Annotated in this window: 110 protein-coding genes and 3 tRNA genes (1 of these 113 running past the window's edge); 67 read left to right on the plus strand and 46 right to left on the minus strand. The window is 57.0% G+C overall.

Annotated elements, in window-relative coordinates; genetic code table 11:
- Positions 1-324: 324 nt before the first annotated feature.
- Positions 325-1,725 (minus strand): YihY/virulence factor BrkB family protein, encoded by a 1,401-nt coding sequence (locus tag A6F49_RS11950; RefSeq protein ID WP_082911763.1) that lies wholly within the window; start codon positions 1,723-1,725, stop codon positions 325-327.
- A gap of 27 nt (positions 1,726-1,752) precedes the next feature.
- On the opposite strand from A6F49_RS11950, the gene A6F49_RS11955 reads away from it, so the two are divergent.
- A complete protein-coding gene (locus A6F49_RS11955; protein WP_150119484.1) occupies positions 1,753-2,532 on the plus strand; it encodes a hypothetical protein in 780 nt (259 codons plus the stop codon).
- A gap of 230 nt (positions 2,533-2,762) precedes the next feature.
- A complete protein-coding gene (gene clpB / locus A6F49_RS11960) occupies positions 2,763-5,378 on the plus strand; it encodes an ATP-dependent chaperone ClpB (protein ID WP_043058879.1) in 2,616 nt (871 codons plus the stop codon).
- Between the two features lie 113 nt (positions 5,379-5,491).
- Here the strand turns inward: clpB and A6F49_RS11965 are convergent, their stop codons facing one another.
- A complete protein-coding gene (locus A6F49_RS11965) occupies positions 5,492-6,241 on the minus strand; it encodes a hypothetical protein (RefSeq protein ID WP_043058878.1) in 750 nt (249 codons plus the stop codon).
- 268 nt (positions 6,242-6,509) lie between these two features.
- Between A6F49_RS11965 and A6F49_RS11970 the strand changes: the two genes are divergently transcribed.
- A complete protein-coding gene (locus A6F49_RS11970; protein ID WP_043058989.1) occupies positions 6,510-6,710 on the plus strand; it encodes a DUF3073 domain-containing protein in 201 nt (66 codons plus the stop codon).
- A gap of 54 nt (positions 6,711-6,764) precedes the next feature.
- Positions 6,765-7,781: a Sir2 family NAD-dependent protein deacetylase gene (locus A6F49_RS11975; RefSeq protein ID WP_043058877.1), complete on the plus strand. Its 1,017-nt coding sequence runs from the start codon at positions 6,765-6,767 to the stop codon at positions 7,779-7,781.
- Positions 7,782-7,813: 32 nt separating this feature from the next.
- Here A6F49_RS11975 and A6F49_RS11980 read toward each other — a convergent pair whose 3' ends face one another.
- From A6F49_RS11980 to A6F49_RS12010, 7 genes are all read right to left on the minus strand, one after another.
- A complete protein-coding gene (locus tag A6F49_RS11980; protein WP_052505032.1) occupies positions 7,814-9,943 on the minus strand; it encodes an HNH endonuclease signature motif containing protein in 2,130 nt (709 codons plus the stop codon).
- 221 nt (positions 9,944-10,164) lie between these two features.
- Complete coding sequence (gene purM / locus A6F49_RS11985) at positions 10,165-11,304, minus strand: phosphoribosylformylglycinamidine cyclo-ligase (protein ID WP_043058987.1); 1,140 nt, start codon at positions 11,302-11,304, stop codon at positions 10,165-10,167.
- Between the two features lies 1 nt (position 11,305).
- Complete coding sequence (gene purF / locus A6F49_RS11990; RefSeq protein ID WP_082911764.1) at positions 11,306-12,727, minus strand: amidophosphoribosyltransferase; 1,422 nt, start codon at positions 12,725-12,727, stop codon at positions 11,306-11,308.
- A gap of 3 nt (positions 12,728-12,730) precedes the next feature.
- Positions 12,731-13,210 (minus strand): hypothetical protein, encoded by a 480-nt coding sequence (locus A6F49_RS11995; RefSeq protein WP_052505031.1) that lies wholly within the window; start codon positions 13,208-13,210, stop codon positions 12,731-12,733.
- Between the two features lie 84 nt (positions 13,211-13,294).
- Positions 13,295-13,666, minus strand: a complete 372-nt coding sequence (locus tag A6F49_RS12000; protein WP_150119485.1) for a sterol carrier family protein — start codon at positions 13,664-13,666, stop codon at positions 13,295-13,297.
- Positions 13,667-13,698: 32 nt separating this feature from the next.
- Positions 13,699-14,721 (minus strand): asparaginase, encoded by a 1,023-nt coding sequence (locus A6F49_RS12005; RefSeq protein WP_043058876.1) that lies wholly within the window; start codon positions 14,719-14,721, stop codon positions 13,699-13,701.
- A gap of 36 nt (positions 14,722-14,757) precedes the next feature.
- Positions 14,758-15,000 (minus strand): hypothetical protein, encoded by a 243-nt coding sequence (locus A6F49_RS12010; protein WP_043058875.1) that lies wholly within the window; start codon positions 14,998-15,000, stop codon positions 14,758-14,760.
- Positions 15,001-15,079: 79 nt separating this feature from the next.
- On the opposite strand from A6F49_RS12010, the gene purD reads away from it, so the two are divergent.
- Both purD and A6F49_RS12020 read left to right on the plus strand, forming a co-directional pair.
- A complete protein-coding gene (gene purD, locus A6F49_RS12015; RefSeq protein ID WP_043058874.1) occupies positions 15,080-16,363 on the plus strand; it encodes a phosphoribosylamine--glycine ligase in 1,284 nt (427 codons plus the stop codon).
- 3 nt (positions 16,364-16,366) lie between these two features.
- A complete protein-coding gene (locus A6F49_RS12020; RefSeq protein WP_043058873.1) occupies positions 16,367-17,266 on the plus strand; it encodes a phosphoribosylaminoimidazolesuccinocarboxamide synthase in 900 nt (299 codons plus the stop codon).
- On the opposite strand, the gene A6F49_RS12025 is transcribed toward A6F49_RS12020, so the two are convergent.
- Both A6F49_RS12025 and A6F49_RS12030 read right to left on the minus strand, forming a co-directional pair.
- Positions 17,260-18,219 (minus strand): metallophosphoesterase, encoded by a 960-nt coding sequence (locus tag A6F49_RS12025; RefSeq protein WP_052505030.1) that lies wholly within the window; start codon positions 18,217-18,219, stop codon positions 17,260-17,262. The two genes, A6F49_RS12020 and A6F49_RS12025, sit on opposite strands and share 7 nt — an antisense overlap.
- A complete protein-coding gene (locus tag A6F49_RS12030; RefSeq protein WP_043058872.1) occupies positions 18,219-20,504 on the minus strand; it encodes a transglycosylase domain-containing protein in 2,286 nt (761 codons plus the stop codon). The genes A6F49_RS12025 and A6F49_RS12030 overlap by 1 nt, the downstream gene beginning before the upstream one ends.
- A gap of 70 nt (positions 20,505-20,574) precedes the next feature.
- Here A6F49_RS12030 and A6F49_RS18235 point away from each other — a divergent pair, with 70 nt between their 5' ends.
- Both A6F49_RS18235 and A6F49_RS12035 read left to right on the plus strand, forming a co-directional pair.
- A complete protein-coding gene (locus A6F49_RS18235) occupies positions 20,575-20,742 on the plus strand; it encodes a hypothetical protein (protein ID WP_162840621.1) in 168 nt (55 codons plus the stop codon).
- 11 nt (positions 20,743-20,753) lie between these two features.
- Complete coding sequence (locus A6F49_RS12035; protein WP_043058871.1) at positions 20,754-21,218, plus strand: RidA family protein; 465 nt, start codon at positions 20,754-20,756, stop codon at positions 21,216-21,218.
- Positions 21,219-21,307: 89 nt separating this feature from the next.
- On the opposite strand, the gene A6F49_RS12040 is transcribed toward A6F49_RS12035, so the two are convergent.
- Positions 21,308-21,985, minus strand: a complete 678-nt coding sequence (locus A6F49_RS12040; RefSeq protein WP_043058870.1) for a Crp/Fnr family transcriptional regulator — start codon at positions 21,983-21,985, stop codon at positions 21,308-21,310.
- A gap of 316 nt (positions 21,986-22,301) precedes the next feature.
- Here A6F49_RS12040 and A6F49_RS12045 point away from each other — a divergent pair, with 316 nt between their 5' ends.
- From A6F49_RS12045 to A6F49_RS17385, 3 genes are all read left to right on the plus strand, one after another.
- Positions 22,302-23,483 carry a MarP family serine protease gene (locus tag A6F49_RS12045; RefSeq protein ID WP_161485816.1) on the plus strand — a complete coding sequence of 394 codons (1,182 nt, stop codon included), beginning with the start codon at positions 22,302-22,304 and terminating at the stop codon, positions 23,481-23,483.
- A 149-nt stretch (positions 23,484-23,632) separates the two neighbouring features.
- A complete protein-coding gene (locus tag A6F49_RS12050) occupies positions 23,633-25,261 on the plus strand; it encodes a sodium-dependent transporter (RefSeq protein WP_067605798.1) in 1,629 nt (542 codons plus the stop codon).
- Complete coding sequence (locus A6F49_RS17385; RefSeq protein WP_082911765.1) at positions 25,258-25,413, plus strand: methionine/alanine import family NSS transporter small subunit; 156 nt, start codon at positions 25,258-25,260, stop codon at positions 25,411-25,413. Before A6F49_RS12050 ends, A6F49_RS17385 begins: the two co-directional genes overlap by 4 nt.
- Before the next feature lie 81 nt (positions 25,414-25,494).
- On the opposite strand, the gene A6F49_RS12055 is transcribed toward A6F49_RS17385, so the two are convergent.
- Positions 25,495-27,474 (minus strand): acetate--CoA ligase, encoded by a 1,980-nt coding sequence (locus A6F49_RS12055; RefSeq protein ID WP_043058869.1) that lies wholly within the window; start codon positions 27,472-27,474, stop codon positions 25,495-25,497.
- A gap of 195 nt (positions 27,475-27,669) precedes the next feature.
- Here A6F49_RS12055 and nth point away from each other — a divergent pair, with 195 nt between their 5' ends.
- The 9 genes from nth to A6F49_RS12100 all read left to right on the plus strand — a co-directional run bounded on the left by nth (position 27,670) and on the right by A6F49_RS12100 (position 33,496).
- On the plus strand, positions 27,670-28,452 hold the full coding sequence (gene nth / locus A6F49_RS12060; RefSeq protein WP_043058868.1) for an endonuclease III: 783 nt from the start codon (positions 27,670-27,672) through the stop codon (positions 28,450-28,452).
- Position 28,453: 1 nt separating this feature from the next.
- Positions 28,454-29,260, plus strand: coding sequence for an NUDIX hydrolase (locus A6F49_RS12065; protein ID WP_052505027.1), 807 nt, complete (start codon positions 28,454-28,456; stop codon positions 29,258-29,260).
- Positions 29,261-29,363: 103 nt separating this feature from the next.
- A complete protein-coding gene (locus A6F49_RS12070) occupies positions 29,364-30,233 on the plus strand; it encodes a hypothetical protein (RefSeq protein WP_150119486.1) in 870 nt (289 codons plus the stop codon).
- Positions 30,230-31,438 carry a TadA family conjugal transfer-associated ATPase gene (locus A6F49_RS12075; RefSeq protein WP_082911766.1) on the plus strand — a complete coding sequence of 403 codons (1,209 nt, stop codon included), beginning with the start codon at positions 30,230-30,232 and terminating at the stop codon, positions 31,436-31,438. The genes A6F49_RS12070 and A6F49_RS12075 overlap by 4 nt, the downstream gene beginning before the upstream one ends.
- Positions 31,435-32,058: a type II secretion system F family protein gene (locus A6F49_RS12080; protein ID WP_052505026.1), complete on the plus strand. Its 624-nt coding sequence runs from the start codon at positions 31,435-31,437 to the stop codon at positions 32,056-32,058. Before A6F49_RS12075 ends, A6F49_RS12080 begins: the two co-directional genes overlap by 4 nt.
- Entirely contained in the window at positions 32,055-32,489 is a 435-nt protein-coding gene (locus A6F49_RS12085) for a type II secretion system F family protein (RefSeq protein ID WP_052505025.1), read from the plus strand. Before A6F49_RS12080 ends, A6F49_RS12085 begins: the two co-directional genes overlap by 4 nt.
- A gap of 61 nt (positions 32,490-32,550) precedes the next feature.
- Positions 32,551-32,730, plus strand: coding sequence for a DUF4244 domain-containing protein (locus A6F49_RS12090; RefSeq protein WP_043058979.1), 180 nt, complete (start codon positions 32,551-32,553; stop codon positions 32,728-32,730).
- A 50-nt stretch (positions 32,731-32,780) separates the two neighbouring features.
- The gene (locus A6F49_RS12095) at positions 32,781-33,143 is read left to right on the plus strand and encodes a TadE family type IV pilus minor pilin (RefSeq protein ID WP_043058866.1); all 363 of its coding nucleotides are present in this window, start codon (positions 32,781-32,783) and stop codon (positions 33,141-33,143) included.
- Positions 33,125-33,496, plus strand: a complete 372-nt coding sequence (locus A6F49_RS12100) for an Rv3654c family TadE-like protein (protein WP_043058865.1) — start codon at positions 33,125-33,127, stop codon at positions 33,494-33,496. The genes A6F49_RS12095 and A6F49_RS12100 overlap by 19 nt, the downstream gene beginning before the upstream one ends.
- Here the strand turns inward: A6F49_RS12100 and A6F49_RS12105 are convergent.
- On the minus strand, positions 33,459-35,840 hold the full coding sequence (locus A6F49_RS12105) for a DEAD/DEAH box helicase (RefSeq protein WP_082911768.1): 2,382 nt from the start codon (positions 35,838-35,840) through the stop codon (positions 33,459-33,461). The two genes, A6F49_RS12100 and A6F49_RS12105, sit on opposite strands and share 38 nt — an antisense overlap.
- On the minus strand, positions 35,813-36,574 hold the full coding sequence (locus A6F49_RS12110) for a GNAT family N-acetyltransferase (protein ID WP_052505024.1): 762 nt from the start codon (positions 36,572-36,574) through the stop codon (positions 35,813-35,815). Before A6F49_RS12110 ends, A6F49_RS12105 begins: the two co-directional genes overlap by 28 nt.
- 137 nt (positions 36,575-36,711) lie before the next feature.
- Here A6F49_RS12110 and trhO point away from each other — a divergent pair, with 137 nt between their 5' ends.
- Genes trhO through proC form a run of 6 tightly spaced genes read left to right on the plus strand, consistent with a single transcriptional unit; the run spans position 36,712 to position 44,616 of the window.
- Positions 36,712-37,626, plus strand: a complete 915-nt coding sequence (gene trhO / locus A6F49_RS12115) for an oxygen-dependent tRNA uridine(34) hydroxylase TrhO (protein WP_043058864.1) — start codon at positions 36,712-36,714, stop codon at positions 37,624-37,626.
- Positions 37,626-39,188 (plus strand): DUF7059 domain-containing protein, encoded by a 1,563-nt coding sequence (locus A6F49_RS12120; RefSeq protein ID WP_043058863.1) that lies wholly within the window; start codon positions 37,626-37,628, stop codon positions 39,186-39,188. The genes trhO and A6F49_RS12120 overlap by 1 nt, the downstream gene beginning before the upstream one ends.
- A gap of 36 nt (positions 39,189-39,224) precedes the next feature.
- Complete coding sequence (gene topA, locus A6F49_RS12125; RefSeq protein WP_043058862.1) at positions 39,225-41,951, plus strand: type I DNA topoisomerase; 2,727 nt, start codon at positions 39,225-39,227, stop codon at positions 41,949-41,951.
- Between the two features lie 7 nt (positions 41,952-41,958).
- Complete coding sequence (locus tag A6F49_RS12130) at positions 41,959-42,996, plus strand: Ppx/GppA phosphatase family protein (protein ID WP_043058861.1); 1,038 nt, start codon at positions 41,959-41,961, stop codon at positions 42,994-42,996.
- On the plus strand, positions 42,989-43,801 hold the full coding sequence (locus A6F49_RS12135) for a sugar phosphate isomerase/epimerase family protein (RefSeq protein WP_043058860.1): 813 nt from the start codon (positions 42,989-42,991) through the stop codon (positions 43,799-43,801). The genes A6F49_RS12130 and A6F49_RS12135 overlap by 8 nt, the downstream gene beginning before the upstream one ends.
- Entirely contained in the window at positions 43,801-44,616 is an 816-nt protein-coding gene (gene proC / locus A6F49_RS12140) for a pyrroline-5-carboxylate reductase (RefSeq protein WP_043058859.1), read from the plus strand. The genes A6F49_RS12135 and proC overlap by 1 nt, the downstream gene beginning before the upstream one ends.
- Here the strand turns inward: proC and A6F49_RS12145 are convergent.
- The 3 genes from A6F49_RS12145 to A6F49_RS12155 are packed head-to-tail and all read right to left on the minus strand — an operon-like array spanning position 44,613 to position 48,087.
- Positions 44,613-46,022, minus strand: coding sequence for a phytoene desaturase family protein (locus A6F49_RS12145; protein ID WP_043058858.1), 1,410 nt, complete (start codon positions 46,020-46,022; stop codon positions 44,613-44,615). The two genes, proC and A6F49_RS12145, sit on opposite strands and share 4 nt — an antisense overlap.
- A gap of 24 nt (positions 46,023-46,046) precedes the next feature.
- Positions 46,047-46,706: a potassium channel family protein gene (locus tag A6F49_RS12150; protein ID WP_043058857.1), complete on the minus strand. Its 660-nt coding sequence runs from the start codon at positions 46,704-46,706 to the stop codon at positions 46,047-46,049.
- Positions 46,699-48,087: a TrkH family potassium uptake protein gene (locus tag A6F49_RS12155; protein ID WP_052505023.1), complete on the minus strand. Its 1,389-nt coding sequence runs from the start codon at positions 48,085-48,087 to the stop codon at positions 46,699-46,701. The genes A6F49_RS12150 and A6F49_RS12155 overlap by 8 nt, the downstream gene beginning before the upstream one ends.
- Before the next feature lie 123 nt (positions 48,088-48,210).
- Here A6F49_RS12155 and A6F49_RS12160 point away from each other — a divergent pair, with 123 nt between their 5' ends.
- The 4 genes from A6F49_RS12160 (at position 48,211) to A6F49_RS12175 (ending at position 50,732) form a co-directional block, all read left to right on the plus strand.
- Positions 48,211-49,452, plus strand: a complete 1,242-nt coding sequence (locus A6F49_RS12160; RefSeq protein WP_043058856.1) for an acetoin utilization protein AcuC — start codon at positions 48,211-48,213, stop codon at positions 49,450-49,452.
- A 152-nt stretch (positions 49,453-49,604) separates the two neighbouring features.
- Complete coding sequence (locus tag A6F49_RS12165) at positions 49,605-49,778, plus strand: helix-turn-helix domain-containing protein (RefSeq protein ID WP_067605823.1); 174 nt, start codon at positions 49,605-49,607, stop codon at positions 49,776-49,778.
- A 76-nt stretch (positions 49,779-49,854) separates the two neighbouring features.
- Positions 49,855-50,100, plus strand: coding sequence for a glutaredoxin family protein (locus tag A6F49_RS12170; RefSeq protein ID WP_043058854.1), 246 nt, complete (start codon positions 49,855-49,857; stop codon positions 50,098-50,100).
- Positions 50,097-50,732, plus strand: coding sequence for a redox-sensing transcriptional repressor Rex (locus tag A6F49_RS12175; RefSeq protein WP_043058853.1), 636 nt, complete (start codon positions 50,097-50,099; stop codon positions 50,730-50,732). The genes A6F49_RS12170 and A6F49_RS12175 overlap by 4 nt, the downstream gene beginning before the upstream one ends.
- Here the strand turns inward: A6F49_RS12175 and A6F49_RS12180 are convergent.
- Positions 50,708-51,550, minus strand: a complete 843-nt coding sequence (locus A6F49_RS12180; protein WP_043058852.1) for a YybS family protein — start codon at positions 51,548-51,550, stop codon at positions 50,708-50,710. The two genes, A6F49_RS12175 and A6F49_RS12180, sit on opposite strands and share 25 nt — an antisense overlap.
- A 157-nt stretch (positions 51,551-51,707) precedes the next feature.
- Here A6F49_RS12180 and A6F49_RS12185 point away from each other — a divergent pair, with 157 nt between their 5' ends.
- The 5 genes from A6F49_RS12185 to ccsB all read left to right on the plus strand — a co-directional run bounded on the left by A6F49_RS12185 (position 51,708) and on the right by ccsB (position 56,321).
- Positions 51,708-52,352, plus strand: coding sequence for a histidine phosphatase family protein (locus A6F49_RS12185; protein WP_043058851.1), 645 nt, complete (start codon positions 51,708-51,710; stop codon positions 52,350-52,352).
- A gap of 63 nt (positions 52,353-52,415) precedes the next feature.
- Complete coding sequence (locus A6F49_RS12190; protein WP_235604983.1) at positions 52,416-53,000, plus strand: TlpA family protein disulfide reductase; 585 nt, start codon at positions 52,416-52,418, stop codon at positions 52,998-53,000.
- Positions 52,997-53,749 carry a cytochrome c biogenesis CcdA family protein gene (locus tag A6F49_RS12195; RefSeq protein WP_043058849.1) on the plus strand — a complete coding sequence of 251 codons (753 nt, stop codon included), beginning with the start codon at positions 52,997-52,999 and terminating at the stop codon, positions 53,747-53,749. The genes A6F49_RS12190 and A6F49_RS12195 overlap by 4 nt, the downstream gene beginning before the upstream one ends.
- Complete coding sequence (resB, locus tag A6F49_RS12200; RefSeq protein ID WP_235604984.1) at positions 53,746-55,329, plus strand: cytochrome c biogenesis protein ResB; 1,584 nt, start codon at positions 53,746-53,748, stop codon at positions 55,327-55,329. The genes A6F49_RS12195 and resB overlap by 4 nt, the downstream gene beginning before the upstream one ends.
- Positions 55,326-56,321: a c-type cytochrome biogenesis protein CcsB gene (gene ccsB, locus A6F49_RS12205; RefSeq protein WP_043058847.1), complete on the plus strand. Its 996-nt coding sequence runs from the start codon at positions 55,326-55,328 to the stop codon at positions 56,319-56,321. Before resB ends, ccsB begins: the two co-directional genes overlap by 4 nt.
- Here ccsB and A6F49_RS12210 read toward each other — a convergent pair.
- Positions 56,306-56,731: a PLD nuclease N-terminal domain-containing protein gene (locus A6F49_RS12210; RefSeq protein WP_043058846.1), complete on the minus strand. Its 426-nt coding sequence runs from the start codon at positions 56,729-56,731 to the stop codon at positions 56,306-56,308. The genes ccsB and A6F49_RS12210 overlap by 16 nt on opposite strands.
- A 60-nt stretch (positions 56,732-56,791) precedes the next feature.
- On the opposite strand from A6F49_RS12210, the gene A6F49_RS12215 reads away from it, so the two are divergent.
- Positions 56,792-57,115, plus strand: coding sequence for a DUF4229 domain-containing protein (locus A6F49_RS12215; protein WP_043058845.1), 324 nt, complete (start codon positions 56,792-56,794; stop codon positions 57,113-57,115).
- Here the strand turns inward: A6F49_RS12215 and A6F49_RS12220 are convergent.
- Genes A6F49_RS12220 through A6F49_RS12230 form a run of 3 tightly spaced genes read right to left on the minus strand, consistent with a single transcriptional unit; the run spans position 57,065 to position 59,954 of the window.
- The gene (locus tag A6F49_RS12220; RefSeq protein ID WP_043058844.1) at positions 57,065-57,934 is read right to left on the minus strand and encodes a 1,4-dihydroxy-2-naphthoate polyprenyltransferase; all 870 of its coding nucleotides are present in this window, start codon (positions 57,932-57,934) and stop codon (positions 57,065-57,067) included. The genes A6F49_RS12215 and A6F49_RS12220 overlap by 51 nt on opposite strands.
- 2 nt (positions 57,935-57,936) lie before the next feature.
- Entirely contained in the window at positions 57,937-59,001 is a 1,065-nt protein-coding gene (locus A6F49_RS12225) for an AMP-binding protein (RefSeq protein WP_043058843.1), read from the minus strand.
- Entirely contained in the window at positions 59,001-59,954 is a 954-nt protein-coding gene (locus tag A6F49_RS12230; protein ID WP_043058842.1) for a 1,4-dihydroxy-2-naphthoyl-CoA synthase, read from the minus strand. The genes A6F49_RS12225 and A6F49_RS12230 overlap by 1 nt, the downstream gene beginning before the upstream one ends.
- A gap of 18 nt (positions 59,955-59,972) precedes the next feature.
- On the opposite strand from A6F49_RS12230, the gene A6F49_RS12235 reads away from it, so the two are divergent.
- Together A6F49_RS12235 and A6F49_RS12240 are read left to right on the plus strand one after the other, a co-directional pair.
- Positions 59,973-60,668, plus strand: coding sequence for a tyrosine-protein phosphatase (locus tag A6F49_RS12235; protein ID WP_043058841.1), 696 nt, complete (start codon positions 59,973-59,975; stop codon positions 60,666-60,668).
- A 130-nt stretch (positions 60,669-60,798) separates the two neighbouring features.
- Positions 60,799-62,223, plus strand: coding sequence for an HNH endonuclease (locus tag A6F49_RS12240; RefSeq protein WP_161485817.1), 1,425 nt, complete (start codon positions 60,799-60,801; stop codon positions 62,221-62,223).
- 93 nt (positions 62,224-62,316) lie between these two features.
- On the opposite strand, the gene A6F49_RS12245 is transcribed toward A6F49_RS12240, so the two are convergent.
- Genes A6F49_RS12245 through A6F49_RS12260 form a run of 4 tightly spaced genes read right to left on the minus strand, consistent with a single transcriptional unit; the run spans position 62,317 to position 67,952 of the window.
- Entirely contained in the window at positions 62,317-63,279 is a 963-nt protein-coding gene (locus A6F49_RS12245) for a diaminopimelate dehydrogenase (RefSeq protein ID WP_043058840.1), read from the minus strand.
- Positions 63,276-65,453 (minus strand): S9 family peptidase, encoded by a 2,178-nt coding sequence (locus tag A6F49_RS12250; RefSeq protein ID WP_043058839.1) that lies wholly within the window; start codon positions 65,451-65,453, stop codon positions 63,276-63,278. Before A6F49_RS12250 ends, A6F49_RS12245 begins: the two co-directional genes overlap by 4 nt.
- Before the next feature lie 18 nt (positions 65,454-65,471).
- A complete protein-coding gene (locus A6F49_RS12255; RefSeq protein ID WP_043058838.1) occupies positions 65,472-66,941 on the minus strand; it encodes an NCS2 family permease in 1,470 nt (489 codons plus the stop codon).
- Between the two features lie 33 nt (positions 66,942-66,974).
- Positions 66,975-67,952: a phosphatase PAP2 family protein gene (locus A6F49_RS12260; protein ID WP_082911772.1), complete on the minus strand. Its 978-nt coding sequence runs from the start codon at positions 67,950-67,952 to the stop codon at positions 66,975-66,977.
- Positions 67,953-67,970: 18 nt separating this feature from the next.
- Here A6F49_RS12260 and A6F49_RS12265 point away from each other — a divergent pair, with 18 nt between their 5' ends.
- From A6F49_RS12265 to A6F49_RS12285, 5 genes are all read left to right on the plus strand, one after another.
- A complete protein-coding gene (locus tag A6F49_RS12265) occupies positions 67,971-68,981 on the plus strand; it encodes an o-succinylbenzoate synthase (protein WP_043058837.1) in 1,011 nt (336 codons plus the stop codon).
- Between the two features lie 10 nt (positions 68,982-68,991).
- Entirely contained in the window at positions 68,992-70,758 is a 1,767-nt protein-coding gene (gene menD, locus A6F49_RS12270; RefSeq protein WP_235604985.1) for a 2-succinyl-5-enolpyruvyl-6-hydroxy-3-cyclohexene-1-carboxylic-acid synthase, read from the plus strand.
- Positions 70,759-70,769: 11 nt separating this feature from the next.
- Positions 70,770-71,273, plus strand: a complete 504-nt coding sequence (locus A6F49_RS12275; RefSeq protein ID WP_043058835.1) for a GNAT family N-acetyltransferase — start codon at positions 70,770-70,772, stop codon at positions 71,271-71,273.
- A gap of 147 nt (positions 71,274-71,420) precedes the next feature.
- Positions 71,421-72,260: an SDR family oxidoreductase gene (locus tag A6F49_RS12280; RefSeq protein ID WP_043058834.1), complete on the plus strand. Its 840-nt coding sequence runs from the start codon at positions 71,421-71,423 to the stop codon at positions 72,258-72,260.
- 90 nt (positions 72,261-72,350) lie between these two features.
- Positions 72,351-73,298 carry a hypothetical protein gene (locus A6F49_RS12285; protein WP_043058973.1) on the plus strand — a complete coding sequence of 316 codons (948 nt, stop codon included), beginning with the start codon at positions 72,351-72,353 and terminating at the stop codon, positions 73,296-73,298.
- 29 nt (positions 73,299-73,327) lie between these two features.
- On the opposite strand, the gene lhgO is transcribed toward A6F49_RS12285, so the two are convergent.
- Positions 73,328-74,560 carry an L-2-hydroxyglutarate oxidase gene (gene lhgO / locus A6F49_RS12290; RefSeq protein WP_043058833.1) on the minus strand — a complete coding sequence of 411 codons (1,233 nt, stop codon included), beginning with the start codon at positions 74,558-74,560 and terminating at the stop codon, positions 73,328-73,330.
- A gap of 154 nt (positions 74,561-74,714) precedes the next feature.
- On the opposite strand from lhgO, the gene A6F49_RS12295 reads away from it, so the two are divergent.
- From A6F49_RS12295 to A6F49_RS12305, 3 genes are all read left to right on the plus strand, one after another.
- The gene (locus A6F49_RS12295; RefSeq protein ID WP_043058832.1) at positions 74,715-75,077 is read left to right on the plus strand and encodes a GntR family transcriptional regulator; all 363 of its coding nucleotides are present in this window, start codon (positions 74,715-74,717) and stop codon (positions 75,075-75,077) included.
- A gap of 118 nt (positions 75,078-75,195) precedes the next feature.
- Positions 75,196-75,759 (plus strand): ATP-binding cassette domain-containing protein, encoded by a 564-nt coding sequence (locus A6F49_RS12300; protein WP_235604986.1) that lies wholly within the window; start codon positions 75,196-75,198, stop codon positions 75,757-75,759.
- Positions 75,756-76,541, plus strand: a complete 786-nt coding sequence (locus A6F49_RS12305) for a hypothetical protein (protein ID WP_043058831.1) — start codon at positions 75,756-75,758, stop codon at positions 76,539-76,541. The genes A6F49_RS12300 and A6F49_RS12305 overlap by 4 nt, the downstream gene beginning before the upstream one ends.
- 24 nt (positions 76,542-76,565) lie before the next feature.
- Here the strand turns inward: A6F49_RS12305 and A6F49_RS12310 are convergent, their stop codons facing one another.
- Positions 76,566-77,885 (minus strand): isochorismate synthase, encoded by a 1,320-nt coding sequence (locus A6F49_RS12310; RefSeq protein WP_161485818.1) that lies wholly within the window; start codon positions 77,883-77,885, stop codon positions 76,566-76,568.
- A 100-nt stretch (positions 77,886-77,985) separates the two neighbouring features.
- A complete protein-coding gene (locus tag A6F49_RS17765) occupies positions 77,986-78,267 on the minus strand; it encodes a hypothetical protein (RefSeq protein ID WP_150119488.1) in 282 nt (93 codons plus the stop codon).
- A gap of 49 nt (positions 78,268-78,316) precedes the next feature.
- On the opposite strand from A6F49_RS17765, the gene A6F49_RS12315 reads away from it, so the two are divergent.
- Complete coding sequence (locus tag A6F49_RS12315) at positions 78,317-79,363, plus strand: polyprenyl synthetase family protein (protein ID WP_043058830.1); 1,047 nt, start codon at positions 78,317-78,319, stop codon at positions 79,361-79,363.
- Positions 79,364-79,378: 15 nt separating this feature from the next.
- Here the strand turns inward: A6F49_RS12315 and A6F49_RS12320 are convergent, their stop codons facing one another.
- Positions 79,379-79,912, minus strand: a complete 534-nt coding sequence (locus tag A6F49_RS12320) for an HIT family protein (protein ID WP_235604987.1) — start codon at positions 79,910-79,912, stop codon at positions 79,379-79,381.
- Positions 79,905-80,402, minus strand: coding sequence for a hypothetical protein (locus tag A6F49_RS12325; protein WP_043058829.1), 498 nt, complete (start codon positions 80,400-80,402; stop codon positions 79,905-79,907). The genes A6F49_RS12320 and A6F49_RS12325 overlap by 8 nt, the downstream gene beginning before the upstream one ends.
- A gap of 155 nt (positions 80,403-80,557) precedes the next feature.
- Here A6F49_RS12325 and A6F49_RS12330 point away from each other — a divergent pair, with 155 nt between their 5' ends.
- A complete protein-coding gene (locus A6F49_RS12330; protein WP_043058970.1) occupies positions 80,558-81,967 on the plus strand; it encodes an FAD-dependent oxidoreductase in 1,410 nt (469 codons plus the stop codon).
- An 11-nt stretch (positions 81,968-81,978) separates the two neighbouring features.
- Entirely contained in the window at positions 81,979-82,845 is an 867-nt protein-coding gene (locus tag A6F49_RS12335; RefSeq protein ID WP_043058828.1) for a M48 family metalloprotease, read from the plus strand.
- 13 nt (positions 82,846-82,858) lie between these two features.
- Here A6F49_RS12335 and A6F49_RS12340 read toward each other — a convergent pair whose 3' ends face one another.
- Together A6F49_RS12340 and A6F49_RS12345 are read right to left on the minus strand one after the other, a co-directional pair.
- Positions 82,859-83,326 carry a hypothetical protein gene (locus tag A6F49_RS12340; RefSeq protein WP_043058827.1) on the minus strand — a complete coding sequence of 156 codons (468 nt, stop codon included), beginning with the start codon at positions 83,324-83,326 and terminating at the stop codon, positions 82,859-82,861.
- A 20-nt stretch (positions 83,327-83,346) separates the two neighbouring features.
- Positions 83,347-83,835 (minus strand): YajQ family cyclic di-GMP-binding protein, encoded by a 489-nt coding sequence (locus A6F49_RS12345; protein WP_043058826.1) that lies wholly within the window; start codon positions 83,833-83,835, stop codon positions 83,347-83,349.
- Between the two features lie 194 nt (positions 83,836-84,029).
- Here A6F49_RS12345 and A6F49_RS12350 point away from each other — a divergent pair.
- Positions 84,030-84,114, plus strand: a tRNA-Tyr gene (locus A6F49_RS12350).
- A 57-nt stretch (positions 84,115-84,171) separates the two neighbouring features.
- Here the strand turns inward: A6F49_RS12350 and A6F49_RS12355 are convergent.
- On the minus strand, positions 84,172-84,918 hold the full coding sequence (locus A6F49_RS12355) for an IclR family transcriptional regulator (RefSeq protein WP_043058825.1): 747 nt from the start codon (positions 84,916-84,918) through the stop codon (positions 84,172-84,174).
- Between the two features lie 132 nt (positions 84,919-85,050).
- Here A6F49_RS12355 and A6F49_RS12360 point away from each other — a divergent pair, with 132 nt between their 5' ends.
- On the plus strand, positions 85,051-87,558 hold the full coding sequence (locus tag A6F49_RS12360; protein WP_043058824.1) for a GcvT family protein: 2,508 nt from the start codon (positions 85,051-85,053) through the stop codon (positions 87,556-87,558).
- A 68-nt stretch (positions 87,559-87,626) separates the two neighbouring features.
- Here A6F49_RS12360 and fmdA read toward each other — a convergent pair whose 3' ends face one another.
- Both fmdA and A6F49_RS12370 read right to left on the minus strand, forming a co-directional pair.
- Positions 87,627-88,889 (minus strand): formamidase, encoded by a 1,263-nt coding sequence (gene fmdA, locus A6F49_RS12365; protein WP_043058823.1) that lies wholly within the window; start codon positions 88,887-88,889, stop codon positions 87,627-87,629.
- A 33-nt stretch (positions 88,890-88,922) separates the two neighbouring features.
- Entirely contained in the window at positions 88,923-89,216 is a 294-nt protein-coding gene (locus A6F49_RS12370; RefSeq protein ID WP_043058822.1) for an FmdB family zinc ribbon protein, read from the minus strand.
- Between the two features lie 248 nt (positions 89,217-89,464).
- On the opposite strand from A6F49_RS12370, the gene A6F49_RS12375 reads away from it, so the two are divergent.
- From A6F49_RS12375 to A6F49_RS12390, 4 genes are all read left to right on the plus strand, one after another.
- Positions 89,465-89,833 (plus strand): DUF488 domain-containing protein, encoded by a 369-nt coding sequence (locus tag A6F49_RS12375; protein WP_043058821.1) that lies wholly within the window; start codon positions 89,465-89,467, stop codon positions 89,831-89,833.
- Positions 89,834-90,167: 334 nt separating this feature from the next.
- Positions 90,168-90,962 (plus strand): creatininase, encoded by a 795-nt coding sequence (locus tag A6F49_RS12380; RefSeq protein ID WP_043058820.1) that lies wholly within the window; start codon positions 90,168-90,170, stop codon positions 90,960-90,962.
- A gap of 1 nt (position 90,963) precedes the next feature.
- A complete protein-coding gene (locus A6F49_RS12385; protein ID WP_327019966.1) occupies positions 90,964-92,736 on the plus strand; it encodes a BCCT family transporter in 1,773 nt (590 codons plus the stop codon).
- Positions 92,737-93,028: 292 nt separating this feature from the next.
- A complete protein-coding gene (locus A6F49_RS12390) occupies positions 93,029-94,270 on the plus strand; it encodes an aminopeptidase P family protein (protein WP_043058819.1) in 1,242 nt (413 codons plus the stop codon).
- 117 nt (positions 94,271-94,387) lie between these two features.
- Here the strand turns inward: A6F49_RS12390 and A6F49_RS12395 are convergent, their stop codons facing one another.
- From A6F49_RS12395 to A6F49_RS12415, 5 genes are all read right to left on the minus strand, one after another.
- Positions 94,388-94,840, minus strand: a complete 453-nt coding sequence (locus tag A6F49_RS12395) for a hypothetical protein (RefSeq protein WP_043058818.1) — start codon at positions 94,838-94,840, stop codon at positions 94,388-94,390.
- A 356-nt stretch (positions 94,841-95,196) separates the two neighbouring features.
- Positions 95,197-96,816: an ATP-binding cassette domain-containing protein gene (locus A6F49_RS12400; RefSeq protein WP_043058817.1), complete on the minus strand. Its 1,620-nt coding sequence runs from the start codon at positions 96,814-96,816 to the stop codon at positions 95,197-95,199.
- Positions 96,813-97,604, minus strand: a complete 792-nt coding sequence (locus tag A6F49_RS12405; RefSeq protein WP_043058816.1) for an ABC transporter permease — start codon at positions 97,602-97,604, stop codon at positions 96,813-96,815. Before A6F49_RS12405 ends, A6F49_RS12400 begins: the two co-directional genes overlap by 4 nt.
- The gene (locus A6F49_RS12410; protein WP_043058815.1) at positions 97,601-98,542 is read right to left on the minus strand and encodes an ABC transporter permease; all 942 of its coding nucleotides are present in this window, start codon (positions 98,540-98,542) and stop codon (positions 97,601-97,603) included. Before A6F49_RS12410 ends, A6F49_RS12405 begins: the two co-directional genes overlap by 4 nt.
- 7 nt (positions 98,543-98,549) lie before the next feature.
- Positions 98,550-100,202 carry an ABC transporter substrate-binding protein gene (locus tag A6F49_RS12415; protein WP_052505018.1) on the minus strand — a complete coding sequence of 551 codons (1,653 nt, stop codon included), beginning with the start codon at positions 100,200-100,202 and terminating at the stop codon, positions 98,550-98,552.
- 183 nt (positions 100,203-100,385) lie between these two features.
- On the opposite strand from A6F49_RS12415, the gene A6F49_RS12420 reads away from it, so the two are divergent.
- The 4 genes from A6F49_RS12420 to trxA all read left to right on the plus strand — a co-directional run bounded on the left by A6F49_RS12420 (position 100,386) and on the right by trxA (position 103,586).
- Positions 100,386-100,931, plus strand: coding sequence for an SdpI family protein (locus A6F49_RS12420; RefSeq protein ID WP_150119489.1), 546 nt, complete (start codon positions 100,386-100,388; stop codon positions 100,929-100,931).
- 12 nt (positions 100,932-100,943) lie between these two features.
- Positions 100,944-101,372: a hypothetical protein gene (locus tag A6F49_RS12425; RefSeq protein ID WP_043058813.1), complete on the plus strand. Its 429-nt coding sequence runs from the start codon at positions 100,944-100,946 to the stop codon at positions 101,370-101,372.
- 186 nt (positions 101,373-101,558) lie between these two features.
- Positions 101,559-102,899 (plus strand): MFS transporter, encoded by a 1,341-nt coding sequence (locus A6F49_RS12430; RefSeq protein WP_043058812.1) that lies wholly within the window; start codon positions 101,559-101,561, stop codon positions 102,897-102,899.
- 303 nt (positions 102,900-103,202) lie between these two features.
- A complete protein-coding gene (trxA, locus tag A6F49_RS12435) occupies positions 103,203-103,586 on the plus strand; it encodes a thioredoxin (RefSeq protein ID WP_043058811.1) in 384 nt (127 codons plus the stop codon).
- Here trxA and A6F49_RS12440 read toward each other — a convergent pair.
- A complete protein-coding gene (locus A6F49_RS12440) occupies positions 103,583-104,566 on the minus strand; it encodes a DNA-3-methyladenine glycosylase family protein (RefSeq protein WP_043058810.1) in 984 nt (327 codons plus the stop codon). The genes trxA and A6F49_RS12440 overlap by 4 nt on opposite strands.
- A 58-nt stretch (positions 104,567-104,624) precedes the next feature.
- On the opposite strand from A6F49_RS12440, the gene A6F49_RS12445 reads away from it, so the two are divergent.
- From A6F49_RS12445 to A6F49_RS12465, 5 genes are all read left to right on the plus strand, one after another.
- Positions 104,625-106,151 carry a pyridoxal-phosphate dependent enzyme gene (locus A6F49_RS12445; protein ID WP_043058967.1) on the plus strand — a complete coding sequence of 509 codons (1,527 nt, stop codon included), beginning with the start codon at positions 104,625-104,627 and terminating at the stop codon, positions 106,149-106,151.
- 17 nt (positions 106,152-106,168) lie between these two features.
- Positions 106,169-107,347: a cystathionine gamma-synthase gene (locus A6F49_RS12450; protein ID WP_043058809.1), complete on the plus strand. Its 1,179-nt coding sequence runs from the start codon at positions 106,169-106,171 to the stop codon at positions 107,345-107,347.
- Between the two features lie 179 nt (positions 107,348-107,526).
- The gene (locus A6F49_RS12455; RefSeq protein ID WP_043058808.1) at positions 107,527-109,332 is read left to right on the plus strand and encodes a DEAD/DEAH box helicase; all 1,806 of its coding nucleotides are present in this window, start codon (positions 107,527-107,529) and stop codon (positions 109,330-109,332) included.
- Between the two features lie 83 nt (positions 109,333-109,415).
- Positions 109,416-109,487, plus strand: a tRNA-Thr gene (locus A6F49_RS12460).
- Between the two features lie 61 nt (positions 109,488-109,548).
- Positions 109,549-109,622: transfer RNA gene (locus tag A6F49_RS12465), tRNA-Met, on the plus strand.
- Positions 109,623-109,696: 74 nt separating this feature from the next.
- On the opposite strand, the gene A6F49_RS12470 is transcribed toward A6F49_RS12465, so the two are convergent.
- Both A6F49_RS12470 and A6F49_RS12475 read right to left on the minus strand, forming a co-directional pair.
- Complete coding sequence (locus A6F49_RS12470; protein WP_043058807.1) at positions 109,697-110,071, minus strand: hypothetical protein; 375 nt, start codon at positions 110,069-110,071, stop codon at positions 109,697-109,699.
- 223 nt (positions 110,072-110,294) lie between these two features.
- Complete coding sequence (locus tag A6F49_RS12475; protein ID WP_043058966.1) at positions 110,295-111,548, minus strand: aminopeptidase P family protein; 1,254 nt, start codon at positions 111,546-111,548, stop codon at positions 110,295-110,297.
- A gap of 250 nt (positions 111,549-111,798) precedes the next feature.
- Between A6F49_RS12475 and A6F49_RS12480 the strand changes: the two genes are divergently transcribed.
- Complete coding sequence (locus tag A6F49_RS12480; RefSeq protein WP_043058806.1) at positions 111,799-112,440, plus strand: YczE/YyaS/YitT family protein; 642 nt, start codon at positions 111,799-111,801, stop codon at positions 112,438-112,440.
- A 234-nt stretch (positions 112,441-112,674) separates the two neighbouring features.
- Entirely contained in the window at positions 112,675-113,319 is a 645-nt protein-coding gene (locus A6F49_RS12485; RefSeq protein WP_052505017.1) for a YczE/YyaS/YitT family protein, read from the plus strand.
- 13 nt (positions 113,320-113,332) lie between these two features.
- Here the strand turns inward: A6F49_RS12485 and A6F49_RS12490 are convergent, their stop codons facing one another.
- Complete coding sequence (locus A6F49_RS12490) at positions 113,333-114,685, minus strand: Na+/H+ antiporter family protein (protein ID WP_043058965.1); 1,353 nt, start codon at positions 114,683-114,685, stop codon at positions 113,333-113,335.
- A gap of 136 nt (positions 114,686-114,821) precedes the next feature.
- Here A6F49_RS12490 and A6F49_RS12495 point away from each other — a divergent pair, with 136 nt between their 5' ends.
- Positions 114,822-115,343 carry the 5' portion of a universal stress protein gene (locus A6F49_RS12495; RefSeq protein ID WP_043058804.1) on the plus strand. It continues 453 nt past the right edge of the window, so 522 of the gene's 975 nt are visible here — the first part of the coding sequence; its start codon is at positions 114,822-114,824; its stop codon lies off the right edge, out of view.

A 115,343-nucleotide genomic window follows, 5' to 3' on the forward strand; every position in this document is an offset into this window, starting at 1 on the left:
AATTCACCGGCCGCATCGGCGACCACGAAATCACCTTCCCGCCAGACATCACCCCCGGCGCAGCCCACATCCTGGACCGACTCAAGCTCACAACCTAAAACGGGTCACTAAACTTGTGCAAGTCAGGCGCTCGAAGCCGCTCGAGAAGCAGCCCGCGAGGAACGCAAAGCTGCTCGTAAAGCGGCCCGTACAGTGCGCAAAGCTGCCTAACTCGCCTGCTTGAGGCGACGCATTGCGTCAAACGAACACACAAAAGTGCCCCGCCTACTCGCGGGGCACTTTTGTGTGTTCGCAGCAGCTTGCTTGCCGCCCTGGCGGTGTTGATCAGAGTGCGGCGTCGTCGTCCCGGGTAGGTGTGGTGTCCGACGTCGATGGGGCCACCGCGTGAAATGGGGTGCCCGTTGATGGTTGGTAATCGGGTTCCTTGATGGCCCAGAAGCTCTTGGCTTCGCTGAGCTGCGGGGTTCGAGGCGTGGTCACCGGTTGGCCACTGTGATAATTTTCCACGATGATGCCGGAAATCCGGCGTCGGTTGGCGGCTTCCGCGTCGAGTCTGCGTAGCACCCAGGTGTGTTCGGTGGCCAGTTGGAGTTCATCGGACGCCTGGTAACCGGAGGCAAGTTGTCGGGCGCGCAGCATTTCGGCATCCCAGCCGGCGGCGACCAGCATGACAATAAACGCTAACCAGACCATCAGAATCACATATAAGATTCCGTTGACCGTGGTGAAGACGCGCTCAAATAAGGCCACCCGAGCCAAAAGCCAGCCGGTCAGTGCGAGGCTGGCAAATAAGACGATGACGGTAAATGCCGCCCCGGTGGTGATGACGCGGTAGCGGGGCCGGGTGACGTTCGGGCCGCGATAAAACGCTTGGGAGACCAGGAAAATCAACACCACGAGGATCAGCGGCCATTTCAAAATGTTCCATGCGGCAACACTTTCTTCGGTGAGCCCCAACAGTTGACCAAGACGTCGGGACAGATCGCCCCCGAGAATAATGAGCACCAGCAGCGCCAGCGATGCGATGATCAGCACCAAGGTTTCAAGAAACACCACAAAGCGGAAGTAAATAAATGGCCGACCTTCGCGGGTGTCATAAATGCGGTTCATCGCCCGATGAAACGCCGCGACCACGTTGGACGCCGAATATAACGAACCGATCAGCCCCAGCGTCAAGGCGGTGACCCCGCCCGGGGTATTGATCAGTGTGAAGAGCGTGTCGGCTACGATGGCGGCATCCATGGCCGGGAACAAGTCATTGACCAGACCAGCCACCGTCCAGATGGTTTCTTCGGTGAAGTTGACCACCGAGACGATGGATGCAATCGCGATGAGACCCGGCAATATCGATAAGAACAGATAAAAGGTCATGGTTGCTGCGACATCCCACACCTGCATTGAGATCGCCCTTGCCCAGGTGCGTCGCACGACAAACCACAAGGTGGGCCGGGGCTTGTGATAGGTCCGCAGCGGACGGGTGGGCGTTAGACGCGCCAGAGCAGCCGAAGCGACGCGCTCAGCTGCCCTGCGACCCGACGCTGTCGAGGACTGACCAGGCGGGCGCTGCGCGGCATCCGGCGTCGTCGGAATAGCCGGCGGGGTTTGCGAATCGTGAGAGTCAGCCGCGGGGTGAGACATACCCTCGAGCTTAGCGCCACAGCCGTTGGCCTGTCGGTAGTGGATGCGCCGCCAGGTTGCGTGTGGGTTGCCGCCGGCACTGGCCAAGCCTGTATCGTAGAAGGCGTGATGTTTGTGAAACGTAGTGTTCTTCGGTTGGCGGCCCTGGCTGGTGTGGGTATCGTCGGGCTGGCTGGATGTGCCTCCGACGACGGCGAGCAGCCGGACTCTGCGCCAACAGATGATAACGCCACGGCAACGTCGCCTGCGGCGCCCGAAGTAGACCTCGAACAATTTGCCGCCGCGCTGGTGACTGACACCCAACTGGTGGGGGTCGCCCAGGATCCACCGATCGAGGGGTTCGTTGACGATCCTGTCACCATGTATCTGACATTGAGTGAATTCGAACCGGCTGGTCGCTGTGCGAGCCTGCTGGAAGAACTCAACTCGTTTTCCGCTCCGGCTGTTGGCGGGATCTCGGCGAAATTTATCCGCGAGGTACCTGATCGCTCCGAAGGCTCAGCCACTGACGCCACGCGAGGTGCAGCGGTAGAGACCATGATCTTTGAAACCACCGAGCTCACCGAGCCGATGGCGATTTACCGCGAGATCCCCAATGCCTGCGAGACGCTGACCTCGTCGGAAGTCGAAGGAGCCGAAGCCACCTTCACGAAAATCCCGGGTCTGGATGCCTTGCACCTGGAGATCTCCGACGGCCAAGATGTTGAATCCCTGGCCGTGGGTGGCTCTTCGGTCAATGGTCGATTCCACATGTACATGACTGCTGAACAGGTCACGCTAGAGCAGGCCCAAGACATGTTCGGTGCCCAGGCGGAGAAACTCCAGGACACTTTCCGTGACCGGGTCGACAGCGCAGCAACGCCGTCCGCAACTGCAGAACCATCCGCAGAGTAAGCCTTTTGACGCTCCGTACGCATCGCATGCCAGCTAGGCTCCGTTGGTGAACTGGAACACGACGAGTCGTCGATACTGAAGTCACACGGCAGCGCACTGGCGCAGATCTTCGCTAGTGGTGAACTTTTTCTTCGCTCTTCCGGAATATTGCGCATCCGAATAGAGTTGAGTTAAGTAGACTCAAGTTTAGGTTTTCAGTCCCGGTACTGTGCCGGGAGCAAGGAGATTGCATGAATACTCAATTCACCACGAAATCCCAGGAGGCACTTTCGGCTGCGGCCATGAACGCCTCAACAGCGGGCAATCCGCAGATTGAACCTGCCCATATCCTCAAGGCGCTGATGGACCAGCGCGGATCGGTTGCGGTCGCGGTGCTCAAAGCCGCCGACGTTGACCCTGACGTCGTCTCCACGAGCGCTTCTAGCCAGATTGCAGCACTGCCGAAAGTGGCCGGGTCAACGGTTGCAGAAGCCCAGTTGTCGCGCGCCGGACTCAGCGTGATTTCGGCCGCTCAAACACAGGCCAAACAGAATCAAGACCAATACGTTTCAACCGAGCACCTCTTATTGGGGCTTGCTGCAGATGCCGGGGACACAGGTGCGGCCCTGCGGGAGGCTGGCGCCAGCGTAGAAGCGCTCAAATCGGCCATGCAGGCCATCCGGGGTGATGCAAAAGTCACCTCCCAAGATCCGGAAGGGACCTTCCAAGCCCTGGAGCAGTATGGCACCGATCTGACCGAGATCGCCGCATCGGGCAAGCTTGACCCGGTGATTGGCCGCGACGCCGAAATTCGGCGCGTCATCCAAGTGCTCTCTCGCCGCACCAAAAACAACCCGGTGCTCATAGGTGAGCCCGGCGTGGGAAAGACCGCCGTCGCCGAGGGACTGGCCCAGCGTATCGTTGCCGGAGACGTGCCAGAATCGCTGCGTGGCAAACGTCTGATCTCGCTGGATCTGGGCGCCATGGTTGCCGGTGCGAAATACCGTGGTGAATTCGAAGAGCGGCTCAAGGCCGTCCTGGAAGAAATTGCTGCAGCCGGCGGCGAAGTCGTGACGTTTATTGATGAGCTGCACACCGTGGTGGGCGCCGGGGCTTCCGAAGGAGCCATGGACGCCGGGAATATGCTCAAGCCAATGTTGGCGCGCGGTCAGCTGCGGATGATTGGTGCCACCACCCTGGATGAATACCGGGAAAACATTGAAAAGGATCCCGCGTTGGAGCGTCGATTCCAACAGGTCTTTGTCGGCGAGCCCTCGGTTGATGACACGATTGCGATTCTGCGTGGGCTCAAGGAGCGTTACGAGGCGCATCACAAGGTGGCAATTGCCGACGCCGCACTGGTCGCGGCAGCCAACCTATCAAACCGCTATATTTCCGGACGACAACTCCCGGATAAGGCCATTGACCTGATGGATGAGGCAGCCTCGCGGTTGCGCATGGAAATCGACTCAGCACCGGAAGCGATTGATCAGTTACGTCGCGCTGCAGACCGGTTGACCATGGAAGAACTCGCGCTCGAGGGCGAAACCGATCCAGCTTCGGTAGAGCGTTTGGCTGCCCTGCGTGCGGAACTTGCCGATACGAAAGAGGAACTCGCTGGACTCACCGCTCAATGGGAATCCGAAAAAGCTTCGCTGAACAAGGCCGGGGACCTGCGCGTCCAGTTGGATGAGCTGCGGTCGACAGCCGAAAAAGCACAGCGCGAGGGTGACCTAGCGGAAGCCTCACGGATCCTGTACGGGGAGATGCCTCAGGTCGAAAAGGATCTCGTGGCCGCCGAAGCTGAGGATTCCACTGCCACCAGTGACAGCCCGATGGTTTCAGAACAGGTCACGGCGCACGACATCGCTGAAGTTATCGAAGCCTGGACCGGTATTCCGGCCGGCCGCATGTTGTCCAGCGAGCAGGAAAAACTGCTCAATATGGAAACCGAGATTGGTCGGCGTCTGATCGGTCAGCAGAAAGCCGTGGCATCAGTGGCTGACGCAGTCCGGCGCTCGCGGGCAGGGATTTCGGATCCGAATCGGCCCATTGGTTCGTTCCTGTTCTTGGGCCCCACGGGCGTGGGAAAGACCGAGCTAGCGAAGTCCTTGGCGGAATTCCTGTTCGACGACGACCGGGCTATGGTTCGCATTGATATGTCGGAGTATTCCGAGAAACACGCAGTGTCGCGGCTCGTTGGTGCGCCTCCTGGATACGTAGGCTACGACGAGGGCGGGCAGCTCACCGAAGCTATCCGCCGTCGTCCATATTCGGTCATCTTGTTGGATGAAGTCGAAAAGGCACATCCTGAAGTCTTCGACATCCTGTTGCAGGTCCTCGACGACGGTAGATTGACGGACGGTCAGGGTCGGACGGTGGACTTCCGCAACACCATCTTGATTTTGACCTCTAACCTGGGATCAGAATTCCTGGTGGACGCTGGACTTGAACCGGCCGAGAAATATGCCCGGGTTGATGCAGCCGTGCGTGCCGCATTCAAGCCCGAGTTCCTGAACCGGCTTGACGACATGATCCACTTCGATCCATTGACCATCAAGGACCTCGTGAAGATTGTCGATCTGCAGATTGCACAGCTGGTTGATCGACTGGCGGAGCGTCGTATTAGCCTTGAGGTCACGCCGACAGCTGCTGAGTGGCTGGCTCGAATCGGACACGATCCGGCCTACGGTGCACGTCCATTGCGCCGACTGATTCAGCGAGAAATCGGCGACAACCTAGCTCGGGAGATCTTGGCGGGCACGGTCAGCGATGGCGACACGGTGACGGTTGATGCCGATGGTGAAGGCATCGTATTGAAAACACAACCGGTCACGGCCGACACCAGCCAAGGATCAGTCGGCTAGGCGATATCCCTAGAATCTGACAGTCCACATAAACAGGCCGGTTGTCCAACTCAACGGTTGAACAACCGGCCTGTTCGTATGCATCAGTGAGCGCTGATCAGCGCAGTCGGGACCTATGATTCTTCTGCATCAGCTGTTGCTGTCGGGGAGGCCTCTGCTTCGGGATTGGCTGCAGCATCATCTGCGGTTTGAATAGGATTCTCCGCTTGCTCTTCTTCGGAACGCTGGTCATCAACGACAGGCTCTTCTACCAGTGACTCCGAAAAGTTGGTCTCGTCATTGGTTGAGACGATGCAGTCGACACGACGGTCGGCTTCGGTCTCCCAGGTGTAATCCGATGGTCGAGAGGTATTAATCGAGTAGGTCGCCTGAGTGTTTTCCAGTAACGGAATGTCCGCGCAGAAGGCTTCCGAAGACTCTCGTAGCTCTTCTTCGCCTGGGTAGGTCATATCGCCTGAGTACAGACGCCGTCCAATGAGCTGAGCATTGTGCGGGGACGAACATTCCACGATATCAGCCGGCTGGCTCGCATCCGTGTAGTTGGCTAGGCAATCGCCGGGCAAGAAATTTTCTGGAGCAACATTGGCGGCAATGATGCCATCAATGCCGGGGGACGGATTTCGTGTGGTCGTTTCAGTGGGAGCTTCGGCTCCATTGTCGTTGTTTGAGGAGCTAAAGCTATAAACAAAGAACGTGACGATCCCCAGCACCACGATCAACACGGTGAAAAAGATTATCCATGAGGTGCGTCGTGAACGTCGTTCACGACGTTGACGAATCTCACGCCGCGATGGCGTAGACGGGTCTTCAGCTGACAGCGGAGACTCGGATTCCGAGTTTTGCTGGTAGTCGGCTGGGGTCATGCCGTTCCATCATCCTTTCTGACAGCAGCATTCTGTATCCTCACGGCCGCTTCGCCATTGGCGAGTGTGGGGAGGAACTGCTGGTTATAAGCTGATCTTAGAGCGAAAGCCCCGGTTATACCAGACATATTTTAGCGCCAGAGGGGCGAACTCTACTCAAACATGTTAACCTGGTAAGCACGAACCATTACGAAAAAGAGACCTCAGCGACAACATGAGCCTTATGTTGTCGCTTTTGGGGACAGAGACCGCGAAGGGGGTCACGCTCATGGGGCGCGGCCGTCAAAAGGCAAAGGCTACCCGTCAGGCACGGGACATGAAGTACTTCTCGCCAGCTACCGACCTGGCAGCACTCGAGCGAGAGCTATCCGGAAAGAAACCCGATAGGGAAGAGAGTAACGAGTACGCCGAATACGCGGAAAAATATAACGCCTACGACGACGAATACGACGAAGATTCATCGTATTAGTAGGGTCTTTTCTCTTAGGTGTTTCCTTGACTCTTGAAAGGTCGGCCCGGTGAGATGACAGATTCATCTGACCGGCCGATCTATTCTGATGCCTCCACGCTATCGGAAGATCATCCAGCTTACGCTACCCATCAGGCCGCGATGCGGTCGGTTCAGCGTGTTATCGAAAACACCGCGCCCTATCAGAACGTACAGGTCGCATCTACCGGCATCGGTCAGCTGCTGAGACTGAAACCGTTGGTTCTTACCGGTGCCGGTATGTCTACGGACTCGGGGATTCCGGATTATCGAGGACCGGAGGGCTCACTGCGTCATTCTCGTCCCATGACTTATCAGGAGTTCCTCCACGACGACGCGGCACGTCATCGCTACTGGGCGCGGTCTTTTGTGGGCTGGCAACATATGAATGCTGCTAACCCACACGCCGGACATAACATCATCGCCAAGTGGAACACCGAAGGACATATTGCTGGAGTTGTCACGCAAAACGTCGATGGACTCCATCAACAGAGTCAACGCGTTGCAGACCAACAGGCCACTCACGGCAGTGAAGCCGGCCCGATCATCGCGCTCCATGGTTCGATGGACGAAATTGAATGTCTCGTCTGCGGAGTCAAAGAAAACCGAGAGGATTTCGGCATCCGTCTACGGGAAGCTAATGCCGGAGTTGCAGATCACTGGCAAATATCTGAAGAATTAATTAACCCCGACGGTGACGCACGCATCCCGCAGGACTGGGTTGAGCAATTTCAGATGGTCCACTGCCTGAACTGTGGGTCGGACAAACTCAAACCTACCGTGGTCTACTTCGGAGAAATTGTACCTAAGCAACGAAAAGAGGCCATTCAAACCCTCTTGGACCGTTCTGGTGCCCTGATCGTAATTGGTTCCTCGTTAGCGGTCATGAGTGGATATCGAATCCTACTTGAAGCTGATCGTGCTCGGAAGCCGATTGGTATTATCAATCTTGGTCCGACCCGCGGGGAAGAACGTGCCACTTTCCGATGGAGAAGCGGCGTGAAGCAAGCCTTAGAGTGGCTGGACCAGGAAATTTCTTCATCGTCGGTGTGAATGATTCGCGCCTTCGTGACAACATATTCGTTCTAACATCGCCAGTAGTAATTGCGATAGCGTCGCTGCATCGGATCCAAACTTTTTGGCAAACTACAAGATGGCAGTCCATCGTCTTCCATATGGATGATCAGAAGTTGCTTATGTACAGCGGCATGGTGATGTCGGCAGAGTAGCGCACCATTGGCGAGTGCAGTTGGTCCGCCTTTGGACCATTCTTCCAAATGGTGGGGGTGACACCATTCAGCAGGTTTTCTACATCCGGGAACTATGCAGCCACGGTCGCGAACATGAAGTGCCCTACGGATGCCTGTAGAGAAGCTACGTTGCGCGTGTCCGACATCGAGGGGTTGTGACGCTGTGCCAAGGACCATCGGAATGATCCGTTGAGAACAGGCCTGTTGGCGTGCCAGCCCGACATCAATCTTGACGTTTCCAGGCGATCCCACTGGTGCGCCGATTCCTCGATCTTGTCGCCTGAACTGGTCTATGAGCTTGACGAGCTCTGAATTAGCATTTTCCTCAGCTAACTCTTCGGCCTGCCGTTGTGGAGGTTTTCCGGTGAGATCGCGTAGCGGGATTTCAACGATGAGATCGAGATTTGGACGCAGCAGTTGGTAACCAGGCGGAACCAGTTTCTCAACGGGATCATTCCGATTTGATGATTTAGCTGGGCCGCGAGCCTGTGTGTCGTTCTCGTTTTGGTCAAATGCCAGGATCTCAGCGATAACTTCAGAATGTTCCGCAGCTTTATGCAAAGCTTGCTCGCGGCGCTGTTGCTCCTCGGGACTAGCGAGTGGATCATAAGTCTTGTGTAATATGAGCCCAGCTGAAACAAAATCCATCAACGTATTGAGCCATCGCTCAGCTCGCGTCTGCCCATCAAAGAGCTTGGCAATCCCCAGATCAATGTCTTCGGCAGTAATCCGCGGGTTATTCGGAATGTCATCAGCAACATGCTCTGGAGCAGAGAGCATTTCGCTCTGCGGCTGGTCACCAGGAGCTTGAGCCGCCCGGTGTGCTTGAGCTCGAAGACTGGCTGTGGCCGAATCTAACTTTGTACCAAACTCTCGGATGGCTTTGAAATGCAATAACTCTGCGTCGTCGACGACCACACTGAGCTCATGAAGACGATCGCCGATGGACTGCTTATAAAAAATGCCCTTTTCGTGTTTGATCTGTTCTTCGGTGAGAGTCTGCCGTGGTCCAATCAGTTCGTTGGTCACCGCGTCGCTGTGTTGCTTCGCCAATCGAGCAAAGGTATGAGGGTTGTTTCGATGAGCATGACGAAGAAATTCTTTCTCCTTGTGTTGAACGAGCTCATCGGCAGTCTGTTCGTCTCCACCGGCACGTCGGACCGCTTGACGCATTTCGGACAGTCTCTGGTGCGCTGCAGTTGCTGTCGCAAAAGGTATGTGGCCTCTCTCAAGGTTTGCAGCGAGTCTGGGGGCTTTGAGCTTCGTCCGGCGATTATTCATGGATGGCCACATTGAGGCTGCGACAGACACCCGGCGGTCAACCGTAGCCCCGGTGACTCGAAGTGCCGCGGCAGCATAAGAAACAGCCGAGGCCAGCGGGGTTTTACCTTTGCGACTGCCTGGGACTTCAAGCTGACTTTCCGATCGAAGGACCTGGACTAAATCTGCAGTCGCTCGGGTGGAGACCACATCGTCGAGATTGGTATGTTCCTCACGGATTCGGGCATACTCTAGAATGGTCAACCGAGGATCTGAAGTGGAAGCATCGTTTGCTCGGTCTTGCGGCGGCTCAGTCTTTTCTGCCCGGAAGGTTTTCGGATGGATCGGGGCGAATAATTCGTCGCGGGGTACTGAGACCAATAGCTGTTTCTCACGTAAGGCGAGTTGGGTTCTCATAGCCTGTAACTGGGCCAGAGAGAATGTGGCGACGATTGCCCCTACTTGTTGATCAACTGACTCATGAGCAGCAATCATAACCGGTGACATGCGCTGGTGTACGGGCAGTAAATCCGCCACAGCATCATACTCGTCGTCAGGCGTGACCAGTCCATCTGGATCGGCTCCGAGACCGTTTGCGAAGATCGAGTCGGCCAACAGGTTCAGGCTCGTGGTCGCTCGTGCCGCGTTAGCTGGGTTTGAACCACCCTGAGTATCGTCCGCAGGAGCGGATGCACCTTCTACCATTGTTTCACCTGCCTTCAATCGGATAACTTCCACTATGGCTTGCCGCGTTGCTGGCAGGTGGGCATGTGTGCACATTGTGGATATCCGTGGCCTTGAGCCTAGACATGTGGATATTGACGTTCGGGCGTAGTTACTCACGGCATCGGCTCGTGGATAAACAAAGACGCCGCACGGAAAAACCGTGCGGCGTCCAAAGGTAAACGCTATGAAACGTTGAGAGGTTACTGGGCGTAGCTACCGTGGAGCAGCACTCCACCGCCGTCAACGCCTTTGGCACCCTGAATATAGTCATCTCCGGCGGCAGCGGCGTCGTCACTCAGCGCGCCGACTTCACCAATCTGCCATGAGGTCATCCCATTGTTGTTCAGCCAGGTCAGTGCAGATTTTGCGGCTTTTGGTGCTACGACCGCAACCATTCCCACGCCAAGGTTGAGCGTGCGCTCAAGGTCGGCCTGTGGCACCTGACCAGCTTGGGCCATCACAGAGAACACAGCAGGTAGCGACCAGGTAGACCGGTCAATCGTAGCCATCGTCCCTTGGGGTAGGACCCGGGCAAGGTTTGCTGCCAGGCCACCGCCGGTGATGTGCGAGAACCCACGGAGTGCAAACTGACCGTCGGCGTTGAGCTCCTTGATCAGATCGAGACAAGTTTTGGCGTAAATGCGGGTTGGCTCGAGGAGTTCTTCACCAAGGCTGCGGCCGAATTCGTCAATGTGCTGATCCCAGCTCCAGCCCTTAGCCGCCACAATCGAGCGCAAGAGTGAATACCCGTTAGAGTGCACACCGGAAGAAGCCATGGCAATGACGATGTCGCCTTCGCGCACGCGCTCTGGCCCCAGAATCTCGCCGCCCTCGACCACACCGGTGACCGCACCTGCCACATCGTATTCATTCGCGGCCAACAGCCCCGGGTGTTCTGCGGTTTCGCCGCCGATGAGTGCGGTGTCAGCCAGTTTGCACCCGTGGGCAATGCCACGCACAATGTCGGCGATGCGTTCGGGCACCACTTTACCGGTAGCGATGTAGTCGGTCATAAACAAAGGTTTTGCACCGACGACGACGATATCGTCGACCACCATGCCCACCAGGTCTTGACCGATCGTGTCATGAATATCCATGGCCTGGGCGATCGCAACTTTGGTGCCGACCCCGTCAGTTGAGGTGGTCAACACTGGCTGGCGGTAACTGGTCAACGCGGTGGCATCCCACATGCCGGCAAAGCCACCAAACCCGCCCAGTACACGGGAGGAGTGGGTGGCGGTGACCGCTGATTTCATCAGCTCAACGGCGTCGTCACCGGCTTCAACATCGACCCCGGCGGTCGCATAGGTGATCGGCTCGGGGGTGTTCTGTTCAGTCACGTTATTTCCTGTCTGTGGTCAGCATGGGGACTTCGGTGGGGTAGTTACCCGAGAAACAGGCGGTACACAATGTCTCTTCGTCCTGTTGGGTGGCAGCAATGGTGCCCTCGAGTGAAATATAAGCCAGCGAATCGGCTGCGATGTGCGCACGGATTTCCTCAATACCGGCACCGGTGGCAATCAATTCGGCGCGCGTGGCAAAGTCAATGCCATAGAAACACGGCCATTTCACCGGTGGCGACGAAATTTTCACGTGCACTTCGCGGGCTCCAGCCGAACGCAACATTGCGACCACTTGGCGCTGCGTGTTGCCGCGCACAATGGAGTCATCGACGACGATCACCGATTTGCCGGCAACCACGGACGGCTGCACATTGAGTTTCAACCGGATGCCCAATTGGCGCAGTGTCTGCGACGGTTTAATAAACGTACGGCCCACATAGGAGTTCTTGACGAACCCGTGACCCAGCGGAATGCCGGATTCTTCGGCGTAGCCAATTGCTGCGGGTGTTCCAGAGTCGGGGACGGGAATGACGACGTCGGCTTCCGCAGTGTTTTCGCGGGCCAGCTGGCGGCCCATTTCTAACCGAGATTCGTACACGCTGCGACCATTGATGGCCGCATCCGGACGGGCAATATAAACGTATTCAAAAATGCAGCGGGCTAATTCCGACGCCGCAAATCGGGTCGAGCGCACCCCATCGGCGTCAATGGCCAAGATCTCGCCGGGGGCTACCTCACGAATAAAGGTTGCACCGGTGGTGGCAAGTGCAGACTGTTCTGAGGCAATCACCCAACCACTGGTAAGTCGGCCTAATACCAGCGGGCGGAATCCGTGACGGTCGCGCACCGCATACAGCGTGTTTTCTGACATCATGACGACGGAAAATGCGCCTTGAAGTTTGCCAAAGACCTCGGCTGCGGTGTCTTCCAGTGAGTCACCATTCTGGCCGCGCAATAAGGTCGTGATCAGCGCGGTGTCCGAAGTATTGCCCTGGGCTAGTTCACCCGAATCCACCTCGCCGTAGCGTTCGGTGATCAGGGCCTTGACCTCTTCGCGGTTCGTCAGTGCGCCATTAAAGCCCAGTGCTACCGTGCCGTCATCGGAGGTCGCGCCAAGAGTTGGTTGGGCAAACAGCCAGTCGTCGGCGGCATGGGATCCGTAGCGACAGTGCCCGATGGCAATGTGGCCGGTCAGCGATGACAGTGTTGCTTCGTCAAAGACCTGTGAGACCAGGCCGACGTCCTTATAGACGGCAATGCGCTCACCGGCGGAGGTTGCGATACCTGCCGATTCCTGACCGCGGTGCTGTAGCGAGAACAATCCGTAATAGGCAAGTTTGGAGACTTCTTCGCCCGGGGCCCAGACGCCGAATACTCCGCAGGCATCTTTGGGTGAATCGTCGGTGAGGTTTTCGACCATGAACTATTTCCGTTTATTTCGTTTGTGGGCTTTTGCTGCGGCTTTTGCCTCGAGCTGTTGGGCTCGACGTTCTTCATTCACACGCTGACGCTGTTGTAATTGTGACCATTCTCGATAGTCAACTTTGGTGAGGGCAACGTCGGCGGCCTTGGGATCTGTGGTGAGTCGAGCGTAGACGGTTTCCATATGGCGCTTGGATCGGCGATCCAACAATAACCACACCAGGGCGCCAAGTGTTACACCGACGACGCCGAATAGCGCAGCCAAAAATCCCAGGGACTGGGACTGCGTATACCCTTCGGACGTGCCTTGAATCGCAACCCAGAAGAATGCAATAACCACCCCGAAAAATCCACCGGTTACCAAAAATGGGGTGATTTTCGGGGCACGGCGGTACACCATTTGCTGGGGTGTATCGGTAGTGGAGTCGTCACCTGCGGCACCGGCCGTTTCAGGTTGATCATGAAGTCTGCTGTCAGCCATAGTCCTTTTAGTCTAGCGGGTCCGAAGCGTCGTCGTCATACGTGTCCACAGGGCGTGAACGCAACAGAAAACGCGACCGCCAGACTAGATTTTGACCAGCGGTAACAGGGCAGCCAAATCCGTGCGCTGCCCTGAGGCGACGACGTCGCCGGCGGCCACCGCATCCGCCCAAGCCAACTGCCCGGTGACCAACGCCAACCAGGTGTCTGCAGAGGTTTCCACAACCGCCGGGGGAGTGCCGCGCGTGTGCACGGTGCCCTCAAGAATCTGGGTGACCCCAAACGGTGGTACCCGCACCTCAACCGACCGGCCCGGGGCCAAATCGGCCAGCGCTTCCAAGGAATACCGCACCGCTAGGGCCCGAATCGACCGTGGTGCAGCGGCCGGATCCGCAGCCCAGGTGCGCACCGCAGCCACGCCGTCGGTCACATCAATTTTCCGCCGCGCCATGATCACGCCGTCCTTTCAACATGCTTCAAGCCGTTAGCTTAGCTCAGCAACCGCAAGACCGCCGGGGCTACCTTGATGCCGCCCACCACCTGCCCGCCGCCGTATACCGGTGGCACAATACGCTCGACGACGTCGCTCATGGCTTGCAGGCTCAGCATATTCGGTGCGAAATTGGCCAGCAACACGAGTGCAACCAGGTGCATTGCTCGATCCGTGGAATCAATCATGGACACCGCCACGGCGGTGCCGTCGGGCGCGGCGAGTGCAACGATCCCATCGGCGCCAGTTTTGACGAGCAGCTCCAGGGATTCCAGTATGACCGTATCGGGTCGGTTGTTCCCCTGGACGACGTGCGGGTAATCCAACATGGCGCGCGCAACCATCGCGGCCGGTAGCTCCGCTGAACGATCAGTAATGGCACGTCCGAGTTCACCAAACCCGCGGGCTAGTGAGGTCAGGGGCATGACCGGGGTGGGCGCCCCGCATCCATCCACCCCAACGTGCGGAATGCTGGTCTGGCAGTACTGTTCTAAGACGTTGATGACCTCGGTCTGGATCGGCGAATCGGGGTGCAGGTAGGTGGTCGGATCGGCGCCGGCAGCAACCGTGGCTGATAAGAATCCGGCGTGTTTGCCTGAACAGTTATGCGCCAACCGAGAGCGCTCCAACGGTAGCGGCGCGACCTGCAGGGCAGCCTTTGCAACCTGGGACGCCGAGGACGGATACGCCTCGGGGCACCCAAGATAATCGGCGCTGAGCCCCGCACCGGCTAACACGGAGGCGGCGATATCTTGATGTTGCGTGGAACCACTGTGTGAACCGCACGCCAAGGCGAGCTCTTCTTTTGCCAGTTGGGCCCCGCAGCGCAACGAAGCGATCGCTTGGAAAGGCTTCAGCGCCGAACGGGGATACACTGCGGCCGAAGGATCACCCACCGAGGCAAGTATTGCGCCGTCGGCATTTACCACAACGGCTGATCCAAAGAAACGGTTTTCCACAAAGCCATTCCGGGTTGCAGTGGCCAGCTGTTCGACGTCGCTGGCCCGAATCGGTTCAGACACCCTCGGTCTCCTTCTAGATGCTCAGTGGTTGCACATTCAGTTGTTGGACTTTTTGCGGTAGACGGCCCAGGTCACGATTGTTGAGGCAACTGTGCCAATGCCCAGTGAGGCCAGCGCATAGCCAATATCGCCGCGGGTGGCATCAACAAACGTGCGAAACCCAAGCCAGGACACCCAGGAACACGACAGCATGATCATTAGCCAGACGTAGATGATCTGCAGCCAGCGCGGGAAAAATGGGCCCTGGCCGTAGGACAGATGACGGCGACGAAATGACATGGCTACGAGTCTAGTCGGGTCTCCACATATTTCAGACATACCGCCCACCCACCAGCCGGAAACGACTACGCTTAGGAGCGTGAAAACTTTAGTCTTGGGCCCAGGTGGCCGCGAACACGCAATTGTGCAAGCCTTACGCGCCGATCCATTGGTTTCCGAGGTGCGCTGTGCGCCCGGCAATGCCGGCATTGCCAAGGAAGTTCCCGTCTACCCGATCGATGTTTCCTCTCCGCAGCTAGTGGTTGAACTCTGCCAGGAACTGCAACCGGATCTCATCGTCGTCGGCCCTGAAGCACTGCTGGCCGCAGGTGTCACCAACGCGCTGCAAGCCGCAGGTTTCGCCGTGTTTGGTCCAACCCACCAGGCAGCACGCTTGGAATCCTCCAAGGCCTTTGCCAAAGAGATCATGCACGCCGCCGGGGTCCCCACCGGTCAGGCGCACACGGCAACCAACCTGGAACAGCTGGAAGCCGCTCTGGATGAATTCGGGGAACCCTATGTTGTCAAGGACGACGGGCTGGCCGCCGGTAAAGGTGTGATCGTGACTCATGATCGCAACGAGGCGATCGCTCACGGCCAGGCCATTTTTGCCGGGGGAGACCCGGTTCTGATCGAAGAGTTCCTCGACGGTCCAGAGGTTTCGGTATTTGTTATTGCCGACGGTAAGGACGGGGTGGCCATGTCACCCGCCCAGGACTTTAAGAGGATTTATAACGACGACGAAGGTCCCAACACCGGTGGCATGGGTGCATACACCCCGCTGGACTGGTTGCCCGAAAACTTCACCGAAGACGTTATGGAACAGGTTGCCCGGCCGGTTCTGGCCGAGATGGCCAAACGCGGCACGCCATTTACCGGTGTGCTCTACTGTGGATTGGCCGTTACCAAGAAGGGCATCCAGGTTATTGAGTTCAATGCCCGATTCGGAGACCCTGAAACGCAACCGGTTCTGGCACGGTTGAAAACCCCGCTGGGCCAACTACTCAAGGCCGCCGCTGATGGCAAACTGGCCACCACGTTCCCTACCATTCAGTTCCACGATAACGCGGCCATTGGGGTCGTCATGGCTTCTGAGGGCTATCCGGACACTCCGAAAACCGGCGTTCAGATCACCGGAGTCGCTGATGCTGCCAAACATGAAAATGTCAGTGTGCTGCACGCTGGAACCACCACCGGAGATACCGGGGAATTTACCGCATCCGGTGGCCGGTTATTGACCGTGGTTGCCACCGGTGATGACCTTGTGGAAGCGCGCGACACAGCTTATGCGGCTGTTGAAAAGATTTCGATTCCAAACGCTCAGTACCGCACGGACATTGCGGCCAAAGCCATTAACGGCGAGATCACGATCCCAGGAGCCTAAACCATGACCGATATCGCAACGTCCCTGCCCGGTTGGCGCCACATCTACTCCGGGAAGGTTCGCAACCTCTATGAACCTGCAGACACGCAGCCAGGAACCTCCCAGACGCTGTTAGTTGTGGCAACGGATCGAATCTCGGCCTTTGACCACATCCTGGACCCCGGCATTCCGGACAAGGGCAAGATCCTGACGCAACTGTCGCTATGGTGGTTTGAACGCTTGGCCGACGAAATCGATGTGCCAAACCACGTCGTCTCAACAGCTGTGCCGGCCGAAGTTGCGGGACGTGCGATGGTGGTCAAACGACTCAACATGTTCCCGATCGAGGCTATCGCCCGAGGTTATCTCACCGGCTCCGGGCTCGCGGAGTACCGCAAGACCGGTGAAGTCACCGGGATCCCGCTTCCCGAGGGACTCGTTGATGGGTCAAAACTGGATCCTGCAATCTTCACCCCGTCGGCGAAAGCTGAAGTCGGGGAGCACGATGAGAACATCAGCTTTGCAGAAATGACCTTACGCATCGGCGAGTCTGCTGCCGAGGACATTCGGGAGAAGACTCTGCAGCTTTATACCACTGCGGAGCGCATTGCGCGTGAGGCCGGAATTATTCTGGCCGACACGAAAGTCGAATACGGTACTGACGAAAATGGTGTGATCACCCTGGGTGATGAGGTGCTGACGCCGGACTCGTCCCGTTTCTGGGATGCCCAGGCCTATGCGCCAGGCACATCTCAGGAATCGTTTGATAAACAGTTCGTACGTGACTGGCTCGCTTCGGAGGCTTCCGGCTGGGATCGCACTACCGATACAGCTCCACCGGAATTACCTGCTGACGTCGTTGAAAAGACCGCTGAACGCTACCGCGAGGCCTACCGCCGGTTGACCGGGCGGGCATTTCAGTAAGCAGTTGTCTGATCCGCCGGGACCAGATCTAGGACCACGGCTTCCGGCGGACAGAACGTGCGCAAAGGCACCATGGGAGAGGCCCCGATCCCGGCGGTGACATGGATCAGCGCAGTGCGTCCGGCGCTGCGCCAGGGAAAGCTGCCCGACGCCAGGCCGGTGGGCAAATCACAGTTCGACACTATCGCGCCATAGGAGGGCAGGGCCACTTGCCCGCCGTGAGTGTGACCCGCTAACACGAGGTCGGCGCCGTCGGCCACCGCGGCATCGAGTACTCGTCGGTAGGGGGCATGGGTCACCGCGATCTTCAATAACGGGTTGGTATCTTGTGCGCTCGGAAATCCTGGCCAATCATCGGCTTGCATATGCGCATCGTGTGTACCTGCCACCTGAATCTCAATCCCGTCACTGACCTGTAGTGTTACGGCACGATTGTCGACCCGATGCCAGGTGCCCCGTGCAGTGAAACCGTCAAATATTTTGCGCGTATCAATAGCATTGCGGAGCTCCTCAGGGCGTGTGGTCGTTGAGGGCGCTCGGAGATAGCGTAGGGGATTGGCGTTCCGGGGTCCAAAGAAGTCGTTCGACCCGGGAACAAATACCCCTGGAAATTCAAGCAGTGGTTCAAGGGCATGCAGCACGTCAGCTATGGCATCAACCCCACCGGGGTTATCCCCGATATTGACCACGAGGTCGGGCTGCGTCGCCGCCAGGCTGCGCACAAAATCGATCTTGGTCCGATCACCAGCAACCAGGTGCATATCACCCACATGTAGGATGCGTAGCGGGGCCTGGCCAGCCGGCAGTATCGGGATCGTTTCATAACGAATGCCAAATTGACGTGCTGAAGTCACACCAAATAGTGTGGCCGAGACCGCCGTGACGGTACCCAGAGTGAAAAGTTTGGCCGCGCCGGACAGTATCCGACGCGGCCACCAACGTGACTTAGACACTAGTCGTCATTTCCTGACGAGTCATTGTCACCCGAATCGTTGTCATCGGATTCATTCGAGGAATCCGAATCTGAATCGGAGTTCGAACCGGAATCCGAATCTGAGTTCGAGCCGGAACCCGAATTTGAGCCAGAATTCGAACTGCCGGACGAACCAGCGCTGTAGTCTCTCGGATTACCGGTTGGACCGTCAAACTTCGGGAAGGCATCGGTACCGTACTTCGGTCCGGCTACCTCCATGAAATCAACCCACATAGGTCCGGCAATCAGCGAGCCCCATGCGTCCTGGAAATAGCGTCCACCGATGGTTTTGCCGCGGAGGGTGTAATCCTGGCCGTTGCCCAGGTAGTTACCAACCCATGAAGCCGTTGCAAGCTCGGAAGTGTACCCAATGAACCATGTTGACGATTCGAAGTTGTTCGTACCGGTCTTACCTGCGATCGGGAAGTTGAGACGTCCCTGCGAAATACGCTCACTAGCGATGGCGGTCAACGTGTTGTTGAGCTCTTTGATGTTCTCCGGGTTCAGCGCACCTGGGGAGCACTGGATCGGCGGAACGGTGTATTCGTTGCCATCGGCGTCAACGATCGATTCGATGGCACGTGGTTCACAGTACGTGCCGCCGGAACCCAAGGTCGAGTACGCGGATGCCATGGTGAGTGGGGAAACGTTGTATGCACCCAGAGCGAATGATGGGTTGGAAGGATCCAGACCTTCGTTGTTCTCCGCATCGGTGATACCGGCGGCGTCGGTGATATCGGTAATGGCGCAGAGGTCGGTGTTATAGGCCGCAGCAATTGTGGCTGTGTTAATCGACCAGTACAGGCCGTAGTCCATACGCATTGGTTTATGCATATCAGCGATAGCGTTCTTTGGTCGCCAGCCGTCGCTACCAATGCGCGCATGCCCGCCGGGCAGGCAGTAGGCAGGGAAACGGGCGCCGTCATAGTTATTTCGGGAAGCATCGACTCGGTCGCGCATTGATTTTCCAGAGCCGATCCAGGCCATCGCAACGAACGGTTTTAGCGTTGAACCCAGCTGGAAGCCTTGACCGCCGCCCCAGTCCTTGTCGACGTTAAAGTTCAGCGAGGTTTCACCGTTGCTCAGATCATCGCCGACCTCGTAGTCGGTGTTCTGGGCCATCGCTTTGATGTTGCCTGTGTTTTGCTGGACCGTCACGATGGACGAGCCGACTCCTTCGTTTTCACCGGCAGGAACGTTGCGGCGTGCGGTTTCTACAGCAGCTTCTTGCAGCTCAGAATCCAGTGTCGTGGTGATCTCTAGACCGGAACGATCCAGCATGCGCTGACGGGATTCACGATCCGGGCCGAAAGCAGGGTCGGCGAGGATTGACCGCTGGATGTAGTCACAGAAGTATTCGAAACCATCCTTGGCGTAATAACAGCCCGACGGCAGTGGGTTCAAATCAAGCGTGACTTCAGAAGCGACAGCTTCATCATATTCTTCTTCTGTGATTTTGCCTTGATTGCGCATGTTACCCAACACCAGATTGCGACGGTGTGTTGCACCTTCTGGGTTGGTTTCTGGATTCAGCGCGTTCGGCGATTGTACAAGCCCAGCCAGCAGGGCTGACTCGGGAATATTCAGTTCAGCAGCCGACTTATCAAAGAAATATCGGGCAGCAGATTCCACGCCGTAGGTCCGGCCGGAGAAGAGCACGATGTTGAGATAGCCTTCCAGGATCTCATCCTTGGACATCTCCTTTTCAACGGCCACCGCAAGTTTCATCTCGCGAATCTTATCCGGAATCTGTTTAGTACCAGACACGGTCGTGCGTAAGCCGTTAAGGTTCTGATAGTTGACCAGCACGTTGTTGACATACTGCTGAGTCAGCGTCGACGCACCCTGCTGGGTATCGGACGTCACGTTGTGGACGACGGCGCGTGCAAGCCCTTGGCCATCAACACCGGAGTGCTCATAGAAGCGCTCGTCCTCAATGGCAATGATCGCATCGATCATGTGCTGCGAAATATCTTCGAGATCAACCGGGGTGCGGTCTTCAGCGTAGAAGGTCGCGATCTCATTGCCGTCCTGGTCGAGGATGACCGACGGTATGGACAGTGGCTCTTCATTGAGCTCGGCGGGTAGCTGATCCAGCATTTCGGTGCCGACTTGAGATGCCGCGCCGGCGAGCATGCCAGCGGGTAGCAACATGCCAGCCCCTAGAGCTCCCAACAGCGCGGAAATACCGAAAAAGGCGAGCAGTTTTGACAGCACGGGATTGCTTTTGAGCACACTAGATCCTGAGGACGTCGTTTTGGCCATGCCGGCAGTCTACTACGAAGCACAAGATCAAATCTGTTCCAAAGCTCTTGGCGCAAGATACGGTTAACGCATGAGTGATAAACAAAAGTGGGAATATGCCACGATTCCTTTGCTGATTCATGCCACGAAACAAATTCTCGATCAGTGGGGTGACGACGGTTGGGAGCTTGTCACCGTTATCCCAGGTCCGGACGGTAATGCGCCCGTTGCCTATCTCAAACGACCCAAATCGGAATAAGAAGGAGCCCCATGTCCGCTATCGAACAGCGTATTGAAGAAGCCGGATACACCCTGCCTGCCGTCGGCAAACCACTGGCCGCTTATGTGCCCACCATGCGTGATGGTGACAGCATCTATACTTCTGGCCAGTTGCCGATGGTCGATGGCAAACCTGCAGGTACAGGCAAAGTCGGTCAGGACGTCAGCGTTGAAGACGCCGCCGATTGCGCGCGCATTTGTGTTTTGAATGCGCTTGCCGCCATCAAAGCTGAAGTCGGAGACTTGGATAAGATCACCCAGATCACCAAGGTGGTCGGGTTTGTGTCCTCAGCATCCGATTTCGATCAGCAGCACATCGTGATCAACGGCGCATCCGAATTCCTCGCTGACATTTTCCAAGAGAAAGGTCAGCACGCACGTTCGGCCGTCGGCGTAGCCATGCTCCCGATGAACGTCCCAGTGGAAGTAGAAATGATTGTCAAAGTCCAAGATTAGGACGTTGAGATTGATTCGCTGAGTTAAGCCACTGCCGGGCTGAAGATGTATTTCTTCAGCCCGGCAGTGGTTTAAAACGGTATACGTGCTTAGCGTGCGCGCTGGCGCAGACGCTGCAGATCCAGAATGATGACGGCGCGGTTCTCGAGGCGCAGCCAATCACGCTGGACGAATTCGGCCAAAGCCTTGTTGACGGTTTCACGAGATGCACCGACTAGCTGAGCCAGTTCTTCCTGGGTCAGGTCGTGAGCGACCAACAGGCCGTCAGCGGTTGGACGGCCGAAGCGATCAGCTAGGTCTAGCAGAGCTTTGGCGACGCGTCCTGGGACATCTGAGAAGACCAGGTCAGCCAAGGACTCGTTGGTCCGAGACAGGCGGCGGGCCAGAGCACCGAGCAGCTGCATGGAAACTTCAGGCGAAGAGTAGATGACTTTTCGCAGGTTTTCATGGCGTAGGCCGGCAAGGCTGGTCGCAGAAACCGCAGTTGCTGAAGCCGAACGTGGGGCTGGGTTGAACAGCGCCATTTCGCCGAAGACTTCGCCTGGGCCAAGAATGGCAAGCAAGTTTTCGCGACCGTCTGGGGCAGTGCGACCGAGTTTAATTTTGCCTGTCAGAATGACGTACAGCTGATCGCCGTCATCGCCTTCGTGGAAAACTGAGGCACCGCGGGACAATTCAACTTCGGTCAGCTCCGCGGTCAGCGCGCTGAACACCTCATCGTCAAGGTGTGTAAAGAGGGGTGCGTTGCGCAATACGTCTAGATCCATGGTGGTAAAGATTTCCTTACTGGCCTTATGGGCCGAACTCAAACTTGTCGGAACTTGGTCACTGTTGGTGAAGTGCCGATGAATGCCGGATCGGGCACACAAATGTTAGTGCGTTTCGACATGGGTTTCCAGCCAATTCTATCTAATGTAGAAAGAGATGTGGAAATCGTCACAACCAGCAGCGAAATATTCTTCTACGATAGACCAAAAATCAACCGAATGACGACGTATTCGAGACCTCGGGCATAAGACGGCAGAAAGCAGCTACGCTAAAATCACAGTAACTACCCAATAATAACAGCGGATGGGACGGTGGGTGATCATAGCGCTTTCCTTGCTTGATTGGGCGTTAATCGTTGTCCTCATCATCGTTATTATTATCGGTTTTCGTCGCGGGTTTTGGATCTCGATGGGCACCGTGGCAGGCGCAGTTGCAGGCGTGCTGGGTGGCTTGTTTTTGATGCCGCTCATTGTTCAACTGGTACCCGCCGGCGTCGTCCGGATTATTGCCATGGTGGCAGCGACCGCGTTTCTGATCTGGTTCGGCATGGCGATCGGTCGCAAGATTGGGCGCCGGTTGCGATTACATATCAGCCATCCGGTGATGCGAACCGTCGATAAATTTTTAGGCGCCGTGGCCAATACGGCCATTGCTGGACTCATTATTTCGCTGGTCGCGTTTTCGATCTCCAGTGTTGGGGTCCCCGGAATCACCAGCGTGCTCAAGAACTCACGGATCGTCGCCTTTACGACGACGTTGACTCCAGAAAGCGCGCGCATCTGGGTCGCTGATGTTCGAGCAGCCATCCTAGATTCTTCAGAACTTCCCGAACTGGATTTGGCAGACACCGCAGATCCAGAAGTTGAAAAGACCGCGATTGAGCCCACGAACGAAGTGCACGAAACTAGCGTATCGTCGGTGAGAATCACAGGAAGTGCCTATGAATGCGGTCAGAGCCAAACCGGTTCCGGATTCGCGGTGACCGGCGATCGAGTAGTAACAAACGCCCACGTGGTTGCAGGGGTCGAAGCACCGCAAGTCGAATCCTTCGACGGGCAGTTATTTACCGGTCAGGTCGTAGCGTTCGACCCGGACATCGACATCGCGATCATTGCCCTACCTGGTGCACAACTGCCAGTTGTCGAATTTGGAGAAGCCCTCGAGCCTGGTGAACCGGCGTTTGTTTTAGGATTCCCATCCGGTGGGCCACACCAAATCCTCGGCGCTGAAATCCAGGCTCATGGGCCGGCGACTGTAGCGAACATTTACGATGAAAATGCCCAGCTGCGCGACGTGTACCAGCTAGCTGCTGAAGTACGTCAGGGCAATTCCGGGGGTGCATTGGTCGGAGAAGATGGCACGGTCGCTGGCGTGATTTTTGCACGTGCCTCTGAAGCCGATATTGGCTATGCGATGTCGCATGATGAAATTGCTGACGTGATCAATCAAGCCCCTCATTTATCGCAGCCGGTGTCTACCGGACACTGGTTGGAATAAGCAGGCTCTGGCAGGAGCAGCTCAACTCCCAAGTCAAGCCGTGCCTGTTTGTGTCGGACATATTGTTCTAATGCTTGACAAGGCGTAATCTTGGTGACACAAGTCATATAGTGACTTCTGCTCACATCGTCTGCTCTAAAGGGGTAGAAATGTCCTCTCAAGTAACTTCTGCGCCCACAAAAACCCAAGTGCGCGAAGATTTTGGTGGTCGTTGGATATTCATCTTGGCGGCCATGGGATCTGCAATCGGGCTGGGCAATATTTGGCGCTTCCCATACATCGCCTACGAAAACGGCGGCGGCGCGTTTATCATTCCGTACCTTGTCGCGCTGCTATCTGCCGGTATTCCACTGTTGTTTTTCGACTACTCACTGGGCCACCGGTTCAAAGGTTCCCCACCGCTGACCTTCCGTCGACTCAATAAGAGAACCGAGGCTGTTGGCTGGTGGCACGCAATGATCTGTGTGATCATCGGTATCTATTACGCAGCCATTCTGGCCTGGGCCACGATGTACATCTTTTTCTCCGCAACAGAAGCATGGGGAGATGATCCCAACGCATACTTCTTCGAAGAATACCTGCAAATGTCAGAAACGCCGGCACTCAACTTCGAACTCGTTCCGGGTGTATTCTGGCCGCTTCTGATTATCTGGGTGGCTACGCTACTCATCCTGGCCTTTGGCGTACGTCGAGGTATTGGATTAGCCTCGGCTATCGGGATCCCACTGCTTGTGTTGATGTTCCTCGTCCTAATCGTTATTGCGCTAACATTGCCGGGCTCGAGCTCAGGCCTCGACGCGCTCTTCACACCGAATTGGGAAGCCCTGCTCAACCCCAGTGTATGGATCGCGGCTTATGGCCAGATCTTCTTCTCGCTGTCCGTAGGTTTCGGTATCATGATCACGTACGCGTCCTATCTGAAACGACGCACCAACCTGACTTCTTCCGGCCTGGTGGTTGCCTTTTCAAACTCTGGCTTTGAGATCTTAGCCGGTATCGGCGTCTTTGCCACCCTGGGCTTCATGGCCCAAGCAGCCGGGCTAGAGATCGGTGAAGTCGTAACTTCCGGTATCGGGCTGGCGTTCGTGGCGTTTCCAGAAATTATCTCCCAAGCGCCACTCGGCCTGGGGCCAATCATCGGTATCTTGTTCTTCGGCTCATTGCTCATTGCCGGGTTTACGTCGATGATTTCAATTCTGGAAGTCACCTTCTCCGCCATCAAAGATAAGACCGGATGGTCTCGAAACACGGTGGTCTGGACCGTAGGAACTCTGCTCGCACTGGTTTCACTGTTTGGATTCGGCACAACGTCAGGGCTCGCCCTGCTGGATACTTTCGACTACTTCGTCAACAACTTTGGCATCGTAGCGGCAGCCTTCGTTGCGGTCGTCGTTGTCGCATGGTTGCTGCGCCGGCTCAACCGTGTCGTTGCGCACCTCAACAAGGTCTCATCCTTCCGACTCGGCACTGTCTACAAGATCCTGGTGGCCATCGTGCTGCCGGTAGTCCTTGGCTACATGCTCATCACCGAATTCCTCAACCAATCTACGGCTGAGGAACCCTACGGAGGCTACCCAGAGTGGTACGTCAATACGTTTGGTTGGGGCATGGCCATTGGAATCATAGTCATCGCCATCATCTTGAGCCTGATTCCATGGCCGAAAAACTCAGCGCTATACACCGAACAATCATCGAACGAGTACCCGCTTGATGACACCGATCCGCCACTGGGTAAACATGCTTCCACAACAGAACCAGAACAGGGAGTTACACCATGAGCCCCATCGCCATAGTCATGATGGTCATCGCCTGCGTCACCGTCTTCGGTGGGGTGGTCTTTGCGATGATTAACCTGCAACGTCACCCGGATGAAGTCTCTGGAGAATTCGCCGAAGCCGAAGAAGAAATCCTGGGTGGTAAAACCCTCTAGACCTGCACTCCTATAAAAAACGCTTCGGCCCACAACCGGTTTGGTTGTGGGCCGAAGCGTTGGTCGAGAAGCCTTGAGCGGTCAGCCACGCATCCCGTTGAGGATTTCTTCCATGACCGCCGGGTCGGCCAGGGTTGCCAGTGCTGTTGTATCAGCCTGAGTCTTGCCCTCGGCGGCGTCCTTGAGTAGACGGCGCATAATCTTGCCCGAGCGTGTTTTCGGCAGGTCACTGGTTATCAGGATTCTGCGAGGCTTAGCGATCGGACCGATATGCGAGGCGACGTGCTCACGCAGGTTCGCTTCGGCTTCATCGGGTGCGACACCGTCTGATTCCTCGGTCAGAATGACAAATGCATAGATTGCCTGACCGGTGGTTTCATCGGCAGCACCGACGACGGCGGCCTCAGCAACCAGTGGGTGTGCAACCAGCGCGGACTCGATCTCGGTGGTCGACAACCGGTGGCCGGAGACGTTCATAACGTCGTCGACACGACCCAACAACCAAATGTCGCCGTCTTCATCGAAGCGCGCGCCGTCGCCGGCAAAGTACATGCCGTCAAAGCGCGACCAGTAAGTGTCAACAAAGCGCTGGTTATCGCCCCAGATAGTACGGGCCATGGCCGGCCAAGGCTCACGAATGACCAAGAAACCCTGGGATGTGTCTTGCATGGTGTTGCCTTCTTCATCGACAACATCCACGGCTATACCGGGAACGGCTCGCTGGGCGGAGCCCGGCTTGAGCTGCTCGGCGGTGAGGGCAGGTAGCGGAGTTAAGATGTGGGCGCCGGTTTCAGTCTGCCACCAGGTATCAGCGATGGCCACCGGGTCGGTTTGGCGCGGCCCAGGCGTGACAGTGCCATCTTCGTGCACGGTGCCGGCACCATTATTCTGGCCGATCACCTCGCGGTACCAGTACCAGGCCTCCGGGTTGATCGCTTCGCCAACCGAGCCCAACAACCGCAACGACGACAGATCATAACGATCTGCAATATCTCTGCCCCACTTCATGGCCGCACGGATCGCAGTTGGTGCGGTGTAGAGAATAGTGACACCGTATTTTTCAACGATCTCCCACCAGCGGCCGCGATGCGGAGCATCCGGGGTGCCTTCATAAATCACCTGGGTGGCGCCATTCGACATTGGGCCGTACACGATATAGGAGTGTCCAGTCACCCAGCCGACATCGGCGGTGCACCAGAAGACATCGGTCTCAGGTTGCAGGTCAAAGGTGTCGCGTGCGGTGGCAGTGACCTGGGTCAGGTATCCGCCGGTGGTGTGCAGAATGCCCTTTGGTGTGCCGGTGGTACCGGAGGTGTAGAGGATGAACAACGGATGTTCGGCCTCATGCCACACAAGTTCATGAGTCGTTGGTTGTGCATCAACGACGTCGTGGAACCACCGGTCGCGGCCCTGGACCCAGTTGATGTCCTCACCATTGCGTTGCACCACGAGCACATGCTCAACGGTGTGACCGTTGTTGGCCAGCGCGTCGTCGACAATTGGCTTGAGCATATTCGGTTTGCCACGGCGGTACGAACCATCGGCGGTAATGACCACCTTGGCCTCAGCGTCATCGATGCGCGAGCGTAGCGCTTCGGCCGAGAAACCCCCGAAGACCACCGAATGCACCGCCCCGATGCGAGCACACGCCAAAATCGACACAACTGCCTCGACCAACATGGGCAGGTAGATGGCCACCCGGTCGCCCTTGGTCACGCCCAGCGCTTCCAGCGCGTTGGCAGTCTGGGAAACGCGATCGAGCAGTTCGGCATAGGTTACGGCCTGGGAATCACCCGGTTCCCCTTCGAAATACAGGGCGACTCGGTCCCCGTTGCCGGCAGCGACGTGACGATCCACCGCGTTGTAGCATGCATTGGTTGTCCCGTCGGCAAACCATCGTGCAAATGGGGGATTGGACCAGTCGAGGATTTCGGTAAACGGGGTATCCCAGTGCACTTCGGTGCGAGAACGGGACGCCCAGTAATCCAGGTGGTTCTTATCGGCTTGTGCATAGAGCTCTTGTGCTCGTTGTTGTGTGGCAATTTCGTGTGTGGTGACCATGAGGCTCCTTCGGTCGTGATCGTCGTCACATCTAGGGTTATGGTAGGAGTTTTGGTCAAGCCATTCAAATTCATCTTGCGCTGAACGTCATGGTTGTCACGATGAGCGGTCATTACGCTATTATCCGCACCGATTCGACGCCGACCTCGCTGCGCGGCCTAGGATAAGACACAACGATGCAAGGAAAGGACCACCGTGAGTAATGAGACGCCGCTGGCCAAAAAGCGCCGCGCCCGCAAGATCTTCCGCGTGCTCGGAGAGGTCTTCCCATATGCCCACGCGGAACTTGATTACACCAACGCTTTCGAGCTGTTGGTTGCTACGGTGCTGAGCGCTCAAACCACTGACATTCGCGTCAACGCCGTCACTCCCGCATTATTCGAACGTTTTCCCGATGCATACGCGATGGCCCAGGCATCCGAGGTCGAAGTACAAGAACTCATTCGGTCCACTGGATTCTATAAAAATAAAGCTCGCGCGCTGTTGGGACTGTCTCAGGCACTCATCGAAGACCATGACGGTGAAGTCCCCGGCACCTTGGACGAACTCGTCAAGCTGCCCGGCGTCGGACGAAAGACGGCTTTTGTCGTGTTAGGCAACGTATTCGGAGTCCCGGGTATTACCACCGATACCCACGTCATTCGGTTATCGAATCGCTTTGGTTGGACCGATTCCACCAATCCGAATGTCGTGGAACGCGATATCGCAGCGCTGTTTGAGCCCAAAGATTACACCGAAGTTTCCAATCGAGTCATTTTCCTTGGCCGCCGCGTGTGTCACGCCAAACGTCCCGCTTGTGGTGCCTGCCCGGTTGCCAAATGGTGCCCTTCGGCAGGTATCGGCGAAATTAACCCGCAGGCCGCCAAAGAACTGCTGGCCTATGAGCTCGCCCCCGGTCGCGAACACATTCACCAAGCCTTGGTCAACGGTGCCACTCGCGCCGAACTACGGGCCGACGGCTATATTTGGGAGATCTAACATGCAACTCGACGGCGCGCTCGCAGACCTACTCGCCCTGGTACACACCCACGGCACCGTGCACCCTGATATCGCCAATCGCGTCACCGTGTCTCCTGCAGCGACCCTGCCAGAGTACAACTCGACCTGGCCATTTCGCATCAGCGACCTCATCGACCCGCGACAGGCCTCCGTGCTGTTACTTTTCGGCTCAATGGATGACCGACCGGCCACCTTTCGGCGCACCATCGTGCCCCAAGAACTTGATGTATTGCTGACACAGCGTTCCATGGCATTACGAAACCATCCTGGACAAGTCTCCTTTCCCGGTGGCGGTCTAGAACCTCAAGACGACGACGAAATCGCCTGCGCAATACGAGAAACGCAAGAAGAAACCGGCGTCGACCCCAACGGCATCATTCCGTTGGGCAAACTTCCCGAACTACCACTGCCCATTTCCAATTTCCGAGTCACCCCCGTGGTTGGGTGGTGGCAACACCCCAACGAAATGGTCACCACCGAAGAAGCTACCAGGGTCTTCCGTGTCCCGGTGGGTGATCTGGTTGATCCAAAACTCCGCGTCACGGCGGTGGCCACCGACCGATCCGCTAAACAACGCTTTGGCACTCCAGCTTTCACCGTCGGCGGCACCCTGGTTTGGGGATTCACTGCGATGATCCTAGACCGAGTCCTGGAACTCCTCGGCTGGGCCGAGCCCTGGGATCCTCGGTACAAGATCGACATCACCGGATGGGACGCGACCAAACCCGTCCCGGCCGCTTACTTCGATCCCGACCACAGTGAAGTTGACCTTACCGGTCAAAAATAATTCGCTCCAGACACTGTCCACACCCCGGCAAGCACACCGCCTGTTTTCCACAGTTCGAATCGAACACCCACCGCTTTGCATGCAATGATTTGATGCTGGATGCATGGCAACCACGCAACGAAGATTTCTCCCAGGTAAGAAAGCCCCACCGGTTACTCTGATGCGGGTGCTGGTGGATACCAGCAGTGCCAGCGACGACGCCGCACGTTTTGTCTATGCGGTCATCGCTGCGCTGGGTATGGACATTGTTGAGCTCGCAGACGCCGACGATGCGCCCTATGCTGCCACCATCCAAGTCAGCGGCAGCACCATCGTCGCCGATAACAAGCAGTGGCACTATCCGGATCACGAAGCCACATTTGAGCACTGGCTGGTGACCACCTGTTTTCCGCGCTCTGTCGACCCTACGGTGTGGGCCCTCGTGCAGACCGGTTCTGAACGCTTCAAGATGTTGGCAGCTGCCATGGCGTACGCCTACCAAGACCAGGGTGCCGTCCTGATCGATGCCGATGCTACCGAAGCTCTATCGCGCAGCATTCTCGAGGCCACTGATGATGCCATCGATATTTTAACCTTCGATCTTGAGATGCCGTCGCCGCACATCTACATGCTCAATGCGCCAACCTGGGAGGGCGTGACGATGCTTTTGCAGGTTGACCGAGCCAACCCGTTGAACTCAGTGCTCTTGCCCGAGACGCTCCAGGCTGCAAAATACCACTTTGCCCACGCCGTCATCGATTGCGGAGCAGATCTGTTCCTGGCACAGCGGCTGGCTGCAGCCGGAAGCCGTGTCATTCATATCGACGACGGTGCCCGCCCGCTCTATGTCGACCTGACGCCGCATAAACGCATTAATTACTTCTCCCACGACATCCCACCGTATGGAACCCGCCGAGACTTTGAATTCATTATGCACAACACCCGACGCCGTGCCGGGATGCGGCGCTGGATGCAACGAGGTGATGCGACATGACACGCGGATGGGTACCCAAACCTCCACCAAAGACCGGCGGGCTGACTGCTGCCAAACAATGGCTGGCGGCCCGGCTCAAACCTGCAACCGACCGTACTCACCAACCGTCCCAGCCCGCTGCTGGGCTCGTGGCTCAGGCTGTTGCTAAGCACGTGTCAGTCGCCTCGACCAACCAAGCATCACGTTCGATGCAATACTTGCTCGATGATTTACTCGGACTGGGGCCGCTGGCCGAATTTGCTCGCGATGCGACCACAACCGACATCATCGTCGATGGTCATGGCAAGGTATGGACCGACACTGGCGCTGGGCTACACCGAACACAAACCGTGCTGGCCTCAGAAACGACGCGTGCACTGGCAGTCCGACTACTTGGACAGGGTGGCAAGCGATTGGACGAAGGCATGCCCTTTGGTGACGTTCAGATTGGCAACGCACGGGTCCACGCCGTTCTACCGCCGATCGCAACTGCCGGTCCACAACTGTCCATCCGGTTGCCATCTAGAACCCAACCCACCGTAGAAGCTCTGGCAGCAGAATGGCCAAGCGCCGAAAAGTGGCTCAACGTGCTCAATCACCTGATGCATCATCGCGCCAATATTCTCATCTCCGGGGCAACCGGATCCGGGAAAACGACCCTCCTTGCCGGACTATTAGCCACGGTCGATCCCGACCAACGCATACTCACCATCGAAGACACCCCTGAACTCGATATTCGACACCCACATGTCGTCGGGCTTGCCACCCGAGATCCAAACACGGAAGGCCAAGGCGGCATTGGTCTGCCCATTCTGATTCGACAAGCGCTGCGCATGCGCCCAGACCGCGTCATTGTCGGTGAATGCCGCGGAGCAGAAGTCGCCGAATTTCTCTCAGCTATGAACACCGGTCACCGCGGAGCCATCGGTACCGTCCACGCAAACTCTGCTGGCGATGTGCCTGCACGACTCAACGCCATGGCAGCTCTTGCCGGACTGGACCCAGTCACTGCCGCAGCACAAATTCGTTCGGCCATTGACGTGGTACTCCACTTACACCGAGATGAACATGGGCAACGCTATCCAGCCGAAGCGGCACTGCTATCCAAAGCCAGCCAAGACACTCATCTGCCGCTGGTGCCCGTACTACAGACTATTGGCCACCAGGTTATCGAAGGCCCAGGACTGGCATTATTGGACGGCTTGGCCCAACAGGAGGCAGCATGAATCCCTTCAAAGCCGTGGCAAATCTGGTGACGGCAAAACGCCGTGCCGCACAACAACATGCTGAATTCATCACCGTCATCCGCCAAGCGGCAGCCTTATTGTCTGCTGGCCGGCCCCTAAGCCATCTCTGGCCGGAAGTCGCCGACGCCCACAGTCCCTGCGCAACCTCACCCGCACCCGATACACGAAACCCCAAATGCTGCATGCACCACGTCTTAGCAACCCAACATACCGCCGCGCTACTGGGTGAACCCTACTTCACCCACATCACCGCGCCAAGTGAACCAGCAGGATGGCAGCAACTTTCCGCTACGCTCACGCTGGCTCAAGACACCGGCATGTCTTTGGCCACCATCCTGTACCGTCTCGCCGATGCTCTCGAAGCCGGTGAAGACGCACATCAGGCTCGCGAAGCAGCCTCAGCAGGACCGCGAGCAACCGCCAGTCTATTGGCCTGGCTTCCGGTTGCCGGCATCGGACTAGCCCACATGCTCGGAGCATCACTGGAAGAGCTGTTGACCACCCCTACCGGGTGGGTATTGCTGGTTTCTGGAGCCGGTTTAGCCGTGATCGGAAGACGCTGGAGCGCTCGCATGATTCGAACGGCTCAAGAGCCATGAAAAATTTCCACAGCACCACAGATCCAGCACTGGTCCTTGATGTCATGTCGCAGCTCTTTGCGGCAGGCAGCTCTCTACCTGCGGCATTGGCCGCTACCGGACGACACTTGCCAGGATGCTCACCGTTGACTGACGTCGCGCAGAAACTCTTAGTGGGACTCGATTGGGACACCGCATGGCAGGACACCGTAGAAGACCCACAACTGACTGTCCTTGCTCGTGAACTGCGCTTTGTGCACTCTTCGGCAGTTCCCTCCGCACACATGCTGACTACAGCAGCCACCGCGCTGCGGGCTAACCGCAAACGTCTGGCAGAACAACTTGCTCAAGAACTGGCCATCCGCCTTGTACTGCCCACCGGCATCTGCCTGCTGCCCAGTTTTATTTTGCTAGGCATCATTCCAATGGTGCTGTCGCTGCTGCCAGGATGACCACCCAGGCTCATAACTAAATATGGCAACCAATACCACCCACCACCCAAAGGAGAACATCATGGAACACAACCAACCATTTGAACTCGATTTCACCGATGACACCGGGGCTAGTACCGCCGAGTACTCAATCGTGACACTCGCCGCTGTAGCCTTCGCTGGATTGCTAGCAGCAGTCTTGTCGTCGGGTGCCGTGCAGGGGCTACTAGAGGGCCTGATTGAACGAGCCCTGAGCTTCTAACCCACCAGCTGTGGCCGGGGCCCTGCCCCGGCCACTCCAAGGGAGTCCCCATGACCACAGCCAAGAAATCGACCGCAGGCTCCGTGACCGCAGAGTTTGCCGTGATCCTGCCCGTCGTCGTGCTCGTTGTTGCGATGCTCATCAATATCATTGCGGTCGGGATGCAGCAATCCAAGCTGCACCAAGCCGCGGCCGTGGCTGCTCGGCAACTGGCACGCGGCGAGTCCATCGCGACCATCACAACCTCGGTGACGAATATGACAACGGCTTCGACCCAGTTATCGACTTCAACATCGGGTCCGTGGGCCAGTGTTGAACTCACCAGTCCGGTCCCCGGACCGCTGGGATTGTTTCCGGCATTTGAAATCAGCGCCCAAGCGAAAGCACCAAATCAATGGACCGCATCACCTTAGCCCGTCACCGGTGTGCCGATGATACCGGAGCGTCCACAGCCATGATGCTCACTATCTTCGCAGCACTGATGGTGTTGTTTGCCGCAACGTTGACGCTCATTCAAGTCCAGATTGCCGCCTCACGGGCCGCCGTGGCTGCAGATTTAGCAGCGCTGTCAGCAGCAGATGCCGCTCGAGGGCTCATGGTAGGGGAGCCGTGCGCGATCGCAGAAAGTACGGTCGCAGCCCACGGAGCCACGATGGATTCCTGCGACATTAGTGCCCCGGGCGTTGCACATATTCAGGTCAGTGTCGCTAGTCCGATTGGCTTGGATGCTACGGCTGAGTCTCGGGCGGGACCGAAACAGCCCTAGTTAATGCTTCGGCCACGTAATTCAAGACGACGACGGCTCCGGCTTTATCTAACGGCGAGTTCCGGTTGCCACACTTGGGGGATTGCACACAGGAAGGACACCCATCGGTGCAGGCGCAGTTTTCGATGGCATGCATGGTCGCGGTAATCCAGGTGCTGGCCTGGCTGAAACCACGAGTGGCAAACCCAACCCCACCGGGGTGTCCATCGTAGACAAAGACGGTTGGGGCTTCGGTATCGGGGTGGAGAACTAATGAAACGCCGCCGATGTCCCACCGATCATTGGAAGCCACCAGGGGCATCATGCCAATCATCGCGTGCTCGGCCGCGTGCAGTGCACCGGGTAGCCGATCGGTCGTGAGCCCAGCGGTGATGAATTGCTGTGAGGGCGCCGTAAACCACACACCCTGGGTATAGAGCTCCCGGGCGGCCAACTCCAATGGCTGCTCGTCGATCACTTTGCCGCTGGATACTTCCTTGCGCTGATAGGACACTACTTGATTCGTTACTTTGACCGGCCCGTGCACCCACGCCAGCTTGTCGGGCTCAGAATATATCCGGGCATCTTCGCCCAAAATTTCGACATCCGTGACATCACGAGCCTGCGTGTAGTATTCAGGCTCAGCGCGCAGCACGACCACGGTCGAATGGTCTTCGTCTAAATCCTCAACAACCCAGGTGCGACCCTGATGCACATAGACCGCGCCCGGATGTGTTTGCGAATGCGCTTGCTCTGCACCGATTGACCCCAAAATCGCGCCCGTCTCGCCGTCGATGATCTGCATCGGCCCGCCGCCGGCATCGCGCAGACTGATCATACCGGCAGCGTGCTGTTCATGAGTCCAGTACCAACCTGCAGGACGACGCCGTAGATACCCTGTTGACGTGAGCTCTTCCACGATGTCACGCACATGATCGGCATCTCCAAAAACCCCCAGGTCACTGGGTTGCAGGGGCAATTCAGCGGCGGCTGCGCAGAGGTGGGCCGACAGAATATGAGGATTTTGTGGGTCGATCACGTTATCTTCGACCGCCAGATCAAAGACCGCCTGCGGATGATGCACCAGATAGGTATCCATTGGATCATCACCGGCAACATAGAGGGCTATCGATCGCTGACCAGCCCGCCCTGCGCGACCCAATTGCTGAAAAAACGACGCCCTTGTGCCCGGCCAACCCGCGACGACCACCCCGTCCAACCCGGCGATATCGATCCCAAGCTCCAGTGCCGGTGTTGTCGACACGGCGAGAAGTTTGCCATTATTTAGCTGATCTTCAACTTCACGACGTTCCTCCGGTAAGAGCCCAGCCCGATAGGCTGCGGCTCGTCCGACTAAGGACGGGTCGACTTCCGCCAGTTGGCGCTTGACGATTTGGGCCATGGCTTCCGCCCCGCGCCGGGATCGAATAAACGCCACCGAGCGGATCGAATTGACCGCCAGATCTGTCAGCATATCGGCCCCAGTAGCCATCAGCGAACGACGCAGCGGGGCGTTATGTTCTCCAGTGGCCCCGGAAAATTCCGATTCCCAGAACCCTACGACGACTTCGCCATGGCCCGAAGTGTCTTCTTCCACGCTGCGAGCGGGCGCACCGATCAACGCTGAAAAACTCTCTGCCGGGGCCGAGGATGTCGCCGATGCCCCGAAGAAGATCAGTTCCGTGTTGCCTAAGTGAGCACAGATGCGGCGCAATCGCGTCAGCACGACCGCCACATGGGAGCCAAATACCCCGCGGTAGGTGTGTGCCTCATCGACAATCACGTATTTTAGGTGCCGAAAGAACTTTGACCAGGCCGAATGGTTCGGCAAAATGCCCACGTGCAACATGTCGGGATTTGTGACCAGCACATTGGCGTGCTCACGGGCCCACGCCCGAGACTGCGGATCCGTGTCGCCGTCGTAGGGGGCAGGCCTCAACCAGTTGACCCCGTGATCCGCCAGGTACTGCCAGGAGGCTAACTGGTCAGCGCTCAAAGCTTTGGTCGGTGCCAGATACAGGGCCGTTGAGATGCCATCGGCCAGGGTGGTTGCCACGGGCATGTGGTAGGCCAAGGACTTGCCAGACGCCGTGCCGGTTGCCAACACGACGTGCTCACCGGCTAGCGCCAACTGGGCTGCGGCAACCTGATGAGCAAAGGGTTGCTCCACGCCGGTTGAGCCCACCGCATCACGGAATTGGGCGGGCAGCGACTCCGGCCATACAGAAAACCTGGCGGTGCGTTCTGGCAACACTCGGGTGTGGACCAATTGGTCCGGCACCCGCGAATAGCCTAGAAGCTCCGCCAGGTAGGCTGCAGCGTCGTCGTGGCTGATACTTACACTTCGAAAGTTTGCGTTGCCCACTGATCTTCGGGGTTGACATCAGGATGGCCAAGGACGACGACGTCGCCGATTGCCGTCCAACCCAGGTAGGTGTACAGTGCTTGGCCTTCGAGCCCGGCAATCAATAGTCCGGTCTCGACGTCGTGTTCCAGTGCCAACGAGCTCAAGTAGCGCATAGTCAGTGAACCAAGACCCTGACGGCGGAAATCCGGGGCCGTCCAAATCTGATCGAAGACCGCATAAGTGCCATCAACAACCGCCACACGACCGCGGGCGGCCAGCTTATCTGGGCCGATATCGGCTTCATCCGTGGTTCTAAAGGCCACCAGGTACCAGCCGTCATTGCGGGTAACTTCGGCGGTGAACTGCTCGGGAATGATCGGCTCTTCGACGTCCTGCTGGGTCATATCGGTGACCATCACCAGTTCATCAACACCGATAGGACGCAACCCGGTCTTTTCTGCAAAGTGTTTCGCGGTGGATCCCGCAGGCTGTGGCTCATCAGCCAGATCCGCCGCAACAATCAACTGGCGGCTGGGGTATTTGAGGATTTCTTCTGCAACAGCCTTCAGGAGATGATCGGAAGCATTCGTGACAACGTATTCCCAAAGGTCTTCACCGGCTTGAGCCGACTCTGGCGTGCGCAGGGCAGCATGGATATTCCCCTGAGTGGTCAGGTGATAGTTTCGAATGCGAGCACGTCCGGTCAGCCACGCCGTGGCAAGTTCGTCTGTCAGTGAAGTAGTGATAGCCATGACCCTAGAATAGCTTTAGTCACGCTCTAAGCCCAGCCACGGGTCATGACATTGCGCAAGCGTCACCAACTTGTAACCCTTAAGAAAGCCCAAATCACAGCCTGACCGCTCAAAAAATTGCAACAGAAATGTCAATCATGAACCCTCAATCAAAAATCGCACTGTACTACCACTTCGCACCTATTAACGATCCACAGGCCGTTGTACTGTGGCAAAGAGAGCTCTGCAAACGGCTGGGGTTGACCGGCCGGATCATCATCTCCGAACACGGCATTAACGGTACGGTTGGCGGGCCGATTCGGGCGGTTAAAGAGTACATAAAAAACACTCGCGGCTACGAAGGGTTTAACGATCTTGAGGTGAAATGGTCCGAGGGTGGAGCCGAAGACTTTCCACGCCTGAGCGTCAAGGTCAAACCCGAATTAGTAGCCTTTGACCGTCCCGAGGAAATCACGGTTGCCCCGGGCAACACAGTGCTTGGTACTGCCACGCATCTGACCCCGCAAGAAGTCAATGAACTGGTCGCGGCCAAAGAGGCCGAAGGCCGTCCGGTCACCTTCTTTGACGGGCGCAATAAATTCGAAGCCGAAATCGGCAAGTTCAAGGACGCCGTCGTCCCGGATGTCACGACCACGCGTGACTTCATCGCCGAATTAGAATCCGGTAAATACGATCACCTCAGAGACCAGCCGGTCATTACCTATTGCACCGGCGGCATCCGCTGCGAAGTGTTGACCGTGCTGATGGCCAACCGAGGTTTCCAAGAGCTGTACCAAATTGACGGCGGCATTGTCCGTTATGGAGAAGCCTTCGGCGACGACGGACTCTGGGAAGGCTCACTGTATGTATTCGATGACCGGATGACACTGAACTTCTCGGATACTCCCAAAGTCATCGGCTCATGTCAGTTGTGTAACACCCCGACCGCCCAGTTACGAAACTGCACCGATCCAGGCTGTAAAACTCTGGCAGTGATCTGCGATGACTGCCACGAATCACACACCGATCGCGTGTGCGAAACCTGTGCAACCAAGGTGACGGTGAACCAGTAATGCACCCTGCACCGGTTGCCAATGTTGCCGCCATTGCGGCCCTGGCCCAAGATCTGACCTCGGCCGGATACTCCACAGCCAACGTTGCCCAACTGCTAGGGCACACCGCGGCTGCCGCCTTGGATCGCGAACAGGTCATTCCCGCACGCCAAGCACTGGTCGAACCGCTGGCGCAGGGTAATCGCCTGGCCGGGTTGATCAGTTGTTTCATGCTGGCCGATCCCATCAGTACACCGCAGGCCGAGCAGCTATTTGCCACACTAGGTCTCGACGGGGCGCTGGCCTTAAATATTGTGCGGTTTACCAGTGACGACGACGTCGTTGCCACCGTGGATCTGTCGGCTTATGCCACCGATCATCCCGGGAACATGTGGGTGGCCTCAGATCAAACCGCGCTGCAACTGGGCCACCCGTTGCCTGCCGAACACATTTTGGGTGTCGGCAAAGCGTCGATGACCCTGGCTGAAATCACACCGCGCCACGAAGTCAATACAGCACTTGATGTCGGCACCGGATGTGGGATCCAGGCCCTGCACCTGCTGACCCACGCCCGGCACGTGACCATCACCGACATCTCCCAGCGCGCCCTAGATTTTGCCGTCTTTAACATCCTGCTCAACGCCGCGGTGCTCGACGTCGACCCGCATGATCTCCACGACCGGGTCACCGTGGTGGCAGGCAACATGTTGGAACCGGTTGCCGGCCAGTACTTTGAACTGGTTGTTACCAATCCGCCGTTTGTGATCGCACCGGTGTCATCGACCACCACCCACACGTACCGCGAAACCGGACACACCGGTGACCGGTTGGTCAAAGAACTCATTGCATCCATTGACACCGTGCTGGCCGATGGCGGTCAGGCCGTGATGCTGGCCAACTGGGAAATGTTCGGCGAGGGTGACTGGCATGCCCGCCTGGCTACCTGGCCGTCCGAGGCCATGGACATTTGGGCGATCCAACGCTCCAGCTCGGATCCGGCACAGTATGCCGAGATCTGGTTGCGCGACTCTTCGGAAAACCTTGACCCGCAGGCTTATGCGCAGTCCTATGCCGCATATCTGGCCGATTTCACCGCACGCGGCGTCACCCAAATTGGCTTTGGCTGGGTGTGGTTACGAAAACGCGCCAACACTCCACCATTACACCGGTTTGAATATCTCACGGCAACGGTTCATCAACCCGTGGCACGCGCCTGGTCCACATCGGTGACCCGTCACGACGCCGTGCAGACCGAAACACCCCGCTGGACGCTGGCGGACACACACCTGGTGGTTCCAGATTGGGTAACCTATGAGCAATATCAGCGTTTCGGGGCCGATCACCCCGAGGTTCTGATGGCCAAATCTGGGGCAGGTTTCGGCCGACACATCCGACTCGACACCGCAACTGCTGCCGTGTTGGGCGCGTGCGACGGCGAACTGACGGCCGGCCAACTGACCGCAGCTGTGGCAGGATTACTGGAACTAGACGACACCCAAACGGCTGCGCTGCAAGACGAAATCACCGCGTTATACGTTGACGGATTTCTGGAAGTATTCGAGCATGGCAGCCCAACGGGTTAGATTAGTGTTGAAGAAGCTGTAGTGAAAAGGAGCCACGTGAGCGCAAAAAGTTCTGCAACGACCAATGGTGATACCACCAAATTGGTTATCGTGGAATCCCCGGCCAAAAGCCGATCCATCGCCAAATTTCTTGGTGAGGGCTGGATTGTTGATTCCTCTGTAGGTCACATTCGCGACCTGCCTCGCCCATCTGATCTGCCCACCGACATGAAAAAGGGCCCCTACGGCAAATTCGCAGTAGACACCGAAGACGGCTTCGAACCCTATTATGTGGTTGCAGACGATAAGAAAAAGAAGGTCGCAGAACTTCGCAAAGCGCTCAAGACCGCCGACGAACTCTACCTGGCAACAGATGCTGACCGGGAAGGCGAGGCGATTGCCTGGCACCTGCTTGAGGTGCTGAAACCTAAAGTCCCGGTCTACCGCATGGCGTTTACTGAAATCACCGAAGAGGGCATCCAGCGCGCCCTGGAGAATATCCGCGAACTCGACACCGATCTGGTGGATGCCCAGGAAACCCGCCGCATCCTCGACCGGCTCTACGGTTATGAAATCTCCCCGGTGCTGTGGCGCAAAGTCGGCCCCGGCTTATCGGCTGGTCGTGTCCAGTCCGTGGCCACCCGCCTGGTTGTGGAACGCGAACGCGAACGCATGGCCTTTGTCCCGGCGTCTTACTGGGACCTGACCGCAGATTTTGTGACCGACGCCGAAGAATCGTTCAACGCTAAGCTTTCGGCCGTCGATGACGTTCGCGTGGCCACCGGTCGGGATTTTGACGACGAAGGACAGTTGAAATCCAAGGCCGAAGTTGTTCACCTGGATCAGAGTTCCGCCCAGTCGCTGGCCACTGGGCTGGCCGACACCGAATTTGCGATCACCTCGCTTGAGGACAAGCCATATCGTCGTCGTCCGGCAGCACCGTTTACCACCTCGACCCTGCAGCAGGAAGCTTCGCGTCGTCTACGGTTCACTTCGCGGGTGACCATGCAGGTGGCCCAGCGGCTGTATGAAAACGGGTATATTACGTACATGCGTACCGACTCGGTCGTCTTGTCGTCCCAGGCGATTTCGGCGGCCCGGAAGCAGGCCACCGAACTCTATGGCGGCGACATGGTGCCGGATACACCGCGCTACTACGCCTCCAAGAATGCTTCCGCGCAGGAAGCTCACGAAGCGATCCGCCCGTCCGGTGACTACTTCCGGACGCCGTCAAAAGTCAAAAACTCGCTGACCGCCGACGAGTACCGGCTCTATGAGCTGATTTGGAAACGCACCGTGGCCTCGCAGATGATTGACGCCACCGGGTACACCGCCACCGTGAAAATTGCGGGCACCTCGGCCGAAACCACCCCGCGGGTTGCCGAGTTCTCGGCCTCGGGTACCGTCATTACCGTGCCCGGGTTCATGAAGGCCTATGAGTCGGATCAGAAATCCGTGCCGGGTGAAAAACAAGAGCGCGACGACGCCCGCCTGCCCGATATGGGTGAAGGCCAGATCCTGGAGGCCCGTGATCTTGAAGCCGAAGGCCACGAAACCACGCCACCGGCTCGCTACACCGAAGCGTCATTGGTCGCCGAATTAGAAAAACGCGAAATCGGGCGCCCATCAACATATGCACCGACCATCTCCACGATCCTGGACCGCGGCTACGTGCGTAAACGCGGCTCGGCACTGGTACCGTCCTGGATTGCGTTTTCGGTGATCCGGTTGCTGGAAGAACATTTCGCCCGCTACGTGGACTACGAATTCACCGCCCGCATGGAAGATGACCTCGACCAGATTGCCGCCGGCCAGATGGATCGGCGCGACTGGTTGGAAGGCTTCTACTTTGGCCAGGCTGAATCGGCTCAGGGCCTGAAACACACCGTGGAAAACCTGGGCGATATTGACGCTCGGGCCATCAACTCGATTCCGGTTGCCGAGGGCATCACCCTGCGGGTAGGACGCTACGGGCCGTACCTGGAACAGGCCCTAGGCGCTGAAGCGCAAGAGGGCGATGACCCCAAGCGCGCCAATGTGCCCGAAGAAATGGCACCGGATGAGCTCACGGCAGCCCTCGCCGTCGAAATGATTGAAACCGCCGGGCCATCTGAACGCCTCCTGGGCACTGATCCGGAAACCGGCTATGAAATCGTTGCCAAAGATGGCCGCTATGGACCCTACGTCACTCAAAACGTTCGGGACTTCACCGAAGAAGAAATCCAGGCATATAAAGACGCCCAACCCGATGAGTATTACAAAAACGGGCGGAAGAAACCCAAAAAGGCCCCGAAGAAGCCCAAACCCAAAACTGGGTCCCTACTCAAGGGCATGGAGATTGCAACCATGACCTTGGACGACGCGCTGAAGATCCTGTCGTTACCGCGGAGTCTGGGGGTGGCCGCCGACGGCGAAGAAATCACCGCACAAAACGGCCGCTTCGGTCCGTATTTGCGCAAGGGTTCGGATTCGCGATCACTGGAATCCGAAGAGCAGCTATTTACCATCACGCTTGAACAAGCCGAAGAAATCTACTCGCAACCAAAACAGCGCCGTGGCCGGGGCCAGGCCAAACCGCCGATTGCCGAATTTGGCAATGACCCGTCGTCTGGCAAGAAAGTCGTGATCAAAGAAGGCCGATTTGGCCCCTATATCACCGACGGCACCACCAACGTGACCGTGCCACGCGGTACCGCCCCAGAGCAGATCACCGAGGGCCAGGCCTTCGAACTGCTCGCCGAAAAACGGGCTAAAGGCCCCGTTAAACGAGCGAAGAAGAAGTAGCACAACCATGCGTCTGGGAGTTCTGGACATCGGCTCAAATACCGTCCACCTGTTATTGGTGGATGCGTTTCCCGGCGCGCGCCCAACCGCCTACGCCGACCACAAACGTCCGATGTCGCTAATCCAGCACCTTGATGACGACGGTGCCATTACCGAAGAAGGTCAGCACAGCCTAATCGAGTTTATTAACGGTGCCGTGGCCTTCGCCAAGGCCAACGGTGCCGCCGACATGATCAGTTTTTGTACCTCGGCCATCCGTGATGCGGCCAATGGACCCGAGGTACTGGAACGCATTACCGAAGAAACCAGTGTGCATCTCACCGTGCTGTCGGGTGACCAGGAAGCAGCGATGACCTATTTCGCGGTGCGACGCTGGCACGGTTGGCACGTGGAAAACCTGCTGAACTTTGATATCGGTGGCGGCTCATTTGAAATGTCCTTTGGCACCGATGAGCTGCCGACTACCGCGGTATCGGTGCCGCTGGGTGCCCAGCGGCTGACCCGAGAATTCTTCCCGGACCCCGATCCACCCTCAGCACAGCAGGTCGAAACCTTAGACGACTACATTTATTCGGTGTTAAAGAAATACCGGAAAATGTTTCCGAAAAAACTCCCGGAGAATACGGTAGTCACCGGGACATCGAAGACCTTCCGCTCGCTGGCTCGAGTCGCAGGCGCTGCGCCGTCGACTGACGGGCTCTTTGTGCCGCGCAGGCTGCGAGCCAAAGACCTGCTGATGTGGAACCAGACCATGGCGCTGATGACCGAAGCCCAGCGAGCCCAGCTGCCCGGGGTATCCGACATTCGTGCCCGCCAGGTATTAGCCGGTGGCATGGTAGCCCAGGCTGCCATGAAAATATTTAAAGTCAAAAAGCTCAGCATCTGCCCGTGGGCGCTACGCGAGGGCCTGATCCTGGGACGCTTGGATGCCCTACGTGTGCAAGGCCGCGTGGCAGAGACCAAGGACAGCGTCTGGGTTGAGGGCGTAGACTTGACCTCGGATGACCAACGGCCCGGATTCTCACTAGGAGTAACAGGTGGCTAGACCAGAAATCCCGGTGACACTGTCGTCATCGTCGATCTTTTCTCTACCACCCCAACACGTCTTTGCGATGGCCGAAGACCTCGGCTATGACGGCGTTGAAGTCATGATCACCCAGAACCGGTGGACCCATGACCCCACCAAACTTGATGACCTGGCCCAGCGGCACTCGATGCCCATCCATTCGATCCACGCCCCAACCCTGCTCTTTACGCAACAGGTCTGGGGCTCCGCGTGGACCAAAGTTGCCCGCGCAGCCGACCAGGCACGCGAACTGGGGGCTGAAATCGTCGTCGTGCATCCACCCTTTCGCTGGCAGGGTTCCTATGCCACCGATTTTGCCGATGGCATTCGCGACATCATGGAAGCCACCGGAGTGACCATTGCGGTGGAAAACATGTACCCGTGGCGGGTCAGCGGCCAAGAAATTAAAATGTATCTGCCCCACTATGATCCCATCCCACAGGACTACGACCATGTCACCTGGGATTTTTCGCACGCCGCAACCGCCAAAATGGACTCACTACGCGCCATCAAACTGCTTGGCTCGCGACTAGCACACGTCCACCTCACCGATGGGGCCGGCTCACCCGCAGATGAACACCTGCTGCCCGGCCATGGCAACCAACGCGTGGTGGAATCGCTGCACTATCTGGCCGAAAGTGACTACGATGGCGCCGTGTGTATCGAGGTATCCACGCGCGGCCAAAAATATCCGGGCCACCGCGAAGAAATGCTGGCCGAAGCACTGGCTTTTACCCGCAAACATCTGGCACGCAACCCAGCAACCCAAGGAGAACAACACTAGTGCGCATCAGCTTTATTGGTTTAGGGCATCTCAACTCTGCGATCGTCGCCGGCCTGTTAGCCGATGGCTACGACCCAGAAAACCTTATTGCCACCACGCATTCGGAAGCCTCCGCGGCCACCCGGCGCGAGGAATTTGGCATCTCGGTGACTGCCGAAGAAAACAACCCGGGAACCAATGCCCAGGCGGTGGCTGATGCCGACATCGTGGTGCTGGGAGTCAAACCGTTCCACATTGCGGAGACCGCACAGGCGTTGGCCGATGCGCTGCGTCCCGACACCGTGGTGGTTTCTGTTGCCGCCGGCACCACGCTGGCCACCCTCACCTCGGTGTTGCCCGAAGGCCAGCCCGTGGTGCGCACCATGCCCAACGTTGCACTGACCGTGGGCAAAGGTGTGGTGGGCCTGGCACGCGGGGCCACCGTCACCGATGCCCAAGTCACCCAGGTTGAACAACTCTTCGCCGCATCGGGTACCGTGTTCCAACTGTCCGAAAACCAACTCAATGCATTAGGCGCGATGGCCGGTTCCGGACCGGGATACGTCTTCCGATTCGTCAACGCACTTGCTGCAGCCGGTGTGGAACTGGGGCTGGAAGAGCAGGTTGCCCAAGAACTGGCCCGTCTAACGGTGGTTGGCGCCGGGGCGATGTTGGATCACCACGACGCCGATCCCAGCGCCCTAGAAGACTCGATTGCTACCGAAGGCGGCACCACACAAGCCGCGCTAAATTCGATGGACGCCAACGGATTCAATGACCTGATCATCAAGGCACTGCAGGCCAACGTCACTCGCTCCGAAGAACTCGGCGCTTAGCGTTCTAGATCCTCCAGCGCGCTGCGGGCCGCGTTATAGCCAGCCATCCCGTGAACCCCGGCGCCAGGGGGCGTGGCCGCAGAACACAGATAGGCTCGCGCCGGACCCAACCGGTACGGGTTGAGTGCCGGGCGCGGACGGAACAACAGCTGGTCCATGGAATTGGCACCCGAAACGATATCCCCACCCACAAAGTTGGGGTTATCTGCCTCAAGGTCTGCGGTGGTGCGCGAACTGCGCGCCACAATCCGCTCGCGCACGCCGGGCGCGAAACGCTCCAGCTGGCGGATAATCAGCTCCGTGGCATCGTGCGGATACCCCGCGGGAACGTGCGCATACGCATCAACCGGGTGAATATTATTGTGCGCCCGACCTGGATCGGCCACCGATTGCTGACCCACCAGCACAAACGGATTGCGCGGCATCTTGCCCTTGGCAATCTGTGCCTCGACGACGGCGATCTCCGCAAACGATCCGCCCACGTGTACCGTGCCAGCTCGACGTGCCGGTTCATATAGCCACGGGATACCACCCTCCACCGCCAAGCTCACCGGGGCCGCTGCCGACCCGTACCGGTAGCGTCGCAACCCAGATGCCACACGATCCGGCACGGCCGACCCGAGGATGTCTGCGGCTGCCGCCGGACCCGTATTGAGCATGACAATATCTGCGGTCGGAATATCGGCTACCGAACTGATATGGGCATCGGTAACCACCGTGGCACCATAGTGGTCTAACGCCTTGAGCATCGCATCAACAATCGCCTGCGAACCACCTTTGGCCACCGGCCAACCCACCGCGTGTGCTGCTGCTAACAGGGTCGCTCCAATGGCCGAAGATCCCAGCGTGTGCAATGGTCGAAACGCGTGGGCGGCAACCCCCGCAAATAATGCCTGAGCCTCATCGGTCCTAAAGGCTTTGGCTAACACATTGGCCGGCAGTCCTGCTCGCATGCCAAAGCGCGCAAATCCAATGGGTGACTGCGGTAATTGCAGCATGGGGTGGACCACGTCGGCAGACAGTTTGGCAAAATGCCGGGCCAGGGGACCAAATAGCACCTGCCAGGCCGGATCACCCAGCTGTTGCACGGTGTGTTGAATCGAACGATGGGCAGCCGCCCCGCGCCCATAGTCCAGCGGGTGGGCATACTGAATCTCTGGCAGCGCCCATTCCAAACCGAAGGTATCCAACTGCGCGTCCACCATAAATGCGTTATTGACCGACAGCGGGTGAAATCCGGCGCAATGGTCATGCATTAGGCCCGGCAGCGTGGCCTCAACCGAACGAGCGCCACCACCCGGGATCGCGTTACGCTCATAGATGGTGACTTCAACCCCCGCCTTGGCCAGCGTCACCGCTGCCGCTAATCCATTGGGGCCCGAGCCAATCACATTGGCAGTCACCATAAAACGTTTCGCCTTCCGTGGGTGCTAAATCCGCTTGGCGAAGTCATCGACCCGATCTGTCGGACCCGCCACGAGCATATTGGTACCTTCCGGGAGTTTGGTGTCCATGGAAATATTTTGGAACTCCGCATCGGCCTCATAGGCCACGAGGGTCACCCCGTAGCGCTCTTTCAACCGTAATTCACGCACCGACCGATTCGCCAGTACCGGCGGCACCGAGATAATCGCCAGGGCATAATCGGGTGAGAACTCCGTGAAGTTCCGCATCGTGCCACTGAGCAGATGCGCGGTGCGCTCACCAGCTTCTTGTTCCGGATAAATCACATGATTCGCGCCAATGCGCTCCAAGATTTCACCGTGCGAGCGCGTAATCGCCTTGGCCCAAATATTCGTGATGCCCAAATCCACCAGATTCGCCACGGTCAGCACCGAATTTTCCACCGACGTACCAATGCCGACGACGGCGGTCTCAAACTGATCCGCGCCCACCTGCTCCAGCGCCGTGATGTCAGTGGCATCGGCCTGCACAATGGTGGTAAAGGCATCCGCGAAGTGCTGGACAATGTTCCGATCCTGCTCCAGTGCCATGATTTCTCGTCCCAACTCGGTCAACTCGCGAGCCAGGGCCGAACCAAAGCGGCCCAGCCCGATCACTAATACTGGAGAATCTAATGGTCTAGCCAATGATCGGCCTTTCTGTTGGGAAACGGTATAACGTCTTTTGTTGACGGATCGTCAAACCCGTGGCAAAAGTAATGGTGCCCACGCGTCCAATGAACATCACCGCGATCAAAATCCACTTGCCGGCATCGGGCGCACTCGCCGTCAACCCGGTAGAAAGTCCCACGGTGCCAAAGGCTGAGAGCACCTCAAACAGTGTGGTTTCTAAATCGGCTCCGGTCACCCAGGTCAACAGCACCACGGCGGTCAATACGACGACGGCCCCGGCCATCAGCACGGCCACCGCCACCCGGATGATGCTCACCGGCAGCTCCCGCCGGTGTACGCGGATGTGCTCGTCACCGCGAATCTCGGTTACGATCGCCAACAGCAACACGGCCAGTGTGGTGACCTTGATGCCACCGGCCGTTGAGCCGGAACCGCCGCCGATAAACATCAACACGTTGGTCACCAGCAGGGTCTGATCTGTTTGGGCGGTCACCTCGTAGGTATTGAATCCACCCGACCGTGTCATGCCCGAGGCAAAGATTGCGTTATGTAGTTTATCGACCGTACCCATCGGTCCCAGGGTCGCAGGGTTATTCCACTCAAAGATCGCCAGTACCACGGCACCACCAAACAGCAGGATGGCCGTCATTTCCAAGGTAAGCCGGGTGTGCAGATTCATTCGAGCTTTGTGAAACACCATCCGGTAGAGCATGTACACCACCGGAAAGCCCAGCGCGCCAGCAAAGACACCAACGTTAATCGTTGTCATGATCAGTGGGTGTGTCAGGCTGGTGGTATCCAGGACAAATCCGGCATTCGAAAACGCCGAGACCGAATAAAACACGGCGTGAAAGATCCCCTCACCAATCCCAAGTGACTCCACAAACACCGGGAGCATCACCAGCGTCAGCAGCGCTTCAATCGATAAGGTCACCACGAAAACGGTCAACAGCAGGGCCGGGACTTCACCCAGTTTTGACACACCCAGGGATTCGGTCGATAACAACCGGGTGCGTAGGCTCAACCGTCGCGAGACCACCAGCGTCAACCAGGCGCCCAGCGTGACGATCCCCAACCCGCCGGTTTGGATGGCCGCAAGGATCACGACCTGGCCAGCAAAGGAATAAAATTCCGGATCCTGTGAGGTCAGCCCGGTCACGGTCACCGCCGAGGTGGCCGTGACCGCCGCATCGACCAACGACATCGGGTGGCGATCGGCCGAAGCCCACGGCAGCGCCAACAGTGCCGTGAACACACTGATCACAAGCACAAAAGCGGACACGGCCGCCCGAGCCGGGTGGCCAGCGAAGACCATGGTAAAGGTACGCGAGAATCGCACCGCGCCGCTGGTCTGGCGGTGCAGTCGAGCACCGGGGGAGTAACGAGACTGTTTCACTGGTTACATCTTCCTCGCAAAAGCCCCTGATCACCAGTCTTGGGGCCATGTGTCGGGGCCGCACCGCTTCACAATCCTTGGTTTAGACCCCTTTGACAACCCAACAACCTACGCTAGTTGGTGATGGAAAACACAGCTGGACTCCGTAGTGCTCTGGTGTGGGACGACGCGTTTTTGAATTATCGCTTCTCGGATACCCACCCGATGAATCCGGTGCGCCTCAAACTCACGCACCGCTTAGCCAAAGCCCTTGGGGTCTTAGACCGGACACGCCTGGTTCAGCTGAAACCGCCAGTGGCCACCGACGCTGAACTGGCCACCGTGCATTCGATCGAGTACATCGCCCAGGTCAAAGCCGCATCTCGTGACGCCGAAGCCCCCGATGCGGCAACCAATGGCAATCTTGCCCGGGTATATGAAGCCATCGGATTGGGCACCGAGGACTGTCCGGTCTTTGCTGATCTGCACGCCTCATCGGCACGCATCGCCGGTGGCACCCTGATCGCAGCTAAAGCCATCTGGAATAACGAGGTCGATCGCGCCGTAAACTTTGCCGGCGGCATGCACCACGCGCAGCGGTCTGCTGCCTCCGGATTTTGTATTTATAACGACGCCGCACTGGCCATTCAGTGGATGCTAGACCAAGGCGCCGAACGGATCGCCTACGTCGACCTCGACGCCCACCACGGTGACGGCGTTGAACAAGCCTTCTGGAATGATCCGCGCGTGCTCACCATATCCATTCACGAAACTGGCCTGCTGTTGTTCCCCGGAACCGGCTTTGCCAAAGACATTGGTGGCACCGCAGCAGAAGGGACGGCCGTCAACGTCGCAGTGCCCGCCTCGGTTTCAGACGCCGGGTTCTTGCGAGCAGCTCACGCCGTCGTCCCACAATTACTGCGTGCATTTCAACCCCAGGTGCTGGTGACGCAACACGGTGCCGATGGCCACCGTCATGACCCACTTGCTGACTTGAATCTTTCGGTCGACGGACAGCGCCAGCTGATGCTGGATGCTTGTGACTGGGCCGAAGATTTTGCTGGGGGCAAATGGTTAGCGCTGGGCGGGGGAGGGTATAGCCCGATGAAGGTTGTGCCGCGAGCCTGGGCGCACCTGGTGGCGATTGCTGCCGACACGCCGATTTCGCCGCGCACAGAAATTCCGCAGGAATGGCGCGAGTTGGCCGCCCAAGAGCTTGGCATCGAAAATATTGATGATGTCGTGACAACCATGTCAGATGATGCTGACGTGTGGTGGCGTTCCTGGGAGGTCGGATATGATCCCGCGGATGCGACCGATCAATCGATTATGGCGACCCGTAAGGCGGTGTTTCCATTTCATGGATTGGATCCGTGGTTCGACTAATGAACGCTTGCAATCCAATCTGTAAGCTATTATTAATGTCTAATGGTGGTTGCCGCCTTCACTTTGAACTTCCCCTCAGGCTAAAACCCCGTCCTTGAGGGAACGTTAAAGGAGTATTAACCGTGGCGGAGAATTTCGCAAATGCCAAATTCATGACGGTCACTGAAGTTGCCGACATGATGCGTGTATCACGTATGACCGTATATCGGATGATTCACGCTGGTGACCTGCCGGCTGTGCGGTTTGGACGTTCCTACCGTGTGCCGCAAGAAGCGGTGCAAGCCATAGTTTCCGATACGGATGCGGCCACCGGTACCGACGAATAGCCCACAAGAATTTTTCACCACATACAGCCGCCTCTTGCAGGCGGCTTTGTGTTTAGCACAACGAAAGAAGCCTTCAGTGGACCTGAAACTGCTGACCAAGCCGGAATGTCACTTGTGCGCTGCCGCCAAGCAGACCATGGACGAGATCACGTCCGAATACAACATCGGTTGGCAAGAGATCTCCACCACCGACCACCCCGAACTGGCTGAACAATTTGCCGAAGAAATTCCGGTGCTGTTCATTAACGACAAACAACGCGACTTTTGGGTGATCGACCCGGCACGTCTGCGATTGATGATTGAAGCCGGACTGGAATCATGACCGATCAGCCCCAGGCCAAGAAACTGTCGACTCGAACACTGTCTCGACTGCCGCAATACTTACACTATCTGGATGCCCTGCGAGCAGCGGGTATTGCATATGTAACCTCTGCGAAGCTTGCCAAAGCCCTGGGCTGCTCGGATGCCCTGACCCGTAAGGACGTCGCCGCCCTGGGCCACAGCGGTCGAGCAGGGCTTGGCTACTCGGTGGACGCGCTGCGCTACACGATCGCTCGCATCCTTGGGGTGACCAGCGGCCGGCGCGTGCTATTAGTCGGCGCCGGTAATCTGGGTACCGCACTGATGTCCTATGAGGGCTTTGGAGACCGCGGCATGCACATTACCGCGGTGGCCGATAGCGATCCGGCCAAGATTGGCACGACCATCAACGGGTACACGATTTTGGATATTCACGACATCGGCACCGACCACGATATGGAACTAGCCATCGTGGCGGTGCCGGGTGATGTCGCTCAAGAGGTTGCCGACATCCTGGTCGAGGCCGGGATTACCGGGATCCTGAATTTTGCGCCCCGCAGACTCCAGGTTCCGGATCATGTCAAGGTACAAACAGTAGACCTATCCGCAGAACTGCAGATTTTAGCGTTTCATCGCGATGGGGCATCAGGGTAGGCGCGCTTTGCGGCTTTCTGCCAGGCCTTACGACGGAAGTACTCGGTGGATGAGGGGAGCCACGCAAAGACGATCCCCACAATGCCCAGCACAACAGCCAGAGCAGAGAACGCTCCAGATAATGGTGTGACAAAGCTGAGACTCAACAGCGACAGCACCGCAAAGATGGTGCCGATGATGCGCGCTGAGCGCCAACCGTGCCGGATTCCCAGTGCCACCAGGACATACATGATCAAAACGATGACCGCTTGGCCAATCATCGCCGCGCTCATCATCGGGGAATTCAGGTACGCCTCGACACTTTGAAATGGCGCCTCGGACAGCATCGGGCCAAGGACACTTTCCAATAGGGCAATGTCGTCATCACTGTAGCCACGGTTGGGCAACGGAACCGTAACCAAAATGGATAACAGATACGCGACCCCGGCAACGAGGATAGACCAAAATGAGGTGTTGACGGACTTTGCTCGGGCCGGTTCTTTGGCCATATCCGGGTGGAGCTGTGGTCCACCCAAAGGCTGACCATATGGGGCGCCAGGCTGTTGAAAACCGGGTTGGCCATAGCCTGGTTGTTGATATCCGGGCTGCTGCGGTCCAGGAGCCTGATACCCAGGATATTGGCCGCTGGCTGGCGGTTGAGCACCACCCTGCGGTCCGTATTCTGATGCCCCGGGCTGCGGCTGTCCCTGAGGACCATACTCGGAGGGATTTTGAGCACCCGGCGACTGCGACTGGAATTTCTGCTGGTGTGCGGTCAGCTCATCACCGGTCAACCGCACGCCATAGTCTGGCTGCTTTTTGGGCTGTTTGTCGTTCATCACAAGCCTTTCAATAATTTCTTGTCTCCATCCTAACGACTCGTCAGGCCCCAAGAAGCCACCTGCTGGAGCAAAATTCTTACCCGGTAGCTTAAGCACCCTGTGCTAGAGGACCTTCGGCCAAAGGGTCGGTGAACTCTATGCAAAAATAAGCGGTATGACAGTTAGCGTGCATCTGGTTCGCCACGGCGAAGTATTTAATCCTGACAAGGTGCTCTACGGTCGTCTTGCTGGGTTCGGACTCTCAGAACTCGGTCAGCAGATGGCCCAAGAACTTGCCGACGGTTGGAGCCAGACACCGGCCATCCTGGTCTCATCACCGCTGCAGCGCGCTCAAGAAACCATCGCCCCGCTGGCCAAAAAATTTGACCTCGACGTGCGCCTGGAAACCCGTGTCCTTGAAGCAGAAAATAAATTTGAAGGCCTCTCCGACATGCGCCGTCGTTTGCGCAGCCCGAAACTGTGGCCGCTGGTTATCAACCCCATGCGCCCGTCGTGGGGTGAACCGTATGCCCAGCAAGCAGCCCGCATGGCTGGGGCAATCCAAGATCTGCGCGATGAACTCATGACGACGTACGGGCCAGGCTCTTGCGCAATTGTGGTGTCTCACCAGCTGCCCATTTGGGTGACTCGACTCTCGGCCGAGGGCAAGGTCCTGGCACACGATCCGCGCCGTCGTGAGTGCTCGTTGGCATCGGTTACAAGTTTTGAATTCGCACCTGGACAACGCATTCCAACCGTGCACTACACCGAACCGGTTGAACACCTGAGTAAACAAGCCGCTGCTTTACCAGGCGCCTAAACACTCAGGAACTACTCAGTAACCGGAATTAGACTCTAGCGCGGTATTGGAAAGGGAGAACTTGTGAGCAATAAGACGTCACGCGCACTGATCGGCCTAGCCATCGCCGGGTCGGCTTTGCTAACGGCGTGTGCATCGGATGACCCGCTGGCCGCCCAGGCAGGCAACTCCGGTGGCAAAAACTACATCGCCGGCGATGGCTCCGTCATGGAACTGGCCGTTGATGACCGCGGCGAAAGCGTAGAATTTTCCGGTCAAACATTCGACGGCGACACCATCTCCACCGAGACCCTCGAGGGTCCGGCCTTGGTGAACTTCTGGTACGCCTCATGTGCTCCCTGCCGTGTAGAAGCCCCCGACTTGGCCAATCTGAGCCAAGAATTCGGTGACGACGTTAGCTTCGTCGGTGTCAACGTGCGCGACGCCGCCGAAACGGCCGCAGCTTTTGAACGCAACTTCAACATCGAATACCCCTCAATTGAAGGTCGTGACGGCAAAATCCTGCTCGACTTCGCCGACTACGTGCCACCACAGGCCGTTCCAACCACGCTGATTCTGGATGAAGAAGGCCGCGTAGCCGCCCGCGTTCTGGGTGCCGTGGAACATTCCACGTTGAAATCACTGCTGACCGGTGTGGTGGATGAATGAATAACCCCTTCGCCGAGATAGCGCTCGACGGGTCCATGTGGCTTGCCATGCCAGTGGCCGCTCTCGCCGGGCTCGTCTCATTTCTGTCTCCGTGCGTGCTCCCGCTAGCACCCGGATATCTCGGCTACGTTTCAGGACTGTCCGGTGCCAGTGTTGAAGACACCAAACGCGGCCGAATGCTCACCGGCACCACCCTGTTTGTGCTGGGCTTCACCGCCGTATTCGTAACCGCCGGATTATTGCTGAGTCGGGTATTTATTTGGCTCAAAGGTGACGGCCAATGGCTCACCCAGGTGCTGGGCGTCGTCGTCATAATTATGGGCATTGTGTTCATGGGCGGGCTGTCATTTTTCCAGCGCGACCGCAAAATTCAATACCAACCCAACGCAGGACTATGGGGTGCCCCGCTGCTGGGGATGATTTTTGGACTGGGCTGGGCGCCATGCATCGGCCCAACTATGGCCGCAGTCATCGCCATGTCCAGCGCGGGGACCGATAACCTGTGGCGCGGTGGCGTGCTGGCCGTGGTGTACTCGCTGGGCCTAGGCCTACCGTTCATTCTGCTGGCCTTAGGATTCTCACGCGGGATGAAACGGTTGGCGTTTTTCCGCAAACACCGCTTATTTATTATGCGTGCCGGTGGGGTGCTGCTGATTCTGCTCGGACTAGCCATGGCGACCGGGCTGTGGACTGACTGGGTCAATCAGCTGCAAGGCTGGTTCGCCAACGAGGTGACATTACCAATTTGAGTACCCAACAACCCACGCTGCCATCGCTAGGGTTCCGCGGCACCCTGCGATTCATTTGGAACCAGCTGACCAGCATGCGCACCGCGCTGATGCTGCTGTTACTGCTGGCAGTAGCTGCCGTGCCCGGGTCGCTGTTCCCGCAGCGCCGCGCCGGTGCCGACGTCGTTGAAACCTGGATCGAAGATAACCCAACCCTGGGGCCCATTATGGATGCTCTGGGGATGTTTGATGTGTATTCTTCCCCGTGGTTCTCGGCAATCTATCTGCTGCTGATGGTCTCGTTGGTGGGCTGTTTGTGGCCGCGCGGACGCCAACACCTCAAAACCCTGCGCCAACCACCTGCCCGCACCCCGCGCAACCTGAAACGGTTGCCCGAATACGGCCAGCTGGTATTAGAGACCAACGGTCCCACCCCGGACGAAGCGCTGGTGGATGCCGAAAAGATTTTGAAAAAAGCCGGCTATCGTACCGAATTGCGCGATGGCTCCGTGGGTGCCGAACGCGGCTACACCCGCGAAATTGGCAACATTTTATTCCACTTTGGCTTACTCGGCGTCATCGTGTTCATGGGGATCGGCGGCCTGTATAAATACGAAGGCCAGAAGATCATTGTCGAAGGTGAAGGGTTTACCAACAACCTGGTCTCCTACGACTCCTTTACACCCGGCACCGCGTTTTCTGAAGAACGCCTGCACCCGTTTTCCATTTCACTTGAAAACTTCGACGTCATATTTGATCGCGAATCTGAATCGCACTACGGACAGGCACTGGATTACACCGCCGCCATGCAGGTGACCCCGGCACCAGGGGCCGAAACCTACGCCGATGAGATCAAGGTCAACGACCCACTGACCATCAACGGGGTACGCATCTTCTTGGTAGGTAACGGGTACGCGCCAAATATCACCGTGACCGATGGCAATGGCGACGTCGCCTACTCCGGACCGGTCATCGCCCAGATCCAGGATCCCAACGTTAACAGCTCGCTGGTAGTACTCAAGGTGCCAGATGCCCGACCCGAACAACTGGGCTTCGTGGGACTATTTTTGCCGACGTCGTACACCGGTGACGACGGGGTGGCAATCTCCATTGACCCGGACGCCTATAACCCCGAGCTGATTCTGAACTCGTACTACGGCGACATCGGCCTGGACTCCGGTGTGCCACAGAACGTGTATGTGCTTGACACCGACGCCATGACCGAGTTGAACTCGCGCAATAATGACAACGGTGGGATCACGCTGGGCGTTGGCGACACCTACGAGCTGCCCGATAATATGGGTACCATCACGTTCGACTCGTGGGACCGCTACATTGGGTTAGACCTGCACTACGACCCCTCCAAATGGGGTGTCGCAATTTTCGCAAGCCTGGCCCTGGTGGCCCTGGTCATCTCACTGTATGTGCGCCGTCGTCGTGCCTGGGTCAAAGCGTTTGCACAGGATGGTCACACGGTGATCGAATACGGTCTACTAGCCCGCGGGGAGACCTTTGGGCTGCGCGATGAAAACATTAAGCTTCGTCAAACATTTGACAACACTTGGCAGGTCATCCCGCCAGACACTTCGGAGGATTCATGACACCCGTCAACGAAACGCTGGCATCCTACAGCGAATTGTTCATGCTCATTGCCGCACTGATCTACCTGGTGGCGTTCCTGTTCTTCTCATGGGACATGGCCACCGCGTCCCGGTCGATCCGTAAACTCGAGGCCGAACTCCAAACCGAAAAGGCCAAAGAGCTCGTCGGGGCCGGGGGACCGGGCGTCACCGAGCGCACGCCGGCCCGCCAGTTGGTGTCCGATGACATGGAATATACCGATTCGATTAAGCGCCCGGCGGCCAATATTGGGGTGGCGATCATGATCATCGCAACCCTGGCCCATGCATTTGCCGTGGTCGCCCGCACAATCGCCGCCTCGCGCGCGCCGTGGGGCAACCTGTATGAGTTCATGACCTCGGGTGCCCTGGTCATCGCGATCGTCTACCTGGTGTTCCTGTTGCGCAAGGACCTGCGCTTTGTGGGAACGTTCGTCTCCGGTGTTGTACTGCTGATGATGATTGCCGCCACCATTGGCTTCCCAACTCCGGTGGGCAACGTCCAGCCAGCGCTGCAGTCCTGGTGGTTAATTACCCACGTCTCGGTGGCCGTGATTGCTACCGGAATCTTCTCACTGACTTTTGCCATGTCGGTACTGCAGCTGATTAAACAGCGCGCCGAAAAGAACAACTCGGTCACCGGATTCATGCGCCTGGTGCCGTCGTCATTGGCGTTAGAAAACTGGTCGTACCGACTCAACGCGATCGCTTTTGTGATGTGGACCTTCACCCTGATCGCCGGATCCATCTGGGCAGAACAGGCCTGGGGCCGCTACTGGAACTGGGATGCCAAAGAGGTCTGGACGTTTGTGATTTGGGTGATCTACGCCGGTTACCTGCACGCGCGTGCGACCCGCGGTTGGACGGGGACTCGTTCAGCCTGGTTGAATATCACCGGGTTCTTGGCCCTGGTGTTCAACTACACGATCGTGAACATGTACTTCCCGTCGCTGCACTCCTACGCCGGGTTCTGACCGTTCGGTGAATCCGTGTCGTCATCAGTGTCCGAATCGTTGTTGGACTTGAGCTGTTCTTCACGACGTCGAAGTTCTGCTTCACGCTTGCGCAATTCCTCGGCCTTTTTCTGCTGGGCGCGTTGAATGTCGAGTGAGCGCAGGAAGTCGTCGTCGTCATCGGGTCGTGTCGGACGAGCCGGACCAGACGTCTTTTTGAAACCCTGTACGGTGGACGCCAGATACGAATTTTGGTTCCCGAATAACAGCCACAGCACACCACCGACCAGTGGAATCAGAACGATGACGACAATCCACACGCCCTTGGGCATGATGCGCACCCGGTCGGACGGTGTCGAAATCGCCTCGATGAGAGCGTAAATCATGACACCGACGGATACGAGGATCAGTGGAATCAGCAAACGTGGCATATTTCCTATCTTACGAACTTGGCAGGCAGAACGCACACTGACGCCAGAATGGAGACTGACATGAAATTTTGGATGTATACCGCCCTGCGGTTCGTGTTATTTGGGGTCGGTTTTTTTGTCACCGTATTCCTGACCGACAACGTGTTTTACGCACTGGCGGTGGGCCTGGTGGTCGGGTTTGCTCTGACGTACCTGTTTACCCCAAAACTGCGCCAGGACGCCTCCCAAGATCTGATGCGCGCCCTGGATTCGCGCAAACGCAATAAGACCGCCGTGGACGACGCCGACGCCGAAGACGCCTACACCCAGGGCCGGTTTGCCGATGCCCAAGACCTACAGCGCAATGCCGAGGGTGAACAAAACGGCGTAGAGGATGCCAAATAATCCGGTCATTTTCAGCACCGGAATCAGCTCACCGCGTTCTTTTGCCTCCAGCATGATCAGCGACGGGCGCAGCGACACGACCAGCAGGATCAGCATCAGCCACATCCACGGGTACTCGCGCACGAAAAACAGTGGCGCGGCCACGGCGATTGCCAGCATGACCGGATACGACCAGCGGGCTTTTGTATCACCCAGGCGCACGGCCAGCGTTCGTTTGCCGGCCTGCCGGTCGGTGGGGATATCACGAACGTTATTGGCCATCAGCAGGGCGGTGGAGACCAACCCGGTGCCGACCGCCCCCGCCCAGGCCAGACCGGACAGCTGCCCGGCTTGAGTATAGGTGGTCCCCAGGACGGCGACCAGCCCGAAGAAAATGAACACGAAAATTTCGCCCAGCCCCACATAACCGTAGGGATTCTTACCGCCCGTGTAGTACCAGGCGGCCACGATCGCGGCCACTCCAACTAGGATCAGCCACCAGGCATCGGCCCAGATGGTCAGTGCCAACCCGGCCACGGCGGCGATCCCGTAGAACGTAAAGGCCATATTGCGCACCGTGGCAGGTGCTGAAGCCCCGGACCCGGTGATGCGAAACGGGCCGACACGGTCGTCGTCGGTACCCCGAATCCCATCTGAATAATCATTGGAGTAGTTGACCCCGATCTGCAAGGCCAGGGCCACGATCAGCGCCAGCAGCGCCTTGCCAAGGTGGAAGGAGCCAAGCTGCGCTGCGGCGGCGGAACCGACCACGACCGGCGCGATGGCCATGGGCAGAGTACGTAAGCGGGCGGCTGCCACCCACTGGGAAAAAGAAGCCAATGCTATTCCTTTGTTAACCATGTCGTCAGAGTGATGCGGTCCGGTTTGCCGTTTTCTAGCATCGGCAACGCGTCGAGTCGCAACCACGTTTTTGGTACCGCCGGTGCACCCATTGCGCTGCGCACGGCATCGGCCAGGATCTCTTCGGAAGTATCCCCGGTGACGACGGCGGACACCCGGTGACCCCATTCTGCATCCGGAATCCCGGTGACGAACGCTTCGGGCACCCAGCGCTGCAGTACCTGTTGTATCTTAGCCGCTGACACCTTCACCCCGCCGGTATTGATGACATCATCTAACCGGCCGTGCACTGCAACGACGCCGTTTGTGACGGTCCCGTAGTCATCGGTCAGATACGCGCCGTCGACAAAATGCGCGGCGGTGAGTTCGGGGTTGGCAAAGTATCCGGCGGCGACCATCGGACCGGTAATACGCAACCGGTCAACCCCGTTGTGGGCGACCGTATCGACTGTAACGCCGGGAAGCGGGACGCCGTCATATACGCACCCGCCGCAGGTTTCCGACATCCCATAGGTTCTATGCAGGTGCAGGCCGTAGCGTTTTGCGGCCTCAGTAATGCGTTCGGGAATCGCCGCGCCGCCGACAAGAATTGCCGAATACGACTGGAGTGCAGCGATTGCGGCGTCGTCGTCCAATAAGCGCAGCATTTGGGTTGGCACCATGGAGACGGCGGTGAACTCGTGGTCCAGCTGATTGGTGCCGGCGACAAATTCTGCCGGGCTAAAACCCGGGTCGATTGTGACCGGTACCGTGCCGGCCTGTACCGAGCGGGACACTACGGCCAGCCCCGCAACGTATTGGGTGCCAACCGCTAATAGCCACTGGCCTTGACCGCCGATGCGTTGGGCGGTCGCCTCAGCTGAAGCCGCCAGGCCGGAGGCGGTCAACAGCGTTTGTTTGGGTGTTCCGGTGGACCCGGAAGTCCGCACAACGGCGATGGCATCCGGGTGGCCGCGGGTTGGATCGGTGATGTCTCGACGTTCGATGACGCCGTGAGCAGTCGTCTCGAACGGGATCCCGTGTTGCAGAGCGTGATATACGTCCATTAGAAGTAGTACGGGAAATTCGACCAATCTGGATCGCGTTTTTCTAAGAACGCGTCGCGTCCTTCAACCGCCTCGTCGGTCATGTAACCCATGCGGGTGGCTTCACCGGCGAAAACTTGCTGACCGGCCATACCGTCGTCGGCCAGGTTGAATGCGAATTTCAGCATGCGGATTGCCTGCGGTGACTGGGCGTTAATATCGGCCGCGTATTCTAGTGCCACGTTTTCCAGGTCTTGGTGGTTGACCGACTCGTTGATCGCATTCATCGCCAACATGTCGTCGGCAGAGTATTCGCGGGCGGTGAAGAAAATTTCGCGGGCGCGCTTCTGTCCGACGTGACGGGCCAACAGCGCTGAACCGTAGCCGGCGTCGAAAGAGCCCACGGTCGCATCGGTTTGTTTGAATTTGCCGTGTTGCTTGGAGGCCAGGGTCAAATCGGAGACGACGTGCAGCGAGTGTCCACCACCGGCCGCCCAGCCATTGACCACAGCAATGATCACTTTGGGGCTGGTGCGCATCAGGCGCTGCACTTCCAAAATGTGCAGGCGGCCCGCGCGTGCAGGATCCACGGATTCGGCGGTCTCACCCTCGGCATAGCGGTAGCCGTCACGGCCACGGATTCGCTGATCGCCGCCAGAACAGAACGAATGGCCGCCGTCCTTGGCAGACGGGCCGTTGCCGGTGAGTAACACCGTGCCGACGTCGGAGGTCATCCGCGCGTGATCAATGGCTCGGTACAGTTCATCGACCGTGCCCGGACGAAATGCGTTGCGCACCTCCGGGCGGTCGAAGGCAATACGCACGGTGCCCAGATCGCGCACCCAATGACCATCGGTGTCACGCTCAACGTGGCGGTGATACGTAATGTCTTGGAAGTCGAAGCCTTGGACTTCACGCCATAGGTTCGGCTCAAAGATATCGGAAACTTTTTCGGGGACAGGGTAGTTACTCACATCGCCTAGTCTATACCTATGGTCTCTTCTACAATTCAGTATCTTCATCCAGCTGATTGGTCCGGGGCCCGCAACGCGTGGCAAGTCAGACCACACTTATGGCGCATGGGCCGATCCGAGTGGGTCGACACTATCGGGTGGCAGCAAATGCTCGACGAAGGCGTTGCAACCGTGATCGACGTGCGCACCCCGCCCGAGATCAAGCGCCGCGAACTCGACCCCGAGGCAACTGTGCCCCGGGAGATCCAGCGCATTCACCTGCCGGTGGAAGACGTGGACCATGAACCCTTCTGGCAGCGTAACGCACCCTACCCAATGCACCCGGGAGCCTATGCGGACACGATGGAAACCTTCGGCGATAGGGTCGCCACAGCGATTACAACCGTGCGCGACTCCTGGACTGATGGAGGAACCGTCCTACACTGCACCGCCGGACGCGACCGCACCGGTTTAGTACTGGGATTGCTGCTACAACTGCCGGATATTCCCGGGGGACCAGCAGACTGGGCCGAACATGAGCGGGTGTATGCCTCCGGTGCTTATGGCATCAACGAACACCACCGCACAAGCCCGGTGCCACACCCTTACGAGTCCTATTTACCTCCTGCCGATTTCGAGAAAGAACTTGCTGATCGCCTGAGCAGCTATCGGCGCTTTCTGAGGCAATGGCCGGGTGACCGCGTAGCGGAACTACTCGATCGACACGGTCTTTAGTGCTCCCAACATACTGTGAACGGAGCTGATCTGAGGCTCATGGGGTGCTGGTTTGTGGATAACACCAAATTATCCACAAGCTGGCATTCCGTCGCTTGTCGTGTTCGACCCCATCGCTATGGTTGTGGGCATGACGACGACGCCTCCTGTTGAAACGAATCCTGTCACCGCTCTGGGTGACTGGATGGCGTCGCGCCCTGTGGCATCAACAGAGCAGGAACATATCGAAAGAATTCAGCAGTATCAGCGGCTTCGAGGTCAAGCCGACGCCGCTATGGCAGTTGAAGTTGCTGAATTTGAGCGTAAACGCATCGCTGCTGAGAAAGAACAACAGATTCCCAAAGCGGATCGCGGCAAAGGCCTAGCCGGAGAAGTTGCGCTAGCTCGGAGTGAATCCCCTGCCAAAGGCAAATTATTCTTAGACCTTTCCCGGACCCTGGCCCAGGACCTGCCACATACCAAAGCGGCCCTGGTCGCGGGCAAGATTCGACAAGAACACGCCCAAAGTATTGCCAAAGCTACCGAAGTATTGTCTCCAAAACATCGCCGCAAAGTTGATTCGGCTTTGAAAGATCGGCTCGGCGTCGCCAGTCCCAAGGATCTCGGCAAACACGCTCGAGCCTATGCACAAACACTCGACCATACCGCAGCAGTTACCCGACATCGCAAAGCCAACGACGCCCGCCGCGTCACGTGCCAACCTGCCGGCGATGGCATGGCACTGTTAACTGCGTACGGACCTGCACCGGTCATTCAGAACATGATGAACGCTGTGGAATCGAAAGCAAAAAGCATCGTGAATTCCGGGAAATCTCAGGACGCGAAAGGCAAGAAGCGAACCCGCGATCAAATCATGTTTGATTTGCTCGCGCAATGGTGCACTGGCAATCCAAATCCCATGGCAGCAGCTAAAGTCGATCTCGTGGTTATGATGACCCCACAAACCCTGTTGGGACAATCTGACACGGCTGCCTGGTTAGCCGGACACGGCCCAATTCCTGCAGACGTCGCTCGCGAATGGTTGGCTCACGACGATTTGCATGTGTTATTGCGTCGACTGTTTACCGATCCCACCGCAACACAGGTGGTGGCTATGGAGTCTCGTGGCCGAGGCTTCGCAGCCGGATTGCGCAAAATCTTGTTCATACGAGACAACAGTTGTCGCAATCCTTTCTGTGAAGCCCCTATGAAAGAGGGTGACCATATGGACGGTCATGCCAGGGGTGGTGAAACAACATTCAAGAATGGCTCTGGACTGTGTAGTTACTGCAACCAGCTCAAAGAAAATCGGGGTTGGGAACATACCGGAGACGATCAGATGCTGAACGTAATAACACCGACAGGCCACCGTTACACCAACCCTGCGGGACCTCTGCTACCAGGCCATGAGTTCGAAACCGATCCTGCGAAGCCACCCGAACACCAAGAACTACCTTCACAAACAGTTCCGCCTCCAAATCCGAGTCCAAAACGGATATCGCACCCAAAGAAGCAGCCCGAAACATATCGTCTTCAGCGGCACCGGATTGCCATTACTCAATACTTACGATGCTGAGCCAAAGTGTTCATCGTCTGAGCCAAAGAGGGAATAAAACGCAGTGGCGTGGCCAAGGTGTTCCTTGACCACGCCACCAACTGGGAGTTTGCGTTAGATGATTTCAGACTTCAACAGGTCATCGAGTGACTGTGGGCTGAGCAAATACGGCGGTACTTCTAACACGGTAAAGGCACCGGACTGACCCTGTGCTTTTAGCCGTGCTGCAGCACGACCAAAAGCAACCATGGCCGCGGCTGTGAAGTTCGGGTTCGACTCTAAATCTAAGCTGAACTCAACGCTGGCATTGTGCCCTTGAAGGTTCCCCGTCGTAATGACGTGACCACCGTGTGGGGCACCTTGATGATCACGCTCAAATTCCTCTTCGGAGATGAAGTGAACAGTGGTGTCATACGGTTCGAAGTATGCTGGCATGCTGACGATTTCCTCGCGGATGCGATCGTGGTCCGCTGCATCGGCAACAATGTAGACGATTCGGTCGTGAGCTTGGGTCTTGGACAGTCCTTGACCATTGCCTGCGCGTGCTTGATCGATCGCATCCTGCGCCGGGATTGTGTATTGGACTCCGCGTTTGACCCCTTGGACCTGACGTACCGCATCGGAGTGACCTTGGGAAAGGCCTTTGCCCCAGAACGTGTTTTGCACAGGCTCAGGGAACAGGCTTAGCCCTAGGACTCGGTTCATTGAGAACAGGCCGGGGTCCCAACCGGTGGACACCACAGCAACGTTGTCATTGGCTTGAGCAACCTTATGCATGGCAGCACGATGCTCGGCAACTTTTGAGTGGTTGTCATAAGTGTCAACGGTGGTGAAGTGCTCTGCGAAACCAGTTGCCTGATCCGGGATGTCAGTTGCGGATCCGACACACAAAAACATCACGTCAATGTCGTCTTTGTATTTGGCAGCATCCTCGACCGGATAGACATCGGCGTCGGTATCTAGGGTTTCGCGACGTGAGAAGATTCCGAACAGCTCAAAGTCATCTAGCGAGTTGATTAGGTACTCGACGCCTTGGCCGAGATTTCCGTAGCCTACGATTCCAGCTTTAATGGTCATGAATTCTCCTGGTTGAAGACGCGTTGTTGGGCATTGAGAGCGGTAAGGAGGAAGGCGAAGTCCCAAGCACGGTCTTCCCAGGCTCGGTATCGGCCTGATGCTCCACCATGACCGCCTTCCATCTCAGTTTTTAGCACGATCGGGGAGCCACCTTCGGCAAGCGAAGTATCCTGATCGCTGGTACCTTTGGCGCGGAGTTTTTGCACCCACTTGGCCGGCTCAACGTAGAGCACTCGGGTGTCGTGCAATGACGTGACCGCCGCGATGGCCGGGTATTTCGTTGGCTCCACGTTATGGTACGGGGTGTAGTTGAGCATGTATTCGAAGACTGCTTTATCTTCGATTGGGTTGCCCCATTCTTCCCATTCCAGCGCGGTCAGTGGGAGGTCCGGGTTCAAAATGGAGGTGAGTGCATCAACAAACGGCACCTGGGCCACACAGACGCGGTACAGTTCGGGGGCCATATTTAACACAGCACCCATCAACAGTCCACCTGCGGAGCCACCCATCGCACCAATCTTGTCCGGATGCACCCACCCGGATGCTGCAACGAATCGAGTGGCATCAATAAAGTCGGTAAACGAGTTCTTCTTGGCCAGTTTCTTCCCATTTTCGTACCAGGCGCGACCCAGTTCACCACCGCCGCGCACATGCGCGACGACGTATATGACGCCTCGATCCAACAGCGACAGCCGTGAAGGACCAAAACCGGGATCCATCGAGACCTCATAGGACCCGTAGCCGTAGATCAGCGCGGGATTATCGCCATTCCATTCAACATCCTTGTGACGAATAACGGTCAATGGGATAGCAACATTGCGGTCCGTAGATTCGGCCGGTGCCCACCAGCGCTCGACCAAATACTGTGAGGGATCATATCCGGGGACCTCAGTCTGGCGGCGCAGTTTTGAGGAATTCGTAGCGGGATCGTAATCCAGCACCTGCGAGGGCGTAATCCAGGAGGTATACCCCAACCGAATATACGGCGAATCGATGTGCTGGCCAATCGGTGCCGCTGAATACAGTTCCTCGACAAAGGCGGGTTCTACGACGTCGACCTGGTCTTGCGTACCAATGCCGTCAAGCGGCAGTACCCACATGCGCGGCGTGGTTTCGGATCGCACGGCGGCAAACAGGTAGTCGCGAGTGACACCCACGCCGTCGAGTTTTACGGTCTGGGAGTGTTCAAACACGGTGCGCCAAGCCGAACGATCCGCCACGTTGTCGGCGTCGACAATGGACACCTGATTGTTGGGCAGGTGCGTGCCATCGGTGGCACGGTTGTGTGTGATGAGATACTGATCGCCAACCGGCACCACATCGTGCAGCGAGCGTTGTTCGCGACTGATCACCAGTTCCAGCGGCGCGGCAATCTGGGTCAGATCCAAAATGTGGGTTTCGGTGACCTCTGAGTTGCCCAGTTCTAACAGCAGCTTGGTCTTATCGGGGCTCAGCCCAAAGCCGCCCCACATTTGCGGGTCGTCTTCCTGATAGACAAGCGCGTCGGCGGAGACGTCTGTACCCAGGCGGTGGGAGCGCAGCCGGTATGGGCGCCAGGCGTCGTCGGGCTCCATATAGAACAAGCGCGTGCCGGAAGGGTCAAAGGCGATCCCGTAGGCTAGCCCCGAGATTTCATCGGGCAGTTGTTCGCCGTCGCGTAGGTCTCTGACACGCAGGGTGAAGCGTTCGTTGCCGGTTTCATCGACCAGGTAGGCCAGCAGGTTGCCGTCGGGGGAGACGGTCATGCCGCCTAGCGAGAAGAATGCAACCTTTTGGGCTTCAACGTTGCCATCCAGGATGACTTGTTCACCCTCCAATGCCACGCCGCGTTGAATTTGGGGTGGTTCCCACGAGTCATTTTCGACCGGCACGCGGCAATGCACCGCGTACTGGGCGCCTTCTTCGGTGCGAGTGAAGTACCACCAGTCATCAATGCGCGAGGGCACTGACATGTCGGTTTCTACGGTGTGGGCTTTGATTTCACCAAAGATCGCCTCGCGCAGCTGTTGCTGATCGGCGGTGACAGCTTCAGTATAGGCGTTCTCGGCTTCTAGGTGTGCAATGACCGCTGGGTCTTCGGGCTCTTTGAGCCAGTCCCATTCATCGACCAGGTCGACGCCGTGATAGCGGGCGGTGACCGGTTTTCTTTGAGCTTTTGGAGGGGTAGAAGTCATGGTCTCCACTATAGGGACTTAGAGTCCCAGCATGTTTTGGAATACGCCCATTCCGAAATAGAACACAAACGCGATGGCCACAACCCATAGCAACGGGTGCACTTCGCGGCCGCGTCCCTGACCGGTACGAATCACGGCGTAGGCAATGATGCCGGCGCCGATGCCGTTGACGATCGAGTAGGTAAATGGCATCAGGGCAAACGTAATGAACGCTGGGATGGCAGCGCCGACGTCGTTCCAGTCGATCTGGCGGACCTGTGAGACCATCATGAACCCCACAATGACCAGGGCCGGGGCCACGGCTTCGAAGGGCACCAGATAGATCAGCGGGGTGAGAAACATGGCGGCCAGGAACAGCACGCCGGTAATAAGTGAGGCGAATCCAGTGCGCGCACCTTCGCCAATGCCGGTGCCGGACTCCACGAAAATTTGTGTCGATGACGCCGAGCCTGCACCGCCGGCGGTCACGCCAATCGCATCTACTAACAGCACACGGTCAAGATTAGGGATATTGCCGACGTCGTCCACGTTGCCGGCCTCGCGGGCCAAGCCGACCGAGGTGCCCATCGCATCAAAGAACACGGATAGCAGGATGGCGAAAACTAATAGTGCGGCCGCAATGGAGCCGATGGAACTAAATGCGCCCAGTGACACATTGCCTAACAGGCTGAGATCGGGTGCGTTCCAGCCAGGCATGGCTGGGGCCACCAGGCTCCAGCCTTCGGGATTGACATTGCCGGCGTCGTCAACCGATGGCCCGATGTGGAAAACGCCTTCCAAAATATTGGCCAGAATGGTGGAGACGACAATGCCGATGAGAATCGCGCCGCGTACTTGACGCACGACCAGGATGGCGGTTAGCGCCAGGCCAATGACGAACACGAGGATGGGCCAGCCGGACAGTTCGCCGCCGATGCCCAGTCCCAGTGGAACGGTGGTACCGGCCTCATCGGGGAGGCGACGCACAAAGCCGGCGTTGACCAGGCCGATGAGCGTGATGAAAAAGCCAATGCCGACGACGATGCCGGTCTTGATCGCATCGGGTACGGCACGAAAAACTGCGGTTCGGAAGCCGGTGAGCACCAGCAGGACCATAACGAGTCCGGCAACAACGACCAGACCCATGACTTCAGGCCAGGTTAGATCCGGGGTGGTGGCAATCGTGATGGCTAATAGCGCATTGACTCCCAGCCCGGCGGCCAGACCAAAGGGGTGGTTGGCCCACAGGCCCATCAGCAAGGTGATGACGGCGGCGATCAGGGCCGTGGCTGCGGCAACAGCGGAGATTCCCAGGGTTTGTCCGGAACCGTCCGCACCGGACAGGACCAACGGATTGAGCACAATGATGTAGCTCATGGCCAGGAAAGTTGCCAGGCCACCACGAATCTCGGTGCCCAGCGTTGAACCGCGTTGGGAAATTTTGAAGAATTTGTCGAGTTTATTTTTGGGTTCGACGTCCTGGTGATTCACTGTGCGCAACGTTGACATGGAAATATCCTAGAACGTTTTTCTACCTCGAGGTTAACGCGGAGCCTCACGGTGGTCGCCAGCGGCCTGTCGGCCGGCTTCCCAGCGGAAGAAACTGGTCAACAGGGCACAGACCAACGACGCCGCACCGACGATCAGCATCGCACCGAAGGTGAACCAGCGCAGCGACGGGGTGACCTGTTCAAAATGGGTTGGCAGATCGCCCAGCCCGCCGGTCAATAATAATATTGCCACGGCGCCACCGATACCGATGACGGCCAACAGCCACAGCAGGATTTCGCTCAGGGAAGCGTGTTTGGCGCGTGAGCGCGCGGAAATGACATTGTAGTCGGCAGAAACCCGGTAGATAATGAACCCACCGATCAGCGTCCATAACCCAACGACTAGGTAGGCGGCCACAATATCTGCGGGCCGATGCCAGCCGTCCAAAAAGGTAGCCACGCCAACGGTTGCCGAGAAAATCATGCCGACTAACCCCACCGTAGAGCGCCAGCGCGGGGCGACCAATAAGAACACCGCAGCAAATGTGGCGGTGGCAAAAGTCACATGTCCAGACGGCAGGGAATTACCCGTGTAGTACGGTACCCCATTGGCCAGTTCGGGGCGATCCAAAAGAATTTTGAGTACTTGGGTGGTGAAATTTGCTGCCGCGAAAGTCAGGGCAACGATCAGCGAGGCGGCCCAGCGGCGTCGCCACAACGTGAGAACCAAGAATCCGACAGCAGCAATTGCTGCCACGACGATCGGCAGGTCAGCCAACAGGCCCACGGAAGCGGCGTGCAGTGACTGCAACCGAACCTCGGCCGAAGACAACGCGGCGTGATCCACGAGTTGTCCCTGGGAAGACAGCACAAATATCCGATAGGTTGCCGCCAGTCCGGCGATCATGACGGCAGCCAGTAGCACCCAGGCCCAGATTCGGGAACCGGGCGCGCGAACGAGCCGGCGGGCCGGCCGGGACGCCGGCAAATTATCCTCCGGCAGGTGATGAACAGAGTCGGTATACATCATTGAGCCTAGACTTACTACATGGTCGACAACTCACACATCCTACCGCTAAATGCTGATGTTGCTCTGGACGAACTGGCCGCAAACGCCGTCGCGATCGGGCTGCCCATGAACACCACATTCCGTAATACCACCTTGCGGGAAGTCATGCTGATCAAAGGGCCCATCGGCTGGGCTGAGTTTTCCCCGTTTCCTGAATACGGGCCGCAAGAATCGGCCCGGTGGTTGTCTGCCACCATCGAGGCCGGGTGGCACGGTTGGCCTGAACCGCTGCGAAACGCCGTGCCAGTCAACGCCACAGTACCGGCGGTGCCTGTCGACGACGTTGCGGCAGTGTTGGCCAGATTTGGGCCGGTCCCAGCGGTGAAAGTCAAAGTCGCAGAAGATGACTTGGCCACCGATATAGCCCGGGTCCAACGCGTCCACGAACTATTGCCCGACGCCGATATTCGCATCGACGCCAACACGGGCTACACGCATGAACAAGCCGTTGAAGTGATCACTGCGTTGCCGTTTCTGCGCTACGCCGAACAGCCGGTGCCGGGCATAGAACCGCTGGCTCGCCTGCGTGCTGCCTTGCGAGCCGCGGGCAGCAGTGTACTGATTGCTGCCGATGAAGCTGTGCGCAAAGAAACCGACCCGTTGGCCGTCGCCCAAGCCGAGGCCGCGGATCTGATTGTTGTCAAAGTACAGCCACTTGGCGGAGTGCGCCGGGCGCTATCCATCGTCGAACAGGCTGGGCTGGATGCCGTGGTGTCTTCTGCGCTGGACTCATCGGTGGGCATTGCCGCCGGGGTCGCACTGGCCGCCGCACTGCCACATCTCGAACACGCCTGCGGCTTAGCCACCGCCGCACTATTTGCCACCGAACCGGCAACCCCCGCACTGCCAACCAACGGAGCGCTTACACCCGGACCGGCCCCGGTGCCCGACCCAGAAGTGCTCGAGCAGCTCAAACTGCCCGCCGACCGGCAACGCTGGTGGCATAAGCGACTGGCAACGGCGCACGGAGTGCTGATGCAAAACGCGTAAGATGGGGCGCATGGATTCCATGGATACCGCACGAGCCATCGTCACCGCACTGCGTGATTCCGGGGTGCAACACGTTGTCATCGGGCCCGGTTCTCGCTCGGCGCCACTGGTATATGCACTGGCTGAGGCCGCTGATCCCGAAACCCTGCGGCTGCACGTGCGTATCGACGAACGCTCCGCAGCATTTACCGCCATGGGCATTGCCCTGGCCTCTGGGCACCCTGCGGCCGTAGTGACGACGTCGGGCACTGCCGCAGGCAACCTGTTACCCGCCATGATGGAAGCCTCCCACGCTGATATCCGCCTGGTCGCCGTCACCGCGGACCGCCCAACGGAAGTCCAATTTACCGGGGCGAACCAAACCACCGACCAACGCAATATCTTCGGTGTGCACGCTCGCACCTCAATCACCGTCACCGGGGATACCGCCGACTACGCAAAGACCCACGCCTCGGTGGTCGGCGCATTGGCCGTTGGGGCTGGAACCGCCAGCTCACCGACCGGCCCGGTGCATATTAACGTGCGTTTCCGCGAACCCCTCATTCCGCAACCGGATGCGCTCGCCGTCGTCCCCGAAGCAGAGACCGGCGTGCTCCCTGTACTCCAACCTGGACACGGGCAGCCGCGCTTTACCGTTGATAAGCGTTGGCGGGAGCGCGGGCAGTCCTATCAGGACCAGTTAGTGGAAGCCTCGAATCTGCGAGAACGCCATACTGTCGTGGTGGCAGGACACGGCGCCGGCCCGGTCGCCCACGATTTCGCGCTGGCACTCGGGCTGCCCCTGTTTGCTGAACCCTCATCTAACGCGCGGTTTTCCCGCAACGCCATTGCCGCCTATCCGTATTTACTAGGACCCGACGGCGGGCTCGGCGAACAGGCACATCGACTCGGCAAACACATTCGTCGGATCGTGCTATTTGGTCGACCCACCCTGTCGCGTCAACTGCAAGCATTACTCAAGCGCGACGACATTAAATCTGCGCTCTATCATCCCCGCCCCGTCGGGTGGTTTTCCCCGGGCGCTCGTAAGGAGCAGCTCGTCACTGAGCTGCAAGAGCTTGCCGAATTTGCTGGCAGCGGCCCTCCGGGATGGTTGGGTTCCTGGCAGTCTGCCGCTCAACGAGCCCAACGAGCCCTGGAACAAGCCCTGACACAGCGACAATACGTTGTTGGTAAACCAGGTGCCATGCGCACCGCTCAACTGGTCTCAGCGACCGCCATTGGTCAACTTGTCCTGGGCTCATCATCAGTGATTCGCGACGTCGATCTGGCCTGGCGTCCACCTTCGGAAGCGACATCTACGGTCTTTGCTCACCGCGGGCTTGCCGGCATTGATGGCACGATCTCCACGGCAACCGGTGTCAGCTTGGCGACCGACGAACGCACCACCCTGATGGTCGGTGATTTGACGTTTCTCTATGACACCAATGGGCTGCTGCTTGGTCCCACGGAACAAGAACCCAACCTCGACATTGTGGTCATCAACGATTCCGGTGGCGCCATTTTCCATGGGCTGGAACACGGCGAAGTGGCCACCCGTCCCGGCATGTCCACGGTGGTCGAACGGTTCTTTGGCACGCCCCACACCGTCAATATCGGTGCCATATGCGCAGCGCACGGTATAAAACACGAACGCCTCACCTCGGAACAACAGCTCATCCACGTGCTGGGTGATCCAACCGACGGTCGTCGCGTGCTGGAAGTAGTATCGGACCGCAGCCAACGACCCGAAGTACACGCAGCCGTTCAAGCAGCCGTTCGCGCAACGTTTGTTTAAAAAACGCCTCGATGACGTTGCACCTGCGCTACCCCAAACCAGACGACGAGAACGTGGTACGAGCGCTGCACGAACAGTTGTTGGCGCACGATGGTTTTGAATTTCTGCTGGCCCAGGGATCCTGGGATGAAATCCTACAAACCATCGAACACGAAGCACGCGGCGTGAATTTGCCGGCAGGACGGGTCCCTGCCGACTTCTTTCTGGTCGAGGTGGAGGGCGAAATGGTCGGTCGTGTGTCCATCAGGCACCGGCTCAATGAGTACCTGTTCAACTTCGGCGGACACATTGGTTATGCCGTCGCTCCCGAATATCGAGGACGGGGATACGCGCAGCTTATTCTGCGGCGTGCTCTTGACCATCTCTCCACGCTTGGTGTCGACCAGGCGCTGATCACCTGTCAGAACGAAAACCTCCTTTCCGCCAGAGTCATAGAAAAGTGCGGGGGAGTACTCGAAGATGTCAGGCGCGACGGTGATACCGCCTTTCGTCGGTATTGGATCTTTACCAGTTAGTGTTCACCGACGATGACCCGTTCCCAATGGACTTTGTGATGTAACAGCTGCCGGTACCAGTCGGGTCGCTTTTCGGGCAAGATTCAGGTTTGATCAGTATGCTGCTCCATGCCAGTCGGTAGATTTCCCGGACAGAATGGAGTACCCGTGACGGATTCAGCATCAAGGTCCCCGAAGAACACCCTGCTGGTGGGCTGTGGCCAACTTGGCACTGAACTGGGCCAACGCTTGGCCGCGGACGGCGTCCAGGTGTACGGTCTGCGGCGCAACGCAACGGATCTGCCGTCACCCTTGAAACCGGTTTCGGTGGACCTGAGCCAACCGGTAACAACGTCGCTGCCGGACGTCGACTCAATGGTGATCACTCTGACCCCGAGTATGCCAGCGGTAGACAATGAACCCGGCTACCTGATGGCGCTGAAACATCTTGCACAAGCGCTCCCGAAAACTCCGGCTCGCGTGGTGTTCGTGTCTTCTACACGGGTATTTGATGGCAACCCAGCGTCATATCCGATCACCGAAGACGACGCCCCGGTCCCGGCATCACAACGTGCCCAACTCCTCGTGGCCGCCGAAGACCTGGCTCGTGAACTCTTTGACGCAACCATCGTGCGTCCGGCCGGTATTTATGGCCCCGGCCGCGAGATGCTCATCCGGAAAGTTCGCGCCGGTGAACCAGTCAACCGGAAACGACGCACCAACCGCATCCACCAGACGGACCTCGCCCGCGTGCTGGAGCTGATGCTCACCATGCCCCAGCCGCCAGCGGTGCTGCACGCAGTGGACCAGACCCCGGGTGTCCCGCTGGGCGACGTCGTTGATTATATTGCCCAGCGCTTACAGCTGGAACCACCGCAGGGCAGTGTCGACGGCGTCGTCGGCGGAAAAATACTTGATGCCCGGTTGCTGCATACCCTGTTGGGTCCGTTATATTACCCAACCTTCAAACAAGGATATGACCAAGTCATCGCCGCCGCGCAGGGATGAGGTCCAGGCGTGGGCACGGGGCGTCCAGGATCAGGGTATATGCTTGGCCTGGTCCAAAAACCTGACACCAAAGAATCTCAAGAATCCCATATGTCTCGTCTTTTTCGTCTTGTCGCAACGCTAACCGCAGCCTGCCTGCTAGTGGTCGGCTGCTCGTCGCAATCCCCGTCGGCCTCATCCGAAACGCAAACCCCGCCCGCCCAGCCCAGCCCGGAGGCAGAACCCACCCCGAGTGAGGAACCACCTGAACTGATTGGTGGCGGGACCGAAATTTTCCCGGACCGGCGCTTCATCGCGCTCTACGGGCACCCGGAATACCCTGAGCTTGGCTCCTTAGGGGAACAGGGCCCGCAGGCCTCCGTGGAACGGGTTATCGAATTGGCTGAAATGTATGAGGCCCACGCCGATGAAGACATCATCCCGGCCTTTGAAATCATCGCGACCATGGCCTCGGCATCGCCTGGTGCGGACGGCAATTATTCGGCCGTGGCGGATAGCGAAGCGCTGGAAGCCTATGTGGACGCCGCAGAAGAACATGACGTTTATGTGGTATTGGACCTCCAGCCCGGCCACGCCGATTTTCTGAGTCAGGCCAAACTCTTTGAAGACTTGCTAACTCGCCCCAACGTGGGACTGGCCCTAGACCCGGAGTGGCGTCTGGCGCCCGGCCAGCGGCACATGGAACAAATCGGTTCGGTCAGTGCCGCAGAGATTAACGAAACCACGCAGTGGTTAGCCGAGCTGACGGCCGAACACGACCTGCCTCAGAAACTGGTCATCCTGCATCAGTTCCGACTGTCGATGATCCGCGGGCGCGAGCAAGTCGACACCGACCATCCAGAACTGGCCATGGTGCTGCACGCCGACGGCCACGGCACCGCCGAACAAAAAATGGACACCTGGCGGGCCCTCAAAGAAGACCTTCCCGACAACATGTACATGGCCTGGAAAAACTTCTTCCGCCAGGACAAGCCCATGTTTGCACCTCGCGACACCTTCGAGATTGAGCCCAAACCCTGGTTTGTGTCCTACCAATAACCACCGGGTCTAACCACCGGTTCGTCGGCTTAGAGGTTGTGGGCGTCGGTGAGCGTGGCCACGATGTGTTCAGCGATGGCCAATGACGACGTTGCTCCGGGGGAGGGCGCATTACGCAAAAACGTTGCCCGTCTTAGGTGCTCAATGACGAAATCGTCCACGAGGTGGCCGTGAGCATCCATCGCCTGGGCTCGAATCCCGCGCGGAATGAGTTTGGACGACGCTGCAGCCAGTTTGGGCACATAGGCGGTGGCCCCGGAGACAAAGCGCTTGCGCGAGACCACCCCGGCAAATTCCCGCAGCGCGGTCCGAATATTTCGCCCGGCAAATTTCCAAAAGCTTTGGCTGCGGACAACGTCAAGCGTATCGGCGGCATCGATGCGCCAGCCGGTGTAATTCTCGCGACCACACGATAAAAATGCATTGGGCCCGACGAGCATCTCCCCGTCAACCCGTTTGGTCAGGTGCACGCCCAAGAACGGGTACGCCGGATCGGGGACTGGATAGACCAGCCCGCGCAGAATCTGCCGATACGCCGGCTCCAGTTGTGAGTATTGACCGAAAAACGGCACAATCTTTGGATAGGTCGCCCCGCCAGCAAGCTGTGCGATGCGATCCGACTGCAGCCCGGCACACGAAACCAGGTAATCGAATTCTTCGGTGCACGGGCCGGCGTCGTTCGGGTGCGTGGTTGTCACGGTAGAACCGTGGTCCGACAGCGAAATGTCGATCACATGGGTATTGAGGCGCACCTGACCGCCTGCGGTGCGCACCTCGTCGGCTAAAGCACGGGTGACGGCGGCGAAGTCGGTGATTGCGGTGTGCGGTGAATGCAGCGCCAGCGTGCCCACTGCATTGGGTTCAAGCTGTCGGATCCGCTCGGGCCCGATGAGTTCGACATCGGGCACACCATTTGCCATCGCGCGCTGATAAATGGTGCGCAGACGGTCATGCTCGTCCGGATGGAGTGCGACGACGAGTTTTCCGCAAGCCTCATACGGCAGATTTCTCGATCGTGCATAATCGGAAAGTAATGCCACCCCTCGGCGACACAACCGAGCCTTGAGACTGCCCGGCTCATAATACAACCCAGCATGCACGACGCCGGAATTATGCCCGGTCTGGTGGGCGGCCACCTTCGGGGCTTTATCAAAAACCGTGACCGAGGCATCAGGGAATTGGTGGAGGAGTTCCCGTGCTACGGCCAGACCAATAATGCCGGCGCCAATGACACCAAAGGTGCGGGCCCTGTCCTGTGCCATGAGTGATTCCTCGGTGATCTCGGGAGCTTTGTGCGTTCGCGTGGTCTGACGAGCGCGATGGTCAATCTCGTTGCGCTTCAGTCTATCTGTGTTCCATGCACCGAGTGTGCTACTGGATTATTGAACTAATACAGCGGGACGATTGAAGGGTGACATGAATTTTGATTCTGCACAGCCGATATGGCAGCAACTCGTCGCCGAATTTACACGCCGAGTCATTATTGGTGAATGGAAGCCAGGTATGAAGATCCCGTCAACACGAGAACTGGCGCTTGCTTACAAGGTAAACCCCAACACCGTTCAACGAGCACTGGCTGAACTAGATCGCAATGGGACAACCCGCAGCGAACGCACCTCGGGGCGGTATGTGACCGGTGACCACACATCGCTAGATGCGTTACGGGACCAATCAGCACAAGACATAGTCGATGAGGTTATTGCACGTCTCAAGGGGATTGGTGTTTCACAGAGCCACGCCATTCAGCTGCTTAATGAACATTGGAGCACAGATGATTAACATCCAGCATCTAACGAAAAGATATGGCCAAGTTACAGCGATAGATGATCTGACATTGCAACTTCAGGGCAACAAAATCGTTGGCCTCCTGGGAGAGAACGGCTGAGGCAAAACGACATTGTTGCGAATCCTTGCCGGTCTGAATCAACCGACAACTGGACTGGTAACGATTGCTGGACATGAACCTGGTCAAGACACGAAGAGCATCGTCAGCTATTTGCCAGATACTCCGAATCTGCCAGTCCGGGCCGAAGTGGGCTATATGATCCGGTATTTTGCTGATTTCTTTAATGATTTTAACCAAGCAACCTGCGAGAACCTGCTCACGCAATTTGGGATTTTGCCCACGGCTCGACTCAACGAAATGAGTAAAGGCCAACGCGAGAAGGTGCACGTGGCATTGACAATGTCACGTGAGGCTCGAGTCTATTTGCTGGATGAGCCCATCAGTGGGGTCGACCCGGCGGCTCGAGACTCAACTTTGCAAGCGATTCTGGCAGCAATGCATCCCGAGGCGCTCATGATCATTACAACGCATCTTGTGGCTGATATTGAATCAATTCTTGACGAGGCCTTCTTCATGAGGCATGGCAGGATCGTCGCGTCTGGTGAGGTCGAGGAACTGCGGTCGAACAGTCAGCTGTCACTCAATGACTACTTCAAGGAGGTTTATGCATCATGATCGCTACTATTCTTCGACACGAGCGCATCCGAACGCAGCGTCCCTTACTGATCATTGCCAGTATCGCAGTAGTGCTCATCGCCCTAGCAGACCTGTTAGCAGTGTTCTTTGGAGTTATTGAGCTGGTATTTGCAACGCTGCTGACGCTGGCACTACTACCCGTCATACAGTTCTTTTTGGTCATTGATTTCTACCGCAGTTGCTATGGCAAAGGCGCGATGCTCACCCATTCGCTACCCGTGGCGGGACGTAAAATTTTCTGGACAAAAAGTCTCTTTGCGTTGGTGCTATCACTACTGACCGCGATGCTGGTCCTGATCATATTATTGGTGCAAGCGCGATTGGCGCTGAGTCTGGCCGATATTGGTTTGGCAGAGGCCGTGGGCGATACGCAGTTGCTATTCCATCATGTACAAGGGTTGTGGCCGGTTCTCATTGGTAGTGTGGCCTGGATAGTGCTCATGCCACTTGCTGCGATGTGTGCCAGTGTTGTTATCGGCAGTGGAGGATGGGCGCGTCGTTTGAGTATTGCTGGGCCGATCATCGTGTTCATGAGTTATTACCTGCTCATGCAAATACTTGGTGTTGTGTCAATCTTTGTGCCACCGGTATTTGATATCCCCGCAGGACAAGTGCGCTTTGAAAGTTTTTGGAGCATCATGGCGGTCAACGACACGAATCCCGTCTTGCCATTGAGTATCTTTATACTCCACATTGTGGTGATCGTGGCAATGTTGCTTTGGGCAAGCAGAGAAATGCACACCAAAGTGGAATTGCGTTAATGCCTTAATTGCGATGGATCGCTGCTACGCCTGTTCTGGAATAATTACCGAGTCTTGCCCAGAGGCCATCTTCCGTACTCGGAGCGCGTGTTTCATTGGACGCATTTTGGCGTGGGTTTCGGCCAGTTCTTCGGCCGGGTCGGAACCCTCAACGATGCCTCCACCGGCGTATACGCGCACATGGTGGTCATCCTCGATGACGCTGCCGCGTAAGGCGATACCAAATTCGCCGTGCCCGTTGGCATCCAGCCATCCCACCGCACCGGCATATAATCCACGGTCCATCCCGTGGGCTTGGGCTTCTAGCTGCCAGATCGCATCGAGAGCAAGATCTCTCGGGGTGCCACCAACGGCGGCGGTTGGGTTAATCTCAGCTACCAAATCCAGGATTGAAGTGGAAGCGGTCAGCCGTGCTGAGACATCCGTGGCCAGGTGATACACGTTCGGCAAGGCCAGTACAAACGGGGTCTTGGACACCTGCATGTCGGTGGCAAAGGGCGAGAGCTTTTCGACCAGCGAGTCCACAGCGGCCTGATGCTCGAAGATTTGCTTAGGACTATCGGATAACTGTTCGGCAATAAGTTGGTCGTTGGTCGCGACCGTGCGATCCACGGTTCCGGCCAGCACCCGGGCCTTTGCAGCGTCATTTTTGCGCGCGATGAGTAGTTCCGGGGTGGAGCCGATCAGATTGGCGACTTTATAGGTCCAGGCCGTTGGATTATGCTCCGCCAAAGAACGCATTGTAGCCGGGATGTGGAAACCGGCGGCGCTGTGCAGGAGTTCATCCCGGGCTAGCACGACCTTGTCGAGGGCGCCGGTCGTGAGCATTTTGACGGCGGTTCGCACGCTGTCCTGGAATGCGGCTTCGGTCATCTGGGCGGCGATGGGGGTGAAAGGTTCTTCGCCAACGGATGCGGCGTCAGTTGGGAGTTCTGAGAGAAAGACCGCGAAGATTGCGTCGGGGTTGCCGATGGGCTCGGCAGGGTCGTAAATATAGTGCAGCCACGACGAGGTTTCGTCCACGTCCAACACAAACTTTGGAACTGTGACTACCGAATCTGCATCGGATCGGGCATCGAAGGTAAATGCCGCAAAGGCTATCGGGGCACTGGCGCGCAGCCCGTTGGGCAGGACAGGCGCCTCGGGGGCGGTCAGTTCTTCCCACTGGTTGCGGGCTGTGGCGAATCGTTGCGGACCGCGGGTACAGAACCGATAGCGCTCGCCGAAACCAAACTTGCCTCGGTGATGACGAGAAAACGCACTGCTGGCCTGACCAATGATCTGGGTGGGCAGTTGTTCCAGTTGTGCATCAGAAAGCTGAAAGGCTGCGGCGGTAAAAGACATGATAGGCAATAATGTACCGGGTTTTCCGCCCACGCGTGGTTGCCACAGTCCCATGAGGACCACCAGAATATAAGGTGACCGATTGTGGAAAGTAGGTCGGCTATGCAACAGCAGCTGATATGGCCTCGCCGAGTTCGTCTGTGGGCCTGGTTGCGCAAACGCCGTCGTCGTGCCGCAAAACCGCCAACGACGCCGCGCGGACAGCAGCACAGAAAAAGCGCCCAGTGATCAGAGACGAGGCGATGATGTTGGCACCGGATGCAGTAAATTGAGGCCGCAGGGGTGCTCGCACAGCTGAAAATCCACGCCGGTCAAGGTAACGTCGACCGACGAGGGTGTGGAGCGGGGTAAGTTTGTTGACCAGATAAATGTAAGTTTTCAAGACTGTGATTCAGGCTGCCCAAACGGGTCGCTAGTGTAGGGTTGTACGGGTGGATATTTCTATTTCGCTGCCTCCGGGGATTGACGCACTCCAAAAGCACGAACAGCTTTTCGATGCGCTGCTGACCAGCTTGTCCAAGATCGAAGAAGACTTGGCCGAAGCCCTGGTATACGCCGATGGGTTGGCACAGGCCACGACTCGTCATTTGCTGGAAGCCGGAGGCAAACGCGTTCGACCCATCGTGACGGTCCTATCCTCAATGTTGGCTGACGAAAATGTGGCTTCTGGACTCGTGGATGAACCGGAAAAGCCTATCCGTCAAGCTGCGGTGGCCCTAGAACTTACCCATCTGGCCACGTTGTATCACGACGACGTCATGGATGAAGCGGATCAGCGACGCGGTGTGACTGCGGCACATCAGCAATGGTCGAATTCGATTGCGATTCTGGCCGGTGACCTGATTTTTGCCCGAGCTTCGGCCGAAATGGCAAGTCTGGGAACCCGCGCGGTCAAAGAACATTCAATCACCTTTGAAAAACTGGTCTTGGGACAACTGTGGGAAACCGTGGGCCCCGAAGCCGGGGACGATCCACTGCAACACTATCTGCGGGTTATCGATGGCAAAACCGCATCTTTGCTCGCCGCCAGTGCGCTGCTGGGTGCTCTGTTGGCCGGCGGCTCCGAGGAGCTCGTTGAGATCGCTGCAACCTATGGCGGCAACGTGGGGATGGCCTTCCAACTGGCCGACGACATTATTGACCTGACCAGCTCGTCTGATACCTCTGGCAAAGTACAAGGTACTGACCTGAAAGAGCGGGTCCCAACGCTACCGATTCTGTTGCTGCGTGAAGCCGCAGCAACAGGCGATGACAGTGCTATCAAAGCCCTGGAACTAGTCGATGGGCCATTGGATACCGATGCTCAATTGTCCGCAGCCGTCGACGCCGTCGCTGCGCACCCGGTGATTGATCGTGCCTGGCTGCTGACACAGCAGTGGGCTGATAAGGCCATTGTTGCACTGGACGGTTTGCAGGATTCACCGGTCAAAACGGCCCTGGCAGATTTTGCCCGGTACGTCGTCTCGCGCGACGCCTAGTATTTCAGCTCGAACCTAGAACTCCGGTAAGAACGTGGCCGCGGGATTCAGCGTGGCTTTAATATCCTGGGCGATTCGTGCTCGGTGATCAATATCCATGGGTTGGCGCAGGTGCCGGTAGAGCATATCGCCGTCATAGCGTGGGAAAACATGCAGATGGTAGTGCCACACGTGCTGGTTGCCGGCTGGCTCATTGTGTTGCCGGGTTGAAATACCTTCTGGATTCCATGCACGCTTCATGGCGAAGGCAATCTCGCGGGCCATGAGACTGATACGCATCAGTACCCGGTCGGGCAGATCGTAGAGGGCCTCGTAGTGTTTGGTCGGGCAAATCATCACGTGGCCCGCGTTCGGCCCGAAACCGTCTGCGGCGCTAAAGACGATGACGTCGTCGTCCTGGTAAATCAGATCAGACAGTTCGCATCGGTTATTCGGGTCGGCAACGTCACCGTTGACCAGTCCACAGAACGGGCAAACATACCCCGCGGGTGCATGCGAGTAGATCTGTGGGGGAGTCGGGTGGGGGCCGTGGCCGGTGGTGTCAGTCAACGTCGTCCTCCGAGTAGTTCCAGGTCAATATATCGGTGATGAGTTCAGATACTGTCATCTCCGTAGTTTCCCAGGTGCCAGCATGATCGGGCTCATCGGCGCCGACGGTTCGACGGAAGGCGATGGGATCGGGTAGGGATGTCTGGTCGATCGGGACGCCCCACACCGTCGACTCGTCAGCATCCTCGACGAACATGACCATGTCGTCGCGAACTTCTAATTCGTCTGGATCAAAGAAAAAGTGGTTGGTTTCCATCATTTCAGAGACACCCAGGGCCAGATAAAATTCTTGGAGGGCCAGCGGGGCGATGGCCTGGAACGTGGCATCAAGACCGCGGGTCTGGAGTTGTTCGGCTGCGATCGAAGACTCGACGAGCTGTTGTAATTGGTCAGCGTCCATACCGTCATCAACGGTCCATGAACGGTCCAGCAGTTTGGTCACCAAACCCTGGTAGGAGGGATAAAAAACTTGAGTATCTCGTCGAGCCATGCCTTCTAGTGTAGTCGTCGGAGACGTCACAGCTACTGTTGCTTACCGCTGAATTCATAGCTGACAACCAGGATTAGGCGATACGGTAATTACGTAATTAAGATTTACGGTACATCTGTGTCATCAAGAACAAAGGGAAATACGTGTCCGATACTATGCATCGTCCACTGCGGATCGCCGTTGTAGGTGCGGGTCCGGCCGGTGTGTACACCGCAGACTCACTGCAAAAAGCTGATATCGATTTCGACGTGTCGATTGACCTATTCGACCGGTATCCAGCACCTTTTGGTTTGATTCGCTATGGTGTCGCACCCGATCACCCACGCATCAAAGGCATCATTAACGCCCTGCACCGGGTGATGGACCGCGGGGATATTCGCTTTTTAGGCAATATTGAGTACGGTACCGACATACATCTTGAAGATCTGCAAAAACACTATGACGCCATCGTCTTTGCAACCGGTGCCATTAAAGACGCCCGTTTGAATATTCCAGGGGTCGAGGCCGAAAACTCCTTTGGTGCAGCAGACTTTGTGTCCTGGTACGACGGCCACCCTGATGTTGACCGGCACTGGGACCTGTCGGCACGTGAAGTCGCCGTCATTGGCAACGGCAACGTGGCCCTAGATGTAGCCCGAGTGCTTGCCAAACCGGCCAGCCAGATGCTGGAAACCGAAATCCCGGACAACGTCTACCAGGGGCTGAAAGCCTCGCAAGTAACTGACGTGCATGTTTTCGGGCGTCGCGGACCTGCTCAGGTGAAGTTCACTCCGCTGGAATTGCGGGAACTAAAATCCGTTGAAGACGTTGACATCATTCTCTACGAAGATGATTTTGAATTCGATGAAGCCTCCGAAAAGGCCGCCGAAGAATCCAATCAGGTACGCAACATGGTCAATACTTTGACCAACTGGTTGCTCGAACAAGAAGATAGCCCCGAAGGCACCGGCGCATCCCGTCGCTTGCACCTGCACTTCCTGGAAGCACCCGAAGAAATTTTGACTGAGCAGGGCAAAGTCGCCGGCATTCGTATGCAGCGCATGGCATTAGACGGCACCGGGAATGTGCGTGGCACCGGCGAGATGAAGTTCTACCCAGTCCAGGCTGTGTACCGTGCGATCGGCTACTTCGGTTCCGCTGTGCCAGATATTCAGTTCGATGAAGAACGCGGCATTATCAAAAACGATGAAGGCCGGGTGCTGGGAGCTAACGGGAAGCCAGTTCAAGGACTCTACACTGCCGGGTGGATTAAACGCGGTCCTGTGGGCCTGATTGGCCACACCAAGGGCGATGCGCTTGAGACCATTGGTCACATCATTGAAGATGTCGATCACCTGTACACTGCGGAAAATCCTGATGAAGACGCCATCTTGCGGCTGCTAGAACAGCGCGGCGTGGAATATAGTGATTGGAACGGGTGGAAGGAACTCGACAATCACGAAATCAACCTCGGGGATTTAGCCACTGAGTCCGGACCGGTTGAACGTGAACGAGTTAAAGTCGTCGATCGTGACGAACAGGTCCGCATCTCCCGAGCGAAATCCCGGGAAGCCGCACATAGCTAGAGGAAGACAGCATGCAACGCGCAGCACGAAATCGCACAAAAACCTGGTTTCTTTTTGCCCTCATGTTGGGCATCTTGGTAGCCATCGGCGCTGCTATTTCGGGATCCACGGGCAGCAGCATGTGGATCGTGCTCTTTACCGGAATCGGTTTGATCACTACCGCTGTGACCTATTGGAACTCCGATAAGATCGCGCTGCGCAGCATGCAGGCTTATCCGGCCGACCCTAACCAATTCCGCGGGCTGTATGAGATGGTGCATGACCTGGCCCAAAGGGCCGGTCAGCCAGCTCCACGGATTTATATTTCCCCGGCCCAGCAGCCCAATGCATTTGCAACCGGTCGAAATCCGGAACATGCGGCAATCTGTTTTACCGAAGGCATCATGCATTTGCTGAATCCTCGTGAACTGCGGGCAGTCACCGGACACGAGCTGATGCACGTGTACAACCGTGACATCCTCACCTCGTCGGTGGCTGCTGCCTTGGGCACGGTCATTCAAGGTGTGGCTTACATGTTGATGTTCAACCGCAATAACAGCAACGTGTTACTCAACCTTGCTGCTGCGATCCTGGCACCGTTGGCTGCAGCGCTGGTCCAAGCTGGTATCTCTCGAGATCGCGAAACTTCCGCCGATCACGATGGTGCGTTGCTCACCGGGGATCCGATGGCCTTGGCCTCTGCTTTAGAAAAGATCTCCGGTGGTGTCCAACGACACCCGATGCCGGCTGACGATCATCGCGTCAAGGCAGCCTCGCACATGATGATCGCCAACCCTTTTGCTGGCAAGGTGCGCAACTGGTTTTCGACCCACCCACCCGTTGACGAGCGGGTCGATCGTCTGACCCAGCAAGCCCGCGATATGGGACAGCACCAGTAACGTCCCGGCAAGCTTATTTGCCGTGGGACTTCCAATGCTGCTCTAACCAATCATTGATCGGACGCTTCAACAGGTCCTCGCGCGCGGTCTTGACCCAACCCAACGATTCCTCGTGATCGAGCCGAGCATCGCGAGCATCCTGATCTTTTTGTTGGACGTGTCCGGCATTTTCTACCGGCACTGGGCCGCGATCGAGTTCAGCTAGCTGTTCGGCTAGTTGATCTTGGGCCGAGGCGGCCTTTTCCAGACGCGACGGTGCGGTCATGATATCCACCAGTCCGCCGTCGACCATGAGTCCTTTGGGATGACGGAAGCCGTTGCGCAATGCGGGTTGAAGCACGTCGTTGGAGTTGAATGGTAGCTCAACCGCACTCCACCGCAACTGATCGATGGATTCGCCGTCTTGTTCCATCACGTGCAGGTCGCCAACGGTTGAAGGTGAGGTGTAGACGTCGTGGTCAAAAGTGATCAAATACAGCATTGGCAAAGCGCTCCTTGGTCTTATTTGAAATTCACAAATTGTAGTGCGGCGTCTTCGAAATCACGCAATAAGCCCATCGTCGCCTGCAGATCGTCTCGCGACTTCGAGGACACACGCAGCTGATCGCCCTGGATGTTGGCTTTGACTGACTTCGGACCTTCATCGCGGATGAGTTTGGAGATCTTTTTGGCAGTGGCTTGGTCAAGCCCCTCTTTGATTGCAGCCGTAATTTTGTAGTGCTTACCCGAAGCGACCGGTTCCCCGGCGTCCAGCGACTTCAGAGAAATCCCACGCCGGACGAATTTTGATTGCAGCACATCAAGAATGGCGTTCACGCGCTCTTCGGCATTAGCCGTCAGTGTGATCGTGTTGTCAGCGTGATCAATGGACGCATCAGTGTCTTTGAAATCATAGCGTTGCTGAATTTCTTTAGATGCCTGATTTACTGCGTTTGCGACTTCTTGTTTATCCACCTCGGATACGATGTCAAACGTCGATTCCTTGGCCATGAGCTCTCCTTGCAGACACTGGATGACTGGTACTGGTCAAAGTGTAGCGTGAATCCATTGGGGTGCCCCAGACGACGCCGACCGGCGGGCCGTAACTGTTCGGTGACGCTCAGGTAAACACACCGCACGACTCGATTCGCAAAAACAAAAAAGTGCTGGTAAGGTAATCATTCGTGCACGGATGACGTGCACATGGCAGATTACCCAAGCGGCCAACGGGGGCTGACTGTAAATCAGCTGGCATTGCCTTCACTGGTTCGAATCCAGTATCTGCCACCAATTCAATATAGCGCTATGACCTCGGTATGATCCGAGGTCTTTTGCTTTTAACACACGTTACTCCAATAAGCGTCCGTGACGCTGCACCAAGGTCTGGAGTTCTTGTGCACGAGCGGCAAAACTTTCAGGGGGCAGGTCGTGAGTAAAGCCGGTAATGGAAACGGCGGCAATGACGGTACCGCTTAGCCCCAACAGTGGAACTGCAACGGCCGTCATGTCCGCGTCCCATTCATTATTCGACACTGCCCAGCCGCGCTCTTTGGTTTGCGCAAACTCGTTGTCCAGACAGTCCGGGTCAGTGATTGTATGTTGCGTGAAGGCTTCAAGTTCTGTGGCCAGCACTTGGTCTTGGACGGCCTTCTCTGCGAAGGCCAATAACACTTTGCCACTGCTGGTGGCATGGCCCGGTGTTCTGCGTCCGACATATTGGCGGGGGGTAAAGAACTTCTCGGACGGCGCTGATTGGGCAATGTTGACCGCAAAGATTTCATCCAAGATAGCAACATTGGCGGTGAGCTTGAAGTGCTCTGCGACCATTTCGACGAGCAGTTGCGCAGAGCGGGTGAGATCATTCTGTGAACGCACGGTACTGGCTAGCTGCAAGATCCCATGCCCCAGCTCATAGGCCATTGAACCGGGTTGTCGAACAACCAGCTGGTGCTGCTCCAACACGGCCAGCAGACGCGAAGCCGTTGACTTATGCACATCAAGCTCTGCAGCGATCTCGGTGACCGTGGCTTGTTGCAGGCCATTGAGGATCCATAGGACCGTTACCGCACGATCAACTGACTGATTTGAACTCACGCTAGTGACCTTCCAAAAATTGCTCCATTAAAGCCCTTGCGTTGTGACAAAAGGCTCACTACAATTTGTGCCACAAGTCACAGTTGCATCTTACGCATAAGTTGCAACATATGCAACTCAAGGGGTTGGACCATGGAACAACAGACATATTCACCAGACGCAAAGATCGTCATCATCGGAGCCGGCGTCGTCGGTGCGGCACTTGCCGACGAACTGACGCAACGGGGCGCACGCAATGTCACGGTCGTGGATCAAGGACCGCTCTATCAGACCGGCGGCTCATCGTCTCACGCACCGGGCTTTGTGTTTCAGATCAATCCCTCGAAAGCCATGTCTGAGCTAGCACAGCGCACGCTAAATAAACTGGACGAGCTCAACCCCGGTGGCGACGACGACTGGGTGTTGAAACGTGTTGGCGGCATCGAATTGGCATACACGGATGATCAACTGCGCGAACTTAAGCGTCGTCACGGATTCGCTCAAGCATGGGGTGTTGAATCCAAACTCATTGATGCTCAAGGCGTATGCAATCTCTGGTCGGGGATCAATACCGAGGATCTGGTGGGTGCACTGCACACCCCCACCGATGCGGTCGTGCATTCGGTGCGCGCCGTGGAAGCCCAAGCAACCCGAGCCATCGAACACGGCGCAACTTTCCACGGGCATACACAGGTTATTGATCTCGTGGTGGAAGACGGCGCCGTCGTCGGGGTAAAAGTTGTCGATGCATTGACCGGGGACCATGAGCGTGTCATCGAAGCTGACTTTGTCGTCGCTGCCGGCGGTATCTGGGGGCCAACTATCGGCAAATGGCTGGGCAAAAACCTGCCAATGCAACCGATCGAACACGGCATGGGCTTTAGCCATGACCTCGATGAATTCCAAGACGCCGTCAATGATGAAGCCTGTAACTATCCCATCGTCCGTCACCAAGGGGCGGGACTGTATTTCCGGCAGCAGGGCAAAACGCTGGCGGTGGGGGCCTACGAGCACCGTCCGCTGGAAGTACGCCAAGACGAAATTGCCTCACCAAACGCCGCACATACTTCGGGACGCCAACCTGCCATTCACGATTTCACCTATCAGGATTACGCACCAACCTGGGAAGAAATTCAGCGGGTTTATCCTTCGGCGGGCAAAGCAGGACTGGATGAAGAACGTTCCTTCAACGGGCTGTTCTCTTTTACCCCCGACGGCGGACCGCTGCTTGGCCCGTCCAACACTATTCGGGGCATGTGGTTAGCCCAAGCCGTCTGGGTCACCGCATCGGCCGGTGTTGCACAAGTCGTGGCCGACTGGATGACCACCGGCAACCCGGGCATCGATACCTCAGAGCTTGATATCGCCCGCTTCGACACCCAGCTGCTCTCCCCAGAATTTGCGCGCCAGAAGGGTCTGGAATCCTACGACGAGGTCTACGATATTCGTCACCCGCGTGCTGCCTCTGCCAAATTGCGTCGACTGCGCACCTCACCGTTTTACTTCCATCAAAAACTCGCCGGCGCCCACTTCGTTGAAGCCAACGGTTGGGAACGCCCCCTGTGGTTGGATGAAAACCGGCGGCTTCTAGAAGAGGCCGATCTGGCTTTTCCGAAAATCCCGATGTGGGACACCTCGGAGTTCTCCCCGATCGCGGTCGCTGAAGCCTGGGCCACCCGGAACCGGGTCGCGATGTACGACATGACATCGTTGACGCGCTACCGTGTGGAAGGCCCGGATGCCACCGCCCTACTGGAGCGCCTCACCACCAATAAAGTCTCGAAAGCACCCGGCTCGGTCACCTATTCACTCATGCTGGATGCCACCGGCGGGATCCTTTCGGACATCACCGTTACCCGAGTAACGGAAAACGAATACATGATCGGCGCCAATAACCACCGCGATCTGATACACCTGAAAAATAATGTTCGCCCCGGCGAGCATGTCACCATCACCGATATCTCCCCGGGCACCTGCTGCATCGGTCTATGGGGGCCCCACGCCCGCGATGTGCTGAGCAAACTGACCGACGACGACATCAGTCATGAGGGCTTCGGCTACTTTAAAGCCAAACAAATCTACGTTGCCGCCGTTCCAGTCTTGGCGCTGCGAGTCTCTTATGTTGGCGAACTGGGCTGGGAGCTCTACGCCACCGCAGACCACGGTGCCCGCCTGTGGGAAGAAATCGACGCCGCAGGACGAGAATACGGCCTGATCATTGGTGGACGGCTCGCATTCAACGCATTACGTCTGGAAAAGGGCTACCGCTCCTACGGAGCAGATATCACCCGCGAACACCGCCCCGACCAAGCTGGGCTCGGATTTGCGGTGTCCAAGGTCAAAACTGATTACCTCGGCCACGATGCCCTGGCCACGCCACCACAAACCCAGCGCCGCATGGTGTCGTTGACCTCCGCTTTCCCGTTTGGCTCGCCGAACCCCGGTTCCCCGGTACGCAACCACGCCGGCGAAACAATTGGCTACACCGCTTCTTCGGACTTCGGATATACAGTCGGCAAAACGATCACCTATGCATGGTTAGAACCCGAATATACCGAACCTGGTGCCCAGGTCGTCATCCAGCATTTCGATCGATCGGTGCCCGCTGAAGTTGCCATGGATCCGCTCTATGACCCTGAGGGAAGCAAGATCCGTCGCTAAAGTCACAGCACTGCATGCACAGGCCACCGGTGGTAGGGCCCTACCACCGGTGGCCTGTTCACAGCTGCTTAGCCATAGACCGGGTCAGCTGCTTTTGGAGCCCCGATCCCCGGATCAATTTGATGAGGACCATCGGCCGATGGTCGGATATCGAAATCGAAAATTGCCGTCGGAATGTACACGGTCGAACACGAGTTCGGAATATCGACAACAGAGGATAGTCGCCCCTCAACCGGTGCGGCTCCCAGTAGTAAGTACGCCTGCTCGGGGGAGTAGCCGAACGTGGCCAGATAGTCGATGGCGTGCAAGATGGCCCGTTGATACGACAAGTGTGAATCAAGATAGCGTTGCTCGCCGTCCAACGTGACCGAAGTGCCAGAAAAAGCGATCCATTCACTGAATTGTGGATCCTGTCGGCCCGGCATAAAGATTGCGTTCTCGGACACCCCATAGAGCTCCATGCCGTTTTTGATCACATCGACGTGCAGCTCCATATAGCCACCCATCTCGATCCCACCACAGAACGTGATTTCTCCATCACCCTGGGAGAAGTGTAAGTCGCCGATCGAAAAGTTCGCACCTTCGACAAACACCGGGTAGAAGGCTCTGGTCCCTTTGGTCAGGTTCTTAATGTCTTGGTTGCCACCGTTTTCTCGTGGGGGAGCGGTGCGTGCTGCTTCGGCCCCGATGCGCTCGCGGTCGGCTTGGGGAACACTACCTAGCACCGACTCTTCAGGCTCCGGGGGCAACGCTAGCGGTGGGACGCGGTCTGGATCGGTGGCGATCAGCGCGGCTTCACGAGCATTCCATTTGGCCAACAGTTCAGCACTGGGCGCGGTGGCCATAATGCCGGGGTGAATCAGTCCTTCAAATTTCACACCGGGGATATGGCGCGACGTCGCCCACGGGCCATGAAAATCCCAGACAGCCTTATACGCGTCGGGGAACTGCTCGACGAGAAAACTACCACCATTGGATTTTGCGAAGATCCCGGTATAACCCCACCCCTGTCCAGCCAGTGGTCCCTGTTCCTGCGGAATCGGTCCGACATCGAGAATATCGACAATCAGCAAGTCGCCGGGTTGGGCACCTTCGATCCGAAATGGCCCAGACAATCCATGCACCTTTTTCATCGGTGCATTGAGAATATCGTCAGCAGAGTCATCATTTTTGATGTCACCGTCGAACCATTCTCGCGAGTCTACTCGGAAGCTGTCTCCAGGTTTGACGGTGGCCACCGGTGGGATTTCTGGGTGGTATCGGTTGTGGCCGATCTTTTCTTGGTCAGTAAACGGTTTGGACGAATCAAGTGGAAAAAGATTGCCAAGCATAGCCAGTTGCTCCTCCGTTACGGAAACAAGCCCCTAAGGTCGGGGCAATTTGTGATGCAGTGGGTTGCGAGTCATAGGTGTTGAGGGGCGCTTGCTAGTACGAGTGCCCGAGATGGAGTTGACGACCTGCGGTGCTTCGGCGGTCGCTTTGGTTGCGTCGAGAACGCGCATTTGTGCAGAGCTGCTCTTGGACGGACCGATCGCTGGCATCTGGCTCACGGCGTTTTGGCCACAGCCCGGGCATGCGACGGTGTCGGGTTTGTCGTGCATGGAAAAGAAGACTTCGAAAACATCACCGTCGGGACACCGGTAATCATAGAGCGGCATATAACATGTTCCTCTCACTGACGCTGCGCGTCGATAATGCTGAGCCAAACATGTTGATCACGAAACCACAACGGGTCTGACTTGGAGCGCAGCACATTCCATGCCGTTAAAGAACGGTCTAATACCGGTTGGACGAAATTGCGTTGTGCCTGATTGGACCCGAACCGGTCGGATTTCATTGAACAAATTACCTGCCGCAGCATGCAGTTGGTTGACAGTAACCTCGCGACGGGTCGTAAGGTGAAGATATGAGCCGTCCCAAAATTGTCATCAAACGAATCTATGATGACGCCGATGATTCCGATGGAAAACGAGTCCTCGTGGATCGAATCTGGCCGCGTGGTGTGAGCAAAGAAGATGCTCAGTTAGATGCGTGGCTCAAAGATATTGCGCCAAGTTCTGATCTGCGCACCTGGTGGGACCATGACCCCGACCGGCTCGAAGAATTCGCTGGACGATACGAGCAGGAACTTTCCGATGACGACCACGCTGACGCGGTAGACGAGCTCATTGATCTGATTCACGATAACGAGCGCGTGACGCTGCTCTATGCCGCCAAAGATGAAAACATCAATCACGCCAACATCTTGCAAGACTATTTGCGGCGGTATAGCTGATGGGAGATCCAGCGTGCTGGCTCGACCAGTTGTGTCCCAACTGTTCAGCGATGCTTGACGAGACATCTTCAGGAACTACTGTCACGTGTTGGCGCTGTGGTGCGCAGGTACGCTTCGACGACGAAGGCCCCATTGTCCTCTGAGGCCATCTCGGCTGGGTAGAATTACCAACCGATTCATTTTCGTGCCCATCACCCACTTGACTGTGATGTGAACCACTGGATATATTTACTGCAACGCTGTTGCGTTCAAGACAACTTTCTGAATCGCGCAGTCTTTGACCGGCACTTCGCCGTAATTATGACCCCGTATATTGGGGAGTCAAGGAGTAGACATGTCTTCAGTTTTTCTCGAAGACCTTGATGCCGATACTTATGCACAGTATCTCGGCCGAGAAGCATCCACGGTTATTATTCCCACCGGTGCCACCGAACAACACGGGCCACACATGCCACTTGGCGTCGATGCCATGTTGTCGTCAGCGATTGCGGCAGCTGTTGCAGAAGAAATTGGCGCGTTGGTAGCGCCGGTTTTCTCTTACGGTTATAAGTCGCAGCCGCGGTCTGGGGGCGGTGATCACCGCGTTGGTACCACCAGTGTGAGTGGCACGACAATGATCCACCTCGTTGAAGACGTGGTCGGCTCATTCCTAGAGCAGGGATTCCAAAACGTTGTTGTTTTAAACGGCCATTTTGAGAATTATCAGTTCATCTACGAAGGCTTAGATAATGCGATTGCCAAGGCACGCGCCAGCAGAACCTCAGCTCGAGGAGTGCTGATGTCGTACTGGGACTTCGTTGACGATGCCACTCTACAAAGCGTTTTCCCAAACGGATTCCTCGGCTGGGATATCGAACACGGAGGCGTTTTGGAAACCTCCCTTATGCTGTTGCTCCATCCAGAAAAAGTCGACATGTCTCGAGTCGTAGATCATCCGCCTGCACAATTGACCAATTACGACATTTTTCCCGAAGATCCGACCCGCACGCCCTCCAGTGGTTGCTTGTCCTCGGCAATAGATGCGACTGCCGAAAAAGGTCAGCAGCTCTTCGCAGCCGTTCGAGGTGCACTCGCTTCAGCTCTAATCTCAGAGCTTCAACTCATGGCTGCCACACGAAAGGCGCATTGACGTGACCAGTGCTAAAACTTCGAAAGTATCGGTCGAATACGCAGGCGAGCAGCCTGTGGAATCAGGCGAACAGCCTCCGGTTGAAGTACCTCGGTTCATGGGCCGACAAATTCCACCCCTAGACCGACTGCTCATCACGATCATTCCTCCGGTACTCATCGTTGCCGCGGTTATTTGGGTGATCGTTAATCCCAATGGTGCCGCCGAAACGATCTCGATGCTGAGGACATTTGTGACCGGGGAATTCACCTGGCTGTTCATCATGTACTCACTGATTGCACTGATTGTTTGTATCTGGGCTGCATTTAGTAAATTCGGCAAAGTCCGTCTTGGTGGTCCCAAAGCGAAACCTACGCACGGACGCTTCGCGTGGTACTCTATGCTCTTTGCCTGTGGGCAGGGCATCGGACTGATTTTCTGGTCTGTAGCCGAACCCATCATGCTACGTGATGAGAATCCCGTGATACCGGTCGTCGGAGCAGGCGGCGCAGAAGAGGGCGCGATCGTCTGGACCTACTTCCACTGGGGATTAACGGCCTGGGCGATGTACTGTGTCGTGGCGCTCTGCTTGGCGTACTCGCATCACAACCTTGGCAAAACGCTAACTTTCCGTGAAGCAACCGTCGATATTCTGCCGAAGAAAGCACGGCGCCCCGCCGGGGTTGTCATCGAACTCTTGGCCATTATCGCCACCGTGCTCGGTTTGGCTACTTCATTTGGTTTTGCAGCCATGCAGTTCAGCTCGGGCATTACGTCGTTTACGGGTATTGAATCTGGGCCGGTCATGTGGATGATCGTGATCGGCGCCTTCGCCGTGGTTACTGGCATCTCAGCCTATATCGGCATTAACAAGGGGATGGCACGACTTTCAGCAGTGAACTCGATTCTAAGTATCGTACTTGTCGTGGCGGTGTTCGTCTTCGGCCCGACGATTTATATGCTGTCGACCATGACCCAAACGTTCGGTACATTCGGTCAGAATTTCTTGTCAATGAGTTTCTTCACCGATTTCCAACTCGCGGCCGGCTCGCTTGATACATGGCAGGACAGCTGGAATGGCTGGTGGACAGTTTTCATCTGGTGCTGGGTTATTGCTTTCTCACCGTTTGTTGCAGGCTTTATCGCTCGCATCTCCCGGGGTCGCACCATACGCGAGTTCGTCCTCGGCGTGACCGTCATCCCGTCGCTTATTGTGATGGTGTGGGTCGGCGTCATCGGTGTTGCAGCGATCTACTACGACGACCAGTTGGATCGCTCTATCAGTGAGCAAGTTGCAGGAGATACCTCAAGCGGGCTATTTGTCATGCTTGATCAGATTCCGGTTGTTGGAACCATCCTGCTTGTCGCGGCCACAGTACTCGTGGCCACCTATTACATCACCTCGCTGGACTCTGGGACCTATGCGTTGGGTGAGTTCGTGACAGCACCGCGCAAATCCAGTCCGATTTTCCGTGTTGTGTTGGTACTGAGTATTGGAACCGTGGCGACTGTGCTGCTGTCGATCGGCGGTGAGGCAGTCGTAGACACCGTCCAGACCGGGACCATCATTGGCGCCTTCCCATTCTCGTTCGTGATCCTGCTGATGATCGCAAATCTGATCCGACGACTACATAAGCGCAATAAGAAAATCCGTCGTATGGAGCGGGCTATTAATGACCCGAATCCTCATCGAGTGCTGATTCCTGATCCCGACGGTGAGGGCTTCACCGAGCCGGCTGACGACGCCACCACTGTCGCGTCACGCCCGCCAGGATCCGCTGATCACTCGTCCTAGCCATTGAACTAAGCAAAACGGGCGCATCCCCTCAGGGAGGCGCCCGTTTTGTCGTGTCTTAACACGGTCAGGACACCTCGTCGCAAGCTTTGCAAAGATTTTCTAAAAGACCCCTTGACAGTGAGGATTCTCACACATATCCTGAATGCAACGGCGTTGCACTGATCGCAACTTGATCGGTTGCCGGTTTTCAATTCAGAGCGGCGGGAATCAGCCTGCGAGGCTCTAGACCTACTCACCACTATGGTTCAGCACCAAGCACACGGGCTGAGAATATTTCAAGGAGAACCACATGGCTAATGTCACTAATGTCAGCGAGTTGGAACGTCTGAAGACCCTCCACAACGGTGAAAAGCAGCCGTTGACTTTCTCGGACGCTGAGTTTGAGCGTCGTTTAGCCGGTCTGCGCTCGATTATGGCCGAAAAAGAACTCGACGCGGTCATCTTGACGAGCTATCAGAGCATCAAATATTACTCGGACTTCCTCTTCACATACTTCGGTCGCTCCTATGCGCTGGTCGTGACACAACAGGAATCCATATCGGTGACTGCCAATATTGACGCTGGTATGCCATGGCGCACCAGCTACGGTGACAACATTGTGTACACCGACTGGCGCCGCGACAATTTCTACTACGGTCTGCAAGAAGCACTAAACCGCCAGGGCATTAGCGCCAAACGTATTGGTGTAGAAGATGACACTGTGACCACCATGCAGCGCAAAGCACTCCAGGACACCTTCCCGTCAGCACAGTTGACGGACGTCTCCCAGGCCGCAATGCGTCAGCGCATGATCAAATCTGCCGAAGAGATTGAGGTCATCAAACACGGTGCCCGCATCGGCGATATCGGTGGTGAAGCCATCAAGGCTGCGATTCGCGAGGGCATTACCGAATACGAGGTCGCCCTGATTGGTGTCGAGGCGATGACGCACGAAATCGCCAAAACCTTCCCAGACCAAGAGGTGCGTGACACCTGGGTGTGGTTCCAATCCGGAATTAACACCGACGGTGCACACAACTGGGCAACCACTCGCAAACTACAACGCGGTGACCTGCTGTCATTGAACTGCTTCCCGATGACCTCGGGCTACTACACTGCACTCGAGCGCACTCTGACACTGGGGCAACCAGACGCTCGCACGCTGGAACTGTGGAAGGCCAATGTGGAAGTCCACGAAGCCGGCCTGGAACTGATCAAACCGGGAGCTGTGTGCAAGGACATCGCACACGAACTCAACGAGATCTTCATTGGCCACGGTCTGCTACCAAACCGTACCTTCGGCTACGGCCACTCCTTTGGGGTGCTGTCGCACTACTACGGCCGCGAAGCCGGACTAGAACTGCGCGAAGACATCGATACCGTCCTGGAACCAGGCATGGTCGTGTCGATAGAGCCAATGATCACCGTCATGGAGGGCGAACCTGGCGCCGGTGGCTACCGGGAGCACGACATCCTGGTCGTTGGAGAAGAAGGCGCTGAGAACATCACTAAGTTCCCGTTTGGCCCAGAACACAACATCATCGATGCCTAACAACCACTTGATCAGGAACTGATACCGCCTGATTGAGGACGAATAGAGCGCGAAAACGGGGGCCTCGAACAGCTGAGCTGTTCGAGGCCCTGCCGTTGTATGCATGCCTCGTGGCGTTTAGAGCTCGGTGTAGTCAGTCCGCAATGCGGTAGCCAGCGCTTCGAGATCCCTGGAGACGGGGTGGGTGAGTTCTCGATGGCTTTGAGCAGCTTCCGTGATATCGACAACGAACCAGGTGGAGTCATGCACCATGGGCAGCGGGCCGCCTTGCGTCGTCGACATTCGAGCTTGAATCTCATCGATAACGACCTCGTTCTCCGAATGCGCCATGACGACGCTTTCGGCACACCGTCGTCCCGTCACAAGACCGTGCTCATCGCCGGCGTCGAAGGCATAATCTCCACTGCTGCCCTCAGGACAGCCCAGATGACGATCAACGGCCTCGAATAATTCATCCACATTGTTAAAGTCGACGGGCTCAACTTCGCCGACATCATCGGGCATCCCGCACCCGCTCAGTACGAGCCCGGCCACGACCCCAACGAGGGTTGGTCTGATGAATTCTCGCAACGAACGGTCCTTTCTAGAAGGCGCCAGGTTATCGGAAGGCGCAGTGCAAGCGTAGGTCAGGGGGATTGTGAACGCTGAGTCGTGCAGCGTCGGTATGTGGTTGAACCATGCTTATGACACTAATGACTTCGGTGATGGGCGTCACGAGTTGGTTATCGAGGTTTCACGAAGTTAGTGTTCGCAGGTGAGATCCCACTGGTGTGCAGCAATCTTGAGTTCTTGCGGAGAAGGTTGCTGATGTGACAGGCATTCATCGCGAGCTTTGACGCGACACGATTGAAGCGCAGACATTACCCCAGATCTCCAGGCGGAACTCGGGATGATAGTTAGAGAGCTGTGTCTCGTTGGGGCCGCTTTTATCGATTCCACTCGGGGGCTGCGGCCATGAGCTCCTGAGTATACGAGTGCTGTGGGTCGTTGATTATCTGATTGGCCGTGCCCATTTCGACCAGCTGCCCGTTGGTCATCACCGCGATATTGTCGGACATGTGTTCTACGACGGCGAGATCGTGGGTGATGAATAAGTAACTTGCGCCCGTTTCTCCTTGCAGGCGGTCGAGAAGATCCAGCACGGTGGCCTGGACTGAAACGTCCAAGGCGGAAACCGGCTCGTCCAGAATCAGCACGTCGGGTTTGGGCGCCAGCGCACGGGCGATGGCAAGTCGTTGTCGTTGTCCACCCGATAATTCTCGGGGGTTCCGTCCGAGCACAGAACTGTCCAACTCCACCATCTCAAGCAGTTCTATGGCGCGCTCGCGATACTGGCGTGACCGCGAGGTCGTCCCCTTGGACAACGCGTTGGTCAGAACCTGTGAGACTGAATAGCGCGGATCAAACGATGCCAAAGGGTCTTGGTAGATGGCCCCGAGACGCTCGCGTAGCGCGCGACGTTCGCTTTCGTTGGCCGGTGCGAAATGCTCACCGAAAATTTCCACTGTCCCGGTGTCGGGAGCGGTCAAACCCAGGATCATCCGGGCCGTGGTAGTTTTGCCCGAACCGGATTCTCCGACCAAGCCCAGCGTGGTGCCCCTGGGGATTGATAGGGATACATCATTGACGGCCAGGTGATCACCAAAGGCTTTGGATAACCCGGTGACTTGTACCGCGAGGTTGTCGGAACGTTTGCTGGATACTTCTGGCTCAGGCCTGGCTAGATGTGGTGTCTCGGGCTGTTCGAGATCACGCGTGAGTGGAACAAACCGCTCAACGCCTGCGGGGATCGCAGCCAGCAATTGCTTGGTGTATTCATGGCTGGGGCGATTCAGGATCTGATCGGTCGGTCCCGATTCGACAATCTCACCGTTGCGCATCACAATGATCTCATCGGCCACCTGTGCGATTTGGGCCAGGTCGTGGGAAATGATCGCCAGCGCGATCCCTTGGTCGGTCAGGTCATTGAGCTGATCCAGCACCAACCGCGTCAATCGGGTATCCAGTGCGGTGGTTGCTTCATCGGCGACCACCACACAGGGGTTACCGATCATAGCCTGGGCTATGAGTGCTCGTTGCCGCATCCCACCGGACAGTTGCGGACTCCGTTGATCAGCGCGCACAGTTGGATTCGGCATCTCCACGCGGTACAGAGCCTCGATCGCCGTTTGCTTTCGAGCTCGACGCGACAGCGGCAACGTATCGGCGATTTCTCGATGGATCGGCCGCAGTGGATCCAAGCTGTTCAGGGCATCCTGCAAGATCATCGCCACCTGCTGACCGCGAATCTCACGCCATTGTTTCTCCGTGAGGTGGCGGGCATCCGTGCCCAAAATATTCACCACATCGGCGGTCACCTGGCCGCCGGTCAACCCCAGCAGGGCGCGAGCGGTCACTGACTTCCCAGAACCAGACTCGCCAACAATCCCCAGGGCACGACCGGGCGTGAGCGTAAATGACACGTTCTGAACGGCTTGAATAACGGACTTATCTGGTCCGGGAAACGTCACCGACAGGTTCTTGATTTCAACCGCTGGTTGGCTCATGCACTCCTCCGAGTAACCGAACGCCCCAACAGGGTAGCCCCGGCCGCGACGGCGACAATTGCCAGCCCCGGGAAGACCGTCATCCACCAGGCAAAATGCAAATACGTGCGACCCGAGGCCAGCATCGCACCCCATTCGGGTGCCGGAGGCGGGGTCCCCAAGCCCAAAAATGACAGCGCGGAGGCCCAAATCACGGCCTGCCCGATGCCAAGCGTAATCAACGCCAACAGAGTCGTGAGCGTATTGGGGATCAAATGGTTGCGTACTTTCAGCCAGGTGGAGTGTCCAAGCACCGTGGCAGCGTCGAACATTTCAGAGTTCACTAACGTGCGCAGATGCGTCCGGATCAATCGTGCATAGCCCGGCGCGGTCGACAAGCCGACGGCGATAATCGCCGGCGTGGTCCCGGGCCCGGTAAATGCGATAATAATCAGCGCCATCAACAAGGTGGGAATCGCATAGAGTACTTCAAGCCCGCGCAGAATCACCGAGTCAAGCCATCGCGGAGCAAAGGCTGTGATTACACCCAGGACGACGGCGATGCCCATACCCAATCCGGTGGCGGCTAGACCGATGGTCAATGAGTCAGCGGTGCCGTGCACCACTCGGGTATAGATATCGCGCCCGGATTCATCGGTGCCAAACGGGTGTTGCAGTGAGGGGGACCCAAAAGCATCCGCCGGATGCACCGCAAGCGGACTGCCGGGTGCCAACAATGAGGGAAACAGTGCCGCGATGGCGATGATGCCCATAAACAGGGCGGCAACGATCTTTCCGGTGCGGGTCACTGGTCACCACCTCGAGCCGCAGCCGGGTTGATGAACGCTTCGATGGCCTCGACCACGAGCATGACCACCATATAAATCAACGCAGAAAACAGAGCAATACCGGTGACCATGGGCATGTCCCGGGACAACACCGCTCCGAGCAGGGAACGCCCGATTCCGGGGCGAGCAAAGACTTCTTCGACGACGACGGCGCCCGAGATGGAGGCCGCGACCGCCCAACCGGTGAGATTGAGTGCAGGTAGAGCCGCGTGGCGGAAACCGTGGCGGAAAAAGACTTGGCCTTCTGAGGCCCCGCGGGCACGTGCAGCGAGTGCAAACGGCGAATTCATCGCCGTCAATAAACTATCTCGCATCAACTGTGCAAGAAATCCGGAGAGCGGAATGGCCAGGGTGACGGCAGGCAGAATGATGCCCTGCATCGTGCCGGTATCCACGGCGGGTAGCCAGCCGAGCCAGGTGGAAAAGATAATGATCAGCATTGCCCCCAGCCAGAAGTGGGGGACTGCGGCCGCAATGACTTCGATAATCGTGCCCATAGTCTGGCCGATTTTCGAGCTGCGAGCAGCAATTGCCGCCATGACAAAGGCGATGAACCACGCGATGACTAACGCGATCAGGGTCAGTTGTAAGGTTGCCGGCAGCATTTCGGCCATGACCTGAGCCACCGGTCGATGTTGGGCATATGAGGTGCCCAAATCTCCGGTGGCTAACTGGCCAAGATACAGACCGTATTGCACCACAAGGGGTTCATTGAGGTGGTACTGCTCGCGTGCCGCCTCAAGGGCTTCGGCAGAAGCCTGAGAGCCGGGTCCTCCCATGATGGCTTCGGCTGGATCCCCCGGGATGAACCGGATGGCAATAAAGATCGCGGTGGCCACGAGCCACAGCAAAAGCACTGCGGCTCCTACCCGGCGGGCCAACCACGTGATGATGTGCATGAACTACTTACTGGTTGAGCCAGACGTTGTAGTACTCAGGAGCAGCGATGGCCGACGCCTCGCCCATGCCCTGGACATCTGCGGTATAGAGGAAGTGGTTCTGCTGGTCATACAGCGGCAGCACGTAGAAGTCTTCTAACACCATTTGCTGTGCTTGTTCGTAGAGGTCAGCACGTTCGGCGTCGTCGGTGGTTTCTTCGGCCTGGACCAGAATCTCATCGAGCTCAGGGATATCGACCTGGGCGTTGTTGGCGAAGTAGCCGGATGGGGCAGGTTCAATCGACGATGAATGGTACAAGATTCGTAGGACCGATGGGCCGACCTTGGTGTACGGGGCCGAGACCAGATTGTAGTTGTGCTCGCCCAGAGCTGCATACCAACTGGATAGGTCCAGCAAGTTGATCTGCATATCGAATCCAACTTCGCCTGCCTGGGCCTGGAACTGTTCAAATAGGGACTGTTCAGCGGGCACCGACTGGTTCGTGGAGACCGGCATGATGAGCTCGAGGCGCTCGCCGTCTTTCATCCGAACGTTATCCTCGTCGCGTTCGGTCCAGCCGGCTTCATCCAGCAGGTCGTTGGCCTCATCAACGTCGCGGTAGAACAGGGAATCATCGGAATACCCCAGGGGTTCGACCGAGGACAGCAGCGAGTGCGAACATGGTGCGGTATCGAAGAACAGGGCTTGGATACCGCCGTCAACATCTACAGCGCGAATAAACGCTTCACGAACCAGTGGATCATTAAAGGGTGCCTGCGAAGAGTTCAGCTCGATGCGGTTCGATGCACCGGGCCGTGGAGAATCCAGGTGACCGATGTTGGCATTATCTGCAGACTGAATGGTGTCTGGCTGGGCGTTATCAATGACGTGGACTTCACCGGACTGTAGCGCTGCATAGCGGGTTGCGGCTTCTGGGATGAGACGCCAGGTGATGCCATCGAGGTAGGCCAGGTCATTTTCGCGCTCTGAGTCTTCCACTGGCAGAACGTAATCTTCGTTGCGGACCAGATTAATCTGCTGTTCACGATCCCAGGAATCTACTGTGAACGGACCAGTTCCGACCGGGGATTCGCAGTTTTCCTGCACCTCACGAGCGAGCGCAGCGGGGGACTGGATGGCGGTCCAGTGCATGGACAGCGATTCTTCCAGCGCATTATCCGGGGCCGACAGGTGCAGATCGGCGGTCAGATCGTCGACGATTTCAACTTCTTGAACTTTTTGAACCGCCAAGTAGCCCGTCGAGGACGCCGTATCTGGGTCCTGGAGGTGTTCGACGTTGGCTTTGATTGCCTCAGAAGTCAGCGGGGTGCCATCGTGGAACGTGATCCCATCGGTCAGGGTAATGGTATGGGTCAGACCGTCTTGCGAGACCTCGGAGCTTTCGGCAAGCCAAGGGACAGTTTCGCCATCCTCATTTTTGGTAAACAGGGTTTCAAGATACTGAGTTGAAATCAGGCCCTGAGGATAGTTGCCGCCGTAGTGGGGATCCAAGCAATCGGGTTCGGCATCGCCAGATGCGTAAATGAGGGTGCCTCCGGATTGTGGTTCACCGGATGCTTCGCCCTGGGTTGAGCCGCTATCACCACAGCCAGCCAGCGCCAGGCCACCAATTGCGGCGGTGGCCAAGATCTTCAAATGTGAGGATGAGAATTTTGCCATAGCGATAACTTTACGGCCAGCGCACCGGTTGCGCCGTCTAAAAAGTCACATACGTCGACGACGTTCGGTACCAACGAAATTCACTTTCGGTTTACCATGGGTTTTCTGCAAGTTGCCGGGATCCGATGAGTCCGATGTCACTTGGTATCAGTGCCTGTTACGGTTTATAAGACCGTTCTTTGGGTGCTTGAACACCCTGTTGAAGTGAGGGTTTTCGGGTCTATGACTTGGCGGATTTACTCGATCATCGTCTTATTGCCGCTCGTCGCTATGACCGTGGTGGCTACCGTACGGCCACTGCAATGGATCTCCCTGGTGCCCGACCCGATGGCGACGCACTTTGATGCTGAGGGCAATCCGGACGGGTTCAGCGCCCCGATCACGAGCATTGCTTTAATTACCGGGATCAATCTGATGGTCGTCATAGCGGTTGTTCTCGCCCTGCGTCTGAAATTTTTGACCGGGCTTCAGGGACGGTTTCTGTCCGGTTCGGCTGCGTTTACAGTCGTGCTGATATCGGTGATTCAGCTAGAACTGTTCAAAAGCCAATCCAGCCTCACCGTAGCAACAGAGGCCTCGTTTCCAATGTCGATTATGGGGATGACACTGGGCTTTGCGGCAATTGCGGGTATCAGCATTGGTCTGGTGCCGACCCCAGCACCGAGCGCCACACACGAAGCAACACCGGACCATTCATCGGCGCAGAGTACACCGGAGGATCTGACGTGACGCAGCGTTGAAATGATGCATCCAGGTGTGCAGTTCGTTGTCCTCCTCGCCATTGCCAGCGTGCTTGGGTTTCTGACGCTTGCACCCGGGTGGATCAGTCTGGTGATCGCTGTTGTCACCGTGATTCTGGTGATCGCGACCTGGGGATGGCGCTTGCGAATCGATAACCACGGCCTGTCCTATGCAGGTTTTCTCGGCTTGCCTCGAGGCAACATTCCACATGCATCGATAGCATCTGCTGAAGTCACCGACATACGTCCTGGTGAATGGGGTGGATGGGGATGGCGCATCTCCGGTGCTGGAACAGGACTGATCACTCGTGCTGGTTCCGGTCTGAGGATCACACGGACCAACGGGCAAGTCCTTGAGATCAGTACGCAAGACGCTGTCACGGCAGCCAACCTCATCAACCATTATGGTCAGCGCGAGACGGCTCAGTAGGAGTCCGAACCACTGAACAGATATTCACGATGGGAGATACCAATTCACAGCGGCTGCAATGCTGTGAGACCGAGGTCTTCTTATCCAGACGATCAGCCGGTGCTAGCCGGAGGTATAGACGATGGCTAGTATCCACACTATGAACCAGCACCTTCAACACGTTTGTCCGGTTAGCAGCGTGACATCGTGAGTGTCACCGAGCGTCTCTATTCGGTACTGATCCGACGCAATGCCGAAGCAGAAGACGAAGTACCAGCCAATAGAAGACACACCATTGCGCCGAACGGGCTGCGACTGGTGCTGGCGAATGCGTTGCAGTCCTCGGGTGATCAGGTGGTCAACGCCTCGACGGTTTTGCCGTGGTTGTTTGCAGCACTGGGCGTTCCGCCGGCACTCACCGGCGTGCTGGTGCCCATCCGGGAGGCAGGCTCAATGCTTCCGCAAGCTTTTCTCACTCCGTTGGTGTTACGAGTGCGGTACCGTAAATGGGTTTTTATTGCTGGTGCTCTCGTACAAGCCGGTGCGGTCGCCGTGATGGCTGGAATCGCTGCCCTCGGTGAAGGACTGGCAGCAGGTCTGATTATTGTGTCAGCACTCGCGATCTTCGCCTTGGGCCGTTGCCTCTGCTCAATCTCCTCCAAGGATGTTCAAGGCCGCACAGTGCCCAAAGGGGAACGCGGCCAGATTAATGGCGTGGCCACCACGGCGGCCGGACTCGTTGCTATCACCCTGGGACTTGTGATCAGACTGCTTGGCGGAAGTGATATTGCTGCTGAACAATTGTTCTGGTTGCTGGCTCTTGGGGTGGTGTTATGGCTTGCAGTTGCCGCGGTCTATGTCGGTATTCGTGAACCAGTCAACGAACAGTCCGCCCCTTCCAAGAGCACGACGAACGAATCAGCGTCTGAACATAAAAATTCGTTTGTTCGGATGGCAGCCCTGTTACGGCAGGACAAGCCGTTTAGAGATTTCGTCACGGTTCGCAGCCTGCTACTTCTATCGTCACTGAGTCCACCCTTTATCGTGACGTTATCGGTCCACGCAGGTGCTTCCAGTCTGACGGGACTGGGCGGGTTTATCATTGCTTCAGGGCTGGCAGCATTAATTGGTGGACGGCTCTTTGGACGCTTCGCTGATCGCTCCAGTAAAAAGCTGATGAGTATCGGCGCGGGTGTGGCTTCAGCTGTCATTATCGTCACGGTGGGGCTCGCTGCGCTGCCCGCGGTGAGTGCTGACAGCTGGTGGGGCAACATGTTATTCGTGGTCTCATATTTCGCCGTGACGCTGATGCATACCGGCGTCCGCATCGGCAGGAAGACCTATGTTGTTGACATGGCCCAGGGGGATCAACGCACCGTGTATGTTGCCGTATCGAACTCAGCGATGGGCCTGATACTGCTTGTCGTGGGAGGTCTCAGCTCACTTCTGGCGCTGTTACACATCGCATGGGCGCTGCTGTTCTTAGCGGCTATGGGCCTCACCGGAGTGGTTGCCGGAGGGCGGCTGCCAGATGTCTCGCGCGGGTAGAGATATCCAGTAGTCTCCGACCCGATGCAGAACCGGAGTCTTTTGCTTCCCCCGGACCGGCACTAGGTGCGGTCTAAGGCTCAGAAATCAGGAGAGCTGAGGTTTATTGTTCTTCGCGACCAGGAGCTCGATGAGCAGCTGGTCTCGCTCATCGAGCGTCGCGACCCGTTGCAGTTCCTCCAGCTCTGCTGCGACCCCTTCTGACACAACAGGAATGTAGTCATAACGGGTGTTCGCGCTCGACAGATGGTTATCTGTGGATTCTTACTAGGCACGCTATGGCTGCACTAGTAGGCTGGCCGCATGGCAACAAAAGATCTAACTCAAGAATCGTTCCAAGAAACTATTGAAAACAACGACATCGTCCTGGTGGACTGGTGGGCCGACTGGTGCGGCCCTTGCAAGATGTTCGCTCCGGTCTATGACGAAGTCTCCCAAAAGCACGACGACATCGTCTTTGGCAAAATTGACACCGAAGATCAGCAGCAGCTTGCCGCAGCGGCAGGTATCTCCTCCATTCCAACCCTGATGGCCTTCCGGGAAAACGTGCTGGTCTTCTCCCAACCCGGCGCCATCAACGCTCAGCAGCTGGACAGCCTCATCGAGCAGGTCCGTGGACTGGATATGGAAGAAGTCCACAAGCAGGTTGAAGATGCTCGTGCCAAAGCCGAGCAAAACAAGAACTAACGATCCCGAAAATCGGTAGCCGCCATGCGTGGCCCGAAACGCGAAAAGCGGATCCCCGAGGCATACATCAGCCTGACAATGCGCTGTCGATGACCGGCCCAGGGCTCAAGAAGCTCTAACATCCCGGCGTCATCGGTGCGTTTGCCCGCCAGTGCTTCGCCGACGTGGTGGGCTAAGTGATAGTCACCAACCGCCACGTAATCGGCTGCCCCGTGGGTCCGCTGAAGTGTTTCTGCTACCGTCCACGGGCCGATACCGGGCAGCGAATTCAAACCCCTATCGATTTCGGCAAGCGGTTTATTCGCCAATCGATGCAGCGCGCTGGCACGGGAGGCCACAGCTCTTAAGGTACGTGCCATAAACGGTTGTACCCAACCTGCATGCCACTGCCAGGATGCGATACCCAAAATGGTCTCGGGCCGAGGAGCTAATTTCGGGGCAGGATCGCCGGCAGGGGAGGCCAACCCATAAGTCTTGGCCAACCAACTCCAGGTCGCACGTGCTTGGTGCTGCGTGACCTTTTGCTCCAGCACCACGGTCAATAATTCATCCACAAGCTGTCCGGTCGCCATCAGACGCATGCCTGGATGACGACGACGTGCATCAACTACGCGTTCTGGCAAGAGCTTGGCGGTTTGCGCCAGCACCTCATCGAATGCTTCCCAACCCGCTAGCGCGGCCTCATCGACTCCGAGTAGTACTGGCATGCGTTGAACAACGGCCTGGATAGCGTTGTCGTCACCATGAGCCCAGACGTGATACCGGATGGCACCAGGATGTAAAGGCGAGCTCGGGTGGACCAGAGCGATGGTTACCGGACCGGTCGATGACGGCTGAAAGGATAACCAGCTCACCCCATCGGTGGTTGCTGCAGTAGGGTCACCCTTGCCACGAACCAGCGGTGCCATATTGGCGGCAAGATCAACGGCAACACCCGGATGCAGAACATCAGAATAATCGGGTTTGCGCACGAAGTTCATGGCGTTTTATAACCTCCTGACACACCGTGAAACCGCCGAAGCAGGTAGCGTGGTGACTATGAGCCAAAATCAGCCTACGTCAGCGACACCCAAGTACGCAGAAACCATTCTGGACCTCATTGGCAATACGCCGTTGGTCAAACTCAACTCGATCGGATCGGATCTAAAACCAACGATCCTGGTCAAGTGTGAATTCCTCAACCCGGGCGGATCCATTAAAGACCGTATTGCCCTGAAGATGATTGAACGGGCAGAAGCCGAAGGCAAACTCTCCAAGGGCGGAACCGTGGTCGAGCCCACCTCTGGCAACACCGGGGTTGGTTTGGCCATGGTGGCACAACAAAAAGGTTACCGGTCTGTCTTTGTCACGCCAAGCAAAGTGGCCCAAGAAAAACGCGACGTGCTCAAAGCCTACGGCGCTGATGTTGTGGTTTCAGAAACATCGGTGGCCCCAGACTCACCGAACTCCTACTACGGGATCACCAATAAGCTGGAAGAAGCCATCGACGGCGCATACCAGCCCAATCAGTTCTTTAACTCCGCCGCTCCTGAATCACACTATGAGACCACCGGCCCAGAAATTTGGAATGACACTGCCGGACAGGTTTCCCACGTAGTGATCGGTGCTGGCACCGGTGGCACCATGACGGGAACCGGACGCTACTTGCATGAAGTCTCAGCAGACCGCGAGTCTGGTCCGGTCAAAGTGGTTGTTGCTGATCCATCCGGTTCTGTCTACTCTGGTGGTTCTGGTCGTCCCTACTTCGTTGAAGGTGTCGGCGAAGATATGTGGCCGGGCAACTACGATCCGAACGTCCCGGACTCAATCCATGAGATCACAGACGCTGAAGCCTTCCACTACACCCGCCGTCTGGCCGCCGAAGAAGGCATACTGGCCGGAGGTTCATCGGGTATGGCACTTGCCGCTGCGCTGAAAGAAGCCCAGAACCTATCTGAGGACGACCTGATGGTCGTTATCCTGCCGGATTCGGGCCGCGGGTATCTGGGCAAAATCTTTTCAGAAACCTGGATGCAAGAACACGGTTTCGACACCAATGCGCCCCAACCCGTTGCCCCACAGCGTATCGGCACTGCATACCGTGACGGCACGAACCCGGTTGCACCGCAAGCAGAAACCGCAAGCGTTGAGGTTGCCGGACTGGAAACCCAGATCGGTGAACTATTAGATGCCAAGACCGAATGGCTGCCGGGGTCACTGCCAGAGGTCGTCATTGCAGAAATTGATGCCCCGGTTGCCGATGCCATCTCGACGATGAACCGCTACGGCATCGACGCCATTGCCGTAGTCGGTGGGGTCCAAGATCAGTACCGCATCGGTGAATTGCGTGGAGCGGTCACCGTGAAGGACCTGATGAATCAGCTAGCAACCGGCAAGGTCACCGCCCAGACGTTGCTGTCCGACATCGAATTGGTTGAACTGCCAATGGTCGGCTACATGACCTCCGTGGCCGAGGTAAAAGCCATTTTAGATGCCGCACCGGCAGCCCTGGTGACCCGCGATGGCAACATCGCCGGCGTCGTCAGCTCTCACGACATTCTGATGCACCTGATCGCAAACTCATAGCCCAGGAGAACACTTCCATGACGTTTATTGATAAACACACTTCCGGGTTCAACACCCGGGCCGTACACGCAGGCCAGGAACTAGACCCGGTCTACGGCGCTGTGGTGCCACCTATCCACCTGTCGTCGACCTACGCGCCGGAAGCCATTGGCAAACTGCGCAAAGGTTACGACTACGGGCGTGGCACCAACCCCACCCGAGACGCACTGCAAGCACAGATCGCCGGACTAGAAACCGGGAACGCAGACACCGGATACGCCTATACCTTCTCATCCGGGCTGGCGTCGGAAACCGCGTTGCTGATGGCAGCCTGCAAACCTGGTGACCGTGTGGTCGTTGGCAACGACGTCTACGGGGGGACCTACCGCCTGCTCGATAAGGTGCTGGGCCCATGGCAGCTGGAACACCACGTTGTGGATATGTCCAACCTCGATCAGGTGCGTGAAGCACTGGCATCGGCCAAAGCTCGTATTCTGTGGGTTGAGACGCCAACGAACCCGATGATGAAGATCGCCGATATTGCAGCCCTGGCTGAGTTAGCCAAAGAATATGACACTCTGCTGGTTGTCGATAACACGTTTGCCACCCCGTACTTACAGTTACCGCTACAACTCGGCGCCGACGTCGTCGTCCACTCGACCACCAAGTACATGGGCGGCCACTCCGATACGATCGGTGGGGCAGTGGTGACAGAGAACGAAGAATTGGCCAATGCGATTAACTTCCAGCAGTACGCTGCTGGTGCCTCGAATTCACCGCTGGATTCGTACCTGGTGACCCGCGGCCTCAAAACCCTGGGCGTGCGCATGGACCGTCACGTGGCAAACGCCACCGCCATTGCCCAGTGGCTTACTGAACACCCCGGCGTGGAAAAAGTGCACTACCCGGGCTTGGAAGATCACCCCGGCCACGAGATCGCGAAAAAGCAGATGTCAGGTTTCGGTGGCATGGTCTCGGTGCAGTTCAAAGCAGGGGTGGAAGCCACCCGTAAAGTCGCCGAATCAACACATGTTTTCCGTCTGGCCGAATCCCTTGGTGGCGTAGAGTCGCTGCTGAATTATCCAACCGCTATGACGCATGCCTCAGTTGAAGGCACCGAATTGGCGGTTCCAGGGAATTTGATCCGTCTTTCTGTCGGTATTGAAGACCTCGACGACCTCATGGGCGACCTCGAACAGGCACTTCAGGGGCTCTAAACGAAACCTCGATTATTGAAAATGCCGGATCTGGCTTAGAATGGAAAAGTTCAGCCAGATCCGGCTTCTTCCTTTTAACCTTCAACTCCAGTCAATGGGACTGTTGAGTGGACCGTAGCGTGCAATGCAAGGAATACACCCGGATCCTTACATCACCTTACGAAATCTAGGAAGTCTTTTTGACCGAACAATCTTCGCTGCCCGAAACTGAAATTACCTTCGATTCTCTCAACCTTGCCGATCCGATCACCAAAGCTTTGGAAGGTCTCGGCTACGAGAAACCATCACCTATCCAGGCGCGCACCATTCCACTGTTGCTGGAAGGCCGTGACGTCGTAGGTCTGGCCCAAACCGGTACTGGTAAAACTGCAGCCTTCGCACTGCCAGTGCTATCCACATTGGCCGAGGCTGATCAACGCTATGACAGCCCACAGGTCCTGGTACTGGCGCCAACTCGTGAACTGGCCCTGCAGGTAGCAGAAGCCTTCACCTCATATGCCGCACACATTCCATCCGTGTCCGTTGTTCCGGTATACGGTGGCTCCTCGTATGGGCCACAGCTTGCCGGACTGCGCCGCGGTGCAACCATTGTGGTTGGTACCCCAGGTCGTGTCATTGACCACCTGGAGCGCGGTTCCCTGGATCTATCCGATCTGAAATACCTCGTCTTGGACGAAGCCGACGAAATGCTGCGCATGGGCTTTGCTGAAGACGTCGACCGCATTTTGTCCCAAGCCCCCGAAGGCAAACAGACCGCACTGTTCTCGGCCACCATGCCGCGCGCGATTCAGCGCATCACCGGTGACTACCTCAACGATCCTGCACAGGTCGAAGTTGCAGGTCAGTCAAAACCAGCCCAGAACATTCGTCAGCGTTACCTGCAGGTCGCCCAGCCATGGAAACTTGAAGCCATGACCCGCCTGTTGGAAACCGAAGATACCGACGGCATCATCACCTTCGTTCGTACCCGAAACATGGTCGAAGAACTCACCTCAAAACTGATCGCTCGTGGTTTCGCTGCCGCTGCAATTTCTGGTGATATTCCACAGAACCTGCGAGAAAAAACCGTCGACGATCTGCGTTCCGGACGGATCGACATTCTCGTTGCCACCGACGTCGCTGCCCGCGGTCTTGACGTTGAACGCATCAGCCACGTCATCAACTACGACATCCCGCACGACACCTCCTCGTACGTGCACCGCATAGGTCGTACCGGCCGTGCCGGACGCCAGGGTGATGCCATCTTGTTGATGACCCCGCGCGAACGCTACCTGCTGCGTTCGATTGAAAAAGCCACCAAGCAGTCCGTTGAAGAAATGCAACTGCCATCGCTGGATGAAGTCAACGCTTCGCGTCGTGCAGCATTCGCTGAAGAAATCACCAAGACGATTGCGACCAATGATGACGCATCAGAGCTCTCGGTCTACCGCGACCTGATTGCAAATTACATTGAAGAACACAATGTGGCAGCCGTGGACATTGCTGCAGCTTTGGCCATGATGGTTCAGGGCGGTCGACCACTGGAAGCCGAAGAACCAGACTTGCCACCAATGAACATGCGTGGCCGTCGTAAGGAACAGCAATCGGGCGAACGTGAACGGAGCGGCCGTCCGAAGCGTCCTTCCAAGGAAGGCCAGGCGACGTACTGGATTGCTGTTGGACATAAAGACCGTGTTGGCCCTGGCAACATTGTTGGCGCCATCGCGAACGAAGGGAACATCGACATCTCCGATATCGGTGACATCCAAATTCGTCCAACCTTCTCGCTGGTGGAACTGCCAGAGGAGTTGTCTCACAAGCAAGAAGAAGCCCTCAAGAACGCTGTCGTGGGTGGTCGTAAACTGAACTTACGTCTTGACCGCGGTGCACCGAAATCCTTCGGCTCTCGCGGCTCGCACGGTGGCGGTTTTGACCCGTCGCAACGAGGCCAGAAGAAGAAACAACGTTGGTCAAAAGCCAAGAAGCGTTCCGAGTTTAATAGCTAAAAAAGCGTAGACCGTGACGTTAGCCATAAACGAGTATTTCGATTTTGCCTTTTGATCATTTGTTGGTAAAGTCTTATCTCGTTGCCCCGATAGCTCAGGGGTAGAGCGCCATCTTGGTAAGATGGAGGTCCCGGGTTCAAATCCCGGTCGGGGCTCTGATAAAAATAGCCTGCGAGGTTCGCAGGCTATTTTTATCCAGAGTCAGATTTCTGATTTGGCTGTGTAGCTCAGTTGGTGAGAGCGCACGACTCATAATCGTGAGGTCGGCGGTTCAAATCCGCCCACAGCTACAGCGAAACTCCCCTGCAATTGCAGGGGAGTTTTTCAATTTCTTCCTCTATGCCTGAGCCCTGTACTCGTGCTCCTATTGCGGCAGGGCGATACTCTTCCGGTAGGCGTTTATCAGGCCTCGGATCATCACCACCACCACGTACGCAATCAACAGCACACACGTAATTGCGCTGGTAATTACCGCTGCGGGTCGTTCAGAGGCACCAGTATACACAGCACCCAGATCCAGAGCGTTCATACCGGTTCCAACAATGCCGACAATTGCCAGAATAATACCGAGCACCGCACCAATCGTCTGATTAATAAAACCGATCAGACTACAGACTATGAACAGCAATCCGATCAGGGCGGGAATCAAAGCAGTCCAGCTGGCAAATGCTGTCAGTGCGTAGGCCAGCCCGCCCAGGACAATTAGAATGACGCCGGTGGCCATGCTAATTCGTGACATGACATACCTCCTGTACACGCGCTTACGAGAAAGTCGTCAACGGTCACACCGTCATATAACTATCATCACATTGATTGGGTTGCAGGTACATCGTTTATGCTGCCGACGCGATCAACACGGCGGGGCCAGCTGTGTGAGTCACCGGTAGAGACCTTGTTAAATGTTGAATGGGTGGGGAGCTCAAGCTGCCCCACCCAATCAGCACATCACGCCGGTGTGTTTGTTAGTCGATAATGTTGTGTTCCGGGCCGACTTCAAATTCGGTCAGGTTGCGGTGACCATCTTCGGTGAGCACCAAAATGTCGTGTTCGCGGTATGCACCGGCACCTGGCATGTTGTCTGGTATGGTCAGCATCGGTTCCATCGAGACAACCATATTTGGCTTCAGCTCGGTTGCGATGTCTTCACGGAACTCCATGGCGGCTTCGCGACCGTAGTACGGGCTCATAACACCAAACGAGTGACCGTAGCCGATTGGAGCGTATTTCAACAGGTCGTGCTTTTCGAAGAACCGATTGAGCTCAGCTGCGACGTCCTGAGCAATGGCGCCTGGCTTGATCAACTCCTTGCCCAGTTCGAAGGCTTCCACGTTAATCTTCCACAATTCGAGACTGTGCTTGTCCGGTTGACCCAGGAACATCGTTCGTTCCATGGCGGTGTAGTGACCAGACATCATCGGGAAGCAGTTGATCGAAAGGAGGTCACCTTTTTGTAGTTTGCGGGTTGTCGGCCAGTTGTGGGCCCCGTCGGTGTTGATACCGGCCTGGACGAGGCACCAGGTTTCGCGCAATTCCTGTGACGGATAGGATTTGGCGATCTCTGGAACCATCGCCTCGGTACCAATCAGGGCGAGCTCGTATTCGGTGATGCCTTCTGTGATGGCATTCTTGATTGCACGACCACCGATATCAGCGATCCGAGCGCCCTCACTGATCAGATAGATCTCTTCATCCGATTTCACAACGCGCTGGTTCATCAGATCCGTGGCGACGTTGAAGAGCTCAACCCCTTCAAACCAGTCTTGGAATCGGCGGTATTGCTCAACGGTGAGACCATCGTGTTCGATTCCTAGCCGACGAGGTTTGATATTGCGTTCATCCAGTGTGTGCTGGATCGCGCGGAAAACGTTCTGGGCTTCCCAATCGGAGTAGACGATATTCTCGCCGTAGGTTGTACGCCAGGGCATGCCACCGTCAACCCAGGGAGTGATTGTAATGGAATCTTCCGGCGTAATGACAATCGCAAAGATTCGGCCAAACGGTGAGGGCACGAAGTCCGAGAAGTATTTGATGTTGTGCATACTGGTGAGCACCAGCGCATCAACCTCATCGGCAGCCATAACTTTTCGCGCGTTGGTTAGACGGCGCTCGAACTCAGCTGGTGAGTACGTCAGGTCCTGCTGCTCACCGTTGTACTGGGTAAAGACGTGCGGGACCGTACTGTGGTCGGTCTTTTGAGGTTTGGTCGGACTAGTCATAAAGCGATTCTCCACTTCAGCTATTGGGGCCATGTTCCTTGTTATTACCGTTCGACCCCATACTATGCACCGCTTAAAAGCGACTTCAAGACAAGGCCCGCGCTGATTCGTATCTGTGCCCCGTATAACGAAGCAGGGTTACACGATGTCAGCCGGGGGTGCACTGGCGAGGGCTACACTTCTAAAGGGCTAGTTGAATGCCTCGCTGACCAAGAAAATGGGGGTCTGTAGTGTCGAGCTGTGGTCGTGCATGATACGCCAGCTGTTACGCGTCTCGGTGTTCCTGTTAGGGATCTTTTTGATGGCCATGGGCGTGGCTGTCTCCATTCGAGCCGATCTGGGTACTTCCCCAATCGCCTCATTTCCGACGGTGTTATCGTTTGGGACGTCGTTGAGCGTCGGTGTGTACATGATCCTGCTCAACATCGTGTTTATTGCACTGCAGATGCTCATCTTGCGCCGGAAATTTCCAGTGTTCCAACTCATCCAATTGCCCGTAAGCGTGGCCTTCGGTCTGTTTATCGACCTGGGCATGTATCTGACTCAGTGGCTTGTGCCGGGCAACTATGTCGAGCAATGGGTCTGGACGGCGGTCAGTGTCATTCTCGTGGCATTCGGTGTGTATTTTGAGATGCAGCCGCGTATCTCGTATTTGCCCGGTAACGGCTTAGTCTTCACGATCTACACCAAGCTGCAGAACATCTCATATGGAACGATCAAAACGACTTTTGACACCACATTGGTAGTGGTTTCCGTGGTCACATCCTTGTTGTTAATGGGGGAGCTGAATGGTGTGCGAGAAGGAACGGTCTTTGCTGCAATAACCGTTGGCATCGTGATCCGAGGTATCAGCGCGGTCCACAAGCGCTTGGGTGGCGCGAAATCAGCCTGAAGACCAACTCAGACTCAAATGCGCTACACCACAAGATCGCGCTACTACAATGACTCGAGGTACAGACCTTGGCTGATATGCCGGAAACGGTGGGCTTCAGCACGCACAACAGAAGAAAACGGTGAGTGATATCTGCACGGGACTGAACGTGTCAAGTATTCAAAGAAGCGTCACATCAGGACTGTGGAGAATGCAAGCGGCTGGTTGCCTAACGGTGCTTCGAGGTGAGTGCCAGTGATACGGCAAATTCAGCGGACGCTGGTATTTTTTGTCGGCGTTTTCTTGATCGCGATGGGTATTGCCATCTCAGTCCGGGCGGATCTAGGTACTGCCCCGATTGCTTCGTTGCCCACCGTGCTATCTTTTGCAACGCCGGTCAGCGTCGGCACCTATATTATGTCGCTCAACTTGCTATTCGTCGGATTGCAAGCTCTCGTACTGCGCCGCAAGTTCAGATTGTTTCAGCTCATCCAAATCCCGGTCGCCGTTGCTTTCGGGCTCCTCGTTGATACGTGTATGCAGCTGACATCCTGGCTCGACCCGTCTAGTTATTTTGAACAGTGGTGCTGGATTATTGTCAGTGTGGTGAGCCTAGCCCTGGGCGTTTACATTGAGGTGCAGCCACGCCTGACGTATCTTCCCGGTGATGGCATTGTTTTTGCGATCTACACCGTTTTGCAAAATATCCCATACGGCACCGTGAAAGTCGTTGTCGATACGATCATGGTGGGCTTAGCGGTGCTAGCTTCATGGACGTTGCTCGATGGGCTATTCGGCGTGCGTGAAGGCACGGTCTTTTCCGCGCTCACCGTCGGGATAATAATCCGTGTCATCAGCCGCATCGACAAACGCATCCGAAAAACCAGTGCCGAGGACTGACCCTGGCGCGCGGCTAGAGGATCATCGCTGCGACCCACCCGGAAGCGGTTAGGGGAATGTTGTAGTGAATAAATGTGGGGATAACGGTGTCGCGCATGTGATCGTGCTGGCCGTCTGCTGCCAGGCCCGCAGTCGGACCCAGCGTGGAATCAGAGGCGGGGGAGCCGGCATCGCCCAGCGCACCTGCAGCACCAATCAGCGCCACCGTAGCCGCCATCGAGAAGTCTAATGAGAGACACAGTGGCACATAGATCGCTGCGATAATTGGCAGCGTCGAGAACGACGAACCAATACCCATCGTCACAATCAGCCCGACCACGAGCATCGCCAGTGCTGCCATGGCCTTGTTGTCGCCGAAGAATTCTTGGACGACGGCGACCAGTGGCTCCACCTGGTTCGACTCATTGATCACGGCTGCGAAGCCTTGAGCCGAGATCATGACAAATCCGATCAGTGCCATCATGCGCATCCCGGAGGTAAATACGTCGTCGGCTTTATTCCACTCGACCACGCCGGAGAGCAGGAAGATGCCAAGTCCCACGAGCGATCCGAGCAGGAGGCCGTCGGCTTCGGACCCGGTAAACTGCACAATCAGCTGGATGGCGAAGGTCGCCACGATCGCAATGATCGACATGATCAGGCTGTAGCGGGTCGGTGTTGGTTGAACAATTGTGCCGCCGGCCAGTGGGCGTTCTTCGTATTCGCGTGGCTTGCGGTAGCTAATAAAGACTGCGACGAGCAATCCGAGGACCATACCCAGCGCAGGGATGGCCATGACTTGCACAATGTTGATACCCGAGGTGTCCAGGCCAGCACGTTCAATATTGCTCAGCAGGATATCTTCCAAGAAGATTTTACCGAAGCCCACCGGCAACAGCATGTAGGTGGTAACCAGTCCGAAGGTCAGCACACAAGCGACCAGGCGGCGGTCGATGTTGAGTCGGTTGAATATCGTCAACAGCGGTGGGATCAGTAAGGGAATGAAGGCAATGTGGACCGGGATCAGGTTCTGGGACATGATCGACATCGCCAGAATGCCACCGATAACCAGGTAGGTCGTGAGCGTGACGACCTTTTGCGAGGCCTCTTCAGAATCAGCATCAAGTTTACGTATCAACGCATCGGCCAGTGCCTTGGGAAGCCCTGATGCGGCAACCGCCATCGCGAAAGCACCGAGTAGGGCGTACGAGAGCGCAATTTTAGCGCCGTCACCCAGCCCGGATTCAAACGCGAGCATGGTGCCTTCTAATCCCATGCCGGCCATGAGGCCGCCAACGAGGGCCCCGATAAATAAGGCGATAACTACGTGAACCCTCAGCAGTGCGAGTAAGAGCATGACGGCCACGGAAATAACTACAGCATTCACGAACGACAAGCTTAGACTAAACCTGCTTCAGGCACCGACCCGGGTGTGGACATTCGTTGGCAGAAGAACCAATTTTTGGCTCTCGCTACTACTCAGGTGCCTGTTATGTTTGATAGGAGCTTGCTAAAGTGGTGATATGAGACACATTGCAGAGCATCCTACATCGGGCACAGTTGTCGTTGGTGTGGACGGGTCAGAAAACAGCGAAAGAGCATTCGATGTTGCAGTTGATCTCGCCCAGAAATTTGATTATGGACTGCGAGTCATTGCCGCCTACACCGAACCGGGGTATGAATATCTTCCCGAAAATACCCAAGGCCTGGCACAAGAAAATGCCCAGGCAGTTATTAATGACTTGGTAGCCACCGTCAATGACGCTGACTTTGGGATCAGTGGCGTCACCATTGAAGGCGATGCTGCCGGTGCACTCATTAAAGCTTCAGAAGAAGCCGCCCTTGTGGTGGTTGGTAAGCGCGGACGCAGCCGTTTTGCTGGACGCTTTCTCGGAAGTGTTTCGGCCTCAGTTGCTTCGCACGCCAAATGCCCCACGATGGTGATCCCGGAAAAACGACACTCGGGTGAACACCTCGAAACCCAGTTCGCGCGATTGTCAGGTAGTCCAGAGCTGTCGGAATTCGGTGTGTTGTCATCTGAGGAA

Source organism: Enteractinococcus helveticum, from assembly GCF_001657475.1.
Taxonomy (GTDB): Bacteria; Actinomycetota; Actinomycetes; order Actinomycetales; family Micrococcaceae; genus Yaniella; species Yaniella helvetica.

What these genes read in the sequence shown, in the direction of transcription:
- clpB (WP_043058879.1), top strand. Translation starts at nt 2,763, where the DNA reads ATGAATACTCAATTCACCACGAAATCCCAGGAGGCACTTTCGGCTGCG.
- A6F49_RS11965 (WP_043058878.1), bottom strand. Translation starts at nt 6,241, where the DNA reads ATGACCCCAGCCGACTACCAGCAAAACTCGGAATCCGAGTCTCCGCTG.
- A6F49_RS11970 (WP_043058989.1), top strand. Translation starts at nt 6,510, where the DNA reads ATGGGGCGCGGCCGTCAAAAGGCAAAGGCTACCCGTCAGGCACGGGAC.
- A6F49_RS11975 (WP_043058877.1), top strand. Translation starts at nt 6,765, where the DNA reads ATGACAGATTCATCTGACCGGCCGATCTATTCTGATGCCTCCACGCTA.
- A6F49_RS11980 (WP_052505032.1), bottom strand. Translation starts at nt 9,943, where the DNA reads ATGGTAGAAGGTGCATCCGCTCCTGCGGACGATACTCAGGGTGGTTCA.
- purF (WP_082911764.1), bottom strand. Translation starts at nt 12,727, where the DNA reads ATGGTCGAAAACCTCACCGACGATTCACCCAAAGATGCCTGCGGAGTA.
- A6F49_RS11995 (WP_052505031.1), bottom strand. Translation starts at nt 13,210, where the DNA reads ATGGCTGACAGCAGACTTCATGATCAACCTGAAACGGCCGGTGCCGCA.
- A6F49_RS12010 (WP_043058875.1), bottom strand. Translation starts at nt 15,000, where the DNA reads ATGTCATTTCGTCGCCGTCATCTGTCCTACGGCCAGGGCCCATTTTTC.
- A6F49_RS12020 (WP_043058873.1), top strand. Translation starts at nt 16,367, where the DNA reads ATGACCGATATCGCAACGTCCCTGCCCGGTTGGCGCCACATCTACTCC.
- A6F49_RS12030 (WP_043058872.1), bottom strand. Translation starts at nt 20,504, where the DNA reads ATGGCCAAAACGACGTCCTCAGGATCTAGTGTGCTCAAAAGCAATCCC.
- A6F49_RS18235 (WP_162840621.1), top strand. Translation starts at nt 20,575, where the DNA reads ATGAGTGATAAACAAAAGTGGGAATATGCCACGATTCCTTTGCTGATT.
- A6F49_RS12035 (WP_043058871.1), top strand. Translation starts at nt 20,754, where the DNA reads ATGTCCGCTATCGAACAGCGTATTGAAGAAGCCGGATACACCCTGCCT.
- A6F49_RS12040 (WP_043058870.1), bottom strand. Translation starts at nt 21,985, where the DNA reads ATGGATCTAGACGTATTGCGCAACGCACCCCTCTTTACACACCTTGAC.
- A6F49_RS12050 (WP_067605798.1), top strand. Translation starts at nt 23,633, where the DNA reads ATGTCCTCTCAAGTAACTTCTGCGCCCACAAAAACCCAAGTGCGCGAA.
- A6F49_RS17385 (WP_082911765.1), top strand. Translation starts at nt 25,258, where the DNA reads ATGAGCCCCATCGCCATAGTCATGATGGTCATCGCCTGCGTCACCGTC.
- A6F49_RS12055 (WP_043058869.1), bottom strand. Translation starts at nt 27,474, where the DNA reads ATGGTCACCACACACGAAATTGCCACACAACAACGAGCACAAGAGCTC.
- A6F49_RS12065 (WP_052505027.1), top strand. Translation starts at nt 28,454, where the DNA reads ATGCAACTCGACGGCGCGCTCGCAGACCTACTCGCCCTGGTACACACC.
- A6F49_RS12070 (WP_150119486.1), top strand. Translation starts at nt 29,364, where the DNA reads ATGGCAACCACGCAACGAAGATTTCTCCCAGGTAAGAAAGCCCCACCG.
- A6F49_RS12075 (WP_082911766.1), top strand. Translation starts at nt 30,230, where the DNA reads ATGACACGCGGATGGGTACCCAAACCTCCACCAAAGACCGGCGGGCTG.
- A6F49_RS12080 (WP_052505026.1), top strand. Translation starts at nt 31,435, where the DNA reads ATGAATCCCTTCAAAGCCGTGGCAAATCTGGTGACGGCAAAACGCCGT.
- A6F49_RS12085 (WP_052505025.1), top strand. Translation starts at nt 32,055, where the DNA reads ATGAAAAATTTCCACAGCACCACAGATCCAGCACTGGTCCTTGATGTC.
- A6F49_RS12090 (WP_043058979.1), top strand. Translation starts at nt 32,551, where the DNA reads ATGGAACACAACCAACCATTTGAACTCGATTTCACCGATGACACCGGG.
- A6F49_RS12095 (WP_043058866.1), top strand. Translation starts at nt 32,781, where the DNA reads ATGACCACAGCCAAGAAATCGACCGCAGGCTCCGTGACCGCAGAGTTT.
- A6F49_RS12100 (WP_043058865.1), top strand. Translation starts at nt 33,125, where the DNA reads ATGGACCGCATCACCTTAGCCCGTCACCGGTGTGCCGATGATACCGGA.
- A6F49_RS12110 (WP_052505024.1), bottom strand. Translation starts at nt 36,574, where the DNA reads ATGGCTATCACTACTTCACTGACAGACGAACTTGCCACGGCGTGGCTG.
- trhO (WP_043058864.1), top strand. Translation starts at nt 36,712, where the DNA reads ATGAACCCTCAATCAAAAATCGCACTGTACTACCACTTCGCACCTATT.
- A6F49_RS12120 (WP_043058863.1), top strand. Translation starts at nt 37,626, where the DNA reads ATGCACCCTGCACCGGTTGCCAATGTTGCCGCCATTGCGGCCCTGGCC.
- A6F49_RS12130 (WP_043058861.1), top strand. Translation starts at nt 41,959, where the DNA reads ATGCGTCTGGGAGTTCTGGACATCGGCTCAAATACCGTCCACCTGTTA.
- A6F49_RS12145 (WP_043058858.1), bottom strand. Translation starts at nt 46,022, where the DNA reads ATGGTGACTGCCAATGTGATTGGCTCGGGCCCCAATGGATTAGCGGCA.
- A6F49_RS12160 (WP_043058856.1), top strand. Translation starts at nt 48,211, where the DNA reads ATGGAAAACACAGCTGGACTCCGTAGTGCTCTGGTGTGGGACGACGCG.
- A6F49_RS12165 (WP_067605823.1), top strand. Translation starts at nt 49,605, where the DNA reads ATGACGGTCACTGAAGTTGCCGACATGATGCGTGTATCACGTATGACC.
- A6F49_RS12175 (WP_043058853.1), top strand. Translation starts at nt 50,097, where the DNA reads ATGACCGATCAGCCCCAGGCCAAGAAACTGTCGACTCGAACACTGTCT.
- A6F49_RS12180 (WP_043058852.1), bottom strand. Translation starts at nt 51,550, where the DNA reads ATGAACGACAAACAGCCCAAAAAGCAGCCAGACTATGGCGTGCGGTTG.
- A6F49_RS12185 (WP_043058851.1), top strand. Translation starts at nt 51,708, where the DNA reads ATGACAGTTAGCGTGCATCTGGTTCGCCACGGCGAAGTATTTAATCCT.
- A6F49_RS12195 (WP_043058849.1), top strand. Translation starts at nt 52,997, where the DNA reads ATGAATAACCCCTTCGCCGAGATAGCGCTCGACGGGTCCATGTGGCTT.
- ccsB (WP_043058847.1), top strand. Translation starts at nt 55,326, where the DNA reads ATGACACCCGTCAACGAAACGCTGGCATCCTACAGCGAATTGTTCATG.
- A6F49_RS12210 (WP_043058846.1), bottom strand. Translation starts at nt 56,731, where the DNA reads ATGCCACGTTTGCTGATTCCACTGATCCTCGTATCCGTCGGTGTCATG.
- A6F49_RS12215 (WP_043058845.1), top strand. Translation starts at nt 56,792, where the DNA reads ATGAAATTTTGGATGTATACCGCCCTGCGGTTCGTGTTATTTGGGGTC.
- A6F49_RS12225 (WP_043058843.1), bottom strand. Translation starts at nt 59,001, where the DNA reads ATGGACGTATATCACGCTCTGCAACACGGGATCCCGTTCGAGACGACT.
- A6F49_RS12235 (WP_043058841.1), top strand. Translation starts at nt 59,973, where the DNA reads ATGGTCTCTTCTACAATTCAGTATCTTCATCCAGCTGATTGGTCCGGG.
- A6F49_RS12240 (WP_161485817.1), top strand. Translation starts at nt 60,799, where the DNA reads ATGACGACGACGCCTCCTGTTGAAACGAATCCTGTCACCGCTCTGGGT.
- A6F49_RS12245 (WP_043058840.1), bottom strand. Translation starts at nt 63,279, where the DNA reads ATGACCATTAAAGCTGGAATCGTAGGCTACGGAAATCTCGGCCAAGGC.
- A6F49_RS12250 (WP_043058839.1), bottom strand. Translation starts at nt 65,453, where the DNA reads ATGACTTCTACCCCTCCAAAAGCTCAAAGAAAACCGGTCACCGCCCGC.
- A6F49_RS12255 (WP_043058838.1), bottom strand. Translation starts at nt 66,941, where the DNA reads ATGTCAACGTTGCGCACAGTGAATCACCAGGACGTCGAACCCAAAAAT.
- A6F49_RS12260 (WP_082911772.1), bottom strand. Translation starts at nt 67,952, where the DNA reads ATGATGTATACCGACTCTGTTCATCACCTGCCGGAGGATAATTTGCCG.
- A6F49_RS12265 (WP_043058837.1), top strand. Translation starts at nt 67,971, where the DNA reads ATGGTCGACAACTCACACATCCTACCGCTAAATGCTGATGTTGCTCTG.
- menD (WP_235604985.1), top strand. Translation starts at nt 68,992, where the DNA reads ATGGATTCCATGGATACCGCACGAGCCATCGTCACCGCACTGCGTGAT.
- A6F49_RS12275 (WP_043058835.1), top strand. Translation starts at nt 70,770, where the DNA reads ATGACGTTGCACCTGCGCTACCCCAAACCAGACGACGAGAACGTGGTA.
- A6F49_RS12285 (WP_043058973.1), top strand. Translation starts at nt 72,351, where the DNA reads ATGTCTCGTCTTTTTCGTCTTGTCGCAACGCTAACCGCAGCCTGCCTG.
- lhgO (WP_043058833.1), bottom strand. Translation starts at nt 74,560, where the DNA reads ATGGCACAGGACAGGGCCCGCACCTTTGGTGTCATTGGCGCCGGCATT.
- A6F49_RS12295 (WP_043058832.1), top strand. Translation starts at nt 74,715, where the DNA reads ATGAATTTTGATTCTGCACAGCCGATATGGCAGCAACTCGTCGCCGAA.
- A6F49_RS12305 (WP_043058831.1), top strand. Translation starts at nt 75,756, where the DNA reads ATGATCGCTACTATTCTTCGACACGAGCGCATCCGAACGCAGCGTCCC.
- A6F49_RS12310 (WP_161485818.1), bottom strand. Translation starts at nt 77,885, where the DNA reads ATGTCTTTTACCGCCGCAGCCTTTCAGCTTTCTGATGCACAACTGGAA.
- A6F49_RS12325 (WP_043058829.1), bottom strand. Translation starts at nt 80,402, where the DNA reads ATGGCTCGACGAGATACTCAAGTTTTTTATCCCTCCTACCAGGGTTTG.
- A6F49_RS12330 (WP_043058970.1), top strand. Translation starts at nt 80,558, where the DNA reads ATGCATCGTCCACTGCGGATCGCCGTTGTAGGTGCGGGTCCGGCCGGT.
- A6F49_RS12335 (WP_043058828.1), top strand. Translation starts at nt 81,979, where the DNA reads ATGCAACGCGCAGCACGAAATCGCACAAAAACCTGGTTTCTTTTTGCC.
- A6F49_RS12340 (WP_043058827.1), bottom strand. Translation starts at nt 83,326, where the DNA reads ATGCTGTATTTGATCACTTTTGACCACGACGTCTACACCTCACCTTCA.
- A6F49_RS12345 (WP_043058826.1), bottom strand. Translation starts at nt 83,835, where the DNA reads ATGGCCAAGGAATCGACGTTTGACATCGTATCCGAGGTGGATAAACAA.
- A6F49_RS12360 (WP_043058824.1), top strand. Translation starts at nt 85,051, where the DNA reads ATGGAACAACAGACATATTCACCAGACGCAAAGATCGTCATCATCGGA.
- fmdA (WP_043058823.1), bottom strand. Translation starts at nt 88,889, where the DNA reads ATGCTTGGCAATCTTTTTCCACTTGATTCGTCCAAACCGTTTACTGAC.
- A6F49_RS12370 (WP_043058822.1), bottom strand. Translation starts at nt 89,216, where the DNA reads ATGCCGCTCTATGATTACCGGTGTCCCGACGGTGATGTTTTCGAAGTC.
- A6F49_RS12375 (WP_043058821.1), top strand. Translation starts at nt 89,465, where the DNA reads ATGAGCCGTCCCAAAATTGTCATCAAACGAATCTATGATGACGCCGAT.
- A6F49_RS12380 (WP_043058820.1), top strand. Translation starts at nt 90,168, where the DNA reads ATGTCTTCAGTTTTTCTCGAAGACCTTGATGCCGATACTTATGCACAG.
- A6F49_RS12390 (WP_043058819.1), top strand. Translation starts at nt 93,029, where the DNA reads ATGGCTAATGTCACTAATGTCAGCGAGTTGGAACGTCTGAAGACCCTC.
- A6F49_RS12400 (WP_043058817.1), bottom strand. Translation starts at nt 96,816, where the DNA reads ATGAGCCAACCAGCGGTTGAAATCAAGAACCTGTCGGTGACGTTTCCC.
- A6F49_RS12410 (WP_043058815.1), bottom strand. Translation starts at nt 98,542, where the DNA reads ATGCACATCATCACGTGGTTGGCCCGCCGGGTAGGAGCCGCAGTGCTT.
- A6F49_RS12415 (WP_052505018.1), bottom strand. Translation starts at nt 100,202, where the DNA reads ATGGCAAAATTCTCATCCTCACATTTGAAGATCTTGGCCACCGCCGCA.
- A6F49_RS12425 (WP_043058813.1), top strand. Translation starts at nt 100,944, where the DNA reads ATGATGCATCCAGGTGTGCAGTTCGTTGTCCTCCTCGCCATTGCCAGC.
- trxA (WP_043058811.1), top strand. Translation starts at nt 103,203, where the DNA reads ATGGCAACAAAAGATCTAACTCAAGAATCGTTCCAAGAAACTATTGAA.
- A6F49_RS12440 (WP_043058810.1), bottom strand. Translation starts at nt 104,566, where the DNA reads ATGAACTTCGTGCGCAAACCCGATTATTCTGATGTTCTGCATCCGGGT.
- A6F49_RS12445 (WP_043058967.1), top strand. Translation starts at nt 104,625, where the DNA reads ATGAGCCAAAATCAGCCTACGTCAGCGACACCCAAGTACGCAGAAACC.
- A6F49_RS12450 (WP_043058809.1), top strand. Translation starts at nt 106,169, where the DNA reads ATGACGTTTATTGATAAACACACTTCCGGGTTCAACACCCGGGCCGTA.
- A6F49_RS12470 (WP_043058807.1), bottom strand. Translation starts at nt 110,071, where the DNA reads ATGTCACGAATTAGCATGGCCACCGGCGTCATTCTAATTGTCCTGGGC.
- A6F49_RS12475 (WP_043058966.1), bottom strand. Translation starts at nt 111,548, where the DNA reads ATGACTAGTCCGACCAAACCTCAAAAGACCGACCACAGTACGGTCCCG.
- A6F49_RS12480 (WP_043058806.1), top strand. Translation starts at nt 111,799, where the DNA reads ATGATACGCCAGCTGTTACGCGTCTCGGTGTTCCTGTTAGGGATCTTT.